The organism is Streptomyces sp. NBC_01224 (assembly GCF_036002945.1).
Lineage (GTDB): Bacteria > Actinomycetota > Actinomycetes > Streptomycetales > Streptomycetaceae > Streptomyces.
The window spans coordinates 2,762,408-2,877,750 of the sequence record NZ_CP108529.1 but is presented as its reverse complement, the minus strand read 5'-3'; the positions used below and the strand labels follow the sequence as shown (position 1 = coordinate 2,877,750).

86 protein-coding genes, 7 pseudogenes and 1 riboswitch (1 of these 94 cut by a window edge) are annotated in these 115,343 nt (G+C 70.0%); of the genes and pseudogenes, 57 read left to right on the top strand and 36 right to left on the bottom strand.

The genetic code is table 11. The features are described 5' to 3' along the window. Nucleotides 1-1,273: the 5' portion of an alpha-1,4-glucan--maltose-1-phosphate maltosyltransferase gene (locus OG609_RS12220; RefSeq protein ID WP_327272830.1), read on the bottom strand. The gene continues 779 nt to the left of window position 1, outside the view; only the first 1,273 of its 2,052 coding nucleotides appear in the window; its start codon is at nt 1,271-1,273; its stop codon lies beyond the left edge, outside the window. An 837-nt stretch (nt 1,274-2,110) separates the two neighbouring features. Between OG609_RS12220 and glgP the strand changes: the two genes are divergently transcribed. After that, complete coding sequence (glgP, locus tag OG609_RS12215) at nt 2,111-4,714, top strand: alpha-glucan family phosphorylase (protein WP_327272829.1); 2,604 nt, start codon at nt 2,111-2,113, stop codon at nt 4,712-4,714. Between the two features lie 124 nt (nt 4,715-4,838). On the opposite strand, the gene OG609_RS12210 is transcribed toward glgP, so the two are convergent. Together OG609_RS12210 and OG609_RS12205 are read right to left on the bottom strand one after the other, a co-directional pair. Continuing rightward, entirely contained in the window at nt 4,839-6,869 is a 2,031-nt protein-coding gene (locus OG609_RS12210; RefSeq protein WP_327272828.1) for a M4 family metallopeptidase, read from the bottom strand. Between the two features lie 162 nt (nt 6,870-7,031). Beyond that, the gene (locus tag OG609_RS12205) at nt 7,032-7,946 is read right to left on the bottom strand and encodes a TetR/AcrR family transcriptional regulator C-terminal domain-containing protein (protein ID WP_327272827.1); all 915 of its coding nucleotides are present in this window, start codon (nt 7,944-7,946) and stop codon (nt 7,032-7,034) included. Nucleotides 7,947-8,082: 136 nt separating this feature from the next. On the opposite strand from OG609_RS12205, the gene OG609_RS12200 reads away from it, so the two are divergent. Then, nucleotides 8,083-9,693, top strand: coding sequence for an MFS transporter (locus tag OG609_RS12200; RefSeq protein ID WP_442817961.1), 1,611 nt, complete (start codon nt 8,083-8,085; stop codon nt 9,691-9,693). A 31-nt stretch (nt 9,694-9,724) separates the two neighbouring features. On the opposite strand, the gene OG609_RS12195 is transcribed toward OG609_RS12200, so the two are convergent. Next, nucleotides 9,725-10,747 carry an alcohol dehydrogenase gene (locus OG609_RS12195; RefSeq protein ID WP_327272826.1) on the bottom strand — a complete coding sequence of 341 codons (1,023 nt, stop codon included), beginning with the start codon at nt 10,745-10,747 and terminating at the stop codon, nt 9,725-9,727. Between the two features lie 107 nt (nt 10,748-10,854). Between OG609_RS12195 and OG609_RS12190 the strand changes: the two are divergent. After that, nucleotides 10,855-11,788: pseudogene (locus tag OG609_RS12190) on the top strand (alpha/beta hydrolase); the annotation flags it as partial. 369 nt (nt 11,789-12,157) lie between these two features. Here the strand turns inward: OG609_RS12190 and OG609_RS12185 are convergent. Together OG609_RS12185 and OG609_RS12180 are read right to left on the bottom strand one after the other, a co-directional pair. After that, on the bottom strand, nt 12,158-14,032 hold the full coding sequence (locus OG609_RS12185; protein WP_327272825.1) for an ABC transporter ATP-binding protein: 1,875 nt from the start codon (nt 14,030-14,032) through the stop codon (nt 12,158-12,160). Then, entirely contained in the window at nt 14,029-15,897 is a 1,869-nt protein-coding gene (locus OG609_RS12180; protein ID WP_327272824.1) for an ABC transporter ATP-binding protein, read from the bottom strand. The genes OG609_RS12185 and OG609_RS12180 overlap by 4 nt, the downstream gene beginning before the upstream one ends. A 185-nt stretch (nt 15,898-16,082) precedes the next feature. Here OG609_RS12180 and OG609_RS12175 point away from each other — a divergent pair. Next, nucleotides 16,083-16,310: pseudogene (locus tag OG609_RS12175) on the top strand (ATP-binding cassette domain-containing protein); the annotation flags it as partial. Here OG609_RS12175 and glgX read toward each other — a convergent pair. Beyond that, nucleotides 16,295-18,529: a glycogen debranching protein GlgX gene (glgX, locus tag OG609_RS12170; RefSeq protein ID WP_382897280.1), complete on the bottom strand. Its 2,235-nt coding sequence runs from the start codon at nt 18,527-18,529 to the stop codon at nt 16,295-16,297. The pseudogene OG609_RS12175 and the gene glgX overlap by 16 nt on opposite strands. 153 nt (nt 18,530-18,682) lie before the next feature. On the opposite strand from glgX, the gene OG609_RS12165 reads away from it, so the two are divergent. The 6 genes from OG609_RS12165 (at nt 18,683) to OG609_RS12140 (ending at nt 25,040) form a co-directional block, all read left to right on the top strand. Continuing rightward, nucleotides 18,683-19,567: a L,D-transpeptidase gene (locus tag OG609_RS12165; protein ID WP_327272823.1), complete on the top strand. Its 885-nt coding sequence runs from the start codon at nt 18,683-18,685 to the stop codon at nt 19,565-19,567. 259 nt (nt 19,568-19,826) lie between these two features. Further along, complete coding sequence (locus OG609_RS12160; RefSeq protein ID WP_327272822.1) at nt 19,827-21,080, top strand: L,D-transpeptidase; 1,254 nt, start codon at nt 19,827-19,829, stop codon at nt 21,078-21,080. 87 nt (nt 21,081-21,167) lie between these two features. After that, a complete protein-coding gene (locus tag OG609_RS12155; RefSeq protein ID WP_327272821.1) occupies nt 21,168-21,935 on the top strand; it encodes an enoyl-CoA hydratase/isomerase family protein in 768 nt (255 codons plus the stop codon). A gap of 251 nt (nt 21,936-22,186) precedes the next feature. Beyond that, a complete protein-coding gene (locus tag OG609_RS12150; RefSeq protein WP_327272820.1) occupies nt 22,187-22,702 on the top strand; it encodes an ATP-binding protein in 516 nt (171 codons plus the stop codon). 359 nt (nt 22,703-23,061) lie between these two features. Continuing rightward, on the top strand, nt 23,062-23,883 hold the full coding sequence (locus OG609_RS12145) for a polysaccharide deacetylase family protein (protein WP_327272819.1): 822 nt from the start codon (nt 23,062-23,064) through the stop codon (nt 23,881-23,883). Continuing rightward, nucleotides 23,883-25,040: a YncE family protein gene (locus OG609_RS12140; protein ID WP_327272818.1), complete on the top strand. Its 1,158-nt coding sequence runs from the start codon at nt 23,883-23,885 to the stop codon at nt 25,038-25,040. The genes OG609_RS12145 and OG609_RS12140 overlap by 1 nt, the downstream gene beginning before the upstream one ends. A 48-nt stretch (nt 25,041-25,088) precedes the next feature. On the opposite strand, the gene OG609_RS12135 is transcribed toward OG609_RS12140, so the two are convergent. After that, nucleotides 25,089-25,727, bottom strand: a complete 639-nt coding sequence (locus OG609_RS12135; protein WP_327272817.1) for a GNAT family N-acetyltransferase — start codon at nt 25,725-25,727, stop codon at nt 25,089-25,091. Nucleotides 25,728-25,891: 164 nt separating this feature from the next. Here OG609_RS12135 and OG609_RS12130 point away from each other — a divergent pair, with 164 nt between their 5' ends. Next, entirely contained in the window at nt 25,892-26,107 is a 216-nt protein-coding gene (locus OG609_RS12130) for an EF-hand domain-containing protein (RefSeq protein WP_327272816.1), read from the top strand. A 75-nt stretch (nt 26,108-26,182) separates the two neighbouring features. Here OG609_RS12130 and OG609_RS12125 read toward each other — a convergent pair whose 3' ends face one another. The 3 genes from OG609_RS12125 to OG609_RS12115 are packed head-to-tail and all read right to left on the bottom strand — an operon-like array spanning nt 26,183 to nt 29,481. Next, the gene (locus tag OG609_RS12125; RefSeq protein WP_327272815.1) at nt 26,183-27,667 is read right to left on the bottom strand and encodes a carboxylesterase/lipase family protein; all 1,485 of its coding nucleotides are present in this window, start codon (nt 27,665-27,667) and stop codon (nt 26,183-26,185) included. 9 nt (nt 27,668-27,676) lie between these two features. Continuing rightward, nucleotides 27,677-27,934, bottom strand: a complete 258-nt coding sequence (locus OG609_RS12120) for a hypothetical protein (RefSeq protein ID WP_327272814.1) — start codon at nt 27,932-27,934, stop codon at nt 27,677-27,679. A gap of 41 nt (nt 27,935-27,975) precedes the next feature. Beyond that, complete coding sequence (locus OG609_RS12115) at nt 27,976-29,481, bottom strand: long-chain-fatty-acid--CoA ligase (protein WP_327272813.1); 1,506 nt, start codon at nt 29,479-29,481, stop codon at nt 27,976-27,978. Between the two features lie 178 nt (nt 29,482-29,659). Here OG609_RS12115 and OG609_RS12110 point away from each other — a divergent pair, with 178 nt between their 5' ends. Next, nucleotides 29,660-30,967, top strand: a complete 1,308-nt coding sequence (locus tag OG609_RS12110) for a PucR family transcriptional regulator (protein ID WP_327272812.1) — start codon at nt 29,660-29,662, stop codon at nt 30,965-30,967. Between the two features lie 120 nt (nt 30,968-31,087). On the opposite strand, the gene OG609_RS12105 is transcribed toward OG609_RS12110, so the two are convergent. The 4 genes from OG609_RS12105 to OG609_RS12090 all read right to left on the bottom strand — a co-directional run bounded on the left by OG609_RS12105 (nt 31,088) and on the right by OG609_RS12090 (nt 36,773). After that, nucleotides 31,088-32,095, bottom strand: coding sequence for a terpene synthase family protein (locus tag OG609_RS12105; protein ID WP_442817960.1), 1,008 nt, complete (start codon nt 32,093-32,095; stop codon nt 31,088-31,090). Between the two features lie 270 nt (nt 32,096-32,365). Further along, nucleotides 32,366-33,994: a transposase gene (locus OG609_RS12100; protein ID WP_327278019.1), complete on the bottom strand. Its 1,629-nt coding sequence runs from the start codon at nt 33,992-33,994 to the stop codon at nt 32,366-32,368. A gap of 227 nt (nt 33,995-34,221) precedes the next feature. Next, nucleotides 34,222-35,445 carry an amidohydrolase gene (locus tag OG609_RS12095; protein ID WP_327272811.1) on the bottom strand — a complete coding sequence of 408 codons (1,224 nt, stop codon included), beginning with the start codon at nt 35,443-35,445 and terminating at the stop codon, nt 34,222-34,224. Then, nucleotides 35,442-36,773 carry an MFS transporter gene (locus tag OG609_RS12090; protein ID WP_327272810.1) on the bottom strand — a complete coding sequence of 444 codons (1,332 nt, stop codon included), beginning with the start codon at nt 36,771-36,773 and terminating at the stop codon, nt 35,442-35,444. Before OG609_RS12090 ends, OG609_RS12095 begins: the two co-directional genes overlap by 4 nt. 206 nt (nt 36,774-36,979) lie before the next feature. Here OG609_RS12090 and OG609_RS12085 point away from each other — a divergent pair, with 206 nt between their 5' ends. Then, complete coding sequence (locus tag OG609_RS12085; RefSeq protein ID WP_327272809.1) at nt 36,980-38,005, top strand: Lrp/AsnC family transcriptional regulator; 1,026 nt, start codon at nt 36,980-36,982, stop codon at nt 38,003-38,005. Nucleotides 38,006-38,254: 249 nt separating this feature from the next. Here OG609_RS12085 and OG609_RS12080 read toward each other — a convergent pair whose 3' ends face one another. The 4 genes from OG609_RS12080 to gcvT form a co-directional block, all read right to left on the bottom strand. Further along, complete coding sequence (locus OG609_RS12080; RefSeq protein WP_327272808.1) at nt 38,255-39,637, bottom strand: L-serine ammonia-lyase; 1,383 nt, start codon at nt 39,635-39,637, stop codon at nt 38,255-38,257. Nucleotides 39,638-39,821: 184 nt separating this feature from the next. Further along, on the bottom strand, nt 39,822-41,081 hold the full coding sequence (glyA, locus tag OG609_RS12075) for a serine hydroxymethyltransferase (RefSeq protein ID WP_327272807.1): 1,260 nt from the start codon (nt 41,079-41,081) through the stop codon (nt 39,822-39,824). An 18-nt stretch (nt 41,082-41,099) separates the two neighbouring features. Beyond that, nucleotides 41,100-41,477, bottom strand: coding sequence for a glycine cleavage system protein GcvH (gene gcvH, locus OG609_RS12070; RefSeq protein ID WP_327272806.1), 378 nt, complete (start codon nt 41,475-41,477; stop codon nt 41,100-41,102). Nucleotides 41,478-41,568: 91 nt separating this feature from the next. After that, nucleotides 41,569-42,693 carry a glycine cleavage system aminomethyltransferase GcvT gene (gcvT, locus tag OG609_RS12065; protein WP_327272805.1) on the bottom strand — a complete coding sequence of 375 codons (1,125 nt, stop codon included), beginning with the start codon at nt 42,691-42,693 and terminating at the stop codon, nt 41,569-41,571. Between the two features lie 140 nt (nt 42,694-42,833). Next, a riboswitch (glycine riboswitch) is annotated at nt 42,834-42,931 on the bottom strand. Between the two features lie 158 nt (nt 42,932-43,089). Here gcvT and OG609_RS12060 point away from each other — a divergent pair. The 10 genes from OG609_RS12060 to OG609_RS12015 all read left to right on the top strand — a co-directional run bounded on the left by OG609_RS12060 (nt 43,090) and on the right by OG609_RS12015 (nt 54,171). Beyond that, nucleotides 43,090-43,767: an AAA family ATPase gene (locus OG609_RS12060; RefSeq protein ID WP_327272804.1), complete on the top strand. Its 678-nt coding sequence runs from the start codon at nt 43,090-43,092 to the stop codon at nt 43,765-43,767. A gap of 82 nt (nt 43,768-43,849) precedes the next feature. After that, the gene (locus OG609_RS12055; protein WP_327272803.1) at nt 43,850-44,620 is read left to right on the top strand and encodes an enhanced serine sensitivity protein SseB; all 771 of its coding nucleotides are present in this window, start codon (nt 43,850-43,852) and stop codon (nt 44,618-44,620) included. Between the two features lie 180 nt (nt 44,621-44,800). Continuing rightward, nucleotides 44,801-45,583: an enhanced serine sensitivity protein SseB C-terminal domain-containing protein gene (locus OG609_RS12050; protein WP_327272802.1), complete on the top strand. Its 783-nt coding sequence runs from the start codon at nt 44,801-44,803 to the stop codon at nt 45,581-45,583. A 449-nt stretch (nt 45,584-46,032) separates the two neighbouring features. Continuing rightward, a complete protein-coding gene (locus tag OG609_RS12045; protein ID WP_327272801.1) occupies nt 46,033-47,037 on the top strand; it encodes an ABC transporter permease in 1,005 nt (334 codons plus the stop codon). 95 nt (nt 47,038-47,132) lie between these two features. After that, on the top strand, nt 47,133-48,908 hold the full coding sequence (locus OG609_RS12040) for an ABC transporter substrate-binding protein (protein WP_327272800.1): 1,776 nt from the start codon (nt 47,133-47,135) through the stop codon (nt 48,906-48,908). 145 nt (nt 48,909-49,053) lie between these two features. After that, nucleotides 49,054-50,055, top strand: coding sequence for an ABC transporter permease (locus OG609_RS12035; protein WP_327278018.1), 1,002 nt, complete (start codon nt 49,054-49,056; stop codon nt 50,053-50,055). Beyond that, nucleotides 50,052-51,152 (top strand): ABC transporter ATP-binding protein, encoded by a 1,101-nt coding sequence (locus OG609_RS12030; RefSeq protein WP_327272799.1) that lies wholly within the window; start codon nt 50,052-50,054, stop codon nt 51,150-51,152. The genes OG609_RS12035 and OG609_RS12030 overlap by 4 nt, the downstream gene beginning before the upstream one ends. A 35-nt stretch (nt 51,153-51,187) precedes the next feature. Then, nucleotides 51,188-52,372, top strand: coding sequence for an ABC transporter ATP-binding protein (locus OG609_RS12025; RefSeq protein WP_442818072.1), 1,185 nt, complete (start codon nt 51,188-51,190; stop codon nt 52,370-52,372). Between the two features lie 18 nt (nt 52,373-52,390). Beyond that, nucleotides 52,391-53,062: a trimeric intracellular cation channel family protein gene (locus OG609_RS12020; protein ID WP_327272797.1), complete on the top strand. Its 672-nt coding sequence runs from the start codon at nt 52,391-52,393 to the stop codon at nt 53,060-53,062. A gap of 242 nt (nt 53,063-53,304) precedes the next feature. Beyond that, nucleotides 53,305-54,171 carry a thioesterase family protein gene (locus OG609_RS12015; RefSeq protein ID WP_327272796.1) on the top strand — a complete coding sequence of 289 codons (867 nt, stop codon included), beginning with the start codon at nt 53,305-53,307 and terminating at the stop codon, nt 54,169-54,171. 154 nt (nt 54,172-54,325) lie between these two features. Here OG609_RS12015 and OG609_RS12010 read toward each other — a convergent pair whose 3' ends face one another. The 3 genes and pseudogenes from OG609_RS12010 to OG609_RS46180 form a co-directional block, all read right to left on the bottom strand. Further along, nucleotides 54,326-54,763, bottom strand: coding sequence for a hypothetical protein (locus OG609_RS12010; protein WP_327272795.1), 438 nt, complete (start codon nt 54,761-54,763; stop codon nt 54,326-54,328). Further along, nucleotides 54,760-59,076, bottom strand: a complete 4,317-nt coding sequence (locus tag OG609_RS12005; RefSeq protein ID WP_327272794.1) for a DNRLRE domain-containing protein — start codon at nt 59,074-59,076, stop codon at nt 54,760-54,762. Before OG609_RS12005 ends, OG609_RS12010 begins: the two co-directional genes overlap by 4 nt. Nucleotides 59,077-59,373: 297 nt before the next feature. After that, nucleotides 59,374-59,547 (bottom strand): annotated as a pseudogene (locus OG609_RS46180) (IS5/IS1182 family transposase); the annotation flags it as partial. Between OG609_RS46180 and OG609_RS11995 the strand changes: the two are divergent. From OG609_RS11995 to OG609_RS11985, 3 genes and pseudogenes are all read left to right on the top strand, one after another. Continuing rightward, nucleotides 59,531-60,385 (top strand): annotated as a pseudogene (locus OG609_RS11995) (cysteine desulfurase family protein); the annotation flags it as partial. The pseudogenes OG609_RS46180 and OG609_RS11995 overlap by 17 nt on opposite strands. Then, nucleotides 60,343-60,492: pseudogene (locus OG609_RS11990) on the top strand (thioesterase family protein); the annotation flags it as partial. The pseudogenes OG609_RS11995 and OG609_RS11990, both read left to right, overlap by 43 nt. 52 nt (nt 60,493-60,544) lie before the next feature. Then, a complete protein-coding gene (locus OG609_RS11985) occupies nt 60,545-61,549 on the top strand; it encodes a helix-turn-helix transcriptional regulator (RefSeq protein WP_327278017.1) in 1,005 nt (334 codons plus the stop codon). 31 nt (nt 61,550-61,580) lie between these two features. Here the strand turns inward: OG609_RS11985 and OG609_RS11980 are convergent, their stop codons facing one another. Next, nucleotides 61,581-62,486, bottom strand: a complete 906-nt coding sequence (locus OG609_RS11980) for a DUF2199 domain-containing protein (RefSeq protein ID WP_327272793.1) — start codon at nt 62,484-62,486, stop codon at nt 61,581-61,583. Nucleotides 62,487-62,845: 359 nt separating this feature from the next. On the opposite strand from OG609_RS11980, the gene OG609_RS11975 reads away from it, so the two are divergent. Further along, the gene (locus OG609_RS11975; RefSeq protein ID WP_327272792.1) at nt 62,846-64,015 is read left to right on the top strand and encodes a cysteine desulfurase family protein; all 1,170 of its coding nucleotides are present in this window, start codon (nt 62,846-62,848) and stop codon (nt 64,013-64,015) included. Nucleotides 64,016-64,036: 21 nt separating this feature from the next. On the opposite strand, the gene OG609_RS11970 is transcribed toward OG609_RS11975, so the two are convergent. Further along, on the bottom strand, nt 64,037-64,717 hold the full coding sequence (locus tag OG609_RS11970; RefSeq protein WP_327272791.1) for an N-acetylmuramoyl-L-alanine amidase: 681 nt from the start codon (nt 64,715-64,717) through the stop codon (nt 64,037-64,039). Nucleotides 64,718-64,778: 61 nt separating this feature from the next. On the opposite strand from OG609_RS11970, the gene mnmA reads away from it, so the two are divergent. After that, the gene (mnmA, locus tag OG609_RS11965) at nt 64,779-65,906 is read left to right on the top strand and encodes a tRNA 2-thiouridine(34) synthase MnmA (RefSeq protein ID WP_327272790.1); all 1,128 of its coding nucleotides are present in this window, start codon (nt 64,779-64,781) and stop codon (nt 65,904-65,906) included. A gap of 259 nt (nt 65,907-66,165) precedes the next feature. On the opposite strand, the gene OG609_RS11960 is transcribed toward mnmA, so the two are convergent. Next, nucleotides 66,166-66,477 carry a hypothetical protein gene (locus OG609_RS11960; RefSeq protein WP_327272789.1) on the bottom strand — a complete coding sequence of 104 codons (312 nt, stop codon included), beginning with the start codon at nt 66,475-66,477 and terminating at the stop codon, nt 66,166-66,168. Nucleotides 66,478-66,630: 153 nt separating this feature from the next. Next, nucleotides 66,631-67,386 (bottom strand): dienelactone hydrolase family protein, encoded by a 756-nt coding sequence (locus tag OG609_RS11955; RefSeq protein WP_327272788.1) that lies wholly within the window; start codon nt 67,384-67,386, stop codon nt 66,631-66,633. A gap of 66 nt (nt 67,387-67,452) precedes the next feature. On the opposite strand from OG609_RS11955, the pseudogene OG609_RS11950 reads away from it, so the two are divergent. Continuing rightward, nucleotides 67,453-67,623, top strand: a pseudogene (locus OG609_RS11950) (IS630 family transposase); the annotation flags it as partial. A gap of 64 nt (nt 67,624-67,687) precedes the next feature. On the opposite strand, the gene OG609_RS11945 reads toward OG609_RS11950, so the two are convergent. Both OG609_RS11945 and OG609_RS11940 read right to left on the bottom strand, forming a co-directional pair. Then, nucleotides 67,688-67,882 (bottom strand): DUF397 domain-containing protein, encoded by a 195-nt coding sequence (locus tag OG609_RS11945; protein WP_327272787.1) that lies wholly within the window; start codon nt 67,880-67,882, stop codon nt 67,688-67,690. Nucleotides 67,883-67,894: 12 nt separating this feature from the next. Next, nucleotides 67,895-68,749: a helix-turn-helix domain-containing protein gene (locus OG609_RS11940; protein ID WP_327272786.1), complete on the bottom strand. Its 855-nt coding sequence runs from the start codon at nt 68,747-68,749 to the stop codon at nt 67,895-67,897. A 282-nt stretch (nt 68,750-69,031) separates the two neighbouring features. Here OG609_RS11940 and OG609_RS11935 point away from each other — a divergent pair, with 282 nt between their 5' ends. Next, complete coding sequence (locus OG609_RS11935) at nt 69,032-69,496, top strand: ATP-binding protein (protein ID WP_327272785.1); 465 nt, start codon at nt 69,032-69,034, stop codon at nt 69,494-69,496. A 78-nt stretch (nt 69,497-69,574) separates the two neighbouring features. Here the strand turns inward: OG609_RS11935 and OG609_RS11930 are convergent, their stop codons facing one another. Together OG609_RS11930 and OG609_RS11925 are read right to left on the bottom strand one after the other, a co-directional pair. Beyond that, the gene (locus OG609_RS11930; protein WP_327272784.1) at nt 69,575-70,375 is read right to left on the bottom strand and encodes an alpha/beta fold hydrolase; all 801 of its coding nucleotides are present in this window, start codon (nt 70,373-70,375) and stop codon (nt 69,575-69,577) included. Nucleotides 70,376-70,470: 95 nt separating this feature from the next. Then, complete coding sequence (locus OG609_RS11925) at nt 70,471-70,806, bottom strand: DUF427 domain-containing protein (RefSeq protein ID WP_114246801.1); 336 nt, start codon at nt 70,804-70,806, stop codon at nt 70,471-70,473. 110 nt (nt 70,807-70,916) lie between these two features. On the opposite strand from OG609_RS11925, the gene OG609_RS11920 reads away from it, so the two are divergent. The 17 genes from OG609_RS11920 (at nt 70,917) to OG609_RS11840 (ending at nt 94,310) form a co-directional block, all read left to right on the top strand. Further along, nucleotides 70,917-71,456: a TIGR00730 family Rossman fold protein gene (locus OG609_RS11920; RefSeq protein ID WP_327272783.1), complete on the top strand. Its 540-nt coding sequence runs from the start codon at nt 70,917-70,919 to the stop codon at nt 71,454-71,456. A gap of 33 nt (nt 71,457-71,489) precedes the next feature. After that, on the top strand, nt 71,490-72,179 hold the full coding sequence (locus tag OG609_RS11915) for an SDR family oxidoreductase (RefSeq protein WP_327272782.1): 690 nt from the start codon (nt 71,490-71,492) through the stop codon (nt 72,177-72,179). A gap of 47 nt (nt 72,180-72,226) precedes the next feature. Then, nucleotides 72,227-73,252, top strand: coding sequence for a methionine synthase (locus OG609_RS11910; protein WP_327272781.1), 1,026 nt, complete (start codon nt 72,227-72,229; stop codon nt 73,250-73,252). A gap of 30 nt (nt 73,253-73,282) precedes the next feature. After that, entirely contained in the window at nt 73,283-75,475 is a 2,193-nt protein-coding gene (gene ligA / locus OG609_RS11905) for an NAD-dependent DNA ligase LigA (RefSeq protein ID WP_327272780.1), read from the top strand. A gap of 359 nt (nt 75,476-75,834) precedes the next feature. Further along, entirely contained in the window at nt 75,835-77,994 is a 2,160-nt protein-coding gene (locus OG609_RS11900; protein WP_327272779.1) for a putative bifunctional diguanylate cyclase/phosphodiesterase, read from the top strand. 199 nt (nt 77,995-78,193) lie between these two features. Then, nucleotides 78,194-78,490, top strand: a complete 297-nt coding sequence (gene gatC, locus OG609_RS11895; RefSeq protein ID WP_015036350.1) for an Asp-tRNA(Asn)/Glu-tRNA(Gln) amidotransferase subunit GatC — start codon at nt 78,194-78,196, stop codon at nt 78,488-78,490. Between the two features lie 5 nt (nt 78,491-78,495). Beyond that, nucleotides 78,496-79,998: an Asp-tRNA(Asn)/Glu-tRNA(Gln) amidotransferase subunit GatA gene (gene gatA / locus OG609_RS11890; RefSeq protein ID WP_327272778.1), complete on the top strand. Its 1,503-nt coding sequence runs from the start codon at nt 78,496-78,498 to the stop codon at nt 79,996-79,998. After that, nucleotides 79,995-80,234, top strand: a complete 240-nt coding sequence (locus OG609_RS11885; protein ID WP_266357685.1) for a hypothetical protein — start codon at nt 79,995-79,997, stop codon at nt 80,232-80,234. The genes gatA and OG609_RS11885 overlap by 4 nt, the downstream gene beginning before the upstream one ends. A 15-nt stretch (nt 80,235-80,249) precedes the next feature. After that, on the top strand, nt 80,250-81,758 hold the full coding sequence (gene gatB, locus OG609_RS11880; protein WP_327272777.1) for an Asp-tRNA(Asn)/Glu-tRNA(Gln) amidotransferase subunit GatB: 1,509 nt from the start codon (nt 80,250-80,252) through the stop codon (nt 81,756-81,758). An 81-nt stretch (nt 81,759-81,839) separates the two neighbouring features. Next, nucleotides 81,840-83,117 (top strand): SLC13 family permease, encoded by a 1,278-nt coding sequence (locus OG609_RS11875; RefSeq protein ID WP_442818071.1) that lies wholly within the window; start codon nt 81,840-81,842, stop codon nt 83,115-83,117. Nucleotides 83,118-83,249: 132 nt separating this feature from the next. Further along, entirely contained in the window at nt 83,250-85,376 is a 2,127-nt protein-coding gene (locus OG609_RS11870; RefSeq protein WP_327272776.1) for a phosphocholine-specific phospholipase C, read from the top strand. An 83-nt stretch (nt 85,377-85,459) separates the two neighbouring features. Next, entirely contained in the window at nt 85,460-86,935 is a 1,476-nt protein-coding gene (locus OG609_RS11865) for a hypothetical protein (RefSeq protein WP_327272775.1), read from the top strand. Between the two features lie 185 nt (nt 86,936-87,120). Further along, nucleotides 87,121-89,367 (top strand): MMPL family transporter, encoded by a 2,247-nt coding sequence (locus tag OG609_RS11860; protein ID WP_327272774.1) that lies wholly within the window; start codon nt 87,121-87,123, stop codon nt 89,365-89,367. Further along, nucleotides 89,367-89,921, top strand: coding sequence for a GNAT family N-acetyltransferase (locus OG609_RS11855; protein WP_327272773.1), 555 nt, complete (start codon nt 89,367-89,369; stop codon nt 89,919-89,921). Before OG609_RS11860 ends, OG609_RS11855 begins: the two co-directional genes overlap by 1 nt. Before the next feature lie 72 nt (nt 89,922-89,993). Continuing rightward, a complete protein-coding gene (locus OG609_RS11850; protein ID WP_327272772.1) occupies nt 89,994-90,686 on the top strand; it encodes a hypothetical protein in 693 nt (230 codons plus the stop codon). Between the two features lie 210 nt (nt 90,687-90,896). Beyond that, a complete protein-coding gene (locus OG609_RS11845; RefSeq protein ID WP_327272771.1) occupies nt 90,897-91,082 on the top strand; it encodes a hypothetical protein in 186 nt (61 codons plus the stop codon). 69 nt (nt 91,083-91,151) lie between these two features. Next, nucleotides 91,152-94,310: a helix-turn-helix transcriptional regulator gene (locus OG609_RS11840; RefSeq protein WP_327272770.1), complete on the top strand. Its 3,159-nt coding sequence runs from the start codon at nt 91,152-91,154 to the stop codon at nt 94,308-94,310. A gap of 44 nt (nt 94,311-94,354) precedes the next feature. Here the strand turns inward: OG609_RS11840 and OG609_RS11835 are convergent, their stop codons facing one another. From OG609_RS11835 to OG609_RS11825, 3 genes are all read right to left on the bottom strand, one after another. Further along, nucleotides 94,355-94,657 (bottom strand): DUF6191 domain-containing protein, encoded by a 303-nt coding sequence (locus OG609_RS11835; RefSeq protein ID WP_327278015.1) that lies wholly within the window; start codon nt 94,655-94,657, stop codon nt 94,355-94,357. A 31-nt stretch (nt 94,658-94,688) separates the two neighbouring features. Then, on the bottom strand, nt 94,689-95,867 hold the full coding sequence (locus OG609_RS11830; RefSeq protein WP_327272769.1) for a PQQ-dependent sugar dehydrogenase: 1,179 nt from the start codon (nt 95,865-95,867) through the stop codon (nt 94,689-94,691). Nucleotides 95,868-96,044: 177 nt separating this feature from the next. After that, entirely contained in the window at nt 96,045-97,001 is a 957-nt protein-coding gene (locus OG609_RS11825; protein ID WP_327278014.1) for an aldo/keto reductase, read from the bottom strand. 169 nt (nt 97,002-97,170) lie between these two features. Here OG609_RS11825 and OG609_RS11820 point away from each other — a divergent pair, with 169 nt between their 5' ends. The 7 genes from OG609_RS11820 (at nt 97,171) to OG609_RS11790 (ending at nt 107,711) form a co-directional block, all read left to right on the top strand. Then, nucleotides 97,171-98,121 (top strand): 2-hydroxyacid dehydrogenase, encoded by a 951-nt coding sequence (locus tag OG609_RS11820; protein ID WP_327272768.1) that lies wholly within the window; start codon nt 97,171-97,173, stop codon nt 98,119-98,121. Between the two features lie 491 nt (nt 98,122-98,612). Continuing rightward, the gene (locus OG609_RS11815) at nt 98,613-101,450 is read left to right on the top strand and encodes a putative bifunctional diguanylate cyclase/phosphodiesterase (protein WP_327272767.1); all 2,838 of its coding nucleotides are present in this window, start codon (nt 98,613-98,615) and stop codon (nt 101,448-101,450) included. 222 nt (nt 101,451-101,672) lie between these two features. Continuing rightward, nucleotides 101,673-103,523: an acetolactate synthase large subunit gene (locus tag OG609_RS11810; protein ID WP_327272766.1), complete on the top strand. Its 1,851-nt coding sequence runs from the start codon at nt 101,673-101,675 to the stop codon at nt 103,521-103,523. Between the two features lie 22 nt (nt 103,524-103,545). Further along, on the top strand, nt 103,546-104,073 hold the full coding sequence (gene ilvN, locus OG609_RS11805; RefSeq protein ID WP_018102507.1) for an acetolactate synthase small subunit: 528 nt from the start codon (nt 103,546-103,548) through the stop codon (nt 104,071-104,073). A 100-nt stretch (nt 104,074-104,173) separates the two neighbouring features. After that, nucleotides 104,174-105,175 (top strand): ketol-acid reductoisomerase, encoded by a 1,002-nt coding sequence (ilvC, locus tag OG609_RS11800; protein ID WP_037690024.1) that lies wholly within the window; start codon nt 104,174-104,176, stop codon nt 105,173-105,175. A gap of 275 nt (nt 105,176-105,450) precedes the next feature. Continuing rightward, nucleotides 105,451-107,043, top strand: a complete 1,593-nt coding sequence (serA, locus tag OG609_RS11795) for a phosphoglycerate dehydrogenase (protein WP_327272765.1) — start codon at nt 105,451-105,453, stop codon at nt 107,041-107,043. A 77-nt stretch (nt 107,044-107,120) separates the two neighbouring features. Beyond that, the gene (locus OG609_RS11790) at nt 107,121-107,711 is read left to right on the top strand and encodes a TetR/AcrR family transcriptional regulator (protein ID WP_327272764.1); all 591 of its coding nucleotides are present in this window, start codon (nt 107,121-107,123) and stop codon (nt 107,709-107,711) included. Nucleotides 107,712-107,986: 275 nt separating this feature from the next. On the opposite strand, the gene OG609_RS11785 is transcribed toward OG609_RS11790, so the two are convergent. Further along, complete coding sequence (locus tag OG609_RS11785; RefSeq protein WP_327272763.1) at nt 107,987-109,129, bottom strand: PucR family transcriptional regulator; 1,143 nt, start codon at nt 109,127-109,129, stop codon at nt 107,987-107,989. 179 nt (nt 109,130-109,308) lie between these two features. Between OG609_RS11785 and OG609_RS11780 the strand changes: the two genes are divergently transcribed. Together OG609_RS11780 and pruA are read left to right on the top strand one after the other, a co-directional pair. Then, nucleotides 109,309-110,235, top strand: coding sequence for a proline dehydrogenase family protein (locus OG609_RS11780; RefSeq protein WP_327272762.1), 927 nt, complete (start codon nt 109,309-109,311; stop codon nt 110,233-110,235). Between the two features lie 47 nt (nt 110,236-110,282). Further along, entirely contained in the window at nt 110,283-111,914 is a 1,632-nt protein-coding gene (pruA, locus tag OG609_RS11775) for an L-glutamate gamma-semialdehyde dehydrogenase (RefSeq protein ID WP_327272761.1), read from the top strand. Nucleotides 111,915-112,093: 179 nt separating this feature from the next. On the opposite strand, the gene OG609_RS11770 is transcribed toward pruA, so the two are convergent. Beyond that, nucleotides 112,094-113,998, bottom strand: coding sequence for a glycoside hydrolase family 97 protein (locus OG609_RS11770; protein WP_327272760.1), 1,905 nt, complete (start codon nt 113,996-113,998; stop codon nt 112,094-112,096). Nucleotides 113,999-114,457: 459 nt separating this feature from the next. Next, nucleotides 114,458-114,790, bottom strand: a pseudogene (locus tag OG609_RS11765) (NAD-dependent epimerase/dehydratase family protein); the annotation flags it as partial. On the opposite strand from OG609_RS11765, the gene OG609_RS11760 reads away from it, so the two are divergent. Then, on the top strand, nt 114,722-115,249 hold the full coding sequence (locus OG609_RS11760; protein ID WP_327272759.1) for an MmyB family transcriptional regulator: 528 nt from the start codon (nt 114,722-114,724) through the stop codon (nt 115,247-115,249). The pseudogene OG609_RS11765 and the gene OG609_RS11760 sit on opposite strands and share 69 nt — an antisense overlap. The last annotated feature ends 94 nt before the right edge of the window (nt 115,250-115,343 follow it).

Below are 115,343 nucleotides of genomic sequence, written 5' to 3'. Positions count from 1 at the left end.
CGGTCCGGTTGATATCGGCGATCACCTTCTCCCAGAAGATCACCGGTTTGGTGTGCGGATTGTCGACGCGGAAGATCCGTACCCCGTGATCCATCCAGAAGCGCAGAATGCGCAACGTCTCCCTGACCAGGCCGCGCAGATCCTTGTCGAAGGCGATCGGATAGATGTCCTGGTATTTCTTCGGCGGATTCTCGGCGTAGGCGATGGTGCCGTCGGCGCGATGGTGGAACCACTCGGGGTGTTTCTCGACCCAGGGATGGTCGGGAGAACACTGGAGTGCGAAATCCAGCGCGATCTCCATGCGCAGGGTGCGGGCGGTCTCGACGAAATGATCGAAGTCGTCGAGGGTGCCCAGCTCGGGATGGACCGCGTCGTGACCGCCCTCGGCCGAGCCGATCGCCCAGGGCACCCCCACGTCGTGGGGAGCGGGGGACAGCGAGTCGTTGGGGCCCTTGCGGTGGGTGGTTCCGATGGGGTGGACGGGCGGGAGATAGACGACGTCGAAACCCATGGCGGCGACCGCGGGAAGCCGCTCGGCAGCCGTACGGAAGGTGCCGCTGATGATCCTCGCCGGCCGTTGCGCCGCCTTTCCCGGCTTCCCCGCCCTGCCCTTCTTCTTCGCCCCGGCCGGTTCGGCCGGTTCGACCCTGGCGCCCTCCGAGCGGGGGAAGAGCTCGTACCAGGAGCCGAACAGGGCCCGCCGGCGCTCGACCAGCAGAGGAAGCGGGCGGGATGCGGTGACCAGTTCGCGCAGCGGGTGACGGTCGAGCGCGGCCTGCGCCTCGGGGACCAGTGCCGCGGCGAGCCGGGCGGCAGCCGGGCGGGACCAGTCGCGCAGCGCGTCGGTCGCGTCCAGCACCGCCTCGCGCCCGTCCCGCTTGGGTACGCCCGCGGCGGCCCGCTCGTACAGCTCGGCGCCCTCCGCCAGGACGAGCGCGGTGTCGATCCCCGCCGGGATCTTGATCAGGGCGTGCCGGCGCCAGGTGGTGACCGGGTCGCTCCAGGCCTCGACCGTATACGTCCAGCGGCCCTCGGAGACCGGGGTGACATCGGCGCCCCAGCGGTCGGTGCCGGGGGCGAGCTCGCGCATCGGCGTCCAGGGACCGGGGCGACCGCTCGGATCCAGCAGGACCACATTGGCTGCGACGGCGTCATGACCCTCGCGGAAGACGGTCGCGGTGACCTGGAAGGTCTCTCCGGTAACGGCCTTGGCGGGCCTTCTGCCGCAGTCGACGAGGGGACGGACGTCGAGGACGGGAATGCGACCGATCATGGAATCACCTGGGGACTGAGGCTCGGGCTGAACGGGGCGCGCTGCGGCCGCGGAGGGCGAAATGCGCGCACCGCGACCGATGGGGTCCGTCCTTTCTAGCTGCTCCGTTGACGGCTGATGGGGTGTGGGCATGGCCGCTCCTGTCCGCATTCACTCGAATGGCACTCGAATAGCTGGGGTGCGGATGTGTTGCGCGGATGTAAACCGGCTGAACACCGGTCCCGCAGGTGCCTCGCATTCGTGCTGCATTCGGGCGGCATTCGCGTGGTCCCGGGATGCACTGGGGCTGTGTACCGGAGAAGCCTTCCCATGCTTCTCGGGGGGCCAATCCGGTGGTGTGTTAACTACTCGGGCGTATCTGTGACGACCTGAGTGCGCCGAGCGCCGCCCCGCGTGTGCGGGGCTCGCCGGCGCCCCTTCGGACGCCACTGGGCAGCTTTCCCCTTGGTGTGAAGTGCCACAAGACCGAGCGAGGGGATGGAATCGGCCATTACCTATGCGGCGGATGTGCCCGGACTATCCGTTCGGGGCCCCGGAGGCGGATGAGGCGGGAGATCGCCACGGGGCGGAAACGGGGCGGGCGCCCCGGCCGGCGGCACGCGCTGTGAGCCGGTCGCGCGCCGTGGCTGCGGCGTACGGCCCACCGCTAACGACCTCGCCCACGATTGGCAGTGGGAGAAGGAGCGGCGTCCGGGGCCTTCGAATCCAAGGCGGAGGTCCCGGACACCGCGACGCCGCTGACAATCGCGGGCGAGGTCGTAACGTCGAGGGTGACGAAGAGGCGCACACCGTGGTGCGTCCCCTCGGATTCGTACGTCCCCTGCAAAGGTGGAATACGTGAAGGCCATTCGTCGATTCACCGTGCGTCCCGTCCTCCCCGATCCCCTTCAACCACTCAGTGACCTCGCCCGCAATCTGCGCTGGTCCTGGCACACCGAGACCCGTGAGCTCTTCCAGGCCGTCGACCCGGAGATCCGGCGGACGGCGGAATGCGACCCCGTGCGGCTCCTCGGTGCCGTGTCCGCCGGGCGACTCGCCGAGCTGGCACTGGACCAGCAGTTCCTGCACCGGCTGGCCGAGGTGTCCGCAGACCTCCGGGACTACCTGGACGGTCCCAGGTGGTACCAGGAGCAGCTGGCCCAGGGAGCAGAGCTGCCGGCCGCCGTTGCCTACTTCTCACCCGAGTTCGGCGTGACCGCCGCACTGCCCCAGTACTCCGGCGGGCTCGGCATCCTCGCCGGCGACCATCTCAAGGCCTCCAGCGATCTGGGCGTTCCCCTCATCGCGGTCGGCCTCCTCTACCGGCACGGCTACTTCCGCCAGAGCCTGTCCCGCGACGGCTGGCAGCAGGAGCACTATCCCGTACTCGATCCGAACGAGCTGCCGCTCACCCTGATCCGCGAAGCCGACGGAACCCCGTGCCGGGTGGTCCTCGCTCTTCCCGGTGGCCGTTCTCTGCACGCCCACATCTGGCAGGCCCAGGTGGGACGCGTACCGCTGCTGATGCTCGACTCCGACGTGGAGGAGAACGCGCCGGGCGAACGCGAGGTGACCGACCGGCTGTACGGCGGCGGCAGCGAGCACCGACTGCTGCAGGAGATGCTCCTCGGCATCGGCGGCGTACGGGCCGTGCGGACGTACTGCCGCCTCACGGGGCATCCGGCGCCCGAGGTGTTCCACACCAACGAGGGGCACGCCGGCTTCCTCGGACTCGAACGGATCCGTGAACTCTCCGGCACCGGGCTGGACTTCGACTCCGCGGTGGAGTCCGTGCGGGCCGGCACGGTCTTCACCACCCACACGCCCGTGCCCGCCGGGATCGACCGGTTCGACCGCGAACTCGTCGCCCGGCACTTCGGGGACGACGGCGAACTCCCGGGAGTGGGCGTCGAACGCATCCTGCAACTGGGCATGGAGACCCACCCCGGCGGTGAGCCCGAGCTCTTCAACATGGCGGTGATGGGGTTGCGGCTCGCCCAGCGGGCCAACGGGGTCTCCACCCTCCACGGGTCGGTCAGCCGCGAGATGTTCGCCGGGCTGTGGCCGGGCTTCGACGCCGCGGAGGTGCCGATCACCTCGGTGACCAACGGGGTCCACGCACCCACCTGGGTCGCGCCCGAGATCCTCCGGCTGCGCAAGGGATACGGCGGTACTCCCGGACGCTGGGACTCCGCCGCCGACGTCCCGGACCGGGAACTCTGGGACCTGCGACGGTCCTTGCGCGGACAGCTGGTCACCGAGGTGCGCGAGCGGCTCTACGCCTCATGGCGCACCCGGGGCGCGGAAGCGGCCGAACTCGGCTGGATCGACAGCGTGCTGGACCCGGACGTGCTGACGATCGGCTTCGCCCGGCGAGTGCCCTCGTACAAGCGGCTGACGCTGATGCTGCGCGACCGCGACCGGCTGAGGGAACTGCTGCTCCACCCGGCCCGCCCTATCCAGATCGTCGTTGCCGGCAAGGCCCACCCCGCCGACGACAGCGGAAAGCGGCTGGTGCGGGAGCTGGTGCGGTTCTCCGACGATCCCCGGGTGCGCCATCGCATCGTCTTCCTGCCGGACTACGGGATGGCCATGGCGCAGAAGCTCTACCCGGGCTGCGACGTCTGGCTCAACAACCCGCTGCGCCCGCTGGAGGCCTGTGGTACGAGCGGCATGAAGGCCGCGCTCAACGGCTGCCTCAATCTCTCGGTCCTCGACGGCTGGTGGGACGAGTGGTTCGAGCCGGACTTCGGCTGGGCGATCCCGACGGCCGACGGTCTGGCCCTGGACGAGGACCGCCGTGACGATCTGGAGGCGGGCGCCCTCTACGAGCTGATCGAGGACCGGGTCGCGCCGCGCTTCTACGACCGGGGCGGCGAAGGGCTCCCCGAGCGCTGGATCGAGATGGTCCGCCGCACGCTGGGCACCCTCGGGCCCAAGGTTCTGGCAGATCGCATGGTGTCCGAGTATGTGGAGCGGCTGTACGTGCCCGCCGCGATCGCCCAGCGTGCGCTGGATCCCGGCACGGCCCGGCAGCTCGCCGACTGGAAGGCCAGGGTCCGCGCCGCCTGGCCGCGCGTCGCCGTCGACCATGTGGAGGCCGTGGCGCCTGATACGGCGGGCGGCTCGGCCGAGCTGGGGTCGACGCTGGTGCTGCGGGTGCGGATCGCCCTCGGAGTGCTGGAGCCGGCCGATGTGGAGGTGCAGGCGGTGGCCGGCCGGGTGGACGCCGCCGACGGGATCTCGGACGCCCAGGTCTTCCCGCTGAAGCCCGCCGGGGGCCAGGACCTGGAGGGCCGCTGGCTGTACGACGGTCCGCTGGCCCTCGATCGCACCGGGCCGTACGGCTACACGGTGCGGGTGCTTCCCGCCCATCCGCTGCTGGCGACCAGCGCGGAACTCGGCCTGGTGGCGATGCCCACGGATTCGATGGGTGACGGAGCGGGCCTGCTGATGCGCTGACGTACCGTCCGCCCGGCCCCGGCAGCCGCCGCGGACGTGAAACCGCCCGGGAGGAAGCGAGAGCTCCTCCCGGGCGGCTCGTTCAGGAGCCGGACCTGGCTCCGGGTTCAGCAGGCCGACGGGTTCAGAACGTCAGCTTGAAGCTGTTGATCTTGCCGGTGTCGCCCGAGTAGACGTCCTGGACCTTCAGCTTCCAGGTGCCGTTGGCCGCCACGGACGAAGCGTTGACCGTGTAGGTCGTCTGGACGTTGTCCGCCGAGTCGGAGAGCGAGGAGTTCTTCAGCCGGTAGGTCGTACCGTTCGGGGCGACGAGATCGATGACCAGGTCACCGCGCCAGGTGTGGGTGATGTCCACGCCGACCTTGAGGGTGCTGGGCGCGTTGCCCGTGACACCGGTGACGTTGACCGAGCTGGTGACGGCCGCGCCGCCGTCCGGGATGGCGACGGGGGTGGTGTTCTCGAAGACCGTGCCGCCGGGGTCGGTGCCGCCACCGGGGCGCTGGCCGACGTTGATGCCGGCCCAGGCGTCGGCGACGGACTTGTACTCGGCGCTGGTCGTGCCGTACAGCTCACCGGCCACGGCGAGGGTACCGGTGCGGGCCGCCGCGTAGTCGGTGGTGGAGGTGAACTTGGTGGAGAGCGCCTTGAACCAGATCTGCTCGGCCTTGGCGCGGCCGATGCCGGTCACCGGCAGGCCGTCGGAGGTCGGCGAGTCGTAGGAGACGCCGTTGATGACCTTGGCGCCGCTGCCCTCGGAGAGCAGGTAGAAGAAGTGGTTCGCCGGGCCCGAGGAGTAGTGGACGTCGACGTTGCCGATGCCCGAGTACCACGCGTCCTTGGACGCGCCGTCCTTGCTCGGCTTGTCCATGTAGCGCAGCGGGGTGCCGTCGCCGTTGATGTCGATCTTCTCGCCGATGAGATAGTCGCCCTTGTCGGTGGCGTTGTTGGCGTAGAACTCGACCGCGGTGGCCATGATGTCGCTGGTCGCCTCGTTGAGGCCACCGGACTCGCCGCTGTAGACCAGCTTGGCGGTGGCGGCGGTGACACCGTGCGACATCTCGTGCGCGGCCACGTCGAGCGAGGTCAGCGGGGCGGCGTTGCCCGAGCCGTCGCCGTACGTCATGCAGAAGCAGCTGTCCTGCCAGAAGGCGTTGACGTAGTTGTTGCCGTAGTGGACGCGGGAGTACGCGCCGACACCGTCACCCCGGATACCGGTGCGGCCGTGCACGTTCTTGTAGTAGTCCCAGGTCTCGGCCGCGCCGTAGTGGGCGTCCGCGGCGGCCGTCTCGGCGTTCGACGGGTTGCCGTTGCCCCACACGTCCGTGGAGTTGGTGAACAGCGTCCCGGTGCCGGAGGAGCCGTGGTTCAGGTTGTACGTCTTGTGGTTGCCGCGGCCCGTGTCGGTCAGTGTGTACGACGGTGCGGTGCCGAGGGTGACCTGGCCGCTGTACTCGGTGTTCCCGGTGCCCTTCTCGATGCCCTGCCACTCGTACAGCTTCGCGCCGGTGGCCGCGTCCGTGATGACGTGCAGCTCGTTCGGGGTGCCGTCCTCCTGGAGTCCGCCGACGACGGTCTCGTAGGCGAGTTGCGGCTTGCCCTGCGTCATCCAGACCACCTTGCGGGGTGCCCGGTCGGCCTCGGTCTTCTTGGAGCCGTCGGCCTTGGCGAGCCCGAGCGCCTGCTTCTCGGCGACGGCGGGCGCGACATCGGCCGTCATGTCCACGGCCTTCAGCTGACCGCTGCTGACCTTGGACGCCTTGGTGACGCTCTTGGTCGCCCCGGCCTTGGTCTCCTGGACGACCAGGTCGCCGCCGAGCACCGGAAGCCCGGCGAAGGTGCGCTCGTAACGGGTGTGTGTGGTGCCGTCGTTGTCCTGGATGACATCCCGGACGACGAGCTTCTCCTGAGAGCCGAGACCGAGCTCCTTGGCCGTGGCTGCCTTGCTCGCGTCGGCCTTGCGGATGAGCTCGGCGCGCTGGGACGGGGTGAGCTGCTTGGCCAGTGCGCCGTGGTTGGCGCCGGCGGTCGCCGCTGCCGCTGTGGCGCTGCCGGGAGTGGCCGTGGCCGTACCGGTCTGGACTCCGACGGCGAGGAGGGCTGCTGCGGCTATCAGAGCGCCGGTCGCGGTGGCACGACGGCTGGGCGTGGATCTCACGCGGACTCCTTCTGCGAGGGGGGTACCGGCGGCGGGGTGAGCCGACGGGAAGTACGAGAAGTGCGCGGAACGGGGTGAAGAGTGTCAGCCGGAAGACGGTCCTGTCAGGACCGCGTCAACAAGTTGGCCGGAAGTCGTCCGTTGCCGTAAAGGTCATGTTCGTTAAGCGGACGTTTCACCGATCATCATCGCGACGCCATCCAGCGTCCTCTGCAGGCCGAATTCGAAGAGTTCGTCGAGATCGAGCTCGAACTCATCGTGTTCGAACAGCGAGTTGAGGAACGGGTAGTCGCCACTGGCCGAGATGGCATCGAACTGTGGCTCATTTCTTACCATCCACTCGGCGGCGGACAACCCGGTGTCCTGACGCGCCTGTGTCTCCATGTCGCCGGCCATGGCAAGTCCCTGGACGTGGGCGAAAAGGGTGAGATGGATGTGCAGCTTCGTGTACGGCGGCAGCCCGGTGCCGGCCAGGGCGTGCAGTACCCACTCCGTGTACCGCATGGCGTGCGGGGAGGCTGTCGGCCGGGTGAAGGAAGCCACGGCCTGCGCCATCCACGGATGGCGCCCGTACACCGACCGGAGCCACCGGGCGGCGAGTTCGAGTCCGGACCGCCAGTCGTGGGGCGCGGCGCCCAGCCGGCGTTCACCGAAGACCTCGTCCGACATCAGCCGCACCAGCTCGGCCTTGCCCGGCACATGGCGGTACAGCGCCATGGTGGAGGTGGACAGCGTGGTCGCCACCCGGCGCATGGACACCGCGGGCAGCCCCTCGGCGTCGGCCAGTTCGATGGCGGTACGCACAATGCGCTCACGGCTCAGGGCGGGGCCGCTCCCCGGTCCGGCGAGCCCCGGAGCGCGACGCTCGACGACGACCGTGCCGACACCCGGCACCGCCCGTACGAGACCTTCGCCGCGCAGCACCGACAGCGCCTTGGTGGCGGTCGCCATGGCGACACCCCACTCCTGGACGATCGCACGGGTGGAGGGCACCCGGTCGCCCGGGGCGAGTTCACCGGAGACGATCCGGCGACGGATTTCACCGGCGATGCCGAGGTAGGGCGGTTCGGTCTGCACGGGTGCACTGTACTAGTGCACCGGAAACGGCGTACGCCCCGTCAACTCACGGAATATGGCGGGCCGTACGAGGCTGCCGTGAGGTGCACTACGGCGGTGTTTGCGGTGTACGCGCCGCGGCTGCTGTGCTCCCGGCATGACCTCAGGACCGCACATCCCGGCACCGCCCGTATCCGCCTGTGGCACCGGCGCGCCCGAGCCCGCCGCCCCACGCGCCGGACGCCGCGAATGGACCGCGCTCGGCGTGCTCATGCTGCCGCTGCTCTTCGTCTCGATGGACGTCTCCATCCTCTTCTACGCCCTGCCGGCCATCGGCGCGGATCTCGAACCGGGCTCCACCCAGCAGCTGTGGATCCTCGACATGTACGGCTTCGTCCTCGCCGGACTGCTCATCACCATGGGCGCGCTCGGCGACCGCATCGGCCGCCGGACCGTACTGATCACCGGCACGGTCCTCTTCGCCGCGGCCTCGGTCGCCGCCGCCTACGCCCAGTCCCCAGGGGCACTGATCGCCGCCCGGGCACTCCTCGGCGTGGGCGGCGCCTGCCTGATGCCGTCCACCCTCGCCCTCGTCCGCAACCTCTTCCACGACCCGCGGCAGCGCTCCAGGGCGGTTGCCCTGTGGACGACCGTGATGGCCACCGGCATCTCCGTCGGTCCGGTCGTCAGCGGCGCCCTCCTCGAACACTTCTGGTGGGGCGCCGTCTTTCTCGTCAACCTGCCGGCGATGGCCCTGCTGCTCGTCCTCGCACCTTTGCTGCTGCCGGAGTCCAGGACCCCCGCCGAGGGGCGGTTCGACATCCTGAGCGCGGTGCTCTCGCTCGCCGCGCTGCTGCCACTGATCCACGGCATCAAGGAGCTCGCCAAGCACGGATACCAGCCCCTGCCGACTCTCGGCATCACCGCAGGACTCGCCCTGGGCTTCGTCTTCCTCCGCCGACAGGCCCGCCTCGTCCACCCGATGGTCGACCTCGCACTCCTGCGCCGCCGCGCCTTCGGAGGATCGGTCCTCGTCAACCTGCTGGCCATGGCGGCAACGGTCGGATTCGCGGCGTTCTTCTCCCAGTACGTGCAGTCCGTCCTCGACAAGAGCCCCTTCGAGGCGGCGATGTGGAGCCTTGTGCCCTCCCTCGGCGTCATGGTCGCCGCCCCGGCGGGCGGTGCGCTCGCCCGGCGGTTCGACCGCGGATACGTGATGGGCGGCGGGTTCCTCGTCTCCGCCGCGGGCTTCCTCTCGCTCACCCGGATCGGGACGGAATCGCCGCTGTGGATGACACTCGCCGGGTCCGCCGTCTACGCGGGCGGGCTGGTCTCCGCGATGACGCTCGCCAATGAACTCGCCCTCGGTGCCGCACCGCCCGAGCGTGCGGGCTCCGCTGCCGCCGTCCTCGAATCGGGTCAGGAGCTCGGCGGTGCCCTGGGGATGGCGCTGCTCGGTTCGGTCGGCGCCGCCGTGTACGGCCGGGGCATGAGCAGCCCGGTGCCCGCCGTACCGGACGCCGCGCGGGAGACCCTGTCGGGCGCGGTCTCGGTGGCCCGGCAGCTTCCGTACCAGCTGCGGGAAACGGTGCTCCTTGCCGCTTTCCGGGCTTTCACCCACAGCATGAACATGGCCGCGGCCGGTGCCGCAGTCGCGATGGCCGGTGCCGCCGTTCTCTCCGTCGCCCTGCTCCGGGGCACGGGCTCCGTACCGGCCGACGGAGCGGGCAGCGGAGCCCGTACCGAGGAGAAGCGACGGCCGCGGTGAAGTGCCGCGACCCCGTGCGGAGCCGGGTGCGTCAGCGGATGGTGAGCACCATCCGGAAGCGGGCGGCACCGGACATCATCTTCCGGTACGCCTCGGTAGCCCAGTCCAGCGGCACGGTCTCGATCATCGGGCGGATTCCGTGCAGGGCGCTGAACGCCATGGTGTCCTGTACGTCCTGCGCGGTGCCTGACGGGTGGCCCCGGACGATCTTGCCGCTCATGAGCAGCTGAACCGGGCTGATTCCCAGCGGCTCGGGGTCCGCGCCGATGACCACCAGCTCACCGCGGGGGGCGAGCCCTTCCACGGTCGCCGTGATGGCCCCGGAGTTGGCGGCGGTGGCCAGGACGACCCTGGCGCCGCCGAGGGCCTGCAGCGCGTCCGCGACGGAGGTGTCCGCCGTGCTGTCGATGTAGTGGTGCGCGCCGAGCCCCTTGGCGAAGTCGGCCTTGGCGGCTCCGCGGGCGATGGCCACGGTCTCGAAGCCCATCGCGGCCGCGTACTGCACGCCCAGGTGGCCGAGCCCGCCGATGCCCAGCACGGCGACCAGGTCACCCGGCCGGGCGGAGCTGCGCCGCAGCCCGTTGTACGTGGTCACTCCCGCGCAGGCCATGGGCGCCGCATCGGTCGCCGCCAGTGTGTCGGGGATCCGGGCCAGGGCGTCCGACGGTGCGATCACCGTCTCGGCGTAGCCCCCGTCGTACGCCCATCCGGGGACCTTCAGGTTCCGGCACACGACGAAGTCGCCCTGTCTGCAGGGTGTGCAGTGGCCACAGCTGCCGCCGAACCAGCCCACCGCCACACGGTCGCCCACCTGCCAGGCGTTCTGCGTCCCCTCACCGAGCTCCTCGATCCGCCCGGCGATCTCATGCCCGGGGACCAGCGGGAACCGTACGCCCGGAACCGCGTCGTCCACGAATAGGGAGTCACTGTGGCAGACCCCGCAGGCATCCACGGCCACCCGTACGTGGCAGGGGCCCGGCTGCGGCATCTCGCGCTCGACGATCTCGAACGGACCGCCGGCGGCGGTGACCTGCGCGGCTCGATAGACGCTCATCTGGATCTCTCCGGAGTACGGGTGGACGGCCCCCGGAATCAGCAGACCAGTTCCGGCCCGATCGCGCGCGCCGAGTGGTGCAGGCGAGGGGCGGGCCCCTACCTGACTCCTACGGCACCTACCTCGGCGCCGTCTACACGCAGATGTTCCCCCGGCGAACCGACCGGTTCGTGTTGGACAGCGCAACCGACCCCGCGCGGGTCTGGCGGGGCATGTTCCAGGGGATGGCGGAGGAGACCGAGCCCGCCTTCGCGAGATGGAGCGAATGGACTGCCGCGCGACACACGGCGTACAACCTGGGTAATACCCCGGCCGAGGTCCGCGAGACCTTCTGGAAGCTGATCGCCCAGGCCGACCGCAAGCCCATCGACTCCGGCGGGAGCCCCCTCACCGGCGACGACATCCGCTCCGAGCTGCGTGCCAAGTTCTTCCGGGTTCAGAGAGCCGCCGAAAGGGTCGCCGAGCTGAAGAAGGCGGCCGAGGGCAAGAAGTCGGCCCCGTCCGGCACGCCCGAGCGGGTCCCGGGCCCCGTCCCACCGGCGTTCGCCCGTGACGTCCCTTCGGACAATGACGCCGCGAGCACTTGGGCTGTCGTGTGCGCCGACACCCGTCCGTGGCCGCGCGACCCCGAGCAGTACCGCCGCGACGCGATCCGCGACAAGGCCCGGTATCCGCTGTATGGCGATTTCGCGTCCAACATCAAGCCGTGTGCCTTCTGGAAGCAGGGCAGCGAGCCCGCGACAACGGTGAACAACAAGGTCGATGCACTGATCCTGCAGAACCAGTGGGACCCCCAAACGCCCCTGGTCGGCGCCCAGGGCATGCACCGGGCCCTGCACGCCTCCCGGATGATCACTGTCGCCGGAGGGGAGGGGCACGGCATCTACGGCACCAGCTCCTGTGCGGACAAGAGCGCCACGGCTTATCTGACCACGGGCAGGCTCCCGGCCAAGGACCTGACCTGCCGAGCGCCGGCCGGGCAGTAGGGGAGCCCGCACGCTTCCTGGCCCGAAACCCCCGAGAACGCGCGACCGCTTCTGACCCTCAGCTGTCCAGGGTGTTGACGTGGGGCCTTCCGCCGACGGAAGGCCCCACCTCACGTTCGTCATACTCCGTGCTCTGTGGGGCAGTTACTCGGAGCGGCTGGGTCCGGGGCAGCGAAGTCGCGGATCCTGGAGCCCTGTAGGGTTCGCGGATTCGTGAGCATTGGATCCTGCGGGAACGTCGGAATCCGCACTCGGTGAGCACTGAGCGCGGCGGTGAAGGGTGAGCATTCGAGGTCGCTATCGCCCGGGTGCTGCTCACCGTCAGTAGCCAGTCTGGCTGTGACGTCGCTCAGCCGGGCAACCACTGCCGGTACTGCACCCACCGGCACGTCACCGGCATACCGGCCGCGGGAACCGCTTCCCGTCAGGCCAGGCTCTCCCGCCACGCGCGGTGGAGCCCGGCGAAGCGGCCTGTGCCGCCGATGAGTTCGGACGGGGCACCGTCCTCCACGATGCGCCCGTGCTCCATCACCAGGACCCGGTCCGCGATCTCCACGGTCGACAGACGGTGCGCGATCACGACCGCGGTGCGGCCGTGCAGCACCGTGTCCATGGCCCGCTGCACCGCCCGTTCGCCGGGGATGTCCAGAGAGCTGGTCGCCTCGTCGAGGATCAGCACCGCCGGGTTCGCCAGCAGTGCCCGTGCGAACGCGACCAACTGGCGCTGACCGGCCGAGATCCGGCCGCCCCTCTTGCGTACGTCCGTGTCGTATCCCTCGGGCAGCCCGGCGATGAAATCGTGTGCGCCGATCGCCTTGGCGGCCTGCTCGATGTCCTCACGGGTCGCGTCCGGGCTGCCGATCGCGATGTTCTCGGCGACGGTCCCGGAGAACAGGAACGCCTCCTGGGTCACCATCACCACACCCCGCCGCAGCTCGGGCACGGCCAGATCCCGCAGATCGGTCCCGTCCAGCAGCACCCGGCCGTCGGTCGGGTCGTAGAAGCGGGCCAGCAGCTTGGCGAGCGTCGACTTGCCGGCGCCCGTCGAACCGACCACGGCCACGGTCTGGCCGGCCGGGACCGTCAGATCGAAGCGGGGCAGCACCTCGCCGCCCGTCCGGTAGGCGAACCGCACCGAGTCGAAGACGACCTCGCGGCCCGGGTGATCACCTGTGAGAGCGGGCAGCTCCCTCGGATTTGACGTCTCGGGGACGGAAGGGGTCTGGTCGAGCAGTCCCGCGATCTTCTCCAGCGAAGCCGCGGCCGACTGGTAGGAGTTGAGGAACATGCCGAGCCGGTCGATCGGGTCGTAGAGCCGGCGCAGATAGAGCACGGCCGCAGCCAGCACACCGAGTGCCAGGGTGCCCGAAGCCACGCGGTACGCACCCCACAGCACGATCCCGGCGACAGCCGTGTTGGCGACCAGCCGGGAGCCGACGACATAACGTGCCATCTCCAGCAGCGCGCCGCCGTTCTTCCAGGCGTGTGTGCTGTTGAGGTCCTCGAAGTGCCTGTCGTTGATGCGCTCGCGGCGGAAGGCCTGGACGGGACGGATGCCGTTCATCGACTCGGCGAACTTCACGATGACCGCGGCGATCGCCGTCGACCGCGCCGCGTAGAGCACTCCGGCCCGCTGCTGGTAGAGCCGTACCAGTAGATACAGGGGCACGAAGGAGAGCACCGCGACCGCGCCGAGACCGAAGTCCAGCCAGAGGAGCAGCAGCGAGATGGAGACGAAGGACAGGACGACGCCGATCAGTTCCTGCAGCCCCTCGCTGAGCAGTTCCCGCAGCGATTCCACATCCGTGGTTGAGCGGGAGATCAGCCGGCCCGAGGTGTAGCGCTCGTGGAAGTCCACGCTCAACGCCTGTGCATGGCGGAAGATCCGCCCCCGCAGATCGAGCAGCACATCCTGGTTGATCCGGGCGGAGGCCCGGATGAACGCGTACTGCATGGCCCCCGCGGCCACCGAGCACAGCGCGTACCCCACGGCCACCGCGATCAGCGGCCCGTAGTCCTTGTCCCGGAAGGCGGGCACACCGCTGTCGATGGCGTAGGCGACGAGCAGCGGGCCCGTCTGTACCGCCGCCTGCTGGATCAGCAGCAACAGCGCGGACATCATCACCCGGCCCCGGTGCGGCCGGAGCAGCGACATCAGCAGTGTGCGGGTCGCACCACGCGGAGTGGGCAGATCGTCCCGGTCGAACTGATCACCGGCGCCGTCGGCGGGGGACGGGCCCTCGGGCTTCTTCCGCGCATCGCGCCGGTCGGCGGGCCCGGTCGTCGTCGTACTGGTCATCGGGTGCGGCCCTTCTCGGCAGGGACGTCCGGCACAAGGCGGTCCTCGTCGGACGGGTCGGGGAAGGCGTCCTCGGCAAGGGCACCCTCCTGTGGGCTTCCGGTGCCCGCCATCAGCCAGGCGTACTCCGTGCTGCCGCGCAGCAGTTCCTGATGGGTGCCGACAGCGGTGATCCGGCCCTCCGACAGCAGCGCCACCCGGTCCGCCAGCATCACGGTGGACGGACGGTGCGCGACGACGATCGCCGTCGTCTCCTCAAGCACCTGCCGCAGGGCGGCCTCCACCAGCGCCTCCGTGTGCACATCCAGGGCGGAGAGCGGATCGTCGAGCACCAGGAAACGCGGCCGGCCCACCACGGCGCGGGCCAGCGCGAGCCGCTGCCGCTGTCCGCCGGAGAGACTGAGCCCCTGCTCGCCGACCTGGGTGCCGATGCCCTCGGGCAGGTCGTACACGAAGTCGGCCTGGGCGACCGCGAGCGCCCGCCGCAGCTCTTCCTCCCCGGCGCCTTCGGCGCCCATCAGCACGTTCTCCCCGACGCTCGCCGAGAAGAGCGTCGGCTCCTCGAAGGCCACGGACACCAGCTCGCGCAGCTCCTGCCGGGGCATGGCGGTGATGTCCCTGCCGTCCAGCGTGATCCGCCCCGCGGTCGCCTCGTGCAGCCGCGGCACGAGCGCGGTGAGCGTCGTCTTCCCGGAACCCGTGGCCCCTACCAGGGCCATCGTCTCGCCGGGGCGGATGCGCAGATCGATCCGGGACAGTACGGGTACGGAGCCGGCCTCGGCGTCCGGGTAGCGGAACTCCACCCCCTCGAAGACCATTTCGCCCCGACCGGCCGTGTCCTTCGGCGCGCGGCCGTCGGCGGCTGTGTCGTCCTCCTCGGCCACATCCATCACTTCGAAGAACCGCTCGGTCGCTGTCGCCGACTCCTGGCTCATCGCCAGCAGGAAGCCGATCGACTCGATCGGCCACCGCAGCGCGAGCGCCGTGGAGAGGAAGGCGACCAGCGTGCCCGCCGAGAGTCCGCCGTCCGCGACCTGGACCGTGCCGAGGACCAGCGCCGCCCCGATGGCCAGCTCGGGAATCGTGGTGATGGCGGCCCAGATGCCCGCGAGGAGGCGGGCCTTGCCCAGCTCCGTGCTTCGAAGCCGCTGTGAGAGGGCTCGGAACGCGAGGGCCTGGCTTCGGTGCCGGCCGAAGCCCTTGATGATGCGGATGCCGAGGACGCTCTCCTCGACGACCGTCGTCAGATCGCCGACCTGATCCTGCGCCTTGCGCGCCACGAGCGAGTACTTCGTCTCGAAGACCGAGCAGAGAATCACCAACGGGACCACCGGGGCGAGCAGCACCAGTCCCAGCGTCCACTGCTGCATCAGCAGAATGATGAAACCGATCAGGATCGTGGTGCCGTTGACCAGCAGGAAGGTCAGTGGAAAAGCCAGGAACATGCGCACCAGCATCAGGTCCGTGGTCCCGCGCGAGAGCAACTGCCCCGACGGCCAGCGGTCGTGGAACGCCACCGGCAGCCGCTGCAGATGCCGGTACAGGTCGGCCCGCATCGCTGCCTCGACCCCCGCCAGCGGCCGGGCCACCATCCACCGTCGCACCCCGAAGAGCGCGGCCTCGGCGAGGCCCAGCAACAGCAGATACAGCGCGCCGAGCCAGACGCCGCCCGGGTCACGGCCGGCCACCGGGCCGTCGACGATCCACTTCAGTACGAGTGGGATCACCAGGCCGATACAGGAAGCGACGATCGCGACCAGAGCTGCGCCGAACAGGCGCTTGCGTACCGGCTTCACATAGGGCCACAACCGCATCAGGGAGCGCACGGTGGACCGGTCCTTGGGCTCTGCATGTTCTTCGGGCATCACAGGCGAGCCTACGGTTCACCACTGACATCGCTCATGTGGTTTTTCGGCCGTCCGGCGGTGACGGAGCCCCGTACCAGGCCCTGCGGACCGCTGGTCGTACCCCGTATCAACCGATCGGCCGATGCCGCTTCGAGCGCGATGGACGATGGTGCGCCGGTCCCCGCGCCACGATTCTCGTAGGCATGGCAATCATCGAAGTGGACGGGGTGCACAAGGCCTACGCCGGGCGCCCCGCCGTGGACGGAGTGAGTTTCGCCGTCGACGAGGGGGAGATCTTCGGGATCCTCGGACCCAACGGTGCGGGCAAGACCACCACCGTCGAGTGCGTCGAGGGACTGCGGGTTCCCGACGCCGGTACGGTCCGCGTGGCCGACGGGGCATCCTCGGCTGACCCTTACTCCCTGACCCGCAGCAGCAGCACCGACCTGGCCGGCACGGTCAGCACCGTGCCGCCCGGGTGGACGGTGCCGGGCGCCTCGGCCTGGTCCTCCCGCGAGGTGTCCAGGACCAGTTCGTAACTCTGCGCCCACGGCGGCCCTGGGAGCCGGAAGTCGCTCGGCCGGTGGTCCGCGTGCAGGATGGCCAGGAAGCTGTCGTCCGTGACCTGTTCGCCGCGTGCGTCCCGGCCGGGGATGTCGCGTCCGGAGAGATAGAGCCCGACCGTCGCCGCCGGTGCGTACCAGTCCTCCTCCGTCATCTCCGCCCCCTGCCGGGTGAACCATGCCAGGTCCCGCAGCCCGTCCGCCGCCTGCGCCCGCCCGGAGAAGAAGGCGCGGCGGCGCAGCACCGGGTGGGTGTGGCGCAGGGTGAGCACCCGGGAGGTGAGCTCGGTCAGCGCCCGCCATCCGGGCCGGTCGAGCAGTGACCAGTCCAGCCAGCTGACCTCGTTGTCCTGGCAGTACGCGTTGTTGTTGCCGCCCTGCGTACGGCCCATCTCGTCGCCCGCGACCAGCATCGGCACACCCGTCGACAGCAGCAGTGTGGTGAGCAGATTGCGCAGCTGACGGCGGCGCAGCGCATTGACCCCGGGGTCGTCGCTCTCGCCCTCGGAGCCGCAGTTCCAGGCCCGGTTGTCGGAGGTTCCGTCCCGGTTGCCCTCGCCGTTGGCCTCGTTGTGCTTCTGCTCGTAGCTGACCAGATCGCGCAGGGTGAAGCCGTCGTGCGCGGTGACGAAGTTGACCGAGGCGTACGGGCGCCGGCCGCCCCACGCGTACAGATCGCTGGATCCGGTCAGCCGGTAGCCGAGATCCCGTACGTCGGGCAGGGCGCCACGCCAGAAGTCCCGTACGGCGTCCCGGTAGCGGTCGTTCCACTCGGTCCACAGCGGGGGGAAGGCGCCCACCTGGTAGCCGCCGTTGCCGACGTCCCACGGTTCGGCGATCAGCTTCACCCGGCGCAGCACCGGGTCCTGGGCGATCACCGCGAGGAAGGGGGAGAGCATGTCGACGTCGTGCATCGAGCGGGCCAGCGCGGCCGCCAGATCGAAGCGGAAGCCGTCGACGCCCATCTCCGTGACCCAGTAGCGCAGCGAGTCCGTGATCAGCCGCAGGACGTGCGGCTGGACCACATGCAGGGTGTTGCCGCAGCCGGTGTAGTCCGCGTATCTGCGGGCGTCGGACTGGAGGCGGTAGTAGCCCCGGTTGTCGATGCCGCGCAGCGACAGCATGGGACCCAGCTCGCTCGCCTCCGCCGTGTGGTTGTAGACCACATCGAGGATCACCTCGATCCCGGCGGCGTGCAGGGCCCGCACCATCCGTTTGAACTCGCCGACCTGCTGGCCCGTGGTCCCGCTCGCCGAGTAGTCGGCGTGCGGGGCGAAGTAGCCGATGGAGTTGTAGCCCCAGTAGTTGTGCAGGCCGCGCCGGAGCAGATGGTCCTCGTGGGCGAACTGATGCACCGGCAGCAGTTCGACCGCCGTGACCCCGAGCCGCTGCAGATGGCCGATGGCCGCCGGGTGGGCGAGACCGGCGTACGTGCCCCGCAGCTCCTCGGGGATTTCGGGGTGCAGCTTGGTGAAGCCGCGTACGTGCAGCTCGTAGATGACGGAGTCCGCCCACGGGGTCTTGGGCCGGCGGTCCTGCGCCCAGTCGTCGTCGTCATGGACCACGACACCCTTCGGTACGTACGGAGCGGAGTCCCGTTCGTCGCGCACGGTGTCGGCGACCTGTTGGTGCGGCCAGTCCCTCACATGGCCGTACACCTCGGCCGGAAGGGTGAAAGAGCCGTCCACGGCCCGTGCGTACGGATCGAGGAGCAGCTTCGCCGCGTTCCAGCGGGCGCCGGTCCAGGGGTCCCAGCGGCCGTGCACCCGGTAGCCGTACCGCTGCCCCGGCCGCACGCCCGGCACGAAGCCGTGCCAGATCTCATGGGTCAGCTCGGCCAGCACAAGGCGTGTCTCGCTCCCCTCCTCGTCGAAGAGGCAGAGTTCGACGGCCTCCGCGCCGCCCGCCCAGAGCGCGAAATTGGTGCCGGCCACCCCGTCGGGACCCACCCGGAAGCGGGCCCCGAGCGGCATCGGGGCGCCGGGCCACACGGCGGGCGGCCGCCCCGGCACGACCTCCCGCATGCTCTCCGGCACGGTCTCCGCGCCCGTCTCCTGCACTGCCTTCTGCTCGGCTGCGCTCGACACCTGCTCGCCTCCCGCGGCTCGTGGGGACCGGCACCGAAAGGGAGCGCGCGGCGTCCCGGCCGCGGCTCCCCGAGTGTGGTCCTCCCCTCTGTTCTGCCCACGCGGGGGCCCGCACTCACGTTTCCCCCGACCGGCCCCCATCGTTGGGGGGACGTGAACCACGTAGCGAAGAGGGCGGTGGCGAGCTCGGCCACCGTGCTGACATGGGCAGGACTGCTCGTCGTATCGGCCGTACTGAGCGGATGCACCGGTGCCGGATCCATCCTCAGTGGGAAGGCACGCTCCCCGCAGGAAGCGATCCTGATCACCCCGCTGGACGGGGCGAAGAACATCGGTCCGGACGGCCGGATGGAGGTGAAGGTCCCCGACGGGCGGCTGGAGAGCGTCAAGGTGACGCGGATCGAGGACGCACAGCGGCAGGAGGTGCCGGGCCGGATCGCGCACGACGGTCTCTCCTGGACGCCCCGGGGGAAGACGGACCGGCTCAGGCTCGCTTCCAAGTACAGCGTCGACGCGGTCGCCCTGGACGGCGCCGGGAACCGCTCGGCCCGTCACACGTCCCTGGTCGACGCCGCGGCGCACACGATGGAGGTTCGCCGCGACGGCCGGCTCCTCTCCACGGTCCCGATCACGGCGGGCTACCCGGGGATGGACACGTACAACGGGAAGATGGTGGTCAGCGAGAAGTACGACGTGACCCGGATGGACGGCCGCACGGTCGGCTTCGGCGGCGAGTACGACATCTCGGACGTCCCGCACGCCCTCCGGCTCACCGATTCCGGCACCTTCGTGCACGGCAACTACTGGTCGGACGAGGACGTCTTCGGCTCGGCCAACGTCAGCCACGGCTGCGTCGGGCTGCTCGATGCGGAGGGTGGCAGCAGCTCCACCCCGGCCGCCTGGTTCTTCGACCGGACACTCATCGGCGATGTGATCGAGGTCGTCAACTCCAAGGACAAGCAGGTGGCACCGGACAATGGGCTCGGAGGCTGGAATCTGAACTGGACCCGGTGGAAGGCCGGCTCGGCCCTCAGCTGAGGCCCCGTCGGATCCCCCAGGACCTGTCCGGCGGATCAGGACACGGGCAGGGCGGCCGGCCCCGCCGCACCCGTACCCTGTGTCACCTGGCGAAGTCCCGGAACAAGTTGGGACTGAACGGTGACATCCGCGGGGTCATCTCCCCGTGATCGGTGTGATTATCTTTCGCTGAGCGCGCATGTGCAGCGCGCGGGGGCGGGGGCCTGCGGGCTCCCAGGGGTCTTGGCGGGGCCAGGCCGTGTGAGGGGAGACGAGCACATTGAACGGGCAGCCGATATCGGGGACATCGGCCGGGGCGAACAGCGGGCGGCGTGGGCGAGGGGCCACCGGACTGCTGGCTCTGGTACTGGGTGCGCTCCTGTTGCTGGTGACGGCGTGCGGCGGGGGAGACGACGCCGGCAGTGCGGGCAAGGACCGCAAGGGCGGGTCGAAGGTCGACGACACCACCGCCTCGCAGGCCGTGGTGACCATTGCGCCGAAGGACGGGGCGGACTCCGTCGCCACCAGCGGGGCACTGAAGATCTCCGCCGAGCAGGGGAAGCTGACCACGGTGAAGGTCGCCGACCCCAAGGGCGCCGAGGTCGAGGGGAAGATCGCGGCGGACGGCACGAGCTGGACACCGGACCAGCATCTGGCCGCGGCGACCAAGTACAAGGTGCACGCGGTCGCCAAGGACGCGAAGGGCCGTGAATCGGCGAAGGACACCAGCTTCACGACGCTGGTCCCGCAGAACACCTTCATCGGGCAGTACACCCCGGAGGACGGTTCCACGGTCGGCGTCGGCATGCCCGTCTCGATCCACTTCACCCGTGGCATCACCGACCCGGCAGCGGTCGAGAACGCCATCAAGGTGACGGCCGAGCCTTCCGTACCGATCGAAGGCCACTGGTTCGGCAACGACCGCCTCGACTTCCGCCCCGAGGATTACTGGGCCGCGGGAACCAAGGTGACCGTGAAGCTCAACCTCGACGGCGTCGAGGGGCGACCGGGCGTCTACGGCAAGCAGGCCAAGACGATCTCCTTCACCATCGGCCGCAGGCAGGTCAGTACCGTCGACGCGAGCACGCACCGGATGAAGGTCGTCCGCGACGGCAAGCAGATCAAGGACATCCCGATCTCGGCGGGTGCCCCGGCGACCACCACGTACAACGGCCAGATGGTCATCAGCGAGAAGCTCAAGGTGACCCGGATGAATGGTGACACCGTCGGCTTCGGGGGCGAGTACGACATCAAGGACGTGCCGCACGCGATGCGCCTGTCCACCTCGGGCACCTTCATCCACGGCAACTACTGGGGTGGCTCCGGTGTCTTCGGCTCGGCCAACACCAGCCATGGCTGCGTCGGTCTCCAGGACGTGCGTGGTGCCTGGAGCAAGAAGACCTCGGCGGCCTGGTTCTTCGACAACTCGCTCATCGGCGACGTAGTGGTCGTGAAGAACTCGCGGGACAGGACGATCCAGCCGGACAACGGCCTCAACGGCTGGAACATGTCCTGGTCGGAGTGGACCAAGTAGCTCGCGTCGTACGGAGAGCGAGCGGGCCCGGTGCTGTGACCAACAGCACCGGGCCCGCTCGCGTTAGCCCCGGTTAACCTGCCTCTCATGACCGCAACCCTCGAAGTAAGTGACGGCGTCGGCACGATCCTGCTGGACCGTCCGCCCATGAACGCCCTGGATGTCGCCACCCAGGACCGGCTGCGTGAACTCGCCGAAGAGGCGACCCGGCGCGACGATGTGCGTGCCGTGGTCCTCTACGGCGGCGAGAAGGTGTTCGCGGCGGGCGCGGACATCAAGGAGATGCAGGCGATGGACCACACGGCGATGGTCGTACGGTCCAAGGCGCTGCAGGAATCCTTCACCGCGGTGGCCCGGATCCCCAAGCCTGTCGTCGCCGCAGTCACCGGCTACGCGCTGGGCGGCGGCTGCGAGCTGGCGCTCTGTGCCGACTTCCGGATCGCCGCCGACAACGCCAGGCTGGGCCAGCCCGAGATCCTGCTCGGACTGATCCCCGGAGCGGGCGGCACCCAGCGCCTCGCCCGGCTGATCGGCCCCTCCCGGGCCAAGGACCTGATCTTCACCGGCCGCCATGTGAAGGCCGAGGAGGCCCTGACGATCGGTCTGGTGGACCGCGTGGTGCCCGCGGCCGAGGTGTACGAGCAGGCGCATGCCTGGGCCGCCAAGCTGGCGAAGGGGCCCGCCCTCGCGCTGCGCGCCGCCAAGGAATCCGTCGATGCCGGCCTGGAGACGGACATCGACACCGGGCTCACGATCGAGCGGAATTGGTTCGCAGGTCTGTTCGCCACCGAGGACCGGGAGCGCGGTATGCGCAGCTTTGTGGAAGAGGGTCCGGGCAAGGCCAAGTTCCTCTGACCGAACGCCAGTTGGGCACAGAGTGACGCGGGTTCATCCGTGCGGGCGGATTGGCTGGGCCTTAAGAGAACCTTGAGGCCCGGCCGGCCGAAGGGGCTGGCAACCTCGCTCGGAGGCGTTATCTGTGCAGGTCGGAGTGGGTGCGTCGAGCCGCATTCTGCCACTGGCATATGCCTACCGACCTCTCCGGAATGATGCATTCCGGGGTGCGGATTCCTTTGGAACGGCCCCGGAGCGCTCGTCTTGCGGCCATGATGGTGTGCATGGCGGGCCTGGAGGGTGTGGAACAGCCGCGACCGCGCAGCGGTGCGACAGCGGCACGCTGGATTCCGGCGGTCGATGACGAACAGGCGTTCAAAGCACTGGAGTTGTTCGGAAACCCGGCGGAGGGTGAAGTCCGGCTGCCGTCCCGCCCGGAGTCCGCGGCCACCGCCCGAAGGCTCACCTCGTGTGTGGTGCTGCGCCAGTGGGCGCTCTCCGCGCATACCGCCGAATACGCCGTGCTGCTCGTCTCGGAGCTCGTCGGCAACGCGGTACGGCACACCGGCGCCCGGGTTTTCGGGTTACGGATGCTGCGCCGCCGCGGATGGATCCGGATCGAGGTGCGCGATCCCTCGCGTGGACTGCCGTGTCTGATGCCCGTCCAGGAGATGGACATCAGCGGCCGGGGGCTTTTCCTCGTCGACAAGCTCTCCGACCGGTGGGGCGTGGATCTGTTGCCGCGCGGCAAGACCACCTGGTTCGAGATGCGGATCTCCGACCGCTGATCCCCGGCGGGCCCGTGCCCGGATGCACAGAAGCCCCCGGTCTGCCGTGGTGCGGCGCTTCGGGGGCTGCTGTGTGGGGGCCGTGAAATGGGGGGTGTGTTCACGGCCGCTTGTGACGACCGAGCTCGGGTCGATGCGGTCGTGTCATCGACTATGGCAGACGGGCGACCTCGCCGCCAAAGGCGCAAAAAGGGCATTCGCTGTCATGGTGCGACATTCCGCAAGTGAATCGCAGGTGTTATGGGTCACTTGCCTGGAAAACCATGAATATTTATGAGATTCGGCGGGTGATTCATTCGTGTCACCCAAATGCCTATATATTGTCAGTGTTTATCCACTTTGCCCCTACTGTTCTTCACATGAACGCCTCCGACACACCGGTGCACCGCCGCAGCGCTCTGCGCGCGGGAGCAGGGGCTGCCATCGCCGGTGCCCTCACCGCCGGATGCGTGGACCGCGGCGACGCCGCCGGTACGTCGGCCAGAACCGTCCCGACCGCAGTGAGCCCGAAGCACCCTGTCACCGCGACCACCCGGCCCGCGATCCCGCACCCCGCGCCCGACCCGCACCGCTTCCCCGGGCAGCCGGCCCAGATCGACCACGGCCCCCGCGACCGCGCCCGCGTCGCCCTCACCTTCCACGGCCAGGGCGACCCCGCCATCGCCCGGACCGTACTCGCCGAGGCCGAACGGGCCCACGCCCGGATCACCGTCCTCGCCGTCGGCAGCTGGCTGGACGAACACCCCGAGATGGCCCGCCGCATCCTCGACGGCGGCCACGACCTCGGCAACCACACCCAGCGCCACATCGACATCTCCTCGATGGGCGAGGCCGAGGCGTACGCGGAGATCACCGGCTGCGCCCAGCGGCTGCGCCGGCTCACCGGCTCCATCGGCACCTGGTTCAGGCCCTCCCGCACCCGGTACGCCACCCCGCTCGTCCAGCGGCTCGCCGCCAGGGCCGGCTATCCGCACGTCCTCTCGTACGACGTGGACTCCCTCGACTTCACCTCTCCCGGCGCCGCGGCCGTCACCCGCAAGGTGGCCGGGGAGATCCGCAACGGATCGGTGGTGAGCCTGCATTTCGGCTACGCGGACACGGTCGCCGCCCTGCCTCTCCTCCTCACCGAAATCGACCGCCGCCGACTGCGCGCGGTGACGACCACGGAGCTGCTGACGTGATGCCTCCCTCCACCAAGCTCACCGCGGCCCTGCTCGGGGGCGTCCTGCTGGCGGTACTCACCGGCTGCGGCACTTCCGCCGAGAAGGGGAACGCCGAGGCCGCCGCACCGTCCGTCAGAGCGAAACCCGCGCTGCCCGGCATGCCACCGGTGCTCGACGCCAAGGACGTCTACGCGGCCGACCGGCCGGGGAAGCTCTCCCCGGTCGTCAAGGACTTCCCGTCCCGGGTGTACGTCCCCAACACCAACTCCGACACGGTGTCGGTGATCGATCCCGCGACGTACAAGGTCATCCAGACCATCAAGGTCGGCCGCCAGCCGCAGCACGTCGTCCCGTCCTGGGACCTGAAGACCCTCTGGGTCAACAACGACATCGGTGACAGCCTCACGGCCATCGATCCGGCCACCGGGAAGGTGAGCCGCACGATGCCCGTCTCCGACCCGTACAACCTCTACTTCACACCGGACGGCAAGTACGCCGTGGTGATGGCCTCGATGGACCGCCAATTGGTCTTCCGCGACGCCCACACCATGAAGACGGCCAAGGCCGTCCCGGTCAGCTGCGCGGGCGTCAACCACGCCGACTTCTCCATGGACGGCCGGTACTTCATCGTCTCCTGCGAGTTCTCCGGCGAACTCCTCAAGGTCGACACGGCGCGGATGAAGGTCGTCGGCCGGCAGAAGCTGCCGTTCAAGGGCGCGATGCCACAGGACGTGAAGCTGTCACCCGACGGCGGCACGTTCTACATCGCGGACATGATGGCCAACGGGGTGTGGGTGCTGGACGGGAAGAAGTTCACCACCCCGAAGCTGCTGCCCACCGGCAAGGGTGCCCACGGCCTCTACGTCAGCCGCGACTCCAAGGAGATGTACATCTCCAACCGGGGCGAGGGCTCCATCTCCGTCTTCGACTTCGCACAGCGCAAACTGGCGAAGAAATGGCGCCTGCCGAACGGCGGCAGCCCCGACATGGGCGGAGTCTCGGCGGACGGCAAGGTCCTCTGGCTGAGCGGGCGTTACAACTCCGAGGTGTACGCGATCGACACCACCAGCGGCAAGCAGCTCGCCCGGATCCCGGTGGGCAGGGGCCCGCACGGACTCGCCGTCTACCCGCAGCCGGGCCGCTACTCACTCGGCCACACCGGCGTCTTCCGCTGACGGCCCGGCGTCAGCCACGAGCCGTGACCCCGCCGGCCCGTTGAACACTCAGCCGGCGACCAACAGGGCCTCCGCGCCCACCGGCCGGTAGCCCGCCGCCTGGAACGTCCGCACACTGCGGGCGTTCCCCGGCGACTGCTGCGCCCACACCACCGCGTCCGGCACCAGATGCCGGGCCGCCCGCGCCAGCCGTTCCCCCAGCCGCCGGCCGCGCGCCTCCTCGGCCACCTCGACCGCGGCCTCCCAGCGCCCCGCGACTCCCCGGCCGAGGACCACCACACCGCCGTCGGCGGACCAGACCCGCACCTCGTCGCGGTACTTCATCGCCCGTGCCACCCGAGGATGCTCCGGGTCCTTGATCTCCCGCAGCGCTATCTCCGGCTCGCCCGGCAGCGCGTCCGCGACCGTCAGCAGATCGATGGTGCTCATGTGCCGGCCGCTCCGGGCCAGCAGCGCGCTCAGGAAGTACGGATTCATCGTCGCGGCGAGCGCGTCACCGGGGGTGGCGGCCAGCACGGCCCGCACCCACCCCGGATCCTCGTCGGTGAACACCACCGAGTGCGCGGTGAACGCCAGTACTCCCGCATCCCGGGTGCCGGGCTGCCCCACCACCGTCGTGGACCCGTCCGGCGGGGGAAACCGCCCGTGCGCCGCAGCCGCCAGGATCTTTGCCAGTGTGTCGTCCATCGACGTCTCTCTCCCCGGTCCCGAACGCGGTCCGCCGGGCGGCGGACACCCCATCCATGATCGACCATCGGCCGCCGCGACCGCCATCCGTCGCGCCCGTTAATCTGACCCCGTCAGTCAGACACTGGTCAGGCATTGGCCAGGCATTACGAAGGGGCGGAACTGTGGCGGACATCGAGTCGGCACGCAAGGCATTCCAGCGGTTCGATCTGAACGGCGACGGGCTGATATCGGCTGCCGAGTACAAGAGCGTGATGGCTCAGCTCGGCGACCCCTATGTCACCGAGCCGGTGGCCCAGGCCGTCATCAACTCGCACGACGCCAATGGCGACGGGCTGCTCACGTTCGACGAGTTCTGGGCGGCGCAGAACAAGGACTGATGCCGGGAGGATCCCCGGCCCCCGGCCCGCGGGCCGGGGGCCGCCCGCGCCGCTGCCGACGGCCCGCCGACCGTGTCAGGTGTTCCTCCGGTACGGTGCCCAGCCACGCAGCTCCTCGTCGCGCGGGGCGCGCACCACGGCGGGCGCTCCGGGGCCGAAGCCCATCACCGGGCGGGACGTGTCCCAGGCCGGCCAGCCGGGATCACCGGAGGCGGCGAACCGTACCCACGCCGCGTGCATCGCGTCGGCCAGCTCCTGCGGAGCGTCCTCGCCCGCCAGGGCCACCGCGTCGGGCCGGTCCAGTGTGTCGAAGACGAACGCGATCTCCAGCCCGTGACAGGCACCGAGCCGCAGCACGGGGGACGGCCAGCCGAACTCGTAGACATGGGTGCTCCCCGAGGCGCCGGCGCGTGCATCGGCCACCCGGTTCAGCGGGACGCGCAGCAGCAGATCGGTGGCCAGCGCCCCGAGCAGCTCACCCGGAGTGGCACCGGGCCGGTTAGCGCGGTACGTACGCGCCGTGGCGCCCGGCACCTTGAACTTCAGCAGGGCCAGCCGCAGCTTGATCCTGGACAGCCGCTCCGTCAGACCGCTCGGCACGAACCAGAGCCGGTACTCCTCGCTGTTCGCGCCCATCAGCAGATCGACGTCGTCCGCGGCGCCGTCCAGCAGCGCTTCGAGCGGATCTCGGGGCAGCAGATCGCCGTCCACCACGATCTGGAAGGAATTCCCGCCGGTCAGCGGGGAGCCGCCGGACGTCACCTCGGTCTGCGCCGCCAGGAGCTCGGCCGGGTCCACCGCAGCCAGCGCCCCGGCCGTGGCTGTGACCCCCAGCCGTTTCGCGATCAGCTCCGTGGTGCGGCGGGCGGCGTCCAGGGGCAGTGCGGTCGGCGCACCACTCTGCAGCACCGCACGCCGGAACAGGCCCTTGGCACGCGGGGCGGCCAGCAGGGCGGCGATGCTGATGGCCCCCGCCGACTCACCGCACACCGTGACCAGGTCCGGATCGCCGCCGAACGCCGCGATGTTGTCCCGCACCCAGGCCAGCGCCGCGAGCTGATCGAGCAGCCCCCGGTTGGCGGGCGCGTCCGGAAATACCCCGAACCCCTCTATGCCCAGGCGGTAGTTGACCGACACGAGGACGACGCCGTCACGGGCGAACGCCGCCCCGTCGTACAACGGAACGGCCGACGAGCCGTGCAGCAGCGAGCCGCCGTGGATCCAGACGAGGACGGGCAGCCCGGTACGGGCCGGGGACGGTGTCCACACATTGAGGTTGAGGCAGCCGTCGCCGGGTACGTCGGGATCGGGCAGCAGCCGGTCCAGCGGCGGGGAGTACGGCCGCTTGGGTGCGGTCGGCCCGAACGCCACCGCTTCCCGTACGCCCTCCCAGGGCTCGGGCGGCTCCGGCGCCCGGAAGCGGCGGGTGCCGATCGGCGCAGCCGCGTACGGGATACCGCGGAAGACGGCGACGCCCTGCTCCAGCGCGCCGCGCACCGCCCCGTGGACCGTGCCGACCTGAGGTGACGTCTTGGAGATGGGAGGGGGTACGGCAGTCATGAGGTGGCTTCAGCCCTTCTGCGGCGCGATCGCGGACAGTGCGGTTGTGGAGAGTGCGACGGTCGACGAGCCGGACGGATGGTGGGTGAGGGAGCCGTCGGGGTGCAGCGCCTCCACCGGCACCGGTGACTCGATACGTACCCGGTGCGGGACCGCGTCGACCCGGACGAGGCCCTGCGGGTTCGGCACCGCGCCCCGCGCACCGGAGAGCGCGTCGTGCGGTCCGCTGTCCGCGGTCGGGGCGAGGGGGCGTGCGGGGGCGGACATGGCTCCGGTCGTCGTCGGGGCGTCGGCGTCGGCCGGATGGATCAGGAAGAGGCGGCCGTCAGCGCCCGTTTGAGGACCTTGCCGGTCGGGCCGAGCGGCAGCGTCTCGGTGAACCGCACGATCCGCGGATACTTGTGCCGCCCGAGCCGGTCCCGGGACCAGGCGATCACGTCCTCCTCCGTCACCGCACCCGCGTCCGCACGCAGCACGACGACCGCGCAGATCTCCTCGCCGCGCGCCTCGTCCGGCACCCCGATCACCGCGACCTCGGAGATCGCCGGATGACGCACGAGCACCTCTTCGACCTCACGCGGATAGATGTTGAAGCCGCCCCGGATGACCAGGTCCTTCTTCCGGTCGACGATGCTCAGGAAGCCGTCCTCGTCCCGCACCCCGAGATCTCCGGTGCGGAACCAGCCGTCGACCACGGCGGCGGCCGTCGCCTCCGGATCGTCGAGATACCCCGCGAAGACGTTGTGGCCGCGCACCACGACCTCGCCGACCTCGCCGTCCGGCAGCAGCACCACGGCGTCCTCGACGGCCGCGTCCGCGACGCCGATCTCCACGCCCCAGACCGGGTGGCCGACCGTGCCGGGTCGCCGGCCGAGCTCCGGCTGGTTGAAGGTGGCGGCGGGGGAGGTCTCGGTCAGCCCGTAACCCTCCAGGACCTGCGTCGCGAAGGTCTCCTCGAAGCGTTCGAGCACGGCGACGGGGAGCGCGGCGCCGCCCGAGACGGCCGCACGCAGAGTGAGACGGGGCGTCGTGTCGTCCCGCGCCGTGGCGTCCTTCGCCGCCTCGACAAGTGCGTGATACATCGTCGGTACGCCCATGAAGACGCTCACGCCCTCGGCGGCCAGCAGTTCGAGTGCGCCCGCGCCGCTGAAGCGCGGCATGAGGACGAGCGTGGCCCCTGCCCGTAGCGTCGCGTTCATCGCACAGGTCTGCCCGTAGCTGTGGAACAGCGGCAGACAGCCGAGGACCACGTCGTCGACGTCCAGCCCCACCAGGTCGTGGGCGATCACGGACGCGTTCATCACGATGTTGAGATGGGTGAGAAGTGCACCCTTCGGCCGCCCGGTCGTGCCGCTCGTGTAGAGGATCACCGCGGTGTCGCCCGGCGCCGCGGGCTCCGGCGCGGGCAGCGGGTCACCGTCCGTCGGGACGCCGCGCACAGCCCGCACCCCCGCGGCACGCGCCCCCTCCTCGGCCACCGGCCACAGCGGACCACCACTGATCAGCGCAACGGAACCGCTGTGCCGCAGTACGTACGCCACCTCGTCGGCCACCAGCAGCCCATGCACCGGTACGACCGTCGCCCCGGCGGCGAGCGCCCCGTAGTACGCGTACAGGAAGTCCGCCGAATTGGGCAGCAGCACCGCCACCCGGTCCCCCGGACGCACCCCGGACGCCCGCAGCGCGCCCGCGCAGCCCAGCGCCCGCGCCCACAGCTCCCGGTAGGTGAGCCGTGTGTCCGAATCGACCACGGCGACGCGGTCGGGATACCTACGGGCCGACTCACGGAGGACAGTGGCGACGCTGAGAAACATGACACGCTCCAGGAAACATGGCGTTTACACGGCTGCTGCTGCTCAGAATCAGCCGTCGTCCGGTCTTCACACAATGTGCAGATGCCCACCATGCGCATCACCCACCTGGGCAGCAGCCCCTCAGAGGTGCATGCGACAAGGCATCCGCCTATCGGGAGGGCGGCGCTAACCTTCCGGCATGGCGGACAATCCCGGAGCCCGGACCCCTCGCAGCGACGACCACGGCAGTGGCGGCGCCGACGGCGAGCTGCGCCGCGCCCTGGCCGTCGCTCTGGTGCCGCAGATCGACGAACTGACCCGGCGGGTCGTCGCCGACATCCACGCGCACAGCGGCACGTACGCCTCGGGCGCGCCCGTCAGCCGGGTCGATCTGTGGGAGATCTGCCGCGACAATCTGCTGCGGGCGCTGGAGGACTTCGGCGGACTGCCCTCCAGCGGGGGTGACTTCGAGTACGCGGCGCGCGAGACGGGGCGGCGCCGCGCGGAGCAGAACGTACCGCTGGACACCGTGCTGCAGGCCTACCGGCGCGGCGGCCGGGTGATGTGGCAGGTGATGGCGGAGCACCTGCGGGCGACACGGGCCGGTGGGGCCGGGCGGGGGCAGGACCCGGTGGGCGTGGTCGCGGGCGACCCGGACGCCGAGCTCGACATGGCGGGTGCCGTCTGGGAGACCATCGACCGCTACTCGCTGGTGATGGCCGAGTCGTACCGGTTGACCCAGCTGGAGATGCAGGGCCGCCAGGACACCCGCCGGGTCGCCCTCTTCGAGGCCCTCCTCGACGGGCGCGGGGACGACCCGGCGGTCGCCGCGGCAGCTTCCGCCGCGCTCGGAGTACCGGTCCACGACCGGTACGTCATCGTCGTCGCCGCCCAGGACCCGGCCGCGCCGCCCAACCCGGCGCCCGTCCTCGACGACCACGGCATCTGGTCCTTCTGGCGGCCGAGATCGGGCCGGTACGCGGGAATCGTGCGGCTGGCCGCGGGAGAGTCCGGCGTACTGCTCGACCTGCTGCGCCACCGAACCGGTGCCACCGCTGGCGTATCACCGGAGTTCGACCGGCTCGCCCAGGCGGGCCGGGCCCTGCGGCTGGCCGAGCAGGCCCTGCGTACGCTGCCCACCGGAAGCGGCGAGGCGGCGGCGTTCGACGACCGGCTGGCGGAGGTCCTGCTGGTCGGCCGGCCAGAGATCGCCGAGCGCATCGTCACCACGCAACTGGGCGCCGTCCTGGACACGGCGGCCGAACGCGACGCGCTGCTCAGCACGCTGCGGGTCTGGCTCGACAACGGCTGCTCGGCGGCGCGTGCCGCCGAGCTCCTCTACTGCCACCGCAACACGGTCCTCAACCGGATCGGCCGGATCGCCGAACTCACCGGCCGTTCTCCGGAGTCGGGCGAGGCGCGGCTGGGGTGGGCACTGGCCCTCAGGGCGCTGCCGCTGCTTGGCGCCGATGGTGAACCGGCGCCCACGGAAGACTACTTGGGCTAGGGGCGAGCGCTCCGGAGATCCTGTCGACGACCGGAGGCGGCGCGGAGGCCGGAGACCCGCTGTCCGGCCTCCGGAGACCTGACTCCCGCCTCCGGCCCCGCGCCATGCTCTGCCGTCCGATCAGGCGGCGAAGTACCGTGACAGCGAATCCCGTTCGTCGATCTCCACCAGATCGGGACGCGTGTAGCGTTCCGCGCGGGCGTGGTAGTCGAAGTCAGCCCGGACCAGTCCGCGGTAGTCCTGCACGCACCGCTCCAGTGCGGCTCGGGTGCGGCCGTGGATTCCGGCCGCCTCTATCTCGTCGACCAGTTCCTTCTCGGCGCGCTGCACCCGTTCCGCTATCTGAGCGAGCTGCGCCCCGGCCTCGTCGACGGCCTCCTGGAGGGTGAATCCGCTGTCGCGCTGAATGAGCCGTACCGCATTGTGCTCGTAACCCAGCAGTGCCTCCTTCTCGAAGGAGCAGATGTCGTTGCAGAGCCCCGAGTGATCGGTTACGGCGTTGCGCAGGGCGATATATGCGGGAAGGCTCCGGGCCGATTCCGGAAGGTCGATGCCGGCGGTGATCTCATGCAGATCGAGGAAGGGCTGCATGGCTACCGAATCCCGGCGGTGCTTCACGAATTCGTTCCTGGTCGGCACCTGCCCGGCGGCCCGTTCCACCGCCTCGGCGTAGTACGTCCACAGCCAGGAGACCGTGTCCCGCCGGAACTGCCGGATCCAGCGTGGCGAGCGGTCGTGGTACGTCCGGGCTCGCAGGCCCACGAGTGCGTACTCCATGGCGCCGCGCGGCTGTTCGCCGTCGAGTACGGCCACCAGCCGGTCGATCGCCGCCTCGCACAGGCGGGGATCACGTCCGGCGGGGCCGTCGTCGAACTCGTCGTCGACGAGGAAGGCCCAGAAGAGCCACTGGCAGAAGAGATCGAGATGCTGCTGTGAAGCAGTGGGGAATATGAGGGATATCCAGAGTTCGGGCCTGGTCCGGATCATCTTCTTCCGGGCCATCGGGGAGAGTACGAGACCATTGGATTCGGCCCATTCCCAAGCGGCCTTCCCGGTCTCCTCGATGCCGGGGTTGCATCCCGCGCTCTGGAACGGCATATGAAACTCTGGCAGCGCAATCTGGCTCATTGGTGCCCCTCGTCGAGACGATGCGGATGAACGATACGAACGGGGATCTGATCGAATTCACGCGTCGGCGCCAGTACGCATTGGGGTGCGGGCCGGCCGCTCCCGCTCGGCCCTGGCCAGAGGGTCACCGTACGAGATGAGCCGGTCATCCCTGCTCACTCTCCTCCGCCGGGGGTCGGGGCATCGGGGCCGGGCTCGCGGGCCCGCGGTGGCAAGCGCCCTTGGCTCAGGACGGTGGCATCACCATGCGTGACCCACAGTCAACCGTTCCTAGCCAGTGTGCATGAGTGAGTCCTGGACCCACCGATGTGTACTGGGCGCATCCCGAACGGTGTTGGATGCACTGGGTTCCCGCTTTCTCGTCCCGTTCGGCGGCACGTCTCTGGGGGCGTGGTCCGTTGCGGGTGGGCGGGTTCCGTCACGTCCTCGGGTGCCTGGCCTGGCCTGGGCGGTCCGATGCCCCGCACGATCACTCCGGTCGTGTGGGGGCGGTGCCGTCCGACGCCGGACCCGGTGTCCGAGGGCGCGTCGTCCGATCGCGATGCCGGCGGCATCGTGACGGGACATCTTTCGCTTGGGGGTGGCCAGCGGTTTCTGCCAGTGCTGGCCACCCCAGAGCGAGGTGTAGGCCGGGTCGACCGCGACCATGCTCAGGCCCTGTTCGGCCGCCATGGAGACCAGCCGGGCCTTGAGCTTTCCGGTCGGAATACCGGAGATCAGCTGCCGGAACCTCTTCTTGCGGCCGTGCTTCTCCCGCGTTTTCTCGGTGGTGAAGTCGAGGTCTTCGATGCCGATCGCGGCGACACCGGCCTGCTTGGCCCAGTTGATCAGGCGGGTCAGTGCGTGGCGGATCTGGGCGTCGCGGTGCGTGGTGGTGCCGGACAGGTCGTAGGGGAAGCGGTGCGGGTCGCCGATCGGGTTGCCGTGTGGGTCGAGGTGGTAGGCGGCGAAGTGGTCGGCGTTGGTGTCGACGCCGATCATGCCCCGGGCTCGGGCGGCCTCCAGCGGGATGGTCTGGACGACGGGGCGTTGCCAGGACGCGGTCAGGTACCAGCGGCCACGGCCGGTGTCGAGGTGGATTCGGTAGGCCACAGCCCGGTTCGCGACAATGCGGTCGGCCAACTCCTGACCCCGGTGCGCGAACGCCGCGGTCGAGGTGAGGGTGTACCGGCCGTGTTTGGCGTTGGCCAGGTGGGTGAGCGGGGCGGGCAGTTTGATGCTGACCTCGCCGTCCGGGGTGACGCGGATGGTTTCGTTCCCGAACCGCTTGCCGGACTCGCCGTCGGCGGCGATGAACCAGCGCTCCGCTTCCCAGCGTTCTCGCCACTGCTCTTCGGTGAGCCGGGCCTGGGTGAGGTGGTGGCGGGTGTTGAGGAGGTGTCTACCGCCCCGCACGACCCGGACGCGTCCGGCCTGCCGGTCACGGACCGCGGCATCGTGCCGGGCTTCCAGCGCCGCGAGGCGGCGGGACTTGTGGAACCACTCGCCTTTGGAGCGGTAGCCACCGGCTGCCCGCTTGGTGCCCCTCGCGCCGATGGGGAGGGACAGGCGGTGCCGCAGCGTCCTGATCCCGGCCTCCAGATTTCGGATGTGCGCCGCCTGACAACGCCGGGCCAGCGCCCACTGATCGTGTGTGGCTTTGGTGATCGCACCGGCGATCCGCGACGACGACAGCGGCGTCAGGTCCCGCTTGCGCGACGCCCAGGTGTCCTTGCTGTGCTCCAGACCATCCGCACAACGGGTCCTGAGGTCACGGGAAGCCAGACGGCCCTGATGCTCACCGACCGCGCGCAGGACTTTCTCGTCCTGGGGCGTGAGGTGCTTCAGACGGTCCCGGACCGCCACCCCGCACGGCCCGGGCGCCACGAAGGGCGCCGCCAACTCCCGCACACCACCCACCACAACACCCCCTCCCACGAGACCGGAAACCTGCCACCCAGCCCAACGAGCAGCAGACACCAAGGTCACCCATTCGGCCCCAGAACTTCCGTTCCCGCCCCGCGAACCCGCCGACAGGACTCACTCACGCTCACTAAAACTCACTTCGACGCAGCAAACCGACAGCAGCTCACAACCCAGGTGGGTCGCCCGGCCGCGCGGGATCCTCAGGGGCCTTTCAGGGGCTTTCACGTCTGTCCCAGGAAGGTTTCGGACCCGGCGCTGCTCAGTCGCTCCCTCACCCCGCCGAGCAGCCGGGTCCGCTGCTCGGGATCGCGTGCAAGCTCCGCTCCGACCAGCGCCATCGCCGCAGCCCCGTCGAGCACCGCCGAGTCGGCGGAGGGCGACGCTCCGTGCTCCGCGAACTCGGCCGTGTGGTGGGCGGCGGCACCGACCTCGTAGCCGATGGTCGGGTGGATCGCCGGCAGCACCTGCGAAACGTTACCCATGTCGGTCGACGCGATGTGCTCACCCGCGCGCGACACCGGGATCCGTCCCAGGGCCCTGAGCGCCCGGACATACGCGCCGGTCATGAACTCGTCCTGCCGCAGATCGGCGAACTCCTCCCCGCACGGAGTGATTTCCAGCTTCGTCCCGGTGGCGAGCGCGCCGGCCTCCAGACAGGCCCGGACCCGGGCCTTTGCCCGGCGCAGCCGGGTCACCGAGCCGGCCCGGATCTCCACCGCCGCTTGCGTATGCGCGGGAATGACGTTGGGCGCCTGCCCGCCCTCGGTGACGATGAAGGAGACGACCAGCCCCGGCTCGAGCTGCTGCCGCAACAGCCCGACTGCGTGGTAGGCCACCGAGATCGCGTCGAGCGCGTTCGCGCCCTCCCACGGCGCGGTCGCGGCGTGGGAGGGCCGGCCGGTGTAGTCCGCGGTCCACTGGGCCATCGCCAGTGAGGAACCGTCGACCTCGTCCTGCCCGCCGGCGTGAACCATCATCGCGGCGGCGACATCGTCGAAAACCCCGGCTCGCAGGAGAATCGCCTTGCCGCCTCCGGCTTCCTCCGCAGGCGTGCCGATGAGTTTGACGCGGATGCCCAGCTCGTCGGCGACTGCGGCCAGGGCCAGCGCGCCGCCGGTTGCGGCGGCGCCGTTGACGTTGTGTCCGCACGAGTGTCCGATCCCGGGCAGGGCGTCGTACTCGGCGCAGAAACCGATCGTCAGGTCGCCGGTTCCGCGCGTGGCGGTGAACGCCGTGTCCAGACCGCCGACGCCCCGCTCGACGGTGAACCCGGCGGCCGCGACGAGGTCGGCGATCTTGGCGCAGGACCGATGCTCCGCGAATGCCGGTTCCGGTTCTCGGTGCAGGCTGTGGCTGAGCTCTACGAGCCCGTCGGACCAGCGGTCGACTGCATTCGCGATCGCGGCCGCGATGTCGGCCGGCACACCGGTGTGTTCGGTGTTCACCGGGACTCCTCTCGCTTGCGGTAGCACAGGCCCAAGCCCGCGCCGGCGACCGCGACACCGGCGCATACGGACCACAGCCAGGTGTACGCGTGCAGGGTCACGCCCGCCGAGGTCTGATGGGCCGACATGATCGCGCCCACGACGGACGCTCCGATGGCCGCGCCGAACGACAGCGCGAGCTCGTTGATGCCCGCCGCCATGGCGGTGTCCTTCTCCGGGACACACTCGACGCACAGCGCGCGGGTCGAGGCTTGGTAGCCGCCGAAGCCGAGGCCGAGCAGCGCGATCGCGGCGAGATACTGCGGCGCCGTGTGGTGCCACACCAACAGGCTCAGGAACGACGCGGCGATGACGACGCCGGAGAGCGCGAGCGTGTGGCGCTCGCCGAACTTGAGCAGCAGCGCCGCGGTGGAGAGGGAACTGCCGAGGGCGAAGACGTTGAGCGCGAGCGCGACCAGTGCGATCGCCTGCGGCCCGTAGGCCAGCCCGAACCCGGCCTTGCCGGGCGTGGAGCCCAGGAAGACGGCGTTCGCGCCGAAGAAACCGATGGTGGAGAACGCCAGGCAGAACGTGACCCCTGAGACGATGGCTACGGGTGGGTTGACCAGCATGCGCAGGTTGACGAGCGGGGTCGCCGCCCGCGTCTCGACAGCGATCCAGGCGGCCAGGGCGAGCAGCCCCCCGGCCAGTGAGCCGACCGTGCGGGCCGAGGTCCAGCCCCAGCTGCCGCCGAGCGAGAGCGCGGCCACCACGCCGACTAGGCCGAGCGCCAGCAGCGCGAACGCTCGTAGCGGCAGGCGCTCGCCGGTGGGCGGGCCCCCGTCCGGGAGCAGCAGGCCCGCGATGACGGCCAGGACCGCGAACGGCACCGCAACCCACAGCCCCAGGGCCGCGGAGTGCTCGCTGAGCGTGCCCGAGATGACGCCGCCGACGCCCACCGAGGCAGTCAGCGCGCCGACGAGGAGGCCGACCCCGGAGCGGCGGTGTTCCGGCGCCCGGTGCCTCAGGATGCCGATGAGCAGTGGCATGAAGCCGACGACGGCGGCCTGGAGCACGACGCCGACGGAGATCGTGAGCTGGCTCGGCCAGGCTGCCATCAGCAGAGATCCGACGGTGACGAGCGCGATGGACACTCGCAGGAAGAGGCGGTGGCCGTATGTGTCGCCGAGCTTGGCGAGCAGTGGCGTCCACACGGCGAAGGCGAGTTGGGACAACAGGTAGATCCGGGTCTGTCCCGCGTCGGTGATGTGCAGGGCGCCGCCGAGCGAGGGCAGGAGCGGCGTGAGGTAGCCCTGGGTCACGCCGCTCAGCAGCTCGACGAGGGCCATCGAGCCCAGGAGCACCTTGACGGGAGAGTGCCGCTGCGCGACCGCTTGCTCCCGCTGTGGTGGCTTTGTCCGCATCATTGACCTCGACTTCGATGTCGTTTGGAAGCTGGGTACGTGGGCGGCCCGCTCCACACTGTGGGTGACGCGCATCACCCGAATCGTCAACTGGCCCATATTTGACACAACAGGGCGTCAAACTGCCCGATATGAACACTCACCCCGGGTCGGAACTCGACATCTCGCTCATCGACGCGCTCCAGCTGAACCCTCGTGCCGACTGGGCCGAGCTGGCCGGGGCGCTGTGCCACTCGCCGAAGACGTTGGCCAGAAAGTGGAGTGCGCTGTCCGAGCGCGGTCTGGCGTGGATTGCGATCGGCCCGGGCCCGGCATTCGTCCGCTACGGGTGTGCGGCGTTCCTGGTGGTCAGTTGCCGGCCGCACGCCAAGCGCGATGTCGCCGCAGCGCTGATCGCCGAGCCCGCCGTGGTCTCGGTGTCCGCGACGTCGGGCGGGGCGGACTTTCTGGTCGACGCCTTCGCGCCGAGCCTCGACGGCCTGGCCCGACTGCTGAGTGAGCGGATCGAGACCATCGGCGGGATCGTCTCCGTGACAACGCTGTTCATGCTGGCGACCTATCGGGAGGGGTCGCGGTGGCGGGTGCAGGCGTTGGACCTGCAGCAGTCCGCCCTGCTGACACGGCCGCAGGTCGGGACGCCTCGCAGGTCGGGCCCCTCGCTCGACGATCTCGATCGCCTTCTGCTCGAGGAGCTGTCGCGCGACGGGCGGCAGCCCTGGACGGACCTCGCCGACCGGTGCGGAACGACTGGACCCACTGCCCGGCGCCGCGTAGGGAAGATGATCGATTCCGGTCGGATCGCCCTGCGCTGTGAAGGCGCGAACGCCCTTGTCGGGCCGATCGTCCCGACCACGTTCATGATTTCGGTGGCGCCGGACGAGGTGAACCGGGTCGGCGAGGTGCTCGGCAGAATTCCGAAGTGCCGGGTCGTGGAAGCGATCACCGGACCGTCGAACATGCTGCTGACGATGTGGTTCCGCAGTACCGCCGAGATCGCACCTTTCGAGGCCGCGCTGGTCCGCGAGCTCCCGTCCATCGTGATCGCGGACCGATTCGTCAGCCTCCGGACGTACAAGCGGGGAGGCCACATCCTCGATGCGGAGGGGCGGAGCACCGCGTTGATCCCGCTGACGTCGATCTTTGCCGGGCCGAATTGACCGGGCGGCGGGCGGTACTACGGGAGCCCTGATGCAGAAGGCGGGAACAGAGGTGTGATGATCCCCGGCGCCAGGGCGTCCATCGCGGTCGGGCGTCCACGGTGCGGGGGCGATGCCCGCACCGTCCTCAGCAGCGGACGGCCCTGTCCGAGGCGGACGTCGAGGCCCGGGTGGCGAGGCTGCCCGCCCCGGATCACGGGCGATCCAGTTCCTGGTCCTGACCGTGCAGGGCGTTGCAACCAGGTTTTCTCAGCACTCGATGATGTTCACCGCGAGCCCGCCCCGCGCCGTCTCCTTGTACTTCACGCTCATGTCCGCGCCCGTCTCCTTCATGGTCTTGATGACCTTGTCGAGGGAGACCTTGTGGCTGCCGTCGCCGCGCAGCGCCATCTTCGCCGCCGTGACGGCCTTGACCGCGGCCATGCCGTTGCGCTCGATGCACGGGATCTGGACGAGACCGCCGACCGGGTCGCAGGTCAGGCCGAGGTTGTGTTCCATGCCGATCTCGGCGGCGTTCTCGACCTGCTCGGGCGTGCCGCCGAGGACCTCCGCGAGGGCGCCCGCGGCCATGGAGCAGGCGGAGCCGACCTCGCCCTGGCAGCCGACCTCGGCGCCGGAGATGGAGGCGTTCTCCTTGAACAGCATGCCGATGGCTCCGGCGGCGAGGAGGAAGCGGACGACGCTGTCCTCCTTCTCCGCCTCGGTGGCGCCACCGGCCGCGAAGTTCATGTAGTAGTGCAGCACGGCCGGGATGATGCCCGCGGCGCCATTGGTGGGTGCGGTGACGACGCGGCCGCCCGCCGCGTTCTCCTCGTTGACCGCCATCGCGTAGAGGGTGATCCACTCCATCGCGAGGGTCTGCGGGTCGCCCTCGGCGCGCAGCTGGCGGGCGGTGTTCGCGGCGCGGCGGCGGACCTTGAGGCCGCCGGGCAGGATGCCCTCGCGGGACATGCCGCGCGCGACGCAGGCCTGCATGACGCGCCAGATGTCCAGCAGACCCGAGCGGATCTCGCCCTCGGTGCGCCAGGCCTTCTCGTTCTCCAGCATCAGCGAGGAGATGGACAGACCGGTGTCCTTCGAGAGCCGCAGCAGTTCGTCGCCGGTGCGGAAGGGGTGCTTCAGCACGGTGTCGTCGAGGACGATCCGGTCCTCGCCCACTGCGTCCTCGTCGACGACGAAGCCGCCGCCGACGGAGTAGTAGGTCTTCTCCAGGAGAGGGGCGCCCTCGTGGCCGAAGGCGAAGATCGTCATGCCGTTGGCGTGGTACGGAAGCGCCTTGCGGCGGTGCAGGATCAGCTGCTCGTCGGCGTCGAAGTCGATCTCGTGCATGCCGAGGAGGTTGATCCGGCCGGTGGTACGGATCCGCTCCACCCGGTCGTCGGCGGACTCCACGTCGACGGTACGGGGCGACTCGCCCTCCAGACCGAGCAGGACGGCCTTGGGGGTTCCGTGGCCGTGACCGGTCGCACCGAGCGAGCCGTACAGCTCGGCGCGTATGGAGGCGGTGTGGGCGATGAGGCCGTCGTTCTTCAGCCGACGCGCGAACATCCGGGCGGCGCGCATCGGGCCGACCGTATGGGAGCTGGACGGGCCGATGCCGATCGAGAACAGGTCGAAGACCGAGATGGCCACGGGGTGACTCCTAAGGGTTGGTAGACGCCGTTGTCTGCCGGGTGATGCGGTACGGGCCGGTCGGCCCGAAGAGCAGCGGGGGACAAGGGATGGGGCACCGCGCCCACTGCCAGTGTGCGCGGTGCCCCGCCCGAAAGGTGACAAACTGTGTCCCGGATTACTTCAGGACAACCTGTGACCCGGACTACTTCAGGCCGGAATACAGCGGGAACTTCTCGGCCAGCGCGACAACCCGGGCCTTCAGGGCATCCGCGTCGTAGGACGGCTTGAGCGCCGACGCGATGATCTCCGCGACCTCGGTGAAGTCCTCGGTCTGGAAACCACGGGTGGCCAGGGCCGGCGTACCGATCCGCAGCCCCGAGGTGACCATCGGCGGCCGCGGGTCGTTCGGGATGGCGTTCCGGTTGACCGTGATGCCCAGCTCGTGCAGCCGGTCCTCGGCCTGCTGGCCGTCCAGCTCGGAGTTGCGCAGGTCGACGAGGACCAGGTGGACGTCCGTACCACCGGACAGCACGGAGACACCGACCTCGGTGACGTCCGGCTGGACCAGGCGCTCGGCGAGGATGCGGGCGCCGTCCAGGGTGCGCTGCTGGCGCTCCCTGAACTCCTCGGTCGCCGCGACCTTGAACGAGACGGCCTTGGCCGCGATCACGTGCTCCAGCGGACCACCCTGCTGGCCCGGGAAGACCGCGGAGTTGATCTTCTTGGCGAGCTCCTGCGTCGACAGGATGACGCCACCGCGCGGACCGCCGAGGGTCTTGTGCGTGGTGGTCGTGACGACATGGGCATGCGGCACCGGGTTGGGGTGCAGACCCGCGGCCACCAGGCCCGCGAAGTGTGCCATGTCGACCATCAGGTACGCGCCGACCTCGTCCGCGATGCGGCGGAAGGCGGCGAAGTCCAGCTGACGGGGGTACGCGGACCAGCCGGCGACGATCAGCTGCGGCTTGGACTCCTTGGCCAGGCGCTCGACCTCGGCCATGTCCACGACGCCGGTCTCGTCGACGTGGTACGGGACCACGTTGTAGAGCTTGCCGGAGAAGTTGATCTTCATGCCGTGGGTCAGGTGACCGCCGTGGGCCAGGCTCAGGCCCATGATCGTGTCGCCCGGCTTCAGCAGCGCGAACATCGCGGCGGCGTTGGCCTGCGCACCGGAGTGCGGCTGGACGTTCGCGGCCTCGGCGCCGAACAGCGCCTTGATGCGGTCGATGGCGATCTGCTCGACGACGTCGACGTGCTCACAGCCGCCGTAGTAGCGGCGGCCGGGGTAGCCCTCGGCGTACTTGTTGGTGAGGACGGAGCCCTGGGCCTCCATGACCGCGACCGGAGCGAAGTTCTCCGAGGCGATCATTTCGAGGGTGGACTGCTGACGGTGGAGCTCGGCGTCGACAGCGGCGGCGACGTCCGGGTCCAGCTCGTGGAGGGAGGAGTTGAGAAGCGACATCAGTGGTCCCTTTGGGTCTCAGTTGCCGGAGAACTCGGTGTACTCGTCGGCGGAGAGCAGGTCCTTCGGCTCCTCCGCCATACGTACCTTGAACAGCCAGCCGCCCTCGAAGGGAGCGGAGTTCACCAGCGACGGGTCGTCCACGACGTCCTGGTTCGCGGCGGTGACCTCACCGGTCACCGGCGAGTACAGGTCGCTCACCGACTTGGTCGACTCCAGCTCACCGCAGGTCTCGCCCGCGGTCACCGTGTCACCGACCTCGGGGAGCTGGGCGTAGACGACATCGCCGAGCGCGTTGGCGGCGAACTCGGTGATACCGATCGTGGCCACACCGTCCTCGACGGCCGACAGCCACTCGTGCTCCTTGCTGTAACGCAGCTGCTGGGGGTTGCTCATGACCTGAATTCTCCTGTACGCGGGGGAGTGCTGATGAACGGTGGTCTTACGGTGTGAGACGCGACTGCGTCACTTCCAAGGTGCGCGGGCGTCACTTCTGGCGCTTGTAGAACGGCAGAGCCACGACCTCGTACGGCTCGTGGCTGCCCCGGATGTCCACTGCGACGCCCGCGGTACCGGGCGTGGCGTGCGCGGCGTCCACGTACGCGATGGCGATCGGCTTGCCCAGGGTGGGCGACGGGGCGCCCGAGGTGACCTCGCCGACGACCTGGCTCCCGGTCCCGCCCACGGCGACGACGGGGTAGCCGGCGCGCGGCACCCGGCGGCCCTCGGCGATCAGCCCGACCAGCTTGCGGGGCGGAGCGGTCTCGGCGCGCTCGGCGGCGGCCTGGAGGGCCTTGCGGCCGACGAAGTCGCCCTCCTTCTCGAACTTCACGACCCGGCCCAGGCCGGCGTCGAAGGGGGTCAGCTCGGTGGTCAGCTCGTGCCCGTAGAGCGGCATGCCGGCCTCCAGGCGCAGCGTGTCGCGGCAGGAGAGCCCGCACGGGATCAGGCCGTGGGAGGCGCCGGCCTCGGTGAGGGCCTTCCACAGGTGCTCGGCGTGCTCGGGGGCGACGAACAGCTCGAAGCCGTCCTCGCCGGTGTAGCCGGTACGGGCGATCAGGGCGGGGACACCGGCGACCGTGCCGGGCAGACCGGCGTAGTACTTCAGACCGTCCAGGTCGGCATCGGTGACGGAGGCCAGGATGGCGGGGGACTCGGGGCCCTGGACGGCGAGCAGCGCGTACGCGTCGCGGTCGTCGCGCACCTCGGCGTCGAAGCCGTCGGCCCGCGCGGTCAGCGCGTCCAGCACGATCTGGGCGTTCCCGGCGTTGGCGACGACCATGTATTCGGTGTCGTCCAAGCGGTAGACGATGAGGTCGTCCAGGATCCCGCCGTCCTCGGCGCAGATCATCGTGTAGCGGGCGCGGCCCACGGCCACGGTGCCGATGTTGCCGACCAGGGCGAAGTTCAGGAAGTCCGCGGCCGCGGGGCCGGTGACGGTGATCTCGCCCATGTGCGAGAGGTCGAAGAGACCGGCCCTGGTGCGCACCGCGTTGTGCTCGTCGCGCTCGCTGGCGTACCGCAGGGGCATGTCCCAGCCCGCGAAGTCGGTCATGGTCGCGCCCAGCGAACGGTGCAGGGCATCGAGGGCGGTGAGACGGGCGGTGCTCATGGATATGGCTCCCAGGGCATGACGACGAGGACAATCCCTCCCCATCTGTCATCGGAACCTGAGAGGTTCGCCGAGAGCCCCTGAAGGGTTCGGCTTGCACCTTGGGTGGAGCCGCAGCGCGGCCCGCTTTTCAGATCTGCCTCATCCACGCGGTACGGGGCCTGAGAGATTCAAGGGAGGAACTTGCTCCTTCGGCGCCCGGCACATGCAGTGACCGGAACTCTCCCGCGCGGATTCAAGCGGCCTTTATGCAGTTGGCCGGGTCATCATCGCATGCATCGCACTGGAGTGGGGCCCCGGTCCCGTACGGGAAATCAGCGGCGTGGACGGTTGTGCCGCATTACCTTTTCTTTACACTTCATGGGCATACGTGGGGTGACCCGACAGGGGAGGGCGATGACGTTGCAGCGGTACGCGACGACCGCGGGGGTCGCGCACGGCGCGATGCCTGCACAGCCAGGGGCTCCGGCCACGGAGACGCTCGGCACGCACGCGCCCGTCGTACGGGATCTGCGGGATCGGGCCGGGCGCAGCCCGCACAGCCTGCACTTCGCCGCGGGCGACGTGGTGGTGGTCTCCGGGCTGCCCGGCAGCGGCAAATCGACACTCATCCGGCGGGCGGCCACCACGGCCCGTGCCATCGACTCCCAGGACACCCGGGACCGCTGGGCGGGGCTGATGCCCCGTTTAATTCCGTACGCCCTCTACCGCCCTCTCGTCCGCGTCGCCCACTACTGGGGACTGTGGCGGGCACTGCGCTCCGGCGAGTCCGTCGTCGTCCACGACTGCGGAACCCAGGCGTGGGTACGCGGCTGGCTGGCCCGTGACGCGCGGCGCCGGGGCCGCGTCCTCCACCTCGTCCTGGTCGACGTCACACCGCAGACGGCGAGGGAGGGCCAGCGGGAGCGCGGACGCGGGGTCTCCGGATACGCGTTCGCCCGGCACCGCAGGGCGGTGGGGAGGCTGCTGCGGAACACCGAGACCGGCCTGCTGCCGCCCGGGTGCGTGTCGGCGGTGCTGCTGGACCGGGAAGCGGCGGGGAAACTGGGCCGGATCGTGTTCGCGGACGCATAGAGCCTTGGGGGCGAGGGGGCCGGAGGGCCCGGCGGCCGGACGTTAACCTTCTGCCGGAAGGCTCGGGCAAGAAGGGGAAGCAGTGGACATTCCGGCACAGGTCCAGTCCCATCCGCAGAGCGGATGGCCGGCCAATGAGCTCGAAGAAGTTCTGAAGGCCTCGGTGGGCAGCCCGGAGGCGGGCGGACGGCTCGTCGAGGTGCTCGGGCGCAGCCACGTCTGGGTGCCCCTGCCCAACGGCGGCGGACCCGACTCCCCCGACCTGGACCTGCCCACGCTGGAGATCGAGGGCGCTCCGTACGTTCCCGTGTTCAGCTCCGAACAGCAGTTCCTCAGCTGCGTCGGTACCCATATGTCTTTCACCGTCGCGCCCGCCCGCGAGTTCGCCCGCGGCCTGCCCCCGCAGCTCGGCATCGCCGTGAACCCGGGCGGCGCCGTCGGGATGCCGCTGCCGCCGCCCGCCGTGGCCGAGCTCTGCCGTGCCGGACGCACCTCGCTGGACGGGCCGGCCGGCGGAGGCAGGGTCCGGCTGTACGAGCCGGCCTGGCAGGAGGAGCCCGTCGACTTCCTCTCCGCGGCAGCCGGCGAATTCGAGGAGAGCGGTGTCGTGCTCACCGCCCGCCGGGCGCTGGCCAGCATCGAGGGCGGCGAGCCCGTTCTCTTCATCGGCGTCGAGTTCTCCACCTGGGAGGGCGCCGGGCGCAACGCCCCGATGGACGCCCTCGGCCGTGCGCTCGGCCGGGTCGAGGTGCCCTGGCCGGTCAATCTGGTCCTGCTCGATGTGGCTCAGGACCCGGTCGGCGACTGGATGCGGGAGAAGGTCCGGCCGTTCTACCGGCGCGCGGGCCAGTAGCGCCCGGCGCGGCGCCCGCGGGCGTCTTCGGAGCGGATCACCGCGTCGAGCCAAGGCGTCAAGTCGGTGTCAGGACCGGCGCATAAGCTGGTTTGATGGCTGGTGCCACGGCACCATGCCGCACCCGTGTGCCCCGGGAGCGGCGGGCCGACACAGTGGATCGAAGAGGGGCGGGACCAGGTGAGTGCGTCAGGCACCGCGGCGGCCGGGCAGGTCGAGCACATGCTGCGCCAAGTGACGCCCGGGCGCTACGACGCGTACGAGGCACTGCTGCAGGCCCTCGCGAACGGCCGGATCTGGATGCTCCTCTGGCACGGCCAGGCGGGCTCGCCCGACGCCCAGTACGGAAACATGGAGATCGACGGCCTCGGCTACGCTCCCTGTGTGACCTCCGCCCAGGAGCTCTCGGCCAGCGGCTGGAACCGGGCCCATGAACTGGTCGGCGGCCGCGACATCGCCCGCGCCCTCTTCCCCGACCGCTGGGGCATCTGGCTCAACCCGCACGCCCCGGGCGGCGGCGTAGGCATCCCCTGGCTGGATCTGCGGCGGATCGCCACCGGCCTCGACCGGATGCCCGCGGGCCCGCTCCGGCTCACCGAGCCGGCCATCGAGATCCCGCAGTTCTACGCCCTGCTCTCGCAGAACGCCCATCACACCCCAGCGATCCGCTCGCTGCGCCGCGCCTGGGTGCAGCCCGCGCTCGGCGTCCCGTATCTCGCCATCGGTCTCGACCTCTACGACACGAGCCAGACCTCGGTCGACGCGGTGCGCGCGATGATGCAGCAGTCGATCGGCGCGGTCCCGGAGGGGCTGCCCGTCTCCACCGTCGCGATGTCCGACGAGTACGACCCGGTCGCGATGTGGCTGCGTGCCAACTCCCGTCCGTTCTACGACCGTGAGGCCCACGCACCGGCGGCCCCGGTGACGGGCTACGGCTATCCGCCGCCGCAGGGCGCGTACTGATCCTGCCGGCAGCGGAGTTGCACCTCCCCGGCAACCGAAATGTCGCCGCACGCACCCGACTTCCGGAATGCGGCCACCCGCTCCCGTCCATGCCTGGGTGAACAGGCACGTCGCCCGGACGCCAGCCACGGGCTGGAACTCCCCCCATGTCCGAGATTTCCGTGCTGGGGGTGTCCTATGGTGAAAGCGACGCGAATCTACGCGCGTGCCCCCTTCCGCCTCAACTGACCCGTGTTCGAGGGGCGTTCACATGCGTCCGGATAACGGAACACCCCTGACCGCATCACGGTTACGCATCCATTCGCCTGACGGTATGGCTACCTCGCGCGACGGCAATGAAGACTCCCGCAGCAAGGGCGTCTGCCGCCTCTGCGTACGACTGACTGATCGAGCCGCCACAGCGGCCAGTTCGGCCCGGCCACCGCCGGTTGAGAGGGGTCCTTGCCACGATGACGGCACCACTGCACGAGCCGACCACGGAAGCGGACCCGATCGCGACCAGCGGTCCCGCAGCCGACTCCGGGGTGAAGAAGGTCGAGGGGCGCTCCCTCAAGCAGATTGCCTGGAACCGCCTCAAGCAGGACAAGGTCGCTCTGACGGGTGGCATCGTTGTCCTCGTCCTGATCGTGGTGGCCGTCTTCGCGCCCCTGATCGTGGGCCTGCTGGGACATCCGCCGAACGATTTCCACCAGGACAAGCTCGATCCGCTGACCAATCTCCCCACCGGATCCCTCGGCGGCGTGAGCGGCGACTTCCTCTTCGGTGTCGAGCCCAACAAGGGGCGCGACATCTTCAGCCGGATCGTCTACGGCGCCAGGATCTCGCTGCTCGTGGCCTTCCTGGCGGCCCTGGTCGCCGTGGCGCTCGGCACGCTCTTCGGGATCATCGCCGGCTACTTCGGCGGCTGGGTGGACGCGGTGATCAGCCGGGTGATGGACGTGCTGCTGTCCTTCCCGCAGCTCCTCTTCATCATCTCCCTCGTCTCGGTCCTCCCCGACGACCTGCTCGGCCTCACCGGCAGCGGGGTGCGCATCGCCGTACTCGTCGCCGTCATCGGCTTCTTCGGCTGGCCGTACGTGGGACGCATCGTTCGCGGCCAGACGCTTTCGCTGCGTGAACGCGAGTACGTGGAAGCGGCGCGCAGTCTCGGCGGCGGGCGGGCGCACATCCTCTTCCGTGAGCTGCTGCCGAACCTGGTGGCGCCGATCACCGTCTACGCGACGCTCATGATCCCCACCAACATCCTGACCGAAGCGGCCCTCAGCTTCCTCGGCGCCGGTGTGCGGCCGCCCACGGCCTCCTGGGGCGGAATGCTGCGGGACGCCCTGGAGACGTACGAGCACGACCCGATGTTCATGGTCTTCCCCGGCGTGACGATCTTCATCACCGTACTGGCCTTCAACCTCTTCGGGGACGGGCTGCGCGACGCCCTGGATCCCAAGGGGACCCGATAGCCCACGACTTGCCCCTGCCGCACTGTCAGGTGGCTCTTCCCATGGTTCTCCGGCAAGCAATGGCCTGGGACCGCGATCTCGGAGGTTGCGAGAAAATGTCCACAGTTACCTCGAAACGACGGCTCACCGCTGGTGCGGCCCTCGTGGTCGCGGCGCTGATGACCACCACGGCGTGCGGCGGCGGCGGCGACGACGGCGGCAGCGGCAGCAAGGCGAAGGGCGCCGGCTTCAACGCGGCGTTCAACAAGGTCGCCAACGCGTCCACCAAGAAGGGTGGAACGCTGAAGATGGTCGGCAAGCAGGACCTCGACTCCGCCGACCCCCAGCGTGCCTACTACGGCATGGCCTGGGACTTCATGCGCTTCTACACCCGCCAGCTGGTCACGTACGACACCAAGCCGGGCGCCGCCTCCACCAAGCTGGTCGGCGACCTCGCCACCGGCCCCGGTGTGATCTCGGACGGCGGCAAGACGTACACGTACAAGCTGCGTCCCGGTATCACCTGGGAGGACGGCTCGCCGGTGACGTCCAAGGACGTCAAGTACGGCATCGAGCGCATCTGGGCGACGGACACCATCACCGGTGGCCCGCAGTACCTGATGCAGACGCTGGACCCCAAGCACGAGTACAAGGGCCCGTACAAGGACACGTCCGCGGACAAGCTCGGTCTGAAGGCGATCGAGACGCCCGACGACAACACCGTCATCTTCAAGCTGCCCAAGCCCAACGGTGACTTCGAGCAGTTCCTCGCCATGCCGTCCGGCTCGCCCGTGAAGGCGTCGGAGGACACCAAGGCGAAGTACACCCAGCGGCCGTTCTCCTCGGGCCCGTACAAGTTCGAGTCGTACAAGCCGGGCAAGAGCATCGCGCTCGTCCGCAACGACAAGTGGGACAAGTCCTCGGACCCGGTCCGTGCCGCGCTCCCGGACAAGGTCACGGTGACGATCTCCGCCAACCTGGAGGAGAACGACAAGAAGCTGATGGAGGGCGACTACGACGTCGACCTCAACGGCACCGGCATGACCCAGTCCGGCCGTGTGACCGCCATCCAGGACCACAAGGACAGCGTCGACAACATGCAGACGTCCTTCGTCCGCTACGTCGCGCTCGTCCACACGGCGAAGCCGCTGGACGACGTCCACTGCCGCAAGGCCGTCTTCTACGCCACGGACTTCGCGGCCCTGCAGCAGACCCGCGGTGGCGAGATCGCCGGTGGTGCGATCGCGAACAGCACCCTCCCGGTCTCCATCAAGGGTCACAGCGACTACGACCCGTACGGTGTTCTCGCCCGCAAGGGCAAGCCGGACGCAGCCAAGGCCAAGGAAGAGCTGAAGGCGTGCGGCCAGCCGAGCGGCTTCTCCACCAAGCTCACCGCCCGTAACAACAACCCGGGTGAGGTCGACGTCGCCGAGGCGATGCAGGAGCAGCTCGGCAAGGTCGGCATCAAGATCGAGGTCGACCCGATCGACGGCGCCGAGTCCTCCAGCATCACCGGTTCGCCGTCCGTCGTGAAGAAGCGCGGCTACGGCATGACGATGAGCGGCTGGGGCCCGGACTTCCCGTCCGGCCAGGGCTTCGGCCAGCCGCTGTGGGACAGCCGGTTCCTGTCGGAGACAGGTAACTACAACGAGTCGCAGCTCAAGGACCCGAAGATCGACAAGCTCTTCGACAACGCGATCGCGGAGACCGACCCGGTCAAGGCCGGCGAGATCTACAAGCAGCTCGACAAGCTGATCCTCGACCAGGCCGACTGGATGCCCTTCATCTACGAGAAGAACATCACCTGGCGCGGTAAGCGACTGACGAACGCCTACATGTCCGACGCCTACAACGGCCGTTACGACTACGTCTCGCTCGGCGTCGTCAAGTAATCGCTGTAGTCAACAGCATGTGCAGTCAACCCGGTTGACTGCTCCACCGCCGCCGAAACCCGCCAGTCCGAAGGGCAGGTGATGGCCCGGGGCGGTGGCCGGGAGCCCCCACAAGGGGTTCCCGGCCACCGGCGGGCCGCGCACAGTGCTTGCTTATCTCATCCGGCGCCTGTTCGCCGTAGTCATCATGGTGCTCGTCGTACTGCTCGCGACCTTCACCATCTTCTTCATGCTGCCCAAGTGGGCGGGTCAGGACGTCGCCGTCCTCTTCGCCGGCAAGGCCACGGGTGCCGAGCAGCTCGCGGGCATCCGGATCAAACTGGGTCTCGACGACCCCCTCCTCGTCCAGTTCTGGGACTTCGTCAAGGGCATCCCGATGGGGCGCGACTACGCGAACGGTGACGACGTCACCCACTGCGCCGCGCCCTGCTTCGGCTACTCCTTCCGCACCGAGGTCCCGGTCTGGACCACCCTCAAGGACGCCCTGCCCGTCACCGGCGCGCTCGCCGCCGGTGCCTGTGTCCTGTGGCTCCTCGGCGGTGTCGCCACCGGTGTCGTGTCCGCGCTCCGGCGCGGCAGCATCTGGGACCGTGCCGCGATGACCACCGCCCTCGCCGGCGTCTCCCTGCCGATCTTCTTCACCGGCATGGTCGCGATGGGCCTGTTCGTGCACAACCTCGGTTGGGTGCACATCGCCGACAACCTCTCCACGGACGACGGCATAGGCACCTGGTTCCAGACACTGATCCTGCCGTGGATCGTGCTCGCCTTCCTGAACGCCGCGATGTATGCCCGGCTCACCAGAGCCACCATGCTCGAAGTGCTCGGCGAGGACTACATCCGCACCGCCCGCGCCAAGGGTCTGGGCGAGGGCACCGTCATCACCCGGCACGCCCTGCGTTCCGCGATGACGCCGATCCTCACCGTCTTCGGTCTCGACATCGGCGTGCTCCTCGGTGGCGCCGTCCTCACCGAGTCCACGTTCAACCTGCCGGGGCTCGGGCTCGCGGCGGTCCAGGCCATCAGCAACAAGGACCTGCCCGTGATCCTCGGCGTCACACTGTTCGCGGCTCTCGCGATCGCCGTCGCCAACCTCGTCGTCGATATTCTGTACGCCGTCATCGACCCGCGAGTGAGGCTGGGATGACCGAACTGCACAAGAGCGGTGCCGCGCTGGGCGAACCTGCCCCGGCCGGCTCGCCCGCTCCCACCGCCTTCCTCGAAGTGCGCGACCTCAAGGTGCACTTCCCGACCGACGACGGTCTGGTCAAGTCCGTCGACGGGCTCAACTTCCAGCTGGAGAAGGGCAAGACCCTCGGCATCGTCGGCGAGTCCGGCTCCGGCAAGTCCGTCACCTCGCTGGGCATCATGGGCCTGCACACCGCCGGCCAGTACGGCAAGCGCAAGGCACAGGTCTCCGGCGAGATCTGGCTGGACGGCAAGGAACTGCTGTCCGCGGACCCGGACGAGGTGCGCAAGCTGCGCGGCCGCGACATGGCCATGATCTTCCAGGACCCGCTGTCCGCGCTGCACCCGTACTACACGATCGGCAAGCAGATCGTGGAGGCGTACCGCGTCCATCACGACGTGGACAAGAAGACCGCCCGCAAGCGTGCGATCGAGATGCTCGACCGGGTCGGCATCCCGCAGCCCGACAAGCGCGTCGACAGCTACCCGCACGAGTTCTCCGGCGGAATGCGCCAGCGCGCGATGATCGCCATGTCGCTGGTCAACAACCCCGAGCTGCTGATCGCCGACGAGCCGACGACCGCGCTGGACGTGACCGTCCAGGCACAGATCCTCGACCTGATCCGGGATCTGCAGAAGGAGTTCGGCTCCGCGGTCATCGTCATCACCCACGACCTGGGCGTCGTGGCCGAGCTCGCCGACGACATCCTGGTGATGTACGGCGGGCGCTGCGTCGAGCGCGGACCGGCCGAGAAGGTGTTCTACGAGCCCCGGCACCCCTACACCTGGGGTCTGCTGGGCTCGATGCCGCGCCTCGACCGCGACCAGACCGACCGGCTCATCCCGGTCAAGGGTTCCCCGCCGTCGCTCATCAACATCCCGTCGGGCTGCGCCTTCAACCCGCGCTGCCCGTACGCGGATGTACCCAAGGACGACGTGACCCGCACCGTACGGCCCGAGCTGCAGGAGGTCGGCAGCCGGCACTGGGCGGCCTGCCACATGTCGCAGGAGCAGCGGGAGCGTATCTGGACCGAAGAGATTGCGCCCAAGCTGTGAGCGAGGACAAGGCCGTGACGAGCGAGGACAAGGGCGTGGACGTTCCGGCGCAGAGGCCTGCCGGGGGCGGCGGGACGGTCAAGGACGCGGTCTCCCGCGAAGTGCTGCTCAAGGTGACCGGACTGCAGAAGCACTTCCCCCTCAAGAAGGGGCTGCTGCAGCGCAGCGCCGGTGCGGTGAAGGCCGTCGACGGGATCGACTTCGAGGTGCACTCGGGCGAGACCCTGGGCGTCGTCGGGGAGTCCGGCTGCGGAAAGTCGACGATGGGCCGGCTGATCACCCGGCTGCTCGAACCCACCGCGGGGGAGATCGAGTTCGAGGGGAGGGACATCACGCACCTCGGCGTCGGCGCCATGCGCCCGATGCGCCGCGACATGCAGATGATCTTCCAGGACCCGTTCTCCTCGCTGAACCCCCGGCACACGATCGGCACGATCGTGTCGGCCCCCTTCAAGCTGCAGGGCGTCACGCCCGAGGGCGGCGTCAAGAAGGAGGTGCAGCGGCTGCTGGAGGTCGTGGGTCTCAACCCCGAGCACTACAACCGCTATCCGCACGAGTTCTCCGGCGGCCAGCGCCAGCGCATCGGCATCGCCCGCGCGCTCGCGCTCAACCCCAAGCTGGTCGTGGCGGACGAGCCGGTGTCGGCGCTGGACGTCTCGATCCAGGCGCAGGTCGTGAACCTGCTCGACGACCTCCAGACCGAGCTCGGCCTGACCTACGTGATCATCGCCCATGACCTCTCGGTCGTACGGCACGTCTCGGACCGGATCGCGGTGATGTACCTCGGCAAGATCGTGGAGCTGGCGGACCGCGAGTCGCTCTACAAGGCGCCGATGCACCCGTACACCAAGGCGCTGCTCTCGGCGGTCCCGATCCCGGACCCGAAGCGCCGCTCGGCCAAGAGCGAGCGCATCCTGCTGAAGGGCGACGTGCCGTCGCCGATCTCGCCGCCCAGCGGCTGCCGTTTCCACACCCGGTGCTGGAAGGCGACGCAGGTCTGCAAGACGCAGGAGCCGCCGCTGGTCGCGCTGAAGACCGGGCACCAGGTGGCCTGCCACCACCCGGAGAACGCGCCCGACCAGGTACCCGGCGAGACGGTGACGGCGGCGGCGCGCGAGGCGATCGAGATCGTCACGGTGCAGAAGCCGGAGGCCGACGAGACCGCCGCGGATGACGGCGTCACATCGTCCGATACGCCGGAGGACAGCCCGAAGGAGTAGTACCGGCACAATTGCCCGGTGCTCAACGAACTGTTCACGCCCTCCGTCCAGCATGCGCTCGACATCGTCGGAATCTTCGTCTTCGCGATCTCCGGCGCTCTGCTCGCCGTACGCAAGAACTTCGATGTCTTCGGCATCGCGGTACTCGCCGAGGTGACCGCGCTGGGCGGGGGGCTCTTCCGTGACATCGTCATCGGGGCGGTCCCGCCCGCGGCGTTCACGGATCTCGGCTACTTCACCACCCCGCTCCTCGCCGCCGGCCTGGTGTTCTTCCTGCATCCGCACGTCGAACGGATCCAGGTGGGCGTCAATGTCTTCGACGCTGCCGGCCTCGGGCTGTTCTGCGTCACGGGCACGGTCAAGGCGTACGACTACGGCCTCGGCCTCACCGCGTCGGCGGCCCTGGGGCTGGCCACCGCGGTCGGCGGCGGTGTGCTGCGCGACGTACTGGCCAATGAGGTGCCTTCGCTGCTGCGCTGGGACCGAGACCTGTACGCGGTACCCGCGATGGTCGGCGCCACCATGATCGTGCTGTGTATCCGCTTCGGCACGCTCAACGCGTTCACCAGCGGCACCGCGGTCATCGTGGCCTTCGTGCTGCGGCTGCTGGCGATGCGCTACCACTGGCGGGCCCCGCGCGCCTACAACCGGCGGTCGGCGACGGCCGAGGAGGGCCCCGCGGCCACCTGACGCGACTTCGCGCCTGCCCACGCACAGGAGGAATTACGAGGGCGGGGCGCGGATCAAGGGCCGACTGCCGAGGCCGCTGTTCGCCGGGTACCACGGCACGGGGCCGCGCGACCTGGTACGCGAGGGGCGCTGCGGCGGGGCTTCGCGAGGTGGGCCGGGAAAGGGTTCCGCACCGTGCGCCGACATCTTCCGGGCATCTAAAAGCTACCGCTTAGTAATACAATCGGTGTACGGTGCATCGCATGGCACAGGCAGCAGCGCAGACGGCTCAGGCCGCGCAGGTAACCATCGGGAACAGCGAGTTCGACCGCGACACCGCCGTCACCCTTCGCGAGGAAGGCGTCTACGACGCCGAGCTCTCCGCCGGATGGACGATCATCCAGGCCGTCAACGGCGGTTATCTGCTGGCCGTGCTCGGCCGTGCGCTCGGTGAGGCCCTGCCGCACCCCGACCCCTTCTCGGTCTCCGCGCACTACCTCACCGCATCCGTCCCGGGCCCCGCGGTGATCCGCACCCAGACGGTCCGAACCGGCCGCACCCTCTCCACCGGCCAGGCCTCCCTCTTCCAGTACGCGGAGGACGGCACCGAGGTCGAGCGCATCCGCGTCATCGCCACCTACGGCGATCTGGACGCACTGTCCGACGAGGTACGCACATCGGCGAAGCCGCCGGCCATCCCGCCGCTGGAGCACTGCCTCGGCCCGAGCGACGGCCCGGCCCCGATCCCCGGCAGCTCCGCCATCACCGAGCGGCTCGACATCAAACTCGACCCGGCGACGATCGGCTGGGCCGTCGGCGCCCCCTCCGGCAAGGGCGAGATGCGCGGCTGGTTCGGCCTCGCGGACGGCCGCGACGCCGATCCGCTCTCGCTCCTGCTCACCGTCGACGCGCTGCCGCCCACCTCGTTCGAGCTGGGCCTCAAGGGCTGGACGCCGACCATCGAACTCACCACCCACATCCGCTGCCGCCCCGCCCCCGGCCCGCTGCGCGTCTCCATCACCACCCGCAATCTCGCGGGCGGCTTCCTGGAGGAGGACGCGGACGTCTGGGACAGCGCGGACCGGCTGGTGGCCCAGTCCCGCCAACTGGCGCGAGCACCGCGCGCATAGCGGTGTGGAGCGGCAGGAGGAGGAGGACGGGTGAAGCCCTGTGCCAGGAGCCCGAACAGCCGGGAGGCAGCGAAAGGCTGAGCAGGTCCGATCACGGCTGCGGGCCCCGCCGGGCGGCTGCCCCGGCGGGGCCCGCAGCCCTCATCGCGTGTTCTCAGTCGTTTTCGCTCAGGACGACTCTGTACTCGTCGTCGTAGCCGTTGTCCTTCAGCAGGAGTGACAAAGCGGCGCGCTCACCGGTGAAGCGGACGTCGACGGTGCTCTCCTTCTCGCCCAGGAGGAAGTGGGCCGTGACCGGGTGCTGGGCGGCCTTGCCCCAGCGGGTCACCCAGCGTTTCGCGTCGCCCTTCGAGCCTTTGTCCTCCGCCGCGAGATCGGCCAGGCCGCCGACGTCCCGGGCCTTGAGCCGCGCCAGGACCTGTTCCGTGATGGAGAGGCTGCCGGGGGTGGGGCGGCCGGTGACCGTCAGGTCGAGCTCGGAGGTGCCGTTCCTGACGCGGTCGGGCGTCTTGTCCGTGTTCAGGGCGTCACACCCGCCGAGGACCAGCACCGCTGCTCCCATCAGGCCGACCGCCCCGTATGCCCGCCTCAACTGCGCTTCCCCGGACGGATGATGCTGATGGCACTGAGATTCTTGTTGCGCTTGAACCACTGGTTCAGTGTCGTGTGGGCGGCTGTGCCGTGCTGGGTGATGTTGATGTTGCCCCCCTTGGCGGACGTGACCACTCCGGTGTGGTTCCACTTCTTGGACGATCGGTAGTAGCCAAAGATGATGTCGCCCGGACGGGCGTCGTATCGCGAGATCTCCCGGCCGCCCCGGTGGTTCTTCAGGTGCTGGCGCAGGTTGGCTGCGGCGGCCCAGGTGTAACTGTCGAGGCGGATTGGGCCGATGTTGTTGCGGAACCAGCGTGAGGCATTCTTGCGACCGCCCTTGCGCTGCTGCATCTTTCCGCCCCAGTGCAGCGCCTTGGAGACGAAGTTCGCGCAGTCGGTGCCATAGTCCCACTTGATTTTGACGTTGCGCTTGGCCCAGGTCACGGTGCCCGAGTGGTTGGGAGCGGCGCGCAGCGCGCCGGGCGCTCCGGCGGCGGGCACGGGCTCGTCGACGGGCATGCCGTCGGCGTCCAGCTCGATCGGGAGGGTCTCTTCCTCGCCCGTCGGGATGTCGTCGATGCTGTCCTCGGCGGGAGGGGCGACGGTGGCGTCCCGCACGGCGTCGCCCGTCGACGGCAGGGTGACTTCGACGGCTGCGTCGTCGGCCTCTTGGCGCAGGACGCCGCCGTTGAAGACGAAACGGCCGGGCAGTTCGCCTTCTTCCGGTTCCTGGGTGCCGTCGGTGTGGGTGAGCACGCTGTGCTCGGCGAGGGTGCCGCGTACCACCACGGAGTTGTCGGGGCCGGGGCCGGTCAGGACGTTGTCGAACGTGCTGGTGACCTCGGTGAAGCGACGGTTGTGGCGGGCGTATGCCTCGCGGCGGTCGGCCAGATCAGGCAACTGCTCGGCGAGCAGGTCCCGGAACATGGCGCCGTTCGGGCTGCTCGTGGTGGCCTGCTCGATGGTCGTGTGGGCGCCCTTGAGGACACCGGCGCGCGCGGCGAGGTAGTCGCGGACGGCCTTGACGTAGCGCTCCTGATCGGTCACGGCGACGGGCTTCGCGGTCGAGGACCGGGTTGGCCCGGAGGTGCCGAAGGCCGAGGTTGCGGTGACTGTCACGGTGTGGTCGGCGCCGTTGGTGAGGGTGTCGAAGACAGCGCGGGTGTCCTGCGTGGTGGTGCGGGCGACCTCGGAGGCGCCTTGGTGGACGGTCACGGTGTAGGTGAGAGTGTCTGTCGCGGCGCCGGGGTCGTTCGGCGGGTTCCAGGTGGCCAGCAGACCGTGGTCGGCCGGGACGGCCTTGACGTTCTCGGGGCTGCCAGGGGCGCCGGAGGGGATGTAGGACACCGTCAGGACCGGGCGCAGTGCCAGATCGGCGGCGCGCGAGGAGTGGTAGACGATTCCGGGGGCGGCGGTTTTCTCGTCGCCGAGCTGGAGGCTCAGGCCGTGGTTGTCTGTGCCGGCCAGCCAGTCCGCGACGAGCGAGCCGAGATTGAGGTCACTGAGCGTGGCGGGGAGTTCGTCGTCGTTGAGGAGCGGCTCTTCGTTGGCGGCGGTGGCGAGCTCCTGACCGCTGAGGGAGGCGTCCCATGCCTCGGCGAGGTCGAGGACGGTGGCTGCGGGTTCGGCGCAGGTGCTGCTGTCGTCCGTGCAGTCGGCCCGGTGCAGTTTCAGTCGGGCGTCGGTGATCCGGGCGCCGGCGGGAAGGGCCGACAGATCGGCGTGGAGCCAGCTGCGCCAGGCTGTGCCGCCGGGGGTCCCGACGCGCAGGGTGCCGTCTTCGACGGCTGCGCACGGGGTGCCGCCGCAGTCGGCGTCGCCGACGGGTGCGGTGGCGTCGCGCAGGGCGGCGCCGGATATGTCGACGGTGCGGACCTGTGGGGCCGGTATGGCGGCGGGTGTCTTGGCAGTAAAGGTGCGCTTGGCCGTCCACGGAGAGCAGGCCGCGTCACCGCAGGCCCGCATCGCCCACTGGTAGGCGCGTCCGGGCACCAGCGTGCCCTCGGGGATCATCGTGGCGACGCGGTTGCCGCTGTTCTCGAAAGACGGCGGCAGTTGTACGTTGCCCATGGCCGAGCCGGCGGCGTCGAACAGCGTGAATTCGCCGCGCACGTATGCGCGGTTGCCGGCTGTCAGCACACCGGACAGCAGGGGTGTGGTTGTGTGCTCAGCGCCTTCCTGGAGCGCGGTCGGCACGTCCGGGACGGGCAGGACGGTCGGCTTGGGACCGACGCCGAACTGGTGGGCGGTCACGCCGGACAGCAGGCCGGCGGAGTCCACGGTGCGGGCGTTCAGGGTGTGCCAGCCTTTGGCGGGCTTGATCTTGACGGTCTGCGGCTTGCCGCCGGTGCCGGCGGGGTCGTTGACCTGCTGCGGGGTGTTGGGGTCGTCGAGGCCCCACAGGTAGCCGCGGCCGTCGGTCGACGTGGTGGTGAGGGTGCAGCTGATCTCGCCGGTCCTGTCGGTCCACTGGTCGCGCGGGAAGCCCTCGCAGCTGATCTGTGGCGCGGCGGGATTGGCGGTGTTCACCCGGAACGGGAGGTAGGCGCTCCAGGGGCCGTACGCGGAGCCGTCGTACGCGCGGGTGCGCACGCGGTAGCCGAACGCGCCGAGCTTCTTGTCGGCGGGCAGGGCCAGCTTGGCGGTGCCGCCGGAGGCGACGGCGCCGCTGGTACCGGTCCAGCTGTAGGCGCCGGCGTCGTTGAACGCCGGATCCGCGGTGACCTCGAACTGGGCCCGCACCGTGCCGCCGTCGGGGTCGGCGACCTTCGCGGCGAAGGTCGGCGTCAACGAGGTGGCGTACGTGCGCTTGTTGAAGGTGTTGTACGAGGACGGGGAGAGCGCGACGGCGGTCGGCGCTCCCGGCGGGTTGTTGTACGTCACCGACAGGACGGGCACGTTCTTGGCCGCGTTGCGGGAGTTGAAGCGCTTCCAGGCGAAGGAGTCCTTCTCGTCCGTCGCCCGGATGCCGAGCGTGTTCTCGGCGTTCGCGTTGGACGCCCAGGCCCGGGCCAGGGTGGTCACATCGGCGGCGACCCAGCCGTCGTCACAGCCCGCGCCGAAGCCCTTGGTCTGGCTGGACGTGGCCCACTTGCGGTTCCAGTTGGGCTGGTTGGTCCAGCGGGTGGCGGTGGTGGGCGTGCTGGTGTCCCAGACCTCCCAGTCGCGGGCCTGGCAGGACCACGAGTGGTGGTTCCACAGCTTCAGCGTCGCCGACGTGACGTCCTTGCCCTTCACCGGCTTGGTGTCGAAGCGGAGAAAGGACCGCGCGACCTGTCCCGAGCCGTTATTGCCGAGCTTGAGTTCGGTGGCGGTGGACTGGTCGGTTCCGTAGCCCTCCTGGACGAAGGTGGTGAACGTGGTGAGCAGGTTGACCGCCGGGTCGACGGTGACGGGGAACTGCGTGGCCGGATCAGCGAGGAACGCGGCGTCGGGGGTGAGCGCGAGGTCGACCCGGTCGCCCTCCTGCGTCACCTCCATGGCGACGGGCGCGCGGTGCGGATGTTCCCCGGAGCGTACGTCGGCGCGCGCGTCCCACATCACGGGAGCGGGCAGGATACCCGCGGGCTTGCCGGTCTTGCTGTCGGTGAAAGCCACCCCGCCGTCGCTGTCGGCCTTGGCGGTCAGGCCCTTGGCCGTGAGCGTCATCCGCAGAGCGTCCGCGCCGTCAACGGCCTGGCGGGACTTGAGGACGAGGAACTGCTCGAAGCCGGTACGGGTGGCCGAGACCACGAGGTCGGCGTACGGCAGCGCATCGGGGTAGGTGGCCCGGGTGCCGGCGATGCGGGGCGCGGTCAGCGCACCTCGCCAGCCCAGCTCGACGCGACTGCCCTCTGGCGAGGTCAGCGTCACCAGCGGCGTCGAGGCGGCGACCGGCTCCGCGGCCCGCAGTCGACGGGTGGCCGGTTCGTCGGCCCGTGCGGGGGTGGCCCCACCGAGAGTGAGGCCCAGCGGGTGCGCCTTCGCCTCGACCGTGCCGTCGGCTGCCTTGGCAAGATTGATGTCGACCGCGGTCCACGAGCCGTCGGCGTTCCGGAAGCGGACTGGGCCGGCGGCCTGGTCCTCGGTCAGGGTGCCGCTCGGGTCGGCCCACAGGGTTCGGGTCTCGGTGCGTTCCCCTACGACCTCGACGCGCTTGCCCTCCAGGCGTGCGCGAAGCAGCGCCGAGGTGACGTCGTCCTGAGGCCGCGGTGTGCCTGTCGGACGCGGGGCGGTGGCCGCTGCGAGCGCGGCGGCTGGAGCCGCCACATCGACGGCCAGAAGGCCGGCGAGCACCAGACCGGTGGTCGCGAACCACCTGGATCCGGACATGGCTGTGCTGAACAAGAAGAATCCCCTCCCGTAAAAAAGAAGTCAAGAACTTGTAAAGATATTGGGGCTTCCTGCTTCATGATCGAGTCAAGGGTCCCGAACCGGACGGGCCTAAAGTCCTGTGCCCTGACAGCGATGCAGGTGGAGGGGGCGGGAGGGTGCATGAACAGTTCAAAGCGGTGGGACTCCGCCCCCGAGTCCATTCCGCTCCCGGGCCGGATTCGGCCACCTGCCCGCCCAGGGGGATACCGATCAATGAGTCTTTGTCAGAAACAGATCATGACGTTGCGTGATTGATCAGATGGTGCGGCCGTACTCGAGCTGGAGCAGAACGAGGGCTACGGCGGCGATTCTCGTGATGCGACTGGGGTCGGGGCTGACCCTGCGCAGGGCCTTGAAGCCCCACAGCACGCTCGTACAATCGAGCCCACCATGGCTTACCTCGACCACGCCGATGCTTCCGGAGGCGATCGCGGCGATGACCGCCCAGCTCGCCGTCACCGGTAACGCGTCCTCACTGCACGCCGCCGGGCGCCGGGCCCGCCGTACCGTCGAGGAGTCGAGAGAGACCCTCGCCGATGCCCTCGGCGCACGCCCCAGCGAGGTGGTCTTCACCTCCGGAGGCGCCGAGGCCGACAACCTCGCGGTGAAGGGGCTGTACTGGGCCCGCCGCGCTGCCGACCCCCACCGCACCCGGGTGCTGGCCAGCCCCGTCGAGCACCACGCGGTGCTGGACGCCGTCGACTGGCTCGCAGAGCACGAGGGCGCGAACGTCGAATACCTCCCCGTCGATCCGTACGGACGCGTCCACCTGGACGCACTGCGCGAGGCGATCCTCCGTAACCCCGACGATGTCGCGCTGGTCACCGTGATGTGGGCCAACAACGAGATCGGCACGATCATGTCGGTGCGTGAACTGGCCGACGTGGCCCGTGAGTTCGACGTACCGATGCATGCCGACGCGGTGCAGGCGTTCGGGCAGCTGGAAGTCGACTTCGCCCGGTCCGGCCTCGCCGCGATGACGGTCAGCGCGCACAAGATCGGCGGACCGTTCGGCATCGGCGCGCTGCTGCTCGGCCGCGAGTACACCCCCGTGCCCGTGCTCCACGGCGGCGGCCAGGAGCGGCACGTCCGCTCGGGCACCCTCGATGTGCCCGCCATCGCCGCCTTCGCCGTCGCGGGGCGGCTGGCCGCCGACGGGCGCGAGGAGTTCGCCCACGAGATCGGCGGACTCCGCGACGACCTGGTCGCGGCCGTGCTGGCGGCCGTTGCCGCCCCGCCCCCGGCCCGCTGCGCGTCTCCATCACCACCCGCAATCTCGCGGGCGGCTTCCTGGAGGAGGACGCGGACGTCTGGGACAGCGCGGACCGGCTGGTGGCCCAGTCCCGCCAACTGGCGCGAGCGCCGCGCGCATAGCCGCACGGGAGCGGCGGGCGGGGCGCGGAGGGCCAGGGGGGAAGCTGGTGGAGTGAAATCCGACCGGCTGCTCTCGATCCTCCTGCTGCTCCAGACCCGCGGCCTCGTGCCCGCCACCGAGCTCGCCGAGCGCCTCGAAGTCTCCGTACGCACCATCTACCGCGACATCGAGGCACTCTCCGCCTCCGGTGTCCCCGTCTACGCCGAGCGGGGGCGGCACGGCGGTATCGCGCTGCTGCCGGGATTCCGTACGGACGTCACCGGGCTCACCGCCGACGAGGCGCGCGCCCTCTTCGTTCTCGCCGCTCAGGGAGCCCATGCCGCGCTCGGCCTCGACGCGGCGCTCGGGTCCGCGCTGCGCAAGGTGATGGCGGCCCTGCCCGCACCGCACCGGCCCGCCGCCGAGCTGACCAGCAGAAGGATCCTGGTCGACCCGGTGCGCTGGATGAGCGGCCCGCAACCGGTCGTCGATGTCGCCGAACTGCACGACGCCGTGTTCGCCGACCGGCGGTTGCGGCTGAGCTACCGGCACAGCGGCACGCGGACCCCACGCACCTACACGGTCGATCCGTACGGCCTCGTCGTGAAAGCGGGCGTCTGGTACCTGGTGGCGGACCGGGACGGTGTGCCGCGGCTGTTCCGGGCGGACCGGGTGCAGCGGGCCACCCTCACCGACGATCCCGTTGTGCGCCGGCCGGGAGTGGAACTGGCCGATCTGTGGGACGCACTGCGCAAGCAGGTCGAGGAACGGCCCGGAGGTGTACGGCTGCGCGTGCGCGTGCGCCGTTCCCGGCTCGATCTGTTCGTACGCCTCCACGCCGGGGCCCTGACCGGGGAACCGTGGCCCGAGGAGCAGGGGGAGCGGGCGTCGGCCGAGGGGCAAGGGGATTGGGTGCGGGCCGAGTTGGCCGTGGACTCGGTGGAGTGGGCCCGCTCCCTGCTCTCCTTCGGCCCGAACCTCGAAGTGCTCTCGCCACCGGAGGCGCGGACCGTTCTCGCCCGTCACGCGGCGGCGGTCGTGGCGCTGTACGGGGAGGCGGATGCGGAGGGCGGGTGAGACTCCGGGGCCCGAGGGCCCTTCTTTCGGATCAGGAAGGACCGGCCCAGTCGAGGGACCGCCAGACCTGCTGGGCCCAGGCGAGGTCGGCGGGGTCCTCGTGGGTGCAGAAGACCCCGGCGCCGGTGCCGGAAGCCGGTACCGCGAAGCCGTAGAACTCGTACCTCTCCCGGCCGTGGTCGTCCGGGGTCAGCCAGAAGGCGTGGCGGAGGCCGCCGGGCAGAGGCTCGGTGAGCCGCTGCGCGGGAAGCTTGTCGGGGGCGCCGACGAGCAGTGCGGAGAGGAAGTCCTCGGGGGTACGTTCCGGGGTGTCGTCGGTGAACACGGTCACGGCCGCGCTGCGGTCCGGCCCGTTGAACTGGTCCGTTCCTTCGGTGAACCGGGCGGTGAGGCCCGCAGTGCGGACGACGGACCAGCGGTCGCCGAGGCCGGTGCGGACGTCGACGGGGAGCTGGTGCGGGAAGCGGCTGAGGACGTGGTCCCGGTCCCAGGTGTCTTCCAGGACGCGGGCGGCTGTCGGGTGGTGGCCGGCGACGAGGTAGGGCAGCTCCTCAGGGTCGGCGACCCGGGCGGTGAACGGGGCGCCCAGCAGGTCGTCGCCCCAGGGACGAATCTTGTTGGAGAGCCTCCCGCTGAAGGCGAGATCCGCGTAACTGTGGTCCTCCCACAGGTCGTGGGCCTTGCGGAGGGTGGCCTCGTCGACCTCCAGCCATATGCCCAGGACCAGCTCGGTCTCGTGCGTCAGCCGGACGGGCAGCAGACAGCGGATGAAGGAGCCGATGCCGTCCACCCGGAGCAGCGCGGAGGGGCCGAGCCGATGCCGGGCCTCTTCGGGTGCGGTGAGGGCAGCGTCGGGCAGGTTGAATCCGACGTCGATGCGCCGCTCGTCCGTAAGGGAGTCGCCGCAGCAGGAACAGGAGGGCAGGTGGCTGGTCACGCCGCCAGCCTAGGTAGAGGGCGCACCGCCCCGACGCCCGGGGGCGCCCCTCGGGGCGGCTCACCCAACGCCCACCCGGCCGCAAGGTGATCCGAAGGAATCGTCCTAGGCGTCCGCACCGTCCAGCCAGTGCCGTCTGCCGAGGGTGACCAGTCTCAACCGGCGGCGGGCCACCTCGGCCACCTTCTGCTCGCCGTCCGGCGGAACGGCCCGCACCGGCGGTCTCCGCCGACGCCGTCCCTGACCGGATCGGGCTCCGGATCGGGGCCCGCGACCGAGTGCCGTGTCCGGTGCGCGGGGACCAGCATGCGATGCGCCCGGCATGCGCCCCGCCGCAGGCTCGTAGAATCGAGCCCACCATGGCTTACCTCGACCACGCCGCGACCACGCCGATGCTTCCGGAGGCGATCGCGGCGATGACCGCCCAGCTCGCCGTCACCGGTAACGCGTCCTCACTGCACGCCGCCGGGCGCCGGGCCCGCCGTACCGTCGAGGAGTCGAGAGAGACCCTCGCCGATGCCCTCGGCGCACGCCCCAGCGAGGTGGTCTTCACCTCCGGAGGCACCGAGGCCGACAACCTCGCGGTGAAGGGGCTGTACTGGGCCCGCCGCGCTGCCGACCCCCACCGCACCCGGGTGCTGGCCAGCCCCGTCGAGCACCACGCGGTGCTGGACGCCGTCGACTGGCTCGCAGAGCACGAGGGCGCGAACGTCGAATACCTCCCCGTCGATCCGTACGGACGCGTCCACCTGGACGCACTGCGCGAGGCGATCCTCCGTAACCCCGACGATGTCGCGCTGGTCACCGTGATGTGGGCCAACAACGAGATCGGCACGATCATGTCGGTGCGTGAACTGGCCGACGTGGCCCGTGAGTTCGACGTACCGATGCATGCCGACGCGGTGCAGGCGTTCGGGCAGCTGGAAGTCGACTTCGCCCGGTCCGGCCTCGCCGCGATGACGGTCAGCGCGCACAAGATCGGCGGACCGTTCGGCATCGGCGCGCTGCTGCTCGGCCGCGAGTACACCCCCGTGCCCGTGCTCCACGGCGGCGGCCAGGAGCGGCACGTCCGCTCGGGCACCCTCGATGTGCCCGCCATCGCCGCCTTCGCCGTCGCGGGGCGGCTGGCCGCCGACGGGCGCGAGGAGTTCGCCCACGAGATCGGCGGACTCCGCGACGACCTGGTCGCGGCCGTGCTGGCAGCCGTCCCCGACGCCGTCCTCGGCGGCGACCCGACGCCGGGCGGGCGGCTCCCCGCCAACGCCCACTTCACCTTCCCCGGCTGCGAGGGCGACTCCCTGCTCCTGCTGCTGGACGCCCAGGGCATCGAATGCTCCACCGGCTCCGCGTGCACCGCGGGGATCGCCCAGCCGAGCCATGTCCTGCTGGCCACCGGCACCGACCCGGACCTGGCCCGCGGCACCCTGCGCTTCTCGCTCGGCCACACATCCACCAAACAGGACGTCGACGAGGTGGCCCGCGCCATCGGCCCGGCGGTGGAGCGGGCACGGACGGCGGGCCTCAGCTGAACCGGGCGGTCGGCCCCGCTGTCACCGGGCGCCCGCCGCCCGCACCAGCTTCAGATACCGGTCCCAGTCCCAGTGCGGACCCGGATCGGTGTGGTCCGTGCCCGGCACCTCCACATGCCCGATGATGTGCTCGCGGTCCACCGGCATCCCGTACCGCCCGCATATGGCCGCCGTCAGCCGCGCCGACGCCCCGTACATCGCCGCCGTGAAGTCCTGCGGACGGTCCACGAACCCCTCGTGCTCGATGCCGACACTGCGTTCGTTGTACGACCTGTTCCCCGCGTGGAACGCCACATCCAGCTCACGGATCATCTGCGTCACATGGCCGTCCTTGCGCACCACATAGTGCGCCGCCGCCCCGTGTCCCGGGTCCTGGAAGACCTTCACAGCGCCTCGGTAGCTGCCCTGGGTGACATGGATGACTACCCGGTCGATCGGGTAGTCGGCGGGGCGGTCGGCCCGCCGCCAGTTCGCCGGGGACGCCGATATCCACTCGGCCCGCGCGTAGTCCACCTCGCCCGGCGTGCGGGGCTTGTCCACCCCGGGCAATCGCCACCAGGCGCGCTCCAGCTTCTCCCGCGCCAGCGCGGCCGCGCCCACCGCCGTGACGGCAGTGCCGATCAGCAACCCGCGGCGGCTGATGCCGTGCCCGGACTTCGCCCCCGCGGAGCCCTTGGCGCCCGCCGTCCCCTTGGTCCCCATGTGTTCCACAACGCATATCCGCGAGCGTTCGGTTCCCGGCGCCCCGTACTCTGGTGGAGCTATGACTGAGACTTCCCAGCGCCCCCTCCGTGTGCTCGCCGCCATGTCCGGCGGTGTCGACTCCGCCGTCGCCGCGGCCCGTGCCGCCGAGGCGGGCCATGACGTGACCGGTGTGCACCTCGCCCTCTCCGCGAACCCGCAGTCCTTCCGTACCGGAGCGCGCGGCTGTTGCACGATCGAGGACTCCCGCGACGCGCGCCGCGCCGCGGATGTCATCGGCATCCCGTTCTACGTCTGGGACCTGGCGGAACGCTTCCGCGAGGACGTCGTGGACGACTTCATCGCCGAGTACGAGGCCGGGCGCACCCCCAACCCGTGTCTGCGCTGCAACGAGAAGATCAAGTTCGCCGCGCTGCTCGACAAGGCCCTCGCCCTCGGCTTCGACGCCGTGTGCACCGGCCACTACGCCACCGTCGTACTGAACGAGGACGGCAGCCGCGAGCTGCACCGCGCCTCCGACATGGCCAAGGACCAGTCGTACGTCCTCGGCGTCCTGGACGAGAAGCAGCTCGCTCACGCGATGTTCCCGCTCGGTGACACCCTCACCACCAAGGACGAGATCCGTGCCGAGGCCGAGCGCCGGGGCCTCGCCGTCGCCAAGAAGCCCGACAGCCATGACATCTGCTTCATCGCCGACGGCGACACCCAGGGCTTCCTGGCGAGCCGGCTCGGCACGGCCGAGGGCGACATCGTCGACGAGTCGGGTACGAAGGTCGGCACCCACGAGGGCGCCTTCGGCTTCACCATCGGCCAGCGCAAGGGCCTGCGCATCGGCCACCCCGCCCCGGACGGCAAGCCGCGCTACGTCCTGGACATCTCCCCGGTGAACAACACGGTGACGGTCGGCCCGGTCGAGTCCCTCGACGTCACCGCGCTCACCGCCATCAAGCCCCGCTGGTGCGGCACCGCCCCGGCCGGCCCCGGCACGTACACCGCCCAGCTCCGCGCCCACGGCGGCGAGACCGAGGTGACGGCGGAACTCGTCGACGGGACGCTGCACGTCACCTTCACCGAACCGGTACGGGGCGTGGCCCCCGGCCAGGCGGTCGTGCTGTACGACGGCACCCGCGTGGTCGGCTCGGCGACGATCGCGACGACGGCGCGGCGGGAGACGGCTCCGGCCGGCTGATCGCCCCGGCTGACCGGCCTCGGCTGACCGCCGGGGCCGACACTGCCGGGGCGGCCGTCATAGGCCGCTGCTGCGGACCGTCCGCATGTGATGTACGTACGACGGGGTCCGCCTCCCCGTTCCGCCGGGGGCCGACAGATGATCGACGCTGTCCGCTACCTGGTCGACAACGGCATCAAGTGGCGGGTGATGCCTGCGGGCTTCCCCGCCTGGTACCGCGCAGTTCACTGCCCTGCGCGAAATGGGGCTGCTGCGCCACTCAGCTGCCGGGACCCTGCGGATAGGTGTGAACGATGTACGCCCAGCGTGCTGCGCCCACTGCCAGAAAGATCAGTGACGGCGCCAGCCACCAGCGGCTGAGCGTCCGCTGCCGCACGGGGAGCAGGGCGAGCAGGGAGGTGATGACGCCGAGCGTGATCAGCAGCGCTGACGCGAACTCGATACCCGTCAGCGTCTGTTCGTCCCAGGCCGCTTGCGGCTGAGTCGCAAGTGCGCCGTAGGCAACGTAGGCGTTGAGCAGGTTCGCGAGGATGAGGATCACTCCCCAAGGCCCTCGCAGCAGGCCGGTCACTTCAGGGCGCTCCTCGCATCGTCCAGATTCTTGTCGAAGCCACGGCCGTAGGCCTGGGCGTTGTCATCCTGCCAATAAGGGCCACTGTTATAGCGGGCGGCGAGTTCCTGGCGCTGCTGAGCCAGAAATGCCGTAGTGACCGGTAAGCGCTGGTCAGCGGGTGGCCGAGCTTGGACTGACCAGATCCTCCGTCACGGGCAGGCACTCGGCGAGCAGGTCGACGACGTCGCGCCAGGCTCGCTGCGCGTGCCGTGGGTGGTAGCCGACGCCGGGGACCACGGGGTGGTCGACCGGCGGGTGGTGGAAGGCGTGCAAGGCGCCGCCGTAGACCGCGAGGCGCCAGTCGACGCCCGCGGCCTGCATCTCGGCGGTGAACGCGTCCCGTTGCGAGGGCGGCATGATCGGGTCTTCCGACCCGACCCCGGCCCACACCGGGCAGCGAATGCGCGCCGCCTCGCCCGGTCGGCCCGTGGTAGTTGCGTTGACTGTCCCGATCGCGCGCAGGTTGACGCCATCGCGCCCGAGTTCCAGCGCGATGGCGCCCCCGGTGCCGTAGCCGACGGCGGCTATCCGATCGGGGTCGGTCCGCGGTTCGGTGCCCAACACGTCGAGCGCCGCATGGCCGATGCCCCGCATCCGGTCGGGATCGGCGAGCAGCGGCATGCAACGGGCCAGCATCTCCTCGGGGTCACCCAAATAGCGCCCGCCGTGAAGGTCGAAGGCCAGCGCTACATATCCCAGCTCAGCGAGAGCATCGGCCCGGCGGCGCTCGACGTCGCTGAGCCCCATGCCCTCTGGTCCGAGCAGCACCGCGGGCCGGCGGTCGACACCGGCCGGGAGCGCGAGATGCCCGATCATCGTCAAACCGTCGGCCGGGTACTCGACCGTACGCGTTGTAACCGTCGTCATGAGACTGGACCGTAGCGATCGTCGAGCCCGGTCGGGCCGGTGTTCACCGCTGGCAGAACAGCGCGGGTGTCGCGGATCTGGCGGACCTTCGGCCTCAAACCGCACCTGGTGGACACCTTCAAACTGTCCAAGGACCCGCAGTTCATCGAGAAGGTCCGCGACGTCGTCGGCCTGTACCTGGACCCGCCGGAGCGGGCGATCGTGCTGTGCGTGGACGAGAAGTCCCAGATACAGGCAGACTTCTTTGCTTGCTGGCGGAACATCCCCGCGCGGGCGTCCCACGGCAGTGGCTGTCTCTCGTTCAGCCGAAGCCCACCTTGCTGGACTTCAGTCCGAGTACAAGCGCACGGAGTGTGGCCCGGTCCGTCGTGACGATGCGTTCCGGGCTCTCGCTCTCGCGGATCGCGACATCTTCGCCCTCTAGTGCAGCAACTTCGATGCAGTTGTTCCCTCCTGCGTCGGAGAACGATGACTTCAACCAATGCAGGCCGGACACGTGAGACACCTCTTACAGTTCTCTGACTACTGAGCGGATGAAATCCCTGGACTTCACGGGAGTCAACGCCACCTTCTCGACCATGTCCAGCCTGGTGCGAAAGTTCGCCAGTTGCGTGGGTGAGTCGATGAAGACTGCTCCCGTGGGTGAGTCCAACTGCACTGTGTCCAGATGCTGATTGGGAGCCTCCGCGTACAGGACGGATGAGTCGCCGAGGAGCGGGAAGCCGCCGGCTGCGAACGGGATGACGTGCAGCGTGACATTGGGGCGTTCACTCGCATCCAGCAGGTGCAGCAGCTGAGCGCGCGTGACGCCGAAGCCTCCGATCTGCATCCTGATCGCGGCTTCGTGGATCACGCCGGTGTACGGGATCGAGTGCTCTCCGGTGACCACGGCCTGGCGGGCCAAGCGGTGTGCCACGCGTAGTTCGATTTCGAGGCGCGGCATGGGTGGGACGAAGAGTTCGAAAATTGCGCGTGCGTGGTCCTCGGTATGAAACAGGCCGGGAAGGTGTGCGATCTGGACAGTTCGTAGGCGCACGGCGTAGTGCTCAAGTGCTGATACATCCAGAAAGCCCGGCGGGATCTTGCCCCGGTACTCCTCCCACCAGCCGGACTTCCGCCCACCAGTCAGTCCAGCCAGTGCGTCGATCAGGGACGAATCGTTGCATTCGTAGATGCTGGCGAGTCGACGCAGGCGCTCTTCGCTGATGCCGAAGCGGCCGGCTTCCACGTTGGAGATGACCGTGCGGTCGGTGCCCAGTAGGTCGGCCGCTGTAGGGGCGGTCATGCCTGCGCCTTCGCGCAGCCGCCGAAGTTCGATGCCGAATCGATGTTGCAGGATGGTTGGGGTCTGTCGCGGTGCCATGCGCCCTCTCCTTGGTTCGCGCACAGTGTGCCTATTCAGAGCCCAACCTTCTACCGAGTGCGGGAAGTTAACTCTTCGGAGTGACTTGGTAGCACGGTTATGAGCTTCTCTCTTGCCCTGTGATGCGTGCCACTCGCGCAGTCGATGGCGGAAGCGCACCGATCCACCCCGCCTACCCGGGAACGGCGGGCTCCGGATCGGCATTGCCACCGCCACCCCGACCGCAATCACTTGTGGCGCACGTCCACTTGAGACCACTCGCACGCACCCCAGGAGGTGCCCGTGAGGAACGAACCCACCCCCTACGCCCCGTACGCCCACCACCCCGTCCCCATTCCCTTCGCCGAACCCTGGAGTTACGAACTCGCCTTCCCCTGCGACCCGCGCAGCCCCCGCATCGCCCGTACGACCCTCCGGGCCATCCTCGGTGCCTACGAACTCGACGAACTCAGTTACCGCGCCGAGCTGTTGACGTCGGAGCTCACCACCAACTCCGTACGGCACACCAAGGGTCCGGCCGCCGTTCGGCTCCAGTGGCGGCACCCTGTGCTCCGGATCAGCGTCTGGGACATGAGCCCGGACCTGCCCAAGCCGTACGCCCCGCCCGCCGACCCCCACGCCGAAGCCGGGCGGGGCATGGCCATTCTCGAACTCGTCGCCGACCGCTGGGGCGGGTGTGCCATAGGGGAGGGGGCGTACGGGCCGGGCGGCAAGACCGTCTGGTTCGAGCTCGCGCTCGGCGTCTGAGCCTGCGGAGACGGCGCAGCCCCGCGCGGCCACGTCCGACCCCTGTACGGGCGTGGCCGAGCGGGGCGGACTGGGGGCTCAGGAAGCCTGGCGCGCGTACATGTCCCTGCCGAAGAACTCCGCCAGGACCGGAGCCATCGCCTGCGGCGCCAGTTCGCGTGTCTGACCTGTCAGGGTGCGGTGGCGGGCGCGGGGGAGGGTCTCCGCGAGGGCGCGGGTGGACTGGCGGGCGGGGGTGGGGCTGGAGCCGCCACAGATCACCAGGGTGCGGGCCGTGACGGAGGCGAACCGGGCGGCCGGGATCGCGCCGTTGCCGAGCAGTGCGTCGTCGTACGCGAGGGTGTGGGCCATCGCCACCAGGTCGCTCCACAGCGGGGCGCGGCGCATCCGGGCGATCATGTCGGCCGGTACGCCCGTCACGGAGAGGAACAGCTCGACGGCTCCCGCGCGGTCCCCGGTGGTCAGCAGCCGGTGCAGGCGGGAGGTGCAGCACGCCTTGTACTGCAGGCCCGAGGCGCTCGGTGTGTAGGGCGGTTCGTACACCGCCAGCAGGTCCACGGGGAGGCCGGCGGCCTGGGCCTCCAGGGCCAGCACGCCACCGGCTCCCGTGCCGAAGACCGAGGCCCGGCCGCCCACCGAGGTGACGAGCGCGGCCAGGTCCCCGATCTCGCGCTCCACCGCGTACGGCCCGCTGTCGCCGCTGGAGCCGCGGCCGCGCCTGTCGTACGTGACCACCTCGAAGTGCGGCGCGAGGAGGCGGGCGAGGGGAGCCTCGGTCGCCGCCGTGCTCAGTGCTCCGCCCACCAGGATCACCGGTGGTCCTTCACCCCGGCGCCGGTACGCGATCGAAGTGCCGTCGCGGGAGAGAGTCTTGTCCATGTGAAGGTTGACTGCGATGGCGCAGAAAAGTCATCGCTTCGGCTGGGATTTTTTTGAGATTCTTCAATTCCCCAGGACGGAACCGTGCTTGGCGATCAGTCGGAAACCGTCTCGGTGTCGTAGAAGCAGAAGTGGTCCTTGATCGCGGCGACTTCGGGCTTGGGTTCCGGATACGCCCAGACGAGATCCGCCGCGTCCGGCAGCGACCAGTAGGAGGCGTCGCCCTTGAACGGGCAGTGGGTATGGGTGTCCGAAGCCGTCAGGAGTTCCGTACGGACGTCCTCGGGCGGCAGGTAGTAGCGGACCGGACAGCCCGTCTCGCGCAGCACGAGCGGGCGCCGGCTCTCGGCGAGCACCTGCCCGTCGCGCACCACACGTACATGCTCGGTGCCCGGTTCGACGGTGATGACGTGGCCTTGTGTGGAAGTCATGTCTGGTACAGCCGTCTCGCGGGCCGATTTCTTCCCCTTTCTTCCCCGGCGCCGGCCGGTTCTCCACCCGGCCGCCCGGGAGTGTCCGTGGTGGCCTTTACGGTTGCTGCATGAAGATCTGTGTTTTCCTCTCCGCCGCCGACCTCGACGACCGCTACACCCGGCCCGCCCGCGAATTCGCCGAACTGCTCGGCAAGGGGGGACACACACTCGTCTGGGGCGGGTCGGAGAGCGGGCTGATGAAGGTCGTCGCCGACGGGGTGCAGGAATCGGGCGGCCGGCTGGTCGGGGTGTCGGTCGACTTCCTGGCCGCGAAGGCGCGTACCAATGCGGACGAGATGGTGATCGCGCGCGATCTCGCCGAGCGCAAGGCGCTGCTCCTGGAGAAGGCCGACGCGGTCGTGATCATGGTGGGGGGCACCGGGACGCTCGACGAGGCGACCGAGATCCTGGAGCTGAAGAAACACGGCAAGCACGACAAGCCGGTGGTCCTGCTCAACACGGCGGGCTTCTACGACGGGCTGCGCCAGCAGTTCCAGCGCATGGAGGACGAGGGCTTCCTGCCCCTCCCGCTGGCCGACCTGGTGTTCTTCGCGAAGGACGGCGTGGGCGCCCTGGCCTACCTGGAGGAGTGGTCCGGCCTCCGGTGAGGCGTCGGCGGGTGCGGGTGCGATCATGAGGGCATGTCCACTCATGTCATCACCGGCGCAGGCTCCGGCATCGGCGCAGCTGTCACCCGTCGTCTTCTGGAGCGCGGTGACGAGACCGTGCTGCTGGCCCGTGACGCGGGCCGCGCGAAGGAGCTGGCCGAGCTCCACCCCGGCGCCCGTACGCTCGTCGGTGACCTCTCCAACCCGGACCGGCTCTCCTGGGCGTTCGCCCAGCAGGCGATGCCGGAGCGGGTCGACTCACTGCTGCACATCGCGGGCGTCGTCGAGCTCGGCAAGGTCGGTGAACTCACGCCCAAGGCATGGCACTTCCAGCTCAACGCCAACCTGGTCGCACCCGCCGAGCTGACCCGGCTCTTCCTGCCGCAACTGCGCGTCGCCCAGGGCCATGTGCTCTTCGTGAACTCGGGCGCCGGCCTCGCGGCGCACGCCGAGTGGAGCGCGTACGCCGCGAGCAAGCACGGCCTGAAGGCGCTCGCCGACTCGCTGCGCCACGAGGAGCACGCGAACGGCGTCCGGGTGACGTCCGTCTATCCGGGGCGCACCGCCAGCCCCATGCAGGCCAAGGTCCACCAGCAGGAGGGCAAGGAGTACGACCCGTCCCGCTGGATCGACCCGGAGTCGGTGGCCACCACGATCCTGATGGCCGTCGACCTGCCGCGCGACGCCGAGGTCAATGACCTCACGGTGCGCCCCGGGCGCTGACCGTCACCGCCGACCGGGCGGGCCGGGCACGGCCTTAGGCTTCCCGTGTGAGCGAGAAGAGCAAGTTCAGGGGTTGCCCGGCCACCGGAATCGGTTCCATGCCCGGGGGAGACGCACGGGAGGCGGCGAAGACCGTCACCGGGTCCTTCGGGGACGGCGAAGGCCTGCCGTATCTGGCCGAACTGCCGGCCCGCGGGCCCGGTGCGGACATGATCGGGCGGACCATCGGGCTGCTCGTCGACCTGTACGGCCATGTCGAGCCCAGCGGCTGGCGGATCAGTGACCGGCCCGGACGGGACACCCGCCGGGCCAGGTCCTGGCTCGGCGAGGACCTCGACGCGCTGGAGGAGTTCACCCAGGGGTACGAGGGGCCGCTCAAGGTCCAGGCGGTCGGTCCCTGGACGCTGGCCGCCGCACTGGAACGGCGGGGCGGCGAGGCCGCGCTCGGCGACCCGGGGGCCTGCCGCGACCTGGCGGGCTCACTGGCGGAGGGACTGCGCGCCCACCTGGCGGAGGTACGGCGCAGGGTGCCGGGCGCCGAAGTGATCCTCCAGCTCGACGAACCGTCGCTGACCGGCGTACTGCGCGGGCGGATCAGGACGGCGAGCGGCTACCGCACCTACCGGGCCGTCGACCGCCAGGTCGTGGAGGGCACCCTGCGCGATGTCCTGGCGGTGGCCGGGGACGGGGCAACGGTCGTTCACACCTGTGCGCCCGAGGTGCCGTTCGCGCTGCTGCGCCGGGCCGGGGCCGACGGTATCTCGTTCGATTTCTCGTTGCTCACCGAGCGTGAGGAGGAGGCGATCGGGGAAGCGGTCGAGGGTGGCACGCAACTCTTCCTCGGGGTGGTCCCGGGCACCGACCCGGCCTCGGGTGATTTGTCAGACCCGGGCGGTAGCGTCATGGGTGTCAGGACGCTGTGGCGCAGGCTGGGGCTGAATCCGGGGACTCTGGCGGAGTCCGTGGTGATCACCCCGTCGTGCGGGCTCGCGGGTGCCTCGCCCGCGTATGCGCGCGCCGCGCTCGCCCACTGCGCCCGGGCCGCGAGATCGCTCGCAGACAACCCTGAGTAACGGGGCAACGGGTAACGGGAGGACGAGACGATGGCCGGCGAACAGCAGATGTCAGTGCCCGCACAGGCTCAGGAGCAGCACGCACTGCTTGCCGAGCAGATCGAGGAGCACCGCTTCCGGTACTACGTGAACGACCAGCCGGTCGTGAGCGATGCCGAGTTCGACCGGCTGATGCGCGCGCTGGAGGCCCTGGAGGAGACGTATCCGCAGCTGCGCACGCCGGATTCGCCGACACAGAAGGTCGCGGGGCCGTACCAGACGGAATTCACCTCCGTAGAGCACCGCGAGCGGATGCTCTCGCTGGACAACGCCTTCGACGACCTGAAGTTGGCGGCCTGGGGCGAGCGGATCGCCAAGGACGTCGGCGCCACCGGCTACCACTTCCTCTGCGAGCTGAAGGTCGACGGACTCGCGGTCAACCTCACCTATGAGCGCGGGCGGCTGACCCGGGCCGCGACCCGCGGCGACGGCCGCACCGGCGAGGACATCACCCCCAATGTCCGTACGATCGCCGAGATCCCGCACCGGCTGACGGGTGAGCGGATTCCGGCGCTGGTCGAGATCCGCGGCGAGGTCTTCTTCCCGATGGAAGCCTTCGAGGAGCTCAACGCCCGGCTCGTCGAGGCCGACGACAAGCCGTTCGCCAACCCGCGCAACGCGGCCGCGGGTTCACTGCGCCAGAAGGATCCGAAGGTCACCGCCACCCGCCCGCTGCACATGGTGGTGCACGGCATCGGCGCCCGCGAGGGCTTCGACATCGACTGCCTCTCGCACGCCTATGAGCTGTTGCACGAATGGGGTCTGCCCACCGCCAGGCACAACAAGGTGGTGGACTCCCTCGACGACGTGCGGGAGTTCATCGCGTACTTCGGCGAGAACCGGCACTCCGTGGAGCACGAGATCGACGGCGTCGTCGTCAAGCTCGACGAGATCCCGCTCCAGGGCCGGCTCGGCTCCACCTCGCGCGCCCCGCGCTGGGCGATCGCCTGGAAGTACCCGCCGGAGGAGGCCAACACCAAGCTGGTGAACATCCGGGTCGGTGTCGGACGCACCGGCCGGGTCACCCCGTACGCACAGGTCGAACCGGTCGAGGTGGCGGGCTCCGAGGTCGAGTTCGCCACCCTCCACAACCAGAACGTGGTGAAGGCGAAGGGCGTCCTCATCGGGGACACGGTGGTGCTCCGCAAGGCGGGCGATGTGATCCCGGAGATCCTCGGCCCGGTCGTCGATCTGCGTGACGGCACCGAGCAGGCGTTCGTGATGCCGACGTACTGCCCCGAGTGCGGCACGGAGCTGCGGCCCATGAAGGAGGCCGACATCGACGTCCGCTGTCCCAACGCGCGTTCCTGTCCCGCGCAGTTGCGGGAGCGCCTCGCCTATCTCGCGGGCCGCAAGTGTCTCGACATCGACCACTTCGGTTATGTCGCGGCCGCGGCCCTGACCAAGCCTCTGGAGCCGGCCGAGCCGCCGCTGCACGACGAGGGCGATCTTTTCGGACTGACCGTCGAGCAGCTCCTGCCGATCCGGGCCTATGTCCTGGACCAGGACAGCGGACTGCCCAAGCGCGATCCGAAGACGGGCGAGGAGAAGACCGCCTGGGTCTTCGCCAACCAGCAGGGCGAGCCGAAGAAGAACGCCCTCGCCATGCTCGATGCCATCGCCGCGGCCAAGGAAGCCCCGCTGGCCCGGGTCCTCACCGGGCTCTCCATCCGCCATGTGGGCCCGGTCGCGGCCCAGGAGCTGGCCCGTCAGTTCCGCTCCATCGACCGGATCGACGAGGCGACCGAACAGGAGCTGGCCGATGCCGACGGGGTCGGTCCCATCATCGCCGCCTCGGTCAAGCAGTGGTTCGCCGAGGACTGGCACCGGGAGATCCTGCGCAAGTGGCGGGAGGCCGGGGTCCGGATGGAGGACGAGGGAGCGGGGGAGGAGGTCGGGCCGCGCCCGCTCGAAGGACTCACCGTCGTCGTCACCGGCACGCTGGCCGGACACACCAGGGATGGCGCGAAAGAGGCTCTCCAGAGCCGGGGGGCGAAGGTCACGGGTTCCGTCTCGAAGAAGACCTCCTTCGTGGTCGTGGGTGACAACCCCGGTTCTAAGTACGACAAGGCGATGCAGCTGAAGGTGCCCGTGCTGGACGAGGACGGCTTCGCCGTACTGCTCGAACAGGGGCCGGATGCCGCGCGCGAAGCGGCCGTACCCGTTGAGGAACCGGCGGAATAGCACAGATCCCCGTCACAGAACCGGCGCAACGGGACAGAACCCCGTCGTGACAACCCCGAAATGAGGTCGATCGGTGCGTGAGTGGTGAACGGGTGGGCAGAAAGGGTGTAGACGGACGGACAGGGGCAAGGGTTGTCGTCGGGGGGCCGGGTTCACCCGATCGGCGCATAGCAGATGCTGACGGACGGTTGGTTCGCATTCGGGCAAGAGCTGTAGAGCGCTGCCCGTAGAAGCCTTCTGCGGCCTACTGTTGAGATGCGCACCTGCCGTGCCCGGCCACGGGGTGGGAAATCGGGTCGTGGTGGCATGGAGCTGAACCATCGGGCGACATCGGTACCGCCGGCTGTGAGAGGGACGGAATGAAACCGACCGAGAGCGCCGCACCGGTGTCGCGGCTGCAAGGTTTCGTCGGCCTCACGCCCAAAGTGGGTGCCGTCGTCGTGGCGATCGCCGTTGTTCAGCTCGCGACCGGCTTCTACCGGACCGTGAGTGAAGGACACGCACTCTTTCCCGACGGCAGGGCCGGCTGGTCCCTCGCCGTCCTCACCGGAATCATCGTCGGGCATCTGGTTGCGCTCGGACACGACCGATGGTGGGGCGGCACCGGTTCCGGAGCCGCCCTCACCCTTGCCGTGCTGCTCCTCTACGGCTGGGTGCCCGCCGGTCTGGTCAGCCTGGTCGTCGTCGTCCTCGTCGGCGTGGCCCGCAGGCACCGCTGGTGGCAAGGGCTGTTGCACGGCGCGGTGGACATCCTGGGGATAGGCGCGGCAGCCCTGGTGCTCGCCGCGTTCGGTGAGGTGCAGACCGTCGAATCACCCTGGCATCCACTCGACTGGGGCATCGCCGCCGTCCCGGAAGTCCTCCTGGCCGCCTCCACCTACCTTCTGGTGACCCGGGTCCTGCTGTGGTATGCGCGGGCACCCCAGGGCGGCGGGCTGCCGACCATCGCCCGCACCGCCCTGCTGCGCCAAGGCCTCGTCGCGGTCGCCCTGCTCGGCATCGCACCGCTGATCTGCGTCGTCTCGATGGCCATGCCCGTACTCCTGCCGCTCTTCGCGGTCCCGCTGATCGCCCTGGACTCCACCCTCTGGATCGCCCGCGCCCGGGCCGAGGAGCAGCTGCGCGACCCGCTGACCGGGCTGCCCAACCGGCAGTGGCTGCTGGAACGCACCTGGGCGGCGTTGGAGGACGCCGAGTCCACGGGCGCCAGATCCGCTCTCGTCCTGATCGACCTCGACCGTTTCCGTGCGGTCAACGACACCCTCGGTCATCTGGCGGGGGACCGGCTGCTGCTGCAGATAGCGGAACGTCTCAGACTGGCGCTCCCGCGAGGAGCGGAGGCCGCGCGGCTCGGCGGTGACGAATTCGCCGTGCTCCTGCCGACCGCGGACTCCACCACCAGCGCCCAGCGGGTCGCCCGCCACCTGGTCGCCGAGCTGTCCTCCCCGCTGGACCTGGACGGTCTGACCCTGGTGCTGGAGGCGAGTGCCGGAGTCGCCGTCTACCCGGACCACGCGCTGGACGCCGAAGGGCTGCTCAGGCGTGCGGACGTGGCGATGTACCAGGCCAAGCGCGACCGTACGGGCGTAGAGGTGTACGAGTCGAAGCGGGACAGCAACACCCCGGACCGGCTCGGGCTGCTCGGCGATCTCCGGCGTGCGCTGGACGCCGGAGAGGTGGAGCTCCACTACCAGCCGAAGGTCCGCTTCGACGGCCAGGTGGCCGGCCTCGAAGCTCTGGTGCGCTGGGTGCATCCGGAGCGCGGCCGGGTCCCTCCGGACGAGTTCATCGCCATCGCCGAGTCGTCCGGCCTGATGCCGCACCTCACGGAGTACGTCCTGGAGACTGCCCTGGCCCAGGTCGCCCGGTGGCGGGCGCAGGGGCTTTTCGTCCCGGTCGCGGTCAACGTCTCCCCGCGCGACGTCCACACCCCTGGATTCGCGGGCGGAGTCGCGGCACGGCTCGCCCGGCACGGCGTCCCGGCCGGGGCGCTGCAGCTGGAAATAACGGAACACGTGCTGCTGGAGGACCCGCAGCGCGCCGCCGACACCCTCGCCGGACTCACCGGGCACGGCGTGAAGATGTCCCTCGACGACTTCGGTACGGGGTACTCCTCGCTGGTCCATCTGCGCCGGCTGCCGGTCAGCGAGCTGAAGATCGACCGGTCCTTCGTGGCCCGTCTGGCCGTCGACAACGAGGACGCGGAGATCGTCCGCTGCACCATCGACCTGGCCCACTCGCTCGGTCTGCTGGTGGTCGCGGAAGGGGTCGAGGACGACGAAACCTGGGAGCGGCTGCGGGATCTTCGCTGCGATGCGGTGCAGGGGTGGCTGGTCGCCGCTGCGATGCCGCCGCAGGAGACGACGGCCTGGCTGCGGGCGCGGGGTGAGCACGGGTGGCGGCGGCCGGCGGAGCTGGCGGCTGCTGCGGCTGCCGCGGCGGCCGCAGCCGGTGCGACGCCCGAGCTGGAGCAGCGGCCGCCCGGGCGGGCGGTCGAGTCGCGGCCCGCGACGACATGAGCACGGGGGTGCGGCGTGTGGGCACCGGCGCAGTCGGGTGGCCGCTCTGTCCCCCATTGCCGGACGGGCCTGAACCGGGCTCGCGGGACGGACTCGAATCTGTCGCCCGACCAGGGTGTTCGCCCGGGTGGCGGGAGTGGCTGCGGGCGACACCATAGGATTGGGCCAAAACCACACACCAACCCCTGAGGATCGCTGCATGCCTGGCATCACGCGCGAGGAGGTCGCCCACCTCGCCCGGCTGGCGCGTCTGGAGCTGAAGGGCGAAGAGCTCGATCACTTCGCCGGTCAGCTCGACGACATCATCGGCGCGGTCGCCCGCGTCTCCGAGGTCGCCGACCAAGACGTACCGCCGACCTCCCACCCGCTGCCGCTGACCAACGTCATGCGCGCGGACGAGGTCCGTCCGTCGCTCACCCCCGAGCAGGCGCTCTCCGGCGCCCCGGCCCAGGAGCAGCAGCGTTTCAAGGTGCCGCAGATCCTGGGGGAGGACTAAAAGCCATGACGGACAACAGCACCATCATCAAGCTCACCGCCGCCGAGATCGCCGCGAAGATCGCCTCCGGCGAGCTCACTGCCGTCGAGGTCACCGAGGCCCACCTGGCCCGGATCGACGCGGTCGACGAGAAGGTCCACGCCTTCCTGCACGTCGACCGCGAGGGCGCGCTCGCGCAGGCCCGTGCCGTCGACGCGAAGAAGGCGGCCGGTGAGAAGCTGGGCCCACTGGCCGGTGTCCCGCTCGCGCTGAAGGACATCTTCACCACCGAGGGCATGCCGACCACCGTCGGCTCCAAGATCCTCGAAGGCTGGATCCCGCCGTATGACGCGACCCTCACCAAGAGGCTGAAGGCCGCCGACGTCGTCATCCTCGGCAAGACCAACATGGACGAGTTCGCCATGGGGTCCTCCACCGAGAACAGCGCCTACGGCCCGACCGGCAACCCGTGGGACCTCACCCGCATCCCGGGCGGCTCCGGCGGTGGCTCCTCGGCCGCGCTCGCTTCGTACGAGGCCCCGCTCGCCATCGGCACGGACACCGGCGGTTCCATCCGCCAGCCCGCGGCCGTCACCGGCACCGTCGGCGTCAAGCCCACCTACGGCGGCGTCTCCCGCTACGGCATGGTGGCGTTCTCCAGCTCCCTGGACCAGGGCGGGCCCTGCGCCCGTACCGTCCTGGACGCGGCCCTGCTGCACGAGGCGATCGCCGGGCACGACCCGATGGACTCGACGTCCATCGACGCCCCGGTCCCGCCGGTCGTCGAGGCCGCGCGCAACGGCAGCGTCGACGGCATGCGCATCGGTGTCGTCAAGCAGTTCGCCGGTGAGGGCTACCAGGCCGGTGTCGTCCAGCGCTTCAACGAGTCCGTCGAGCTGCTGAAGTCGCTCGGTGCCACGATCGTCGAGCTGGACTGCCCGTCCTTCGACCTGGCCCTGTCGGCGTACTACCTGATCGCGCCGTCCGAGTGCTCCTCCAACCTGGCCCGCTTCGACGCCATGCGTTACGGCCTGCGGGTCGGCGACGACGGCACGAGGTCGGCCGAGGACGTCACCGCGCTCACCCGCGAGGCCGGCTTCGGCGACGAGGTCAAGCGCCGCGTCATTCTCGGTACGTACGCCCTCAGCTCCGGCTACTACGACGCGTACTACGGCTCGGCGCAGAAGGTCCGCACCCTCATCACCCAGGACTTCGAGAAGGCCTTCGAGCAGGTTGACGTCATCGTCTCTCCGACGACGCCCACCACCGCCTTCCCGATCGGCGAGCGCGCCGACGACCCGATGGCGATGTACCTCGCGGACCTGTGCACCATTCCGACCAACCTCGCGGGCAACTCCGCCATGTCGCTGCCCTGCGGCCTGGCGCCGGAGGACGGCCTGCCGGTCGGACTGCAGATCATCGCCCCCGCCATGAAGGACGACCGGCTGTACAAGGTCGGAGCCGCCGTCGAGGCCGCCTTCGTGGAAAAGTGGGGCCACCCGCTGCTGGAGGAGGCTCCGTCGCTGTGAGCGCACTGACCAAGGCCAAGGGCTTCAAGAAGTCCAAGACCGGTACGTACCTGTCCATCGGCACCACCGCTTTCGGGGCGCTCGGCGTCATCAAGCAGGCCAAGAAGGCCCGCTTCGAACACGACACGCTCCGACTGATCGACGCCGTTGTCTCCGCCGCCGCCATCGCCACTGGTGTCGCCCTGCTGCTGCGCGAACTCAAGCGCATCGGCGATGACGACGTACTGCTGGGCTGAGAGGGAAGTTTCACCGTGACTGTCACTGACCTGGTGTCGTACGAGGACGCGCTCGCGTCCTACGACCCCGTCATGGGCCTGGAGGTCCATGTCGAGCTCGGCACCAAGACCAAGATGTTCTGCGGCTGCTCGACCGAGCTCAAGCAGGACGCCAACTCCCAGACCTGCCCGGTCTGTCTCGGCCTGCCCGGCGCGCTGCCGGTCGTCAACGAGATCGGCATCGAGTCCGCCATCAAGATCGGCCTCGCGCTGAACTGCGAGATCGCCGAGTGGTGCCGCTTCGCCCGGAAGAACTACTTCTATCCGGACATGCCGAAGAACTTCCAGACCTCCCAGTACGACGAGCCGATCGCCTACAACGGCTATCTGGACGTCCAGCTGGAGGACGGGGAGATCTTCCGGGTGCAGATCGAGCGTGCCCACATGGAGGAGGACACCGGCAAGTCGACCCACGTCGGCGGCGCCACCGGCCGTATCCAGGGCGCGTCCCACTCCCTGCTCGACTACAACCGTGCGGGCATCCCGCTCATCGAGATCGTCACCAAGCCGATCGAGGGCGCGGGCGCACGCGCCCCCGAGGTCGCCAAGGCGTACGTCGCCGAGCTCCGCGAGCTCATCAAGGCGCTCGGTGTGTCGGAGGCCCGGATGGAGATGGGCCAGATGCGCTGCGACGTCAACCTGTCGCTGCGCCCCAACGGCACCGAGACGTTCGGTACGCGCTCCGAGACGAAGAACGTGAACTCGCTGCGTTCCGTCGAGCGCGCGGCCCGCTTCGAGATCCAGCGCCACGCCGCGGTGCTGAGCTCGGGCGGCACGATCGTGCAGGAGACCCGGCACTTCCACGAGGAGGACGGCTCCACCACGGCCGGCCGCATCAAGGACAACGCCGAGGACTACCGCTACTTCCCCGAGCCCGACCTGGTGCCGGTCGCCCCGGCCCGTGAGTGGGTCGAGGAGCTCCGCAAGGGACTCCCCGAGATGCCGCGGGTGCGCCGCAACCGGCTGAAGGAGGAGTGGGGCGTCTCCGAGCACGACATGCAGTCCATCCTCAACGCGGGTGCGGTCGACCTGATCGTCGCCACGACCGACGCGGGCGCCCCCTCGGACCAGGCCCGCAAGTGGTGGATGGGCGAGCTGGCCCGTAACGCCAACGAGACCGGCCGCGGCCTCGACGAGCTGCCGATCACCCCGGTGCAGGTCGCCAGGGTGGCCGAGCTCGTCACCTCGGGCGACCTCAACGACAAGCTGGCACGCCAGGTGATCGAGGGCGTCCTCGCGGGCGAGGGCGACCCGGACACCGTCGTCGAGAAGCGCGGCCTGAAGGTCGTCTCCGACGAGGGCGCGCTGGGCGCTGCCGTGGACGAGGCCATCGCGGCCAACGCGGCCATCGCGGACAAGATCCGCGGCGGCAAGGTCGCGGCCGCGGGCGCGCTCGTCGGCGCGGTCATGAAGGCCACCCGCGGCCAGGCGGACGCGGCCCGTGTGCGCGAGCTGATCCTGGAGAAGCTCGGCGTCGAGGGCTGATCCCGTCCCCTGCGCGGGCGGTTTCCGTACGTCCCTGAAGGGGCGGTGCGCCCGTGAGCCGGGTGCACCGCCCCTTCACCCATCCGGAGAGTCAGTCCGCTGAACACCGTCACTGCCGAGATCGTCTCCGTCGTCCTCCTGCTCGGCGTGCTGGCCTTCGCCGTCGTACGCCCCCGGGGGCTGCCGGAGGCGACCGTTGCCGTGCCCGTGGCCGTGCTGGTGATCGTGGCCGGTGCGGTCCCGTGGCCGGAAGCCCGTGCACAGGTGGGCAGCCTGCTGCCGGTCGTCGGATTCCTCGCGGCGATTCTGGTCCTGGCCCAGCTCTGTGCGGACGAGGGGCTGTTCACGGCCGCCGGTGATCTGGTCGCCCGGGCCTGCGGCGGGCGGACCGGTCCCCTGCTCGGCGGGGTCTTCGCAGTCGCCTCCGTGATCACCGCTGTGCTCAGCCTGGACGCGACCGTGGTCCTGCTGACCCCCGTCGTCCTCGCCACAGCTGCCCGCGTCGGCGCCCGCCCCCGCCCGTACGTCTACGCCTGTGCGCACCTGGCCAACTCGGCGTCCCTGCTCCTGCCCGTCTCCAACCTCACCAACCTCCTGGCGTTCACCGCGAGCGGCCTCTCCTTCACCCGCTTCGCCGCGCTGATGACCCTGCCGTGGCTGGCCGCCATCGCCGTCGAGTACGCCGTCTTCCGCCGGGTCTTCGCCGCCGATCTGGCAGCGGGTGCGTATCCGCCGAGGCCACAGGAGGCCCGTCCGGGCATCCCCGCTTTCACGCTCGTCGTCCTTGCCCTGACCCTGGGCGGATTCGTCGTCACCTCCTTCGCGGGTGCGGAACCGCTGTGGGCGGCGCTGGCGGGTGCCGGGGTACTGGCCGTCCGCGCGCTGGCGAAGCGCGAGACCACGGTCAAGGGCCTCGTCCGCTCCGCCAACCCGCTGTTCTGCCTGTTCGTGCTGGCGCTGGGCGTCGTGGTCAAGGCCGTGGTCGACAACGGCCTCGGTGCGGGGATCGACACCTTCCTGCCGGACGGCTCGTCACTTCCGGCGCTGCTGGCGGTGGCCGCGGTGGCGGCCGTGCTCGCCAACCTGATCAACAACCTGCCCGCGATCCTCGCTCTGCTCCCGGTCGTCGCGGCGGCGGGTCCCGGCCCGCTGCTCGCCGCCCTGATCGGCGTGAACCTCGGCCCGAACCTCACGTACGTCGGCTCGCTCGCCACCTTGCTCTGGCGCCGCATCCTGCACACCCACGGCGCCGCGCCCGATCTCGGCCACTTCACCCGGCTCGGGCTGCTGACCGTACCGGCGACGCTGGCCGTGTCGACGGTCGCGCTGTGGGGTGCGCTGCAGCTGATCGGGGTGTGACCAGGTGCGGGACGCGGTTGGACTTTCCCGGCCGACCTGTTGGACGTTCACCACCGAGCCGTACGAAATCCTTCCCCGCGCCACCTGGCTTGATTAGTTTCCCGGCTGAACGACAGAACTCGGGAGGCTCACTTGACCACGGACATTTCACGGCGACGGCTCTTCGCGCTCGGCGGCGGTGCACTCGGCGTCGCGGCTGCGGGGTCGCTGCTTCCGCCGTCGCTGCAGGCCGCGATCGCCGCGCAGCCGGCGCATTCGGCGGGGTCCGGTGGCGGTGGCGGGCTCGGAGCCATCAAGCATGTGGTGATCCTGATGCAGGAGAACCGTTCCTTCGACCACTACTTCGGGACGCTCCGGGGAGTGCGCGGCTTCGGCGACCGCAACGCCGTCGAACTGCCCTCCGGCAAGCCGGTCTTCGAGCAGCCCGCTCCGCTGGGCACCTCTGTGCTGCCGTTCCCGGTGCGGGACGCCGCCGAGACGCAGAAGAAGGACCTCCAGTACATCGGCGCGCTCGACCACTCCTGGAGCGGTGGCGGGAAGGCATGGGCCGGGGGGTGGATGAACGGCTGGGTGACCGCGAAGACGGCCGCCACCATGGCGTACTACGACCGCCGTGACATCCCGCTGCACTACGAACTGGCCGACACCTTCACGGTCTGCGACGCCTACCACTCCTCCATCCACACCTCGACCAGCCCCAACCGCAACCACCTGTGGAGCGGGAAGACGGGCAACGAGGCGAACGGCAAGCGGGCCGTCGGGAACGACGCGTACAACGAGGGCACGCACCCCGGGTACGACTGGGGCACGTACGCGGAGCGGCTGGAGAAGGCCGGGCGCAGCTGGCGTACGTACACCGAGTGGGAGAACTTCACCGACAACCAGATCGAGTTCTTCGCCACCTTCAAGGCGATCGCCCGCAAGGCGCTGGCGAAGACCGGCGGCCATACGTACATGGAGTCGTTCTACTCGGCGGTACGGGACGCGGACGCCACGGAGCGGGAGCGGCTGTTCGGTCTGCTCGAAGAGGGCGTCGCCACCCTGGACAAGACCGAACGCAGCCTCTTCGAGCGTGCGTTGCGCCGGGTGGAGACCGGAACGCTGGCCGATGAGTTCGCCAAGGACGTGGCGGCGGGCACGCTGCCCGAGGTCTCCTATCTGGTGCCGTCGGCCGTCGACTCCGAACACCCGAGCGTCTCCTCGCCGATCCACAGCGCGACGATCGTCTACAAGGTCCTGGACGCGCTGGGCAAGCACCCCGATGTGTGGCGGCACACCGCCGTCCTCATCAACTACGACGAGAACGACGGCTTCTTCGACCACGTGCCGCCGCCGGTCGCGCCGCCCGAGGTGACCGAGGAGCAGTGGGAGGGCAAGCCCACCGGTCTCGGGATGCGGGTGCCGCTGCTCGTCGTGTCGCCGTGGACGGTGGGCGGCTACGTCTGCTCCGAGGTCTTCGACCACACCTCCGTGATCCGCTTCCTGGAGCGCTGGACCGGGGTGAAGGAACCGAACATCAGCGACTGGCGGCGCACCGTCACCGGCGATCTGACCTCGGCGTTCGACTTCGAGCGCGCACGGCGCCGGCCCGAGGTGGAGCAGCCCGGTGCCATCCCGCCGTTCAGCGGACGCTGGGCGCCGAAGCCGCCGCTCGTGCAGCACATGCCCGTACCGGAGCCCGGGACCCGCCCGGCCCGCGCGCTGCCGTACCAGCCGGACGCCCAGGCGAAGGTGGTGGACGGGGCGGTGCAGGTGGCCCTCAGCAACACGGGGCGCTCGTCCGCGCACTTCGCGCTGTATCCGTACGCGGGGGAGTTCCCCGTTCCGCAGCACCGGGATGTAAGGGGCACGGCGCAATGGACGGTGCCCCTTACCGGTACGGCGTACCGGTTCACGGTGACGGGGCCGAACGGCTTCCGGCGCGAGTTCGCCGGGCCCGCGAAGGACGGCGTTTCGGCCGGGGCCGAGGTCGCCTCGCGGGTCGACGCGCATGAGCGGGATCTGCATCTCACCCTGCGCAACACGGGGCGGACGACGCTCACCTTCACCGTACGGCCGCTGGGGTACGTCGACGAGGCGGACCTGCGGGACTGGACCAGGACCGTCAAGGTCAAGCCGGGGCGCAGCCGTAAGGTCGTGCACTCGGCGGCCGACGCGCACGGCTGGTACGACCTGTCCGTCACCGTCGACGGGGACGATGTCTTCCGGCGCCGGCTGATGGGACACATCGAGAACGGCCGGGCGAGCATTTCCGGCTGACGGGCCGCCGGCAGGCCCGTCATTACGTACGGGAGTTCGGCGCCCACCGGAACCGTCGCGGCGCGGCCGGCGTTTCCTTGATCATGACTGAACTGATCGAGAAATGGGCCGGAGTCGCGGCGGGCGCCGCCCCCGAGGAGGCGGACCCCGTCGTCCTGGAGTGCGCCCGCCTGCTCGCCGCCGAACCGGACGGCGAGCAGGCGGTCCTGCTGACCTTCGGTCTGGTGAACATGGCGCGGTACGTCCTCGGGCGACGCGGCGCCCCCGTCGAGCGGGCCGTGGTGGACGCGCTCGGCGCCGCCGTCGAGGCCATGGACGAGCAGTGTCTTCAGGCCGGCGGGTGCGGACACGCGGCCCATCCGTACACCGGGAGCCTGGAGCGGTGGGACACGGACGCGGACGCGCTGCTCGACGCGCCGGACGTCCAGGTTCCGCTCGTTGCGTGGGACGAGGTCGAGGCCTGCCCCCGCAACGCCGCCGGCTGGGCGCGGACAGCCGCCGATGTGATCCTGCCGGGCAGCACGGAGGGCATCCCCGAGATCATTCCGGAGAGTCACCGGAGCAACATCAGCAGCCTGGGCAGTGTGCTCAACGACTATCCGAACGGTGATCCGCTCTGGGACCTGGAGGTCCACGCCGCACCGCCCAGCAGTCTCTCCCGGGCCGCTCTCGCCGGCTATGTCGTCGTCGCCCATGCGAACTGCTGGTACGCGGCGTCGGGCCGGATCAAACAGCGGTCGCTGCTCGACGACATGATCGAGGGCCTGGAGTCCGTACTGCCGTTGCTGCCGGACGAGACGTGCGCGCATGAGGACGATGAGCACCCGGCACTGAACTCCGGCAGCGACCAGCAGGCCGCCGAGGGAATCCACCTGCAGAGCCCCGGCGGCCGGACCGTCCTGCGCGAGGAACACGAAGACGGATACGGGGCCTCGCTGGAGGCGTGGACCTGCACCACCTTCCTGCGCGCCCTCGCCGTCGAGGCCCGCGATCATCTGCGCGAAGCGGTCGACACCCTCTTCGGCACCCGGGAGACGGCACATCTGGACCCGGTGTACCTGCGCCCCGACGGCCGGCTCGACATCAAACCGCTGAGCGAGCGGCATGTCCCGTTCAAGGACGAGACGGCCTCCGAGGAAGCGGCGCTCTGGGCGGCCCGGCGGTACGAGCGGCTCGGCCCCGACGGACCCGCGCTCGAGCGGACCGTCCTGCTGCTCCTGATGGGCACGGCGGCCGATTCCCTGGAGCTGTCGTACGGAATCGCCCGCGAGATCCTCGGCGTCCTCCGTACCGCTGCCACCACCCTGCCCGGTGGCACATGCGCCCACGCGGACGGCCATGCGCCCGGCCATGAGCGCACCTCCGATCGCGTGGCCCGCATCGCGCACCTCTACGCTCCCGACGCATGCCCCGCCCCCGGCCCGGACTCCGGCCAGGGCTACGGGAGCGAGGTGCTGACCTGCCCCGTCCATCTGGCGGAAGCCGTGGCGAAGGGCATCGCGGAGATCGAGGAGCAGTTCGAGGAAGAACTGGAGGCGGAGGAACGACTGGCCGAGTGAGGTGGCCGGAGGTCGTTGTGACTCCGGGGCCACGATAATTCCTGCGGCCGTTGTGAGTAAGGCCACGAAAGCGACAAAGGATCACCATCGGCTGCCAGAGTGGCGATTCTCAGGTCATGTGTTCTTTGCGGGTAATTCGTGTTTTGTCCCGGTAAAGATCCACGAACCCTCAGGGAGCACGTCCGTTGGCCGCCATTGCCCGCTGGTGCATCAGGCACCGCCTCGTCGCCGTCCTCATCTGGCTCTTCGCCCTCGGCGGCGCAGCCACCGCGGCGGGCTTCGCGGGTTCTGCCTACTCCAACGACTACGACGTGCCCGGTACGGAGTCCGGCCGGGCCGCCGAGCTCCTCAAGAGCGGTTTCACGGACCTCGGCGGTGACACGGACACCATCGTCTGGCACACCACCGACTCCACCGTGCGGGCCTCCGATGTCCGGCAGACGATGACCCGGACCCTGCATGCGGTCGAGGAACTGCCCGGTGTCGGCGCCGTCACCGGACCGTACGGGGCGTCCGGCGCCGGGCAGATCAGCGAGGACGGACACACCGCCTACGCCACGATCACCTTCGACCAGCAGTCCGACGACATCCCGGTGCAGCAGGCCCGGGCGGTCCTCGACACGGCGAAGGCTGCCGCCGGCGACCACCTCCAGGTGGAACTGGGCGGCTCGGCCGTCGCCCTCACCGAGGCGCCGTCCGCCCACTTCAGTGAGGCCATCGGGGTCGTTGTCGCAGCGGTCGTCCTGTTCCTCGCCTTCGGCTCGCTCGCCGCCAGCATGCTGCCCATCGCCACTGCTCTCGTCTCCGTCGGCACGGCGTACGCGGGCATCGTGCTGCTGGGCCATGTGATGACCGTCGCCGACTTCGCCCCCATGCTGGGCATGCTGATAGGGCTCGGCGTCGGCATCGACTACGCGCTGTTCATCGTCACCCGGCACCGCAGAGGACTGCGCAGAGGCATGACCGTCGCCGAGGCGGCGCAGAACGCCGTCGCGACGACCGGGCGGGCCGTCGTCTTCGCCGGAGCCACCGTCTGTATGGCGCTGCTCGGCATGCTGATCCTGCGGCTCGGGTTCCTCAACGGTGTGGCGATCGCCGCCTCGCTCACCGTCGTCCTGACCGTGGCCGCCTCCGTGACACTGCTGCCCGCCCTACTGTCCTTCATCGGCGTGCGGGCGTTGAGCCGGCGCGAGCGCAGAAGGCTCGCCGAGCGCGGGCCGCAGCCCGAACTGCCCACCGGCTTCGCCGCCCGCTGGTCCGCGTTCGTCGAACGCCACCCCAAGCTGCTCGGGGCGTTCGCCGTCGTGGTGATGCTGGTCCTCGCGCTGCCCACGTTCTCCCTGCATCTGGGCACCTCCGACCAGGGCAACAACCCCTCCTCGTCCACCACCCGGCAGGCGTACGACCTGCTGGCCGACGGATTCGGACCGGGCGTCAACGGCCCGCTGACGATCGCCGCACAGCTCGACGGCGCGGACGACCGGCTGGCGATGGACGGCCTGCCGGACGTCCTGCGAGCCACCGACGGCGTGGCCTCGGTCGGCCCGGTGACGTACAACAACAGCGGCAGTGCGGCCTTCATCACCGTTGTGCCGAATTCGTCACCGCAGTCGCAGGAGACCAGCGCGCTCGTCGGCCGGCTGCGTACGGATGTCCTCCCGCAGGCCGAGGCGAACACCTCGCTCCGGGCCCATGTGGGCGGGGTGACGGCCGGCTACGACGACTTCGCCCGGATCATCATCGGCAAGCTCCCGCTCTTCATCGGCGTCGTCATAGGGCTCGGCTGTCTGCTCCTGCTGCTGGCCTTCCGGTCGATCGGCATTCCGCTGAAGGCGGCCGCGATGAATGTGGCGGCCGTCGCCTCCTCGTTCGGAGTCGTAGTCGCGATCTTCCAGTGGGGGTGGGGGAGCGAGCTGCTGGGGCTGGGCAGCTCGGGGCCCATCGAACCGTTCCTGCCGGTCATCATGGTGTCCGTGCTCTTCGGGCTCTCCATGGATTACCAGGTGTTCCTGGTCGGGCGGATGTACGAGGAGTGGCTGGAGACCGGTGACAACCGGCGGGCGGTGCGGGTCGGCCTCGCCGAGACCAGCCGCGTGATCAACTCCGCGGCCGTGATCATGATTTCGGTCTTCCTCGCCTTCGTCCTCAGCGGGGACCGGGTCATCGCCATGTTCGGCATCGCGCTCGCCGCGGCGGTCGCCCTCGATGCCTTCGTTCTCCGTACGCTGCTGGTCCCCGCCCTGATGCATCTGCTGGGCGGAGCGAACTGGTGGCTGCCGCGCTGGCTGGACGGGCGGCTGCCGCGGATCAGCATCGAGCCTCCCCAGTGCCGCGCGGCGCATGGGAAAATCCCGCAGGCAGCACAACCGGTGGAACCGGTGGAAGCTGCACAGGCAGTGCAAGCGGTGGAAGCGGTTCGAGAAGGAGCATGATGTTCGCGATATCCCTGGGCGACGACGGAGCGGAACTGCGGCCGCTGGAGATCTGGCAGGCGGCGGAGTTCCTCGCCCATATGGACCGGGCCCGCGAGATCGTCGACCCCTGGATCCCCCTCGCCTCGTTCGCCACCGACCTGGACTCGGCGCGTGCCCTGCTCCGGCAGTACGCGGAGAAGCAGGCGGCCGACACGGGGCGCCTCTACGGCATCTGGCTGGACGGCACGCTCGTCGGCGGTGTCCTGTTCCGGATCTTCGACACGGAATCCGGGAACTGCGAGGTCGGCTGCTGGCTGGAGCCGGCGGGGGAGGGGCGTGGCCTGGTCACCCGGGCGACACGGAAGCTGATCGACTGGGCGGTGTACGAGCGCGGCATGCACCGCGTGGAGTGGGGCGCGTCCGCCGCGAACACCCGAAGCATCGCCGTGGCCAAGCGGCTCGGCATGACACGCGACGGGGTGCTGCGCGAGAACTACCTGTACCGCGGCGAGCGGCACGACTCGGAGATCTGGTCCGTACTGGCCCGGGAGTGGCGGGCACAGAAGGCCTGAGGCCGGGGCGGGGGGACCGGCCGGCGGCGCGCGTTAAGAGGGTTCTCATCCGGGCCGCCTACCGTGCGGGACATGAACCCCGGAACTCCCAAGAACCCCACCACTCCCACCGGCCCTGCCGCTCCCGCTGTTCTCGACGCCGAGGAGACCGCGGCCGAGGAGAACACTGCCAAGGACGCGGCGCACAGCCTCGACAAGGGGGCGGCCGAAGCCGAGGGAGAGCCCGCGGTGGCCGACGGCGCCGGAGCGGGTTCCGCGCCGGACCCCGCCCAGGACCGCGATGCGGATGCCGTCTTCAAGGACTCCGACGACGACTCCGACTTCACGGACCCCGACTTCGACGAATCCGGCAAGGAGTCGTCCGGCCTCGCATCGGCCGCCGCGGCCGTGGCTGCCGCCGGTCTCGGTGTCGTCGCGCTGAGCGGGTCCTGGACCGGCAAGGTCGCCGCCGAGCGCGAGACCTTGATCGGGCAGATCAAGACCTCGGGCGGTGGCACCGCGGCCCAGCAGATCTCGGAGATCTACGGCGACGCCTGGCACTCCACCGCGCTGGTCAACGGCCTCTTCGCACTGCTCGCCCTGCTGGTCGGCATCTTCGCCCTGGTCCGCCCGGCCTTCGGCGCACCCTCCCCGCACCCGCAGCCCGGCTGGGTGCGTGCCGTCGCGACCGCCGGCATCGCGCTCGGCGTCCTCGGCCTGGTGATCTCCGCCGGCATGTACTTCGACCTCATCGTCGCCCTGCCGACCGCGGGCACCACCAAGTGAGTACGCACCGCCCTACGGCCGTCTAAGGCATCCGCCCGGGCGGCCCCGGCCCGTGTGCGGCAGCGTCCGCACCCGGCTAAGGCCCCCCACCCCGCGAAGATGCGGAACTCGCCCGATGTGCTGACACCCCCTGGGAGACGACAGTGGGGGCACGGCAGAAGCACTGCCGCCCTCAGGCCCCAACGGGCCTTCGTCCTCCGGGAGAAGCACATGTTCACGCTCGAACTCCACAAGCTGAACGCGATCGAAATGCGGCGCCGCGCCGAGCAGGAGCGGCTCGTCGGAGAGGCCCGTCGGGCCCGCCGCGCCGCCCGCAGGGCCGCCCGTGAATCCGTACGCAAGGAGGCAGAGGGGCCGGTGAGTACGGACCGGAACCGGTTCGTCCACGCCGCGTAGTAGTCGTGAGACGGCTTCGCGATGCCGGACGACCCGATTCCGGGGCCCGCACCGTCGGACCCATGTGCGATGCTCGGCGACGTGGAGACCAGGTCCGTCAGTCCCGTGTTCGTCGGCCGCGCAGGTGAATTCGCCTCGCTCGTCGATGCGCTCACCCGCGCCACCGCAGAGGACACCGGCCGGGCCGACCGCCCCGGCGGCGAGCCGCAGGCGCTGCTCATCGGCGGCGAGGCGGGCGTCGGCAAGACCCGGCTGGTCGAGGAGTTCCTCGCGGCGGCGGTGCGCCGCGAGGCCGTCGTCGCCGTCGGCGGCTGCGTCGAGGTCGGTGCCGACGGCCTTCCCTACGCCCCGTTCTCCACCGCCCTGCGCGCCCTGCGCCGCACCCTGCCCGACGAGATGGCTGCCGCCTGCGCCGGGCAGGAGGGTGAACTGGCCCGCCTGCTCCCCGAACTCGGCGAGGCCGACCGGGACGCGACCGACGAGCACAGCACCGCCCGCCTCTTCGAACTCACCGCCAGACTCCTGGAGCGCATCTCGGCGCAGCGCGCGGTCGTCCTCGTCCTGGAGGACCTGCACTGGGCCGATGCCTCCACCCGGCATCTCCTCGCCTATCTCTTCCGCACCGTGCGCAGCGGCCGTCTCGTCGTGATCGGCACCTACCGCTCCGACGACATCCATCGCCGCCACCCCCTGCGCCCTCTCCTCGCCGAACTGGACCGGCTCCGTACCGTCCGCCGGATCGAACTCGCCCGCTTCAACCGCGCCGAGGTACGCCGCCAGCTCACCGGCATCCTCGCCGCCACCCCTGAGGCCGCCCTGACGGACGAGATCTTCGAACGCTCCGACGGCAACGCCTTCTTCGTCGAGGAACTCGCCTGCAGCCTGGAGAGCGGCGACCACTCCCGACTCTCCGACTCGCTGCGCGACCTGCTGCTTGTCCGCGTCGAAGCGCTCCCCGACGACGCCCAGAAGATCGCCCGGATCGTCGCCGAGGGCGGCTCCACCGTCGAGTACGGACTGCTGGCCGCGGTCGCCCGGCTGACCGAGGACGAACTCATCGAGGCGCTGCGGGCGGCCGTCGGAGCCAACTTGCTCCTCACCACCCCGGAGGGCAACGGCTACCGCTTCCGGCACTCCCTGGTCCGCGAGGCCGTCAGCGACGATCTGCTGCCCGGCGAGCGCTCCCGGCTCAACCGGCGCTATGCGGAAGCCCTGGAGATCGATCCCACCCTCGTCCGCGCCGGTGAACGGGCCACCCGGCTCGCCAGCTACTGGTACTGCGCACACGATGCCGCCAAGGCCCTGCCCGCCGTACTGAAGGCCTCGGTCGAGGCCCGCCGCCGCTACGCGTTCTCCGAGCAACTCCGTCTGCTGGAAAGGGCGATGGAGCTTTGGGACGACGCCCCCGACGACGTGCGCCGCACCCTGCGCCCCATCGACTACGCGGAGAGCTACCCGGCCTGCGGCTGCGACCCCGACACCACCCCGCTGCGCTATCTCGACCTGATGGCCGAGGCCACCGTCGCCGCCTGGTTCGGCGGCGAACGCGAACGGGCCCTGGCCATCGCCAAGAAGGCCATGCGTGTCCTGGACAGCGAGGACGACCCGCTGCGCGCCGCCTGGTTCTGGGTCCAGCGCTCCCGGCTGATGCAGGACCTCACCCGTGGCGACGGATGGCAGGAACTGGCCAACGCCCAGGAGCTCGTCCGCGGCCTGCCCCCGTCCGCCGTGCATGCCGATGTCCTGATGAGCGTGGCGGGATGGGGCGCCCTGCACCGCCCGGGCGCCGAGACTCTGCAAGCCGTCGACCGGGCCGTGGAGTACGCCCGGCTCGTCGGTGACGAGTACATCGAACTGCACGCCAGGCTCACCCGCGGCTGGCTCACCGCCGACGCGGGCAGTGTCGACGAGGGCATCGCCGAGATGTACGCAGTCCGCGACCGCGCCGATGAACTGCACCTGGTCGGCATCATGAGCCGGGCCGGCATCAATCTCCCCTCCACCCTCGAATCCATGGGCCGCTCCCTGGAGGCCGTGGCCGCCGCGGACCACGGCATCGAGATCAGCCGCAGCCACGGCATCGCCGACATGGAGGCATGGGTCCGCTGCAACCAGGCGATCTCGCTCTTCTCTCTCGGCCACTGGGACGAGAGCCGTGCGACCACCGACGCGGCGGCCCGCGCCGCCCGGTCCAGCAAGGCGCAAGGGCTCGTCGCCGCACGCCGTACCGAACTGGCCCTCGCCCAGGGAGACCTGGCCGAGGCCGAGATTCAACTCACCCTGACCCGGCGCTGGTTCGGCGCCCGTGACCCGCAGCCCCAGCTCCTCATCAGCCGCGTACGCCACGCCATGATCCTCGCCGTGCAGCAGGGGCGGCTCCCCGAGGCGCGGGCCGCGTTCGAGGCGCAGTCGGAGCAGGGCTTCCCACCCGGCACCCAGCGGTACGCCCTGCCGCTGCTCCATGCCGCCGCCGCCGCCGAGGCCGAAGCCCGGGGTCTGCCCGCCGCCGACCCGGGCCGGCCGGCGATCCTGGCAAGCATCCGCGGACACCTGAAGCGGCTGCCGATGCTCATCCCCGTCTGGGCCGCCTACGGTCTCCTGGTCGACGCCGAGCTGGCCCGGGCCGAGGGGCTCGACACCCCCGACCACTGGTCCCGCGCCGCCACCGCCTTCGCGCCCCTGCACCGCCCGTACGAACTGGCCCAGATCCGCCACCGCTGGGCAGAGGCCCTCCTCATCGCCTCCGGCGACCGGTCCGCGGCCACCACCCTGCTGCGCGAGGCCCACCGCACCGCCGGGCGACTCGGCGCACGCCCGTTGACCGAGACCATCGAGCTGCTGGCCGGACGCGCCCGCATCACCCTCACCACCTCCGACCGGTCCCCGGCCCAAGGCACCGGCCAAGAGATACCGCTCGCCGTCACCGTCCCCGCCCAGGACGGCACCACCGATGAGGCGGCGGACCGGGAGCAGACCGAGGACCACCTGCGCGAGGCGGCAGCAGCCGCGGTGGAGTCCTTCGGGCTGACGCGACGCGAACAGGATGTGCACCGTCTCGTCGCGGCCGGTCACACCAACCGCAGGATCGCCGAGGAGCTCTACATCTCACCCAAGACCGCGAGCGTGCACGTCTCCAACATTCTCGCCAAGCTCGGCGTCTCCAGCCGCGGTGAGGCGGCCGCCCTGGCCCACCGGCTCCGCCTGTACCCGGTGCGGAACGCCACCTGATACCGGGGGCGTCCGACCCGCCCACGGACGTGTGCCCGACCCGCCTACGGTCGTGCGTCCGGACCGGCCTCCGGAGCGTCCGGGGTATCGGTATCCGGCCCGGACGCCTCATCGGGGTGGTCCGCTGCCTGGGCCGGGTCCGGTATCGCGTCCGTCGCGCCACGCTCCGCCGCAGGACCGCCGTCGGGACCGGACGCCCTGACGATCACCTTTCCGGAGGCCAGGTCTATCGGCCCGCGCCCCGGGTCGCCGACACCGAGATCCACCCGGGTCAGCTCCAGCCGCTTCTGCTCCTCGGCGGCATGCTTACGGCCCGGTGCGAAGAGTTCCTCGAAGAAGTTGAACACCGGTCGCACGCCCTTTCACCAGCTGTAGCCGCTACCGCACCTCCAGCACCAGGACCCTGTCGTCTCCCGGCTTCGGGGTGCCACGGGTGTCCGTATTGCTCGTGACCAGCCAGAGCTTGTTGCCGCCCGCGGCGAGCACCGTGCGAAGACGCCCGTACTTCCCTTTCAGGAACGATTGCGGGGCCGCCAGAGATTCCTTGCCGGACAGCGGAATCCTCCAGAGGCGCTCACCGTGCAGGCCCGCCATCCAGATCGAACCCTTGGCGAAGGCGATCCCGCTCGGGGACGCCTCGGACGTCTTCCACTGTGCCACGGGGTCGATGAAACCCGGCTTTCCCGCCTTGCCCTCGACCTCCGGCCAACCGTAGTTCCCACCCGGCTCGATGCGGTTCAGCTCGTCCCAGGTTTCCTGCCCGAATTCGGACGCCCACAGCTGCTTCTGCCCGTCCCAGGCCAGCCCCTGCACATTGCGGTGTCCGTACGAATACACCACGGAGTCGGCCTCCGGATTGCCGTGCAGCGGCTGGCCGTCCGGGGTCATCCGCAGGATCTTGCCGGCCAGTGACTTCTTGTCCTGCGCGAGCCCGGTGTCCCCCGTCTCCCCGGTGCCCGCGTAGAGCATGTGATCCGGGCCGAAGGCGATCCGCCCGCCGTTGTGGATCGAGCCCTTCGGGATGCCCCGCAGAATCGTGTCCGGCGCACCCAGCAGCCGGCCGGGCGCCGTGCCGTTCTCGTCGTACTGCATGCGCGCGATGCGGTTGTCGGACTCGGTCGTGAAGTACGCGTACACCAGATGGTCCGAACCGTACGTGGGGGAGACCGCGATTCCCAGCAGCCCTCCCTCCCCGCCGGGCGATACCCCGGGCACGGCGCCCAGCAGGGTCTTCTTGCCGCTCTTCCCGTCGATCCGGGTGATCGTGCCCTTGTCGCGCGAGGAGACCAGCAGATCGCCGCCGGGCAGCTCCGCCAGCCCCCACGGCGAGTCGAGGCCCTCGGTGAGCGTGGAGACCACCTCCACCGAACCCTTCGCCGGTGGCAGGGCCACCGACGCGGACGGGGAGGCCGACGGGCCCGAGGCGGCGGAGGAGGGGCGGGACGGCGAGGGCATGTGCCCGACGCCCGCCGCACTGCCGGAACCGTCCCCCGAGGAACACCCCGCGGACAGCAGCAGCGTGCCCGCGGCCAGCACGGCAACCGATCCGTGACGCACGCCTCGACGTCGCCCCCGACGACCCGCAAGGCCTCGTACAGATCCGAACAGAACACCGCGCACAGCACCGATCCCTTCGACGGCCACCCGACTACTGTTCTTACACCGCAGCCCCGCCCCGGGTTCCCAATGCCCGCCAATTTTCTCGATCGGTGATCATGAATGCGGGGCCGGCGGTCAGTCCCACGACCCCCGCGCCGCGGGCAGCCGGGCGATCTCCACCAGATCCTGCGCGGTCAGCGTCAGCCCGGCCGCCCCCGCGTTCTCCACCGCCCACCGCTCCCGCTTGGTCCCCGGCACCGGCACCACATACGGCCCCTGCCGCAGCACCCAGGCCAACGCCACCTGTGCCGCAGTCGCCCCGTGCCGCTCCGCGATCCGCCGCAGTCCGACCACCATCGGCTGGTTCGCCGCCATCATCTCGGCGGTGAACCGCGGATGCCTGGCCCGCAGATCGTCGGGCTCGAAGCCCTGTCCCGGGGTCAGCGTGCCCGTCAGATAGCCGTTCCCCAGCGGCATCGCCGCCAGCAGCCCCACACCCCGCGTAGAGCACCACGGAAGCAACGACTCCAGCGCCTCCGGCGACCAGACCGAGAGCTCCGCCTGCACCGCGCTCACGGGGAAGACCTGCTGCACCCGCTCCAGCTGGCGGATCGTTTCGTCATACATCCGGGCACCCGGCCGGCGTGAAGCCCGCGCTCCGACCGCACAGAGTCCGAGCGCCCGCACCTTTCCGGCGGTCACCAGCTCCGCCATCGCACCCCAGGTCTCCTCGACCGGCACTTCGGGATCGGCTCGGTGCAGCTGGTACAGGTCGATCACATCGGTCTGCAGCCGCCGCAGCGAGGCGTCACAGGCCCGCCGCACATAGCCGGGGCGGCCATTGGCGACGATGTGCTGATCGCCCACCAGCAGCCCGCACTTGGTGGAGACGAAAGCATCGGACCTGCGGCCCTTCAGCGCCCGGCCCACCAGCAGCTCATTGGTGAAGGGGCCGTACATGTCGGCCGTGTCGAGCAGTTGGACGCCCGCGTCGAGCGCGGCGTGCACGGCACGCAACGCACGGTCACCGCGCTGCTGCGACGCGCTGTACGCCCAGCTCATCGGCATACAGCCAAGACCGACCGCACCCACGGCGAGCGCCGCCGCACCGAGACTCCTGCGCTCCAACTCCCCGAACCCTCCCTAAGGTCCCGTGACGACAGGACCTCGGCCCCGCCGTCATGGGACCACACCGCACCCCAAAGTAACCTCTGCCGGCCGCCGCCTCTCGCGCAGCCTCCCGGGGATTAGCCTCCTGACCATGACTTCGACGAAGACTCCCGACATATGGATGCCGTTTCCCGCCGACGAGATCGAAGGGCTCCCCAAGGGTCTCAACTACCACTTCTGGGACGGCGCGCAGGACTACCCGGCTGACCCGGCCGACTGCGCCTTTTATGTCGTGCCGTACATGAAGGGTTCACAGATCGCGGTCCGTCCGCTCGCCGGCATGGCACAGGTCCGGATTGTGCAGACGCTCTCCGCGGGCATCGACCATGTCGAGCCAGGGCTCGGTCTGCTGCCGGCCGGGGTGCGGCTGTGCAATGCCAAAGGGGTCCACGAGGCGTCGACCGCGGAACTCGCTCTCGCGCTGATCCTTGCCTCCCTGCGCGGCTTCCCCGGGTTCGTCCACGGTCAGGACAAGGAGGAGTGGCGGGCCGGCTTCTACCCCGCGCTCGCCGACAAGTCCGTACTGATCGTGGGGTACGGATCGATCGGGGCCGCCATCGAGGACCGGCTCGCGCCCTTCGAGTGCGCGCGGGTGGCGCGCGTCGCGCGCTCTGCACGGACAACAGCACGCGGCCCCGTACACACACTCGACGACCTGCCCGCACTCCTGCCCGAAGCCGACGTCGTCGTGCTGTCCACCCCGCTGAACCCGTCCACACAAGGGCTGGTGGGCGCGGAGTTCCTCGCCGCGATGCCGGACGGAGCGCTGCTCGTGAACGTCGCACGGGGCGGCGTCGTCGACACCAAGTCGCTGCTGCTCGAACTCGAGTCCGGCCGGCTGCGCGCCGCCCTCGATGTCACCGACCCGGAACCGCTGCCGGCCGGCCATCCCCTCTGGCATGCTCCGAACGTCCTGATCACTCCTCATGTGGGCGGCAGCACCTCGGCATTCCTGCCGCGCGCCAAGCGTCTGGTGGCCGGACAGCTGAGCCGTTTCGCCGCAGGGGAGCCGGTGCAGAACGTCGTACGCACCACCGGTTGACCACGCTGCGGGTCCGTACGACTGCGTACCGTTCCGGCAACTCCTCTGATCGTCACGGAGAGTAGATAACCTATGTCCCTGAGTGACCGGTCTGGTGTATCGTCCCGAAAGGGGCGCTGAGCCGAGGAAGGGACTGCGCCGGGGAGGACGCAACACGCGAGGGGGCGACGGGCGATGTACGGCCGATGGGCGAACGATCCGGCACCGCAGGGCAGCCGACGGCGGCTGGGGCCTGTTCCGGATTTCCCGCCGCCCGCCCGCAGGGCGGGCGACGCGGCGTCCGGTGCGTGCGATCGCCGGGCGGAGGGCCGTCCTCGTACCGGACGCTCCTGGACGAGCCCGAGAACGCGGCAAGGGGGCCCTCCCTGCCCGAGCGAGACCGAGAGCTCGGGGGAGTGCGTGCCGGGCGTCGCGGCGCAGACGGGAAATCCGGAACAGACCCCAGCCGGGCGCTGGGTGCGTGCACACCCGGCGGCGTCGGGCGCGCCCCGGTGAGCGCGCCGGCCGGCGCCCTCGGGGCGTTCCTCTCCCGGCGGTCCACCGTCGGCGGCGCATCCGCCCTGGTCCTGCAGGTCCTGGTCGGCCTCGTCTGCGGCGGTTACGCGGTGGGGGCGGCCCTCGGCTGGGGTTCTTCGGAACTGGCGCTCATTATGGGGGATTTCGGCCTCAGCGCCGCCGCGCTGGTCGCGGCCGTCTCCTGCTTCCTCTACGCGCGGACCGGCGGCGACCGGTTCCGGCCCGCCTGGCTGCTGTTCGCGCTCTCCTCGCTCATGGCCGCAGGGGGCAATGCGGTCTGGGGCTGGTACGAGGTCGTGCTCGGGCGCTCGGTGCCCAGCCCCTCCCTCGCCGATGTCTTCTACCTCTGCTTCGCGCCACCCGCCATCGTCGGGCTGCTCGTCCTCGCCAAACGCCCCGTCACCCGGGCCGGATGGTTCTGTCTCGCGTTGGACTCCTGGCTGATCGGCGGATCGCTCCTCACGCTCTCCTGGAGCCTCGCCCTCGCCCATACCGCGCATCTCGTGGATGCCGAGGGCGCGAGCGTGGCCCGCGCGGCGCTCGCGCTCGCCTATCCGCTGCTCGACATCGTGCTTGTCTCCATGGTGCTGGCCCTGCACTTCCGGCGGTCCAACGTCAACCGCTCCGCAGTGAACACCGCCGTTGCCGCACTCGCCCTGACGGTCCTGTCCGACGCCCTGTTCACCTCCCCGCTGCTGCGCCAGACCTACCACTCCGGCCAGTTGCTGGACGCGGGCTGGTTCGCCGGTTCCCTGCTCCTCGCGTACGCACCCTGGGGCGCGAACAGCGCAACGGACAACGCCTTCCCGCCACGGGGTGCGCCGCGCTCCACCAGCCGGCCCATCGCGGGATCGCTGGCCGCGCTGACGCCGTATCTCGCCGCCGCCGTCTGCACTCTCGGCATTCTCTACAACGTCACCGAGGGCCGCCGGGTGGACCGCGTCGTGGTCTTCACCGGCTGCACGGTGGTGCTCGCCCTGGTCGTCCGGCAGGGCATCATGCTCGTCGACAACATTGCTCTCACCCAGGAGCTGGCACAGAAGGAGAACCACTTCCGCTCCCTGGTGCAGGGCTCCAGCGATGTCATCATGATCGCCGCCCCCACCGGCGTCCTGCGCTACGTCAGCCCCGCTGCCGCGGGGGTGTACGGGCGCGATGCCGACGACCTTGTCGGCGCCGAGCTCGCCTCGATCATCCACCCCGAGGACCTGGGGCGGGTGGTCCACGAGGTGCGCCGGTTCCTCGCCGCCTCTCCGGGGGAGGAGCCCACCACCCGGATCGAGTGCCGTTTCAGATCCGGTACGGGCGACTGGCTCAATGTCGAATCCACGGTCAACCGCCACCAGGGCGGGCTGATCCTCAACAGCCGCGATGTGACCGAACGGGTGCGGCTGCAGGCCCAGTTGCAGCACAACGCCGAGCACGACCCGCTCACCGACCTGCCCAACCGCGCCCTGTTCACCGAGCGGGTGCGCCAGGCCCTCGGCGGCCGCCGCTCCGGCGACCCCGGCACCGCCGTGCTCTTCATCGACCTCGACGGCTTCAAGGCGGTCAATGACCGCCTCGGCCACCAGGCGGGCGACGAGCTCCTCATCCAGGCCGCCCGCCGCCTCCATGAATCCGTACGGGCCGGCGACACCGCGGCCCGCCTCGGCGGTGACGAATTCGCGGCCATCATCCTCGGCGACGGCATCCGCGACCAGTCCGCCCGGGAATGCCAGGTCCACGAGATCGCCGACCGGCTGCGCCTCACCCTTTCCCAGCCGTACCGCATCGGCACCGGCGAGGTCCGGGTCGCAGCGTCCATCGGGGTCGCCTTCGCCGAGCCCGGTATCTCTCCGAGCGACCTCATGCGCAACGCCGACCTCGCCATGTACCGCGCCAAGGCGGGCGGCAAGAACCGCGTCGAGCTGTACGCCCCGCAGATGCAGGCCGAAGTCGTGCGCCGCTCCGAGCTGGCTGCCCGGCTGCGCACCGCTCTGCGCGACGGCGAGTTCGCCCTGCTCCACCAGCCCGTGGTGCATCTCGCCAGCGGCACCGTCGCCGCCGTCGCCGCCCAGGCCCGCTGGCGCTCCGCCCAGGGCATCCTGTTCACCCCGGCCGAATTCCTTCGCGTCGCCGAGGACGGCGACCGCACCGCCGAACTCGGCCGCTGGCTCCTCGAAGAGGCCGTCGAGCAGGCCGCCGACCGGGCCAGGGCCGGCCATCCGGTCTCCGTCGCAGTGCGGCTCTCCGCCCGCAGGCTCCTCGACAAGGGGATGCCGTTCGGCTCCGTCGAGGCGCTGCTCACCCGGCACAGCCTGCCCTCCGGCGCCCTGATGATCGAGGTCGCCGACAGCGACCCCCGGATCTCCTTCGACGAACTCGAACAGCGTCTCGTCGCGCTGCGTCGGCTCGGTGTCCGCATCGCGCTCGACGGCTTCGGCAGCGGATACGCCGCGATCAACGCTCTGCGCCGGCTCCCCATCGACGTACTGAAACTGGACCGCGGTCTCGTCGAGGGTGTCGTTGAATCCGCCCGGCTGCACAAGATCACCAGCGGCCTCCTGCGCATCGCCTGCGACCTCGGCATGCAGTCCGTGGCCGATGGTGTCGACGTACCGGAGCAGGTCCTCGCGCTGCGCGCCATGGGCTGTACGCACGGCCAGGGAATGGCCTTCTCCGGGCCGCTCGACGAGTACCGGCTGCGCCGTGCCCTGGCCCGCGGTGAGTTCCCGGTGCCCGGCAGTGCCACTGCCCAGCCGGTCCTGGCCGGCGGCTCGATCCCACTCCTCAGTGGCTCACATGTTGAGACGCCCGTCCCACCCACTTGACACGCTGTATGCGTCGGAGAGAGGGTCAATGCCATGCGCACCCGAATTCTCGTACTTGGAAAGCGCGTCGGCTGAAGCGGAGTCCCTCACTGACACTCTGCGGACCACACCGACGCGCTCCCCTCGCTTGCCTCACGGCACGAGGGGTTTTTTGTTGCACTAAGACCAGGCAAACCCTCGTAAAACACCCGCAAAAACCCTCAGCTTCGAGAAGAGAATGCGATGACCGAGCAGGCCACCGGGGCCCACCATCCCCAGCCGCGGGCCCGTAACGGCGGATCGTCCGCCGCCACCGTTGAGCACGTCACGGGCGCGCAGTCCCTCATCCGGTCTCTCGAGGAGGTGGGGGCCGACACGGTATTCGGCATTCCCGGCGGTGCCATCCTTCCGGCGTACGACCCGATGATGGACTCCACCCGGGTCCGTCATGTGCTGGTCCGTCACGAGCAGGGCGCCGGACACGCCGCCACCGGCTACGCACAGGCCACCGGCAAGGTCGGCGTCTGCATGGCCACCTCCGGCCCCGGCGCCACCAACCTGGTCACGCCGATCGCCGACGCCCACATGGACTCCGTCCCGCTGGTCGCGATCACCGGCCAGGTGGCCTCGAAGGCCATCGGCACGGATGCCTTCCAGGAAGCCGACATCTGCGGCATCACGATGCCGGTCACCAAGCACAACTTCCTGGTCACCAAGGCCGAGGACATCCCGCACACCATCGCCGAGGCCTTCCACATCGCCTCCACCGGCCGTCCGGGCCCCGTCCTCGTCGACATCGCCAAGGACGCCCTGCAGGCGCAGACCACGTTCAGCTGGCCGCCCACCCAGGACCTGCCCGGCTACCGCCCGGTCACCAAGCCGCACGCCAAGCAGATCCGCGAAGCCGCCAAGCTGATCACTCAGGCCAAGCGCCCGGTGCTGTACGTCGGCGGCGGTGTCATCAAGGCGGGGGCCACCGCCGAACTGAAGGTCCTCGCAGAGCTCACCGGAGCGCCCGTCACCACCACACTGATGGCGCTCGGCGCATTCCCCGACAGCCACCCGCTGCACGTCGGAATGCCGGGCATGCACGGTGCGGTCACCGCCGTCACCGCGCTGCAGAAGGCCGACCTGATCGTCGCCCTCGGAGCCCGATTCGACGACCGCGTCACCGGCAAGCTGGACAGCTTCGCCCCGTACGCCAAGATCGTCCACGCCGACATCGACCCGGCCGAGATCGGCAAGAACCGCGCCGCGGACGTCCCGATCGTGGGCGATGCCCGCGAGGTCCTGGCCGACCTGGTCCGGGCCGTCCAGGCGGAGCACACCGAAGGTCACGTCGGTGACTACGACGCCTGGTGGAAGGACCTCAACCGCTGGCGTGACACCTACCCGCTCGGCTACGACCTGCCCGAGGACGGCAGCCTCTCGCCGCAGCAGGTCATCCAGCGCATCGGTCAGCTCGCCCCCGAGGGCACGATCTTCGCGGCGGGCGTCGGCCAGCACCAGATGTGGGCCTCGCACTTCATCCAGTACGAGCAGCCCGCCACCTGGCTGAACTCCGGCGGCGCCGGAACGATGGGTTACGCGGTCCCGGCCGCGATGGGTGCCAAGGCCGGCATGCCGGACCGTACGGTCTGGGCGATCGACGGCGACGGTTGCTTCCAGATGACCAACCAGGAACTCACCACCTGCGCGCTCAACAACATCCCGATCAAGGTCGCCATCATCAACAACGGGGCGCTCGGGATGGTCCGCCAGTGGCAGACCCTGTTCTACAACCAGCGGTACTCCAACACCGTGCTGCACTCCGGCGCCGACACCGAGGGCGTCCCGGCGAAGGGCACCCGCGTCCCGGACTTCGTCAAGCTGTCCGAGGCCATGGGCTGCCACGCGATCCGCTGCGAGGACCCGGCCGACCTGGACAAGGTCATCGAAGAGGCCAATTCCATCAACGACCGCCCCGTCGTGATCGACTTCATCGTCCATGAGGACGCCATGGTGTGGCCGATGGTCGCCGCCGGCACCTCCAACGACGAGGTCATGGCCGCCCGCGGGGTCCGCCCCGACTTCGGCGACAACGAAGACGACTGAGAGACAGAGAGAGACCGACTCCATGTCCACCAAGCACACGCTCTCCGTCCTGGTCGAGAACAAGCCCGGTGTCCTCGCCCGGATCACCGCACTGTTCTCCCGCCGCGGCTTCAACATCGACTCGCTCGCGGTCGGTACCACCGAACACCCCGACATCTCGCGCATCACCATCGTCGTCAATGTCGAGGACCTGCCTCTCGAGCAGGTGACCAAACAGCTCAACAAGCTGGTGAACGTCCTGAAGATCGTCGAACTTGAGCCGTCCGCTGCGATCCAGCGTGAGCTCGTCCTGGTGAAGGTCCGCGCCGACAACGAGACCCGCTCCCAGATCGTCGAGATCGTCCAGCTGTTCCGTGCCAAGACCGTGGACGTCTCCCCGGAGGCCGTCACGATCGAGGCGACCGGCGGCGCCGACAAGCTGGAGGCCATGCTCAAGATGCTGGAGCAGTACGGCATCAAGGAGCTGGTCCAGTCCGGCACCATCGCCATAGGGCGCGGCGCGCGCTCGATCACCGACCGTTCGCTGCGCGCCCTCGACCGTTCGGCCTAGGCACCGCCACTTCGCCGCTCGTATGGCGAGACCCGAAAACGTATCTGACGCACCCCGCCGTACGGTGGGACGCAACACCTGCACACCAAGGAGAGACCCAGTGGCCGAGCTGTTCTACGACGACGATGCCGACCTGTCCATCATCCAGGGCCGCAAGGTCGCGGTCATCGGCTACGGCAGCCAGGGCCACGCCCACGCGCTGTCGCTGCGCGACTCGGGTGTCGACGTCCGTGTCGGTCTGCACGAGGGCTCCAAGTCCAAGGCCAAGGCCGAGGAGCAGGGCCTGCGCGTGGTGACCCCGTCCGAGGCCGCCGCCGAGGCCGACGTCATCATGATCCTCGTCCCGGACCCGATCCAGGCCCAGGTCTACGAGGAGTCCATCAAGGACAACCTCAAGGACGGCGACGCGCTGTTCTTCGGCCACGGCCTGAACATCCGCTTCGACTTCATCAAGCCGCCGGCCAATGTCGACGTCTGCATGGTCGCCCCGAAGGGCCCGGGCCACCTGGTCCGCCGTCAGTACGAGGAGGGCCGCGGCGTTCCGTGCATCGTGGCCGTCGAGCAGGACGCCTCGGGCAACGGCCTGGCGCTCGCCCTGTCGTACGCGAAGGGCATCGGCGGCACCCGCGCCGGCGTCATCAAGACGACCTTCACCGAGGAGACCGAGACCGACCTGTTCGGTGAGCAGGCCGTCCTCTGCGGTGGTACCGCCGCCCTGGTCAAGGCCGGTTTCGAGACCCTGACCGAGGCCGGTTACCAGCCGGAGATCGCGTACTTCGAGTGCCTGCACGAGCTGAAGCTCATCGTGGACCTCATGTACGAGGGCGGCCTGGAGAAGATGCGCTGGTCCATCTCCGAGACCGCCGAGTGGGGCGACTACGTCACCGGCCCGCGGATCATCACGGACGCCACCAAGGCCGAGATGAAGAAGGTCCTCGCGGAGATCCAGGACGGCACCTTCGCCAAGAACTGGATGGCCGAGTACCACAACGGTCTGCCCAAGTACAACGAGTACAAGAAGGCGGACAGCGACCACCTCCTGGAGACCACCGGTCGTGAGCTGCGCAAGCTCATGAGCTGGGTCAACGACGAGGACGCGTAACCCATTCGCCCCGGGGGCGGGTCTCCTGACCCGCCCCCGCGGTGTTCCCCCCTGCTTCACCGCTGGAAGAGGCGGCGTCGTACGTGTGTACAAGTCGTCCACCCCCGTGTGGGTGATCCTTCCATCGGGGCGCAGTGTGCGTCCTGGCGCATGACTAGACTTCTCCACACATACACGCGTCAGGCCCACAGTGTCGTGCGTCTTCCACGCGGCAAGCCCCTCCACCGCCTGCGGCCGTCGGGACGGCCGTCCGCACTGGACTTGTGAGGACTCACGTGAGCTCGAAACCTGTCGTACTCATCGCTGAAGAGCTGTCGCCTGCCACGGTTGACGCCCTGGGTCCGGATTTCGAAATCCGGCACTGCAACGGCGCGGACCGCGCCGAGCTCCTCCCCGCGATCGCCGATGTCGACGCCATCCTGGTGCGCTCCGCCACCAAGGTCGACGCCGAGGCCATCGCCGCCGCGAAGAAGCTGAAGGTCGTCGCCCGCGCGGGTGTCGGTCTGGACAACGTCGATGTCTCCGCCGCCACCAAGGCCGGCGTGATGGTCGTCAACGCGCCGACCTCCAACATCGTGACCGCCGCCGAGCTGGCCTGCGGTCTGCTGGTCGCCACCGCGCGCAACATCCCGCAGGCGAACACCGCCCTCAAGAACGGCGAGTGGAAGCGCTCCAAGTACACCGGCGTCGAGCTGAGCGAGAAGATTCTCGGCGTCGTCGGCCTCGGCCGCATCGGTGTCCTGGTCGCTCAGCGCATGTCGGCCTTCGGCATGAAGATCGTCGCGTACGACCCCTATGTGCAGCCCGCGCGTGCCGCTCAGATGGGCGTCAAGCTCCTTACGCTGGACGAGCTGCTCGAGGTCGCCGACTTCATCACCGTGCACCTGCCCAAGACCCCCGAGACGCTGGGCCTGATCGGCGACGAGGCGCTGCACAAGGTGAAGCCCTCGGTGCGTATCGTCAACGCCGCGCGCGGTGGCATCGTCGACGAAGAGGCGCTCGCCTCCGCCCTCAAGGAGGGCCGGGTCGCCGGCGCCGGTCTCGACGTGTACACGAAGGAGCCCTGCACGGACTCCCCGCTGTTCGAGTTCGACCAGGTCGTCTGCACCCCGCACCTCGGCGCCTCCACCGACGAGGCGCAGGAGAAGGCGGGCATCGCGGTCGCCAAGTCCGTGCGCCTCGCCCTCGCCGGTGAGCTCGTGCCGGACGCGGTCAACGTCCAGGGCGGTGTGATCGCCGAGGACGTACGCCCGGGCCTGCCGCTCGCCGAGAAGCTCGGCCGGATCTTCACGGCGCTCGCGGGCGAGGTCGCGGTGCGCCTCGACGTCGAGGTGTACGGCGAGATCACCCAGCACGACGTCAAGGTGCTCGAACTCTCCGCGCTCAAGGGCGTCTTCGAGGACGTGGTCGACGAGACCGTGTCGTATGTGAATGCCCCGCTCTTCGCGCAGGAGCGCGGTGTCGAGGTTCGCCTCACCACCAGCTCCGAGTCGCCGGACCACCGTAACGTGGTCACCGTCCGCGGCACGCTCTCGAGCGGCGAGGAGGTCGCGGTCTCCGGCACGCTGGCCGGCCCCAAGCACCTCCAGAAGATCGTAGCCGTCGGCGAGTACGACGTGGACCTGGCGCTGGCCGACCACATGGTGGTGCTGCGTTACGAGGACCGTCCCGGTGTCGTCGGCACGGTCGGCCGGATCCTCGGCGAGGCCGGTCTGAACATCGCGGGCATGCAGGTCTCGCGGACGGACGCGGGCGGCGAGGCGCTGGTCGTGCTCACCGTCGACGACGACGTCCCGGCGTCGGTGCTCACCGAGATCTCCACGGAGATCGGTGCCGCATCGGCCCGTACGGTGAATCTGACCGACTGACGGCCTCAGGGCCCCGGGTACCCGGCATCTAGACGTGCGTCTTACACAAACGTCTGCATGCCGGGTACGCTGCTTTCATGGGACACCGTGAGGATCTGCTCGAAGGCGCCAAGCGCTGCCTGCTGGAGAAGGGATACGCCCGGACGACGGCGCGCGACATCGTGGCCGCCTCCGGTACGAACCTCGCCTCCATCGGCTACCACTACGGATCCAAGGAGGCCCTGCTCAACCTCGCCTTCCTCAAGGTGACCGAGGAGTGGGGCGATGTGCTCACCGAGCAGCCGGACCAGAACGCGGACGGCGGCGACGGCGGGCCCCGGTCGCCGCTCGACCAGTTCCGCGACACCTGGGAGCGGGTGATCGACAGCTATGAGCAGACCCGGTCCGTCTGGCAGCTCCAGATGGAGGTCGTCTCCCGGATCGACCAGGACCCGGAGCTGCAGAAGGCTCTGGCGGGCCCGCAGCGCGAGGGGCGTGACGGGCTCGCCGAGAACATGCTCGGCATCGACCCGGAGGCGGACCCGGAGAAGGCGCGGGTGGCCGGGCTGTTCTGCCAGGCGCTGCTCGCGGGTGTGATGGTGCAGTGGCTGATGGACAGTGAATCGGCGCCTTCTGCACAGGATCTGACGGACGGTCTGAAGGCGGTGCTGGAAGGGCGGGTGCGGTAGTAACGACCTCGCCCACGATTGGCGGTGGGAGAAGGAGCGGCGTCCGGGGCCTTCGAATCCAGGGCGGAGGAGGGAGTCGACGCGGAGCGTCGGCGACTGACGACAACGCCGGAGGTCCCAGACACCGCGACGCCGCTGACAATCGTGGGCGAGGTCGTAAGGGCCTGGAGCCGGCGTCCAGGTCGGGCCGAGTGCCCGGGGCGACGGCTGCGTCCTCGAACGCCGGACGGGCCGACGGGGCTCTCGGACGCGCCGGGCTCGGTGGCGGCGCGGGATCAGAGGCGCGCGCCCTTGAGTGCCATGTGCAGCAACAGCCGGTCCTCGCCGTTGTTGAGATCGAGGCCGGTGAGCCGCTGGACCCGGGAGAGCCGGTAGTAGAGCGTCTGGCGGTGGATGCCGAGTGCGGTGGCCGTACGGGAGGCCTGGCCCGCGCAGTCGAGGAACACCTCGGCGGTGCGGGCCAGATCCTTATGTGGCGGGGTGAGCAGGGCGCGGACCGCGGGATCCGCGGCCGCTTCTGCGGGGAGCGCGGTCAGCAGCCGGTACGGGCCGATCGCCGACCACTCGGCGACCGGGCCGAAGCGGGACTCGGCCGCCGCCGCGCGAGCCGCGGCCGACGCCTCGTGCCAGGCCTCGGCCAGGTCCGCCAGGCCCCGGCGCGGCACCGCGACCCCGGCGGTGGCGTGCCCGCCCGCGGAGGAACGCAGCCGGTCCGCGGCGGTGAGCGCCGCGTCGAGGACCTCGCTGGAGCGCAGCCGGATCAGCGCGGCCAGCGACGGGCCCCCGGCGGCTCCGGGGGCCGGGACCGAGGTCAGTGCGGATGCCGAGGGCACCGTACGGACCGATGGCGGATCGTCGGTCCACGGGATCACGCACACCACCGTGTGCAGGCCCTCCGCGTCCCGGCCCAGTGCCTCGTGCAGCGCGGCTACCGCCATGTCGCGCTGCCAGCCCCGCCCGGCGGTGAGGACCGCACCGAACTCCCGGGACAGATCCGTGCCCGCCCGTGCCTCGTCGGAGAGGAGCCCCCCGATCCGGGCCGCCACCTCCATCGCCGCCCTCAGCTGCTCGTCGGTCGGCCCGGGGTCCGCGTCGAGCAGCCATACGTAACCGAGCACGACGCCCCGATGGCGTACCGGCAGACAGATGCGGCCGCGGAACACCCCGGCCTCCGGGGCGGCCGGAATGCGGACCGGACCGGTGGCGCGGGCGATGCCGAAGCCCTCGAACCAGGCGCGCACTGCAGGCGTGGAGCGCCTGGTCAGGATCGAGCGGGTGCGGACCGGGTCCATCGCCGTGTCGTCGTCGCTGTCGTGGGCGCCGAAGGCGACCAGGCCGAAGTCCCGGTTCTCCAGCGTCGCGGGGGCGCCGAGCAGTCCGGAGATCTCGTCGACCAGCTCCTGGTAATCGCCCTTCACCCGGCCATTCTCGCACCCCTTCAGACATATGTCTGAGATCCCGGGAATGGATGCGTGACAGCTGTCGATGGCACACCATCGGAGGGATCCTTAGATTTCACGGTGGTTCTCCGTGCTGTACCGCTCTGTTCCTTATCTGCCGGTACGGCCTTCGTTCGTACTTTCCGTGGAGGTGCCCCGTGCTGGGTCCCGTGATTCTCGCCGCGTCCCGCAGCGACAAGATGCGCCGTTTCATCTCGGCCGCACCTGGCACCAAGCAGGTCGTCGACCGGTTCATCGCCGGTGAGACCGTCGACCAGGTCGTCCCGATCATCGAGGACGCCGCCGGCAAGGGTCTCGAAGTCACCCTCGACGTGGTCGGCGAGGACATCACCACCCCCGAACAGGCCGCCGCCGCCCGCGATGCCTACCTCGAACTGATCGAGCGCCTCAAGGACCTGGGCCTGGGCACCAAGGCCGAGATGTCCGTCAAGCTCTCCATGTTCGGCCAAGCGCTGGACGGCGGCCACGAGCTGGCGCTCGCCAATGTCCGCCCGGTCGTCGAGGCCGCTGCCGCGATCGGCACCACGGTCACGCTGGACGCCGAGGACCACACCACCCTCGACTCGATGTTCGCCATCCACGAGGAGCTGCGGAAGGACTTCCCGCAGACCGGTTGTGTGATCCAGGCGTACTTGTTCCGCACCGAGGAGGACGCCGGCCGCCTGGCCGCCGCCGGCAGCCGCGTCCGCATCGTGAAGGGCGCCTACAAGGAGCCCGCCTCCGTCGCGTACCAGGACAAGGCCGAGATCGACAAGGCGTACGTCCGCATTCTGAGGACCCTGATGGAGGGCGAGGGCTACCCGATGATCGGGTCGCACGACCCGCGCCTGATCGCCATCGCCCAGGAGCTGGCCCGGAAGGCCGGGCGCAAGCTGGACGAGTACGAGTTCCAGATGCTGTACGGCATCCGCAGCGACGAGCACATCCGGCTCGCGGCCGAGGGCCACCGGATGCGCGTATACACCGCGTACGGCACCGACTGGTACGGCTACTTCATGCGCCGCCTCGCGGAGAAGCCGGCGAACCTGCTGTTCTTCGGCCGCTCCATCCTCACCAAGGGCTGACCTGCCCGGCTGACCCCCACCCCCTGACACAAGGAGACAAGGCACTCATGGACGCTGTTACTCAGGTCCCCGCGCCGGTCAACGAGCCGGTCCACTCCTACGCCCCGGGTTCCCCGGAGCGCGCCCGCCTGGAGGCGAAGCTCAAGGAGCTCAGCCAGAACCCGATCGACCTTCCGATGACCATCGGTGGCGAGAAGCGGATGGGCGGCGGCGAGCGCTTCGACGTCGTGCAGCCGCACAACCACAAGGCCGTCATCGGTACGTTCGCCGGCGCCACGCAGCAGGACGCCCAGGACGCGATCGACGCCGCGCTGGCCGCCGCCCCGGCCTGGCGCGCGATGTCCTTCGACGACCGCGCCGCGATCATCCTGCGCGCCGCCGAGCTGTTGTCCGGTCCCTGGCGCGAGACGCTGGCCGCATCCACGATGCTCGGCCAGTCGAAGACCGCCCAGCAGGCCGAGATCGACACTCCCTGTGAGCTCGTCGACTTCTGGCGCTTCAACGTGCACTACGCGCGCCAGATCCTGGCCGAGCAGCCCCCGGCCAACTCGCCGGGCGTGTGGAACCGCATGGACCACCGCCCGCTGGAGGGCTTCGTCTACGCGATCACGCCGTTCAACTTCACGGCCATCGCGGGCAACCTGCCCACCGCCCCCGCCCTCATGGGCAACGTCGTGGTGTGGAAGCCGTCCCCGACGCAGACCCACGCCGCCGTGCTGCTGATGCAGCTCCTGGAAGAGGCGGGTCTGCCCAAGGGCGTCATCAACCTGGTGACCGGTGACGGCATTGCCGTCTCCGAGGTGGCCCTGAACCACCGCGACCTGGCCGGCATCCACTTCACCGGTTCGACCCCCACCTTCCAGCACCTGTGGAAGACGGTCGGCAACAACATCGCCAACTACCGCACCTACCCGCGGCTCGTCGGCGAGACCGGCGGCAAGGACTTCGTCGTCGCCCACCCGTCGGCCGACCACGCCGTGCTGAAGACCGCGCTGACCCGTGGCTCCTTCGAGTTCCAGGGCCAGAAGTGCTCGGCTTCCTCCCGTGCGTACGTCCCGGCCTCCATCTGGAACTCCGGCTTCAAGGAGAAGTTCGCGGCCGAGGTCGACTCCATCACCATGGGCGACGTCACCGACCTGTCGAACTTCATCGGTGCCGTCATCGACGAGCGCTCGTTCGCCAAGAACAAGGCCGCGATCGACCGCGCCAAGTCCGACCCGTCCTGCACGATCATCGCGGGCGGCACGTACGACGACTCGGTGGGCTACTTCGTCCGCCCGACCGTCATCGAGTGCAGCGACCCGGAGAACGAGGTCTTCACGACCGAGTACTTCGGCCCGATCCTCGCCGTGCACGTCTACGAGGACGACAAGTACGACGAGATGCTGGAGCAGATGGAGTCGGTCTCCGACTACGCGCTGACCGGTTCCGTCATCGCGGGCGACCGCGCCGCGGCCGCGCACACGATGGAGAAGCTGCGGTACGCCGCGGGCAACTTCTACATCAACGACAAGTCGACCGGTGCCGTCGTCGGCCAGCAGCCCTTCGGTGGCGGCCGCGCCTCGGGTACGAACGACAAGGCGGGCGCCCCGCAGAACCTGCAGCGCTGGACCCTGACCCGGGCCATCAAGGAGACGCTGGTTCCGCCGACCGACTACACCTACCCCCACCAGGGCTGATGCCCCCCGGGGCGCCTCACCCCCGGCGCCCCGCCACGAATTCCGCCTCCCGCCCGGTTCCCCTGCCGGCCGGGAGGCGGTTTCCATTCCGGGGCCGTCCCTCGGTAAAGGAACCGCTTCGCCGCCGCGTCGCCCGCCTCCGCGGCCCGCCCGTAGAAGGTTCCCGGTCCGCTACCGGTTCAGCGGTCGCACGAGGTGCGGCCCGGGGCCCAGCGGCAGGCCACCGCGGCGAAGCCGCCGTCGGCAACCACATCCACCGACAGCGCGTCGCCGCCCCGCACCGCGCGGGCCGTGCGCACCAGCCCCGTCGGCCCGTCCGTCACCGTCTCGACCAGCCATCGGCCGGACTCGATCCGCAGGGGCACCTCGGCGGTGTGCGCCGTGCCCGCGTACGTACCACCGATGAACCAGCGGCCGCCGCTGCGGCGGGCCAGGACCGCGCTGCTTCCGGGCTCACCCGCCAGCAGCCGGGTGTCGTCCCAGGCGTCCGGCAGCTGCTCCAGGAAGTGCCGGGCCACCGGGCGGGCTTCGTACGACTCGGGGGTGCCGGCCAGATTCTGTACCCCGGACTCGTACAGCACCGACAGGCCCAGCTCACCCGCGTCGGACGCGGCGTTGGGCCGGTTCGGGCGTTGGAAGGCGCCGGGGGTGAAGTCCATGGAGCCGATCACGTTCCGGGTGAACGGAAGCGTGGTCAGATGCTGGGCGGTGTTCGTCTTCTTCTCCTCGCCGTTGACGCCCTCCAGCGACATGACGTGCGGCCAGGTGCGCTGGATGCCCTTGGGGATCGTGGAGCCGTGGAAGTTGACCAGGAGGTGGTGGGCCGCCGTCTCGGGGAGGATCTTGTCGTACCACTGGAACGTCTCCTGCGCCTCCGAGTCCATGAAGTCGATCTTCACCCCCTTGACGCCCCACTTCTCCAGCGTGGGCAGCCACTGGGCGCGCTCCTCGGCGGTGTCCAGGTCGCGGTGGTGGATCCAGACCTGGATTCCGACGCCGCGCTCCCTGCCGTAGCGCACCAGCTCAGGAATCCAGCTGTGGGACTGCCAGTCGGGGTCGGTGACGTCCCACTGGTCCGGGTCGAAGTACCACCCCGCGTCGACGACGGTGTACGGCCAGTGGCGGGCGGCCGCGTAGTCGACGTACCCCTTCTGCATCTCCAGGCTCTGGCCCGCCGGACGCCCGCCCGCCAGCCAGGTCCACAGGGCCCGGCCCGGCTTGATCCAGGAGGTGTCGCGGACCTCGGAGGCCGGGGCGAGATCGTCCGTGAAGGTGGACTCGGTGACGGTCGCCAGGTCGCCGGTGACCACGGCGCGCCAAGGCGTGGTGAGCGCGCCCTTCACCTGGATCCGCTCGTCCCAGAGCTTGACGCGGTAGGTGGGGGAGCCCGCGTCATGCACCAGACGGGCCCCGGAGTAGCTGCCGGTGAGGTCGGACTCGGCGACCAGGGCGTAGCCGCCTCCGGTACGGAACAGCCCCTGCATCATGTACTCACCGGCCGGGGCGCCCGTGGCGGAGTACGCGTTGAAGAGGTTCTCGTTGTCCTTGCGGTAGTTGCCGAGCCAGGCGGACGCACCCTCGGGCAGGGTGAACGCGGAGGCCTCGTGCAGGACGTTGCCCGTGTCACCGGGCAGCACGTAGCGGTAGGCGACACCGTCGGCGGAGGCCCGGACGAGCAGATCGAGCCGGGCGCCTGCGGCGGTACGGAACCGGAAGCGCGATTCACGCATGTGGACGGTGCGGCTCCGGGTCTTGCCCGCGCTCGTGCGGTAGTGCTCGTCGACCGAGCGGTCGCTGCGGCCGAGGAACCCCAGCCCCGAGGTGAGGTCGGCCCGCTCGGTCACGATCCCCACGGGTGACGGGGCGATGACCGTCCCGCCTTCGCGGGACACCGCCAGGCTCAGTGACCCCGTCAACCGGTCGAGCCGCAGCTCCGCGCGGGGCCCGTCGGGCTTGTCCCGTACCGTCCAGGCGCTCTCCTCGGCGCGCGCGCCGGCCGCCGTCAGCAGCGTCGACGCGAGCGCGCCGCACAGGACCACCGACAGTGTTCCGATCCGGGTTCTCCATGGCTTGTGCAGTGACACGATTTCTCCCAGTCTGCAGGCTCATCGTTCACAGACCTGACCATTGGTCCGATGACTGGGAGAATGGTGGTGGAGTGAGAGAGCGTCAAGGTACCCGGCGGCAAATACGTCGGATCAATCGAGGAGGGGCGGGGGGTCGCCCCGGATCTCCTGCTGTGTCCCCGTTCGGCTCCAGCCGTGCACGATCGGCGAGAGGCCGACCGTGAAGCCGCCGCCCAGCAGGATCAGGTAGCGGCCCCGGATCGCCGTGCAGGGAAGGCGCGGGGTGGAGATGCTGCCGGACGAGGAGGGCAGCACCTATGTCCGCGGCGGGGCCGGCCGCGCGCTGCCCCGGGTGTCCGGGACACTGATCTTCGACTGGCGGGACGGGGACGTGCCCTGAGCGGAGCCCGCCCATCGCCGGAGCCCGCCCACCGACGGACCGCACACCCTGGCGCCCCGCGCCCCGTGGCCGGCCCCCTACAGCGCGCCCGCGTCCCGGGCCGTCCACACCGACGGGTACAGCGGCCGGTAGCCCAGCTCGTCGCGGGCCCGACCGGTCGACAACAGTCCGTACCAGGGGTCGGGGTCGATCCGGTCCGCCAACTCGGCCGGCACCGGCACCCCGTTGAGCTGGTGCAGCTCCACCGCCGTGACCGGGGCGTCGTCCGAGAAGTTGTAGCGGCGGCCCGCCAGGCCGGGAGCGAACAGCAGTCGCAACAGGGCCTGCGCGATGTCCGCGTGATGCACCATCGCCAGACGCTGTGTCGCGGCCCAGCCGCCCACCCACTGCATCGACTGCGCGAGGTGCGGGTGCTGGCGCAGAACGCCATGGCCGTCGCGCTGGTCGGTGAGACACGGCAGGGGCACAACGTCGTCCGGTCCTGGTTCACCGACCCGGCCGCGCGGACGCTCTTCCCGCCCGAGGACCACGACACGCACTCCCGCATTCACGTGGCCCAGCTCCGCGCGGTGTCCGCGGCCCGCCCCGACGACGCCCAGCTGGGCGCCCTGGTCAGGGAACTGCGCGAGAGGAGCGCGGAGTTCGAGGCGCTGTGGACGGAGCATCGGGTGGCGCTGCGGCGCGCGGAGCGCAAGCGGTTCCTGCATCCGGTCGTCGGGCTCCTGGACCTGGAGTGCGAGGTGCTGCTCAGCGCGGCCTGCGGGCAGAGCCTGGTCATCCACACGGCGCGGCCGGGCAGCGAGGCCCATGAGCGGCTGCAACTGCTGCGCGTGGTGGGGGTGCAGGAGTTCGGACAGCGCGTGGGATGAGTCCCCTGGGGTCATTCGTCCGGATCGGGCCGGATCAGCGAGCGGGGTCAGGTGCCGGGGCAGGCGAGCCCGGCGTGATCCGAACGAGAGGTCC

Excerpts from the sequence above, each read along its gene's own strand:
- OG609_RS12185 (WP_327272825.1), bottom strand. The coding sequence starts at position 14,032 with ATGACCAGTACGACGACGACCGGGCCCGCCGACCGGCGCGATGCGCGG.
- OG609_RS11865 (WP_327272775.1), top strand. The coding sequence starts at position 85,460 with ATGACTGAACTGATCGAGAAATGGGCCGGAGTCGCGGCGGGCGCCGCC.
- OG609_RS11970 (WP_327272791.1), bottom strand. The coding sequence starts at position 64,717 with ATGGGGACCAAGGGGACGGCGGGCGCCAAGGGCTCCGCGGGGGCGAAG.
- OG609_RS11855 (WP_327272773.1), top strand. The coding sequence starts at position 89,367 with ATGTTCGCGATATCCCTGGGCGACGACGGAGCGGAACTGCGGCCGCTG.
- gatA (WP_327272778.1), top strand. The coding sequence starts at position 78,496 with ATGACGGACAACAGCACCATCATCAAGCTCACCGCCGCCGAGATCGCC.
- gatC (WP_015036350.1), top strand. The coding sequence starts at position 78,194 with ATGCCTGGCATCACGCGCGAGGAGGTCGCCCACCTCGCCCGGCTGGCG.
- OG609_RS11760 (WP_327272759.1), top strand. The coding sequence starts at position 114,722 with ATGCACCATCGCCAGACGCTGTGTCGCGGCCCAGCCGCCCACCCACTG.
- OG609_RS12115 (WP_327272813.1), bottom strand. The coding sequence starts at position 29,481 with ATGTTTCTCAGCGTCGCCACTGTCCTCCGTGAGTCGGCCCGTAGGTAT.
- OG609_RS11920 (WP_327272783.1), top strand. The coding sequence starts at position 70,917 with ATGAAGATCTGTGTTTTCCTCTCCGCCGCCGACCTCGACGACCGCTAC.
- OG609_RS12110 (WP_327272812.1), top strand. The coding sequence starts at position 29,660 with ATGGCGGACAATCCCGGAGCCCGGACCCCTCGCAGCGACGACCACGGC.
- gcvT (WP_327272805.1), bottom strand. The coding sequence starts at position 42,693 with ATGAGCACCGCCCGTCTCACCGCCCTCGATGCCCTGCACCGTTCGCTG.
- OG609_RS11820 (WP_327272768.1), top strand. The coding sequence starts at position 97,171 with ATGACTTCGACGAAGACTCCCGACATATGGATGCCGTTTCCCGCCGAC.
- OG609_RS12120 (WP_327272814.1), bottom strand. The coding sequence starts at position 27,934 with ATGTCCGCCCCCGCACGCCCCCTCGCCCCGACCGCGGACAGCGGACCG.
- OG609_RS12040 (WP_327272800.1), top strand. The coding sequence starts at position 47,133 with ATGTCCACAGTTACCTCGAAACGACGGCTCACCGCTGGTGCGGCCCTC.
- OG609_RS12045 (WP_327272801.1), top strand. The coding sequence starts at position 46,033 with ATGACGGCACCACTGCACGAGCCGACCACGGAAGCGGACCCGATCGCG.
- OG609_RS11955 (WP_327272788.1), bottom strand. The coding sequence starts at position 67,386 with ATGACGACGGTTACAACGCGTACGGTCGAGTACCCGGCCGACGGTTTG.
- OG609_RS12150 (WP_327272820.1), top strand. The coding sequence starts at position 22,187 with ATGATGGTGTGCATGGCGGGCCTGGAGGGTGTGGAACAGCCGCGACCG.
- OG609_RS11940 (WP_327272786.1), bottom strand. The coding sequence starts at position 68,749 with ATGGCACCGCGACAGACCCCAACCATCCTGCAACATCGATTCGGCATC.
- OG609_RS12140 (WP_327272818.1), top strand. The coding sequence starts at position 23,883 with ATGCCTCCCTCCACCAAGCTCACCGCGGCCCTGCTCGGGGGCGTCCTG.
- mnmA (WP_327272790.1), top strand. The coding sequence starts at position 64,779 with ATGACTGAGACTTCCCAGCGCCCCCTCCGTGTGCTCGCCGCCATGTCC.
- OG609_RS12145 (WP_327272819.1), top strand. The coding sequence starts at position 23,062 with ATGAACGCCTCCGACACACCGGTGCACCGCCGCAGCGCTCTGCGCGCG.
- gcvH (WP_327272806.1), bottom strand. The coding sequence starts at position 41,477 with ATGAGCAACCCCCAGCAGCTGCGTTACAGCAAGGAGCACGAGTGGCTG.
- OG609_RS11850 (WP_327272772.1), top strand. The coding sequence starts at position 89,994 with ATGAACCCCGGAACTCCCAAGAACCCCACCACTCCCACCGGCCCTGCC.
- OG609_RS11790 (WP_327272764.1), top strand. The coding sequence starts at position 107,121 with ATGGGACACCGTGAGGATCTGCTCGAAGGCGCCAAGCGCTGCCTGCTG.
- OG609_RS11915 (WP_327272782.1), top strand. The coding sequence starts at position 71,490 with ATGTCCACTCATGTCATCACCGGCGCAGGCTCCGGCATCGGCGCAGCT.
- OG609_RS12105 (WP_442817960.1), bottom strand. The coding sequence starts at position 32,095 with ATGAGCCAGATTGCGCTGCCAGAGTTTCATATGCCGTTCCAGAGCGCG.
- OG609_RS12060 (WP_327272804.1), top strand. The coding sequence starts at position 43,090 with ATGACGTTGCAGCGGTACGCGACGACCGCGGGGGTCGCGCACGGCGCG.
- OG609_RS12125 (WP_327272815.1), bottom strand. The coding sequence starts at position 27,667 with ATGACTGCCGTACCCCCTCCCATCTCCAAGACGTCACCTCAGGTCGGC.
- OG609_RS12195 (WP_327272826.1), bottom strand. The coding sequence starts at position 10,747 with ATGAGCGTCTATCGAGCCGCGCAGGTCACCGCCGCCGGCGGTCCGTTC.
- OG609_RS12180 (WP_327272824.1), bottom strand. The coding sequence starts at position 15,897 with ATGCCCGAAGAACATGCAGAGCCCAAGGACCGGTCCACCGTGCGCTCC.
- OG609_RS12015 (WP_327272796.1), top strand. The coding sequence starts at position 53,305 with ATGGCACAGGCAGCAGCGCAGACGGCTCAGGCCGCGCAGGTAACCATC.
- ligA (WP_327272780.1), top strand. The coding sequence starts at position 73,283 with ATGGCCGGCGAACAGCAGATGTCAGTGCCCGCACAGGCTCAGGAGCAG.
- ilvN (WP_018102507.1), top strand. The coding sequence starts at position 103,546 with ATGTCCACCAAGCACACGCTCTCCGTCCTGGTCGAGAACAAGCCCGGT.
- OG609_RS12135 (WP_327272817.1), bottom strand. The coding sequence starts at position 25,727 with ATGGACGACACACTGGCAAAGATCCTGGCGGCTGCGGCGCACGGGCGG.
- OG609_RS11845 (WP_327272771.1), top strand. The coding sequence starts at position 90,897 with ATGTTCACGCTCGAACTCCACAAGCTGAACGCGATCGAAATGCGGCGC.
- OG609_RS12200 (WP_442817961.1), top strand. The coding sequence starts at position 8,083 with ATGACCTCAGGACCGCACATCCCGGCACCGCCCGTATCCGCCTGTGGC.
- OG609_RS12090 (WP_327272810.1), bottom strand. The coding sequence starts at position 36,773 with ATGGCCCTCGTCGAGCTGCTGAGCGGCGTGACCCAGGGCTACCTCACG.
- OG609_RS11925 (WP_114246801.1), bottom strand. The coding sequence starts at position 70,806 with ATGACTTCCACACAAGGCCACGTCATCACCGTCGAACCGGGCACCGAG.
- OG609_RS11840 (WP_327272770.1), top strand. The coding sequence starts at position 91,152 with ATGCTCGGCGACGTGGAGACCAGGTCCGTCAGTCCCGTGTTCGTCGGC.
- glyA (WP_327272807.1), bottom strand. The coding sequence starts at position 41,081 with ATGTCGCTTCTCAACTCCTCCCTCCACGAGCTGGACCCGGACGTCGCC.
- OG609_RS11900 (WP_327272779.1), top strand. The coding sequence starts at position 75,835 with ATGAAACCGACCGAGAGCGCCGCACCGGTGTCGCGGCTGCAAGGTTTC.
- OG609_RS11810 (WP_327272766.1), top strand. The coding sequence starts at position 101,673 with ATGACCGAGCAGGCCACCGGGGCCCACCATCCCCAGCCGCGGGCCCGT.
- OG609_RS12005 (WP_327272794.1), bottom strand. The coding sequence starts at position 59,076 with ATGTCCGGATCCAGGTGGTTCGCGACCACCGGTCTGGTGCTCGCCGGC.
- OG609_RS11930 (WP_327272784.1), bottom strand. The coding sequence starts at position 70,375 with ATGGACAAGACTCTCTCCCGCGACGGCACTTCGATCGCGTACCGGCGC.
- OG609_RS12085 (WP_327272809.1), top strand. The coding sequence starts at position 36,980 with ATGAACACTCACCCCGGGTCGGAACTCGACATCTCGCTCATCGACGCG.
- OG609_RS12030 (WP_327272799.1), top strand. The coding sequence starts at position 50,052 with ATGACCGAACTGCACAAGAGCGGTGCCGCGCTGGGCGAACCTGCCCCG.
- OG609_RS12155 (WP_327272821.1), top strand. The coding sequence starts at position 21,168 with ATGACCGCAACCCTCGAAGTAAGTGACGGCGTCGGCACGATCCTGCTG.
- pruA (WP_327272761.1), top strand. The coding sequence starts at position 110,283 with ATGGACGCTGTTACTCAGGTCCCCGCGCCGGTCAACGAGCCGGTCCAC.
- OG609_RS11975 (WP_327272792.1), top strand. The coding sequence starts at position 62,846 with ATGGCTTACCTCGACCACGCCGCGACCACGCCGATGCTTCCGGAGGCG.